Annotated in this window: 101 protein-coding genes and 4 tRNA genes (1 of these 105 cut by a window edge); 89 read left to right on the plus strand and 16 right to left on the minus strand. The window is 67.3% G+C overall.

Translation table 11 applies throughout. The annotated features are described in order from the left end of the window. The first annotated feature begins 29 nt into the window (after positions 1–29). The 20 genes from PcP3B5_RS07670 (at position 30) to PcP3B5_RS07765 (ending at position 20,676) form a co-directional block, all read left to right on the plus strand. Positions 30–809, plus strand: a complete 780-nt coding sequence (locus tag PcP3B5_RS07670) for an ABC transporter substrate-binding protein (RefSeq protein ID WP_009620740.1) — start codon at positions 30–32, stop codon at positions 807–809. Positions 810–1,234: 425 nt separating this feature from the next. After that, positions 1,235–1,924 carry an ABC transporter permease gene (locus tag PcP3B5_RS07675; protein WP_009620741.1) on the plus strand — a complete coding sequence of 230 codons (690 nt, stop codon included), beginning with the start codon at positions 1,235–1,237 and terminating at the stop codon, positions 1,922–1,924. A 13-nt stretch (positions 1,925–1,937) separates the two neighbouring features. Next, positions 1,938–2,636, plus strand: a complete 699-nt coding sequence (locus PcP3B5_RS07680; protein WP_043267718.1) for an ABC transporter permease — start codon at positions 1,938–1,940, stop codon at positions 2,634–2,636. Between the two features lie 16 nt (positions 2,637–2,652). Beyond that, positions 2,653–3,765, plus strand: coding sequence for a succinylglutamate desuccinylase/aspartoacylase family protein (locus PcP3B5_RS07685; RefSeq protein WP_061560948.1), 1,113 nt, complete (start codon positions 2,653–2,655; stop codon positions 3,763–3,765). Between the two features lie 15 nt (positions 3,766–3,780). Beyond that, a complete protein-coding gene (aotP, locus tag PcP3B5_RS07690; RefSeq protein WP_061560949.1) occupies positions 3,781–4,545 on the plus strand; it encodes an arginine/ornithine transport ATP-binding protein AotP in 765 nt (254 codons plus the stop codon). 34 nt (positions 4,546–4,579) lie between these two features. After that, positions 4,580–5,563, plus strand: a complete 984-nt coding sequence (gene argR, locus PcP3B5_RS07695) for a transcriptional regulator ArgR (RefSeq protein WP_061560950.1) — start codon at positions 4,580–4,582, stop codon at positions 5,561–5,563. A gap of 647 nt (positions 5,564–6,210) precedes the next feature. Next, entirely contained in the window at positions 6,211–7,431 is a 1,221-nt protein-coding gene (locus PcP3B5_RS07700) for an aspartate aminotransferase family protein (RefSeq protein ID WP_061560951.1), read from the plus strand. 159 nt (positions 7,432–7,590) lie between these two features. After that, entirely contained in the window at positions 7,591–8,607 is a 1,017-nt protein-coding gene (gene aruF, locus PcP3B5_RS07705; protein ID WP_043267708.1) for an arginine/ornithine succinyltransferase subunit alpha, read from the plus strand. 90 nt (positions 8,608–8,697) lie between these two features. Next, positions 8,698–9,717, plus strand: coding sequence for an arginine N-succinyltransferase (gene astA / locus PcP3B5_RS07710; protein WP_043267706.1), 1,020 nt, complete (start codon positions 8,698–8,700; stop codon positions 9,715–9,717). 28 nt (positions 9,718–9,745) lie between these two features. After that, the gene (gene astD, locus PcP3B5_RS07715) at positions 9,746–11,209 is read left to right on the plus strand and encodes a succinylglutamate-semialdehyde dehydrogenase (protein WP_061560952.1); all 1,464 of its coding nucleotides are present in this window, start codon (positions 9,746–9,748) and stop codon (positions 11,207–11,209) included. Beyond that, entirely contained in the window at positions 11,209–12,555 is a 1,347-nt protein-coding gene (gene astB, locus PcP3B5_RS07720) for an N-succinylarginine dihydrolase (protein WP_061560953.1), read from the plus strand. Before astD ends, astB begins: the two co-directional genes overlap by 1 nt. A gap of 5 nt (positions 12,556–12,560) precedes the next feature. Then, positions 12,561–12,842: a hypothetical protein gene (locus PcP3B5_RS07725; RefSeq protein ID WP_058072811.1), complete on the plus strand. Its 282-nt coding sequence runs from the start codon at positions 12,561–12,563 to the stop codon at positions 12,840–12,842. 51 nt (positions 12,843–12,893) lie between these two features. Next, positions 12,894–13,892 (plus strand): succinylglutamate desuccinylase, encoded by a 999-nt coding sequence (astE, locus tag PcP3B5_RS07730; RefSeq protein WP_061560954.1) that lies wholly within the window; start codon positions 12,894–12,896, stop codon positions 13,890–13,892. Positions 13,893–14,701: 809 nt separating this feature from the next. Continuing rightward, positions 14,702–15,706: a low-specificity L-threonine aldolase gene (gene ltaE / locus PcP3B5_RS07735; RefSeq protein WP_061560955.1), complete on the plus strand. Its 1,005-nt coding sequence runs from the start codon at positions 14,702–14,704 to the stop codon at positions 15,704–15,706. 121 nt (positions 15,707–15,827) lie between these two features. After that, positions 15,828–18,452 carry an alanine--tRNA ligase gene (gene alaS, locus PcP3B5_RS07740; protein WP_043314242.1) on the plus strand — a complete coding sequence of 875 codons (2,625 nt, stop codon included), beginning with the start codon at positions 15,828–15,830 and terminating at the stop codon, positions 18,450–18,452. A 100-nt stretch (positions 18,453–18,552) separates the two neighbouring features. After that, positions 18,553–19,788 (plus strand): aspartate kinase, encoded by a 1,236-nt coding sequence (locus tag PcP3B5_RS07745; protein ID WP_009620772.1) that lies wholly within the window; start codon positions 18,553–18,555, stop codon positions 19,786–19,788. A gap of 186 nt (positions 19,789–19,974) precedes the next feature. Continuing rightward, positions 19,975–20,160, plus strand: coding sequence for a carbon storage regulator CsrA (csrA, locus tag PcP3B5_RS07750; protein WP_003085981.1), 186 nt, complete (start codon positions 19,975–19,977; stop codon positions 20,158–20,160). Between the two features lie 61 nt (positions 20,161–20,221). Further along, positions 20,222–20,312 (plus strand) — tRNA-Ser (locus PcP3B5_RS07755). 109 nt (positions 20,313–20,421) lie between these two features. Further along, positions 20,422–20,498: transfer RNA gene (locus PcP3B5_RS07760), tRNA-Arg, on the plus strand. Positions 20,499–20,599: 101 nt separating this feature from the next. Then, positions 20,600–20,676: transfer RNA gene (locus PcP3B5_RS07765), tRNA-Arg, on the plus strand. A gap of 73 nt (positions 20,677–20,749) precedes the next feature. Here the strand turns inward: PcP3B5_RS07765 and PcP3B5_RS07770 are convergent. Further along, positions 20,750–21,259 carry an outer membrane protein assembly factor BamE gene (locus tag PcP3B5_RS07770; protein ID WP_237143075.1) on the minus strand — a complete coding sequence of 170 codons (510 nt, stop codon included), beginning with the start codon at positions 21,257–21,259 and terminating at the stop codon, positions 20,750–20,752. Between the two features lie 323 nt (positions 21,260–21,582). Here PcP3B5_RS07770 and mgtE point away from each other — a divergent pair, with 323 nt between their 5' ends. Next, entirely contained in the window at positions 21,583–23,025 is a 1,443-nt protein-coding gene (mgtE, locus tag PcP3B5_RS07775) for a magnesium transporter (RefSeq protein WP_009620782.1), read from the plus strand. A gap of 380 nt (positions 23,026–23,405) precedes the next feature. Here the strand turns inward: mgtE and amrZ are convergent, their stop codons facing one another. Beyond that, positions 23,406–23,735, minus strand: coding sequence for a transcriptional regulator AmrZ (gene amrZ / locus PcP3B5_RS07780; RefSeq protein ID WP_009620783.1), 330 nt, complete (start codon positions 23,733–23,735; stop codon positions 23,406–23,408). Between the two features lie 451 nt (positions 23,736–24,186). Between amrZ and phnN the strand changes: the two genes are divergently transcribed. The 11 genes from phnN to PcP3B5_RS07835 all read left to right on the plus strand — a co-directional run bounded on the left by phnN (position 24,187) and on the right by PcP3B5_RS07835 (position 37,555). Then, the gene (gene phnN / locus PcP3B5_RS07785) at positions 24,187–24,759 is read left to right on the plus strand and encodes a phosphonate metabolism protein/1,5-bisphosphokinase (PRPP-forming) PhnN (protein ID WP_043314327.1); all 573 of its coding nucleotides are present in this window, start codon (positions 24,187–24,189) and stop codon (positions 24,757–24,759) included. 122 nt (positions 24,760–24,881) lie between these two features. After that, a tRNA-Arg gene (locus tag PcP3B5_RS07790) sits at positions 24,882–24,956 on the plus strand. A 129-nt stretch (positions 24,957–25,085) separates the two neighbouring features. Continuing rightward, complete coding sequence (locus PcP3B5_RS07795; protein ID WP_043267688.1) at positions 25,086–25,952, plus strand: LysR substrate-binding domain-containing protein; 867 nt, start codon at positions 25,086–25,088, stop codon at positions 25,950–25,952. A 303-nt stretch (positions 25,953–26,255) separates the two neighbouring features. After that, a complete protein-coding gene (locus tag PcP3B5_RS07800) occupies positions 26,256–27,317 on the plus strand; it encodes a putative 2-aminoethylphosphonate ABC transporter ATP-binding protein (RefSeq protein ID WP_061560956.1) in 1,062 nt (353 codons plus the stop codon). A gap of 1 nt (position 27,318) precedes the next feature. Continuing rightward, positions 27,319–29,031, plus strand: coding sequence for a putative 2-aminoethylphosphonate ABC transporter permease subunit (locus PcP3B5_RS07805; RefSeq protein ID WP_061560957.1), 1,713 nt, complete (start codon positions 27,319–27,321; stop codon positions 29,029–29,031). 74 nt (positions 29,032–29,105) lie between these two features. Next, positions 29,106–30,128 carry a putative 2-aminoethylphosphonate ABC transporter substrate-binding protein gene (locus tag PcP3B5_RS07810; protein WP_061560958.1) on the plus strand — a complete coding sequence of 341 codons (1,023 nt, stop codon included), beginning with the start codon at positions 29,106–29,108 and terminating at the stop codon, positions 30,126–30,128. Positions 30,129–30,339: 211 nt separating this feature from the next. Beyond that, positions 30,340–31,470 (plus strand): TIGR03364 family FAD-dependent oxidoreductase, encoded by a 1,131-nt coding sequence (locus tag PcP3B5_RS07815; protein ID WP_061560959.1) that lies wholly within the window; start codon positions 30,340–30,342, stop codon positions 31,468–31,470. A 99-nt stretch (positions 31,471–31,569) separates the two neighbouring features. Next, complete coding sequence (locus PcP3B5_RS07820; RefSeq protein WP_058072097.1) at positions 31,570–32,589, plus strand: transporter; 1,020 nt, start codon at positions 31,570–31,572, stop codon at positions 32,587–32,589. A 176-nt stretch (positions 32,590–32,765) separates the two neighbouring features. Beyond that, positions 32,766–34,379 carry an inorganic phosphate transporter gene (locus PcP3B5_RS07825; protein WP_061560960.1) on the plus strand — a complete coding sequence of 538 codons (1,614 nt, stop codon included), beginning with the start codon at positions 32,766–32,768 and terminating at the stop codon, positions 34,377–34,379. A 412-nt stretch (positions 34,380–34,791) separates the two neighbouring features. After that, complete coding sequence (locus PcP3B5_RS07830; protein WP_162493540.1) at positions 34,792–36,030, plus strand: glutamine synthetase family protein; 1,239 nt, start codon at positions 34,792–34,794, stop codon at positions 36,028–36,030. 193 nt (positions 36,031–36,223) lie between these two features. Next, on the plus strand, positions 36,224–37,555 hold the full coding sequence (locus tag PcP3B5_RS07835; RefSeq protein ID WP_009620814.1) for an MFS transporter: 1,332 nt from the start codon (positions 36,224–36,226) through the stop codon (positions 37,553–37,555). Between the two features lie 18 nt (positions 37,556–37,573). On the opposite strand, the gene PcP3B5_RS07840 is transcribed toward PcP3B5_RS07835, so the two are convergent. From PcP3B5_RS07840 to flgA, 4 genes are all read right to left on the minus strand, one after another. Then, positions 37,574–38,323, minus strand: a complete 750-nt coding sequence (locus tag PcP3B5_RS07840; protein WP_145923858.1) for a flagellar brake protein — start codon at positions 38,321–38,323, stop codon at positions 37,574–37,576. A 90-nt stretch (positions 38,324–38,413) separates the two neighbouring features. Beyond that, on the minus strand, positions 38,414–38,881 hold the full coding sequence (locus PcP3B5_RS07845; RefSeq protein ID WP_061560962.1) for a flagella synthesis protein FlgN: 468 nt from the start codon (positions 38,879–38,881) through the stop codon (positions 38,414–38,416). 40 nt (positions 38,882–38,921) lie between these two features. Then, positions 38,922–39,239, minus strand: a complete 318-nt coding sequence (gene flgM / locus PcP3B5_RS07850) for a flagellar biosynthesis anti-sigma factor FlgM (RefSeq protein ID WP_043319388.1) — start codon at positions 39,237–39,239, stop codon at positions 38,922–38,924. A gap of 133 nt (positions 39,240–39,372) precedes the next feature. Beyond that, positions 39,373–40,062 carry a flagellar basal body P-ring formation chaperone FlgA gene (gene flgA, locus PcP3B5_RS07855; RefSeq protein WP_145923859.1) on the minus strand — a complete coding sequence of 230 codons (690 nt, stop codon included), beginning with the start codon at positions 40,060–40,062 and terminating at the stop codon, positions 39,373–39,375. A 138-nt stretch (positions 40,063–40,200) separates the two neighbouring features. On the opposite strand from flgA, the gene PcP3B5_RS07860 reads away from it, so the two are divergent. From PcP3B5_RS07860 to PcP3B5_RS08035, 36 genes are all read left to right on the plus strand, one after another. Then, positions 40,201–41,133: a chemotaxis protein CheV gene (locus PcP3B5_RS07860; RefSeq protein ID WP_009620824.1), complete on the plus strand. Its 933-nt coding sequence runs from the start codon at positions 40,201–40,203 to the stop codon at positions 41,131–41,133. 110 nt (positions 41,134–41,243) lie between these two features. Further along, positions 41,244–42,050 (plus strand): protein-glutamate O-methyltransferase CheR, encoded by an 807-nt coding sequence (cheR, locus tag PcP3B5_RS07865; protein WP_232244795.1) that lies wholly within the window; start codon positions 41,244–41,246, stop codon positions 42,048–42,050. Positions 42,051–42,755: 705 nt separating this feature from the next. Beyond that, positions 42,756–43,163, plus strand: coding sequence for a flagellar basal body rod protein FlgB (gene flgB, locus PcP3B5_RS07870; RefSeq protein WP_009620829.1), 408 nt, complete (start codon positions 42,756–42,758; stop codon positions 43,161–43,163). 5 nt (positions 43,164–43,168) lie between these two features. Continuing rightward, positions 43,169–43,609: a flagellar basal body rod protein FlgC gene (flgC, locus tag PcP3B5_RS07875; RefSeq protein WP_009620831.1), complete on the plus strand. Its 441-nt coding sequence runs from the start codon at positions 43,169–43,171 to the stop codon at positions 43,607–43,609. 16 nt (positions 43,610–43,625) lie between these two features. Beyond that, complete coding sequence (gene flgD / locus PcP3B5_RS07880; protein WP_043267665.1) at positions 43,626–44,327, plus strand: flagellar hook assembly protein FlgD; 702 nt, start codon at positions 43,626–43,628, stop codon at positions 44,325–44,327. 27 nt (positions 44,328–44,354) lie between these two features. Continuing rightward, positions 44,355–45,662, plus strand: coding sequence for a flagellar hook protein FlgE (flgE, locus tag PcP3B5_RS07885; protein ID WP_061560964.1), 1,308 nt, complete (start codon positions 44,355–44,357; stop codon positions 45,660–45,662). Between the two features lie 193 nt (positions 45,663–45,855). Then, complete coding sequence (gene flgF, locus PcP3B5_RS07890) at positions 45,856–46,599, plus strand: flagellar basal-body rod protein FlgF (protein WP_009620836.1); 744 nt, start codon at positions 45,856–45,858, stop codon at positions 46,597–46,599. A 46-nt stretch (positions 46,600–46,645) separates the two neighbouring features. Beyond that, the gene (flgG, locus tag PcP3B5_RS07895) at positions 46,646–47,431 is read left to right on the plus strand and encodes a flagellar basal-body rod protein FlgG (protein ID WP_009620838.1); all 786 of its coding nucleotides are present in this window, start codon (positions 46,646–46,648) and stop codon (positions 47,429–47,431) included. A gap of 58 nt (positions 47,432–47,489) precedes the next feature. Continuing rightward, on the plus strand, positions 47,490–48,182 hold the full coding sequence (gene flgH, locus PcP3B5_RS07900) for a flagellar basal body L-ring protein FlgH (RefSeq protein WP_009620840.1): 693 nt from the start codon (positions 47,490–47,492) through the stop codon (positions 48,180–48,182). 14 nt (positions 48,183–48,196) lie between these two features. Then, positions 48,197–49,306, plus strand: coding sequence for a flagellar basal body P-ring protein FlgI (locus PcP3B5_RS07905; RefSeq protein WP_009620845.1), 1,110 nt, complete (start codon positions 48,197–48,199; stop codon positions 49,304–49,306). A gap of 10 nt (positions 49,307–49,316) precedes the next feature. Continuing rightward, a complete protein-coding gene (gene flgJ / locus PcP3B5_RS07910; RefSeq protein WP_061560965.1) occupies positions 49,317–50,534 on the plus strand; it encodes a flagellar assembly peptidoglycan hydrolase FlgJ in 1,218 nt (405 codons plus the stop codon). Positions 50,535–50,560: 26 nt separating this feature from the next. Further along, positions 50,561–52,567 (plus strand): flagellar hook-associated protein FlgK, encoded by a 2,007-nt coding sequence (flgK, locus tag PcP3B5_RS07915; RefSeq protein WP_061560966.1) that lies wholly within the window; start codon positions 50,561–50,563, stop codon positions 52,565–52,567. Positions 52,568–52,577: 10 nt separating this feature from the next. After that, complete coding sequence (locus PcP3B5_RS07920) at positions 52,578–54,167, plus strand: flagellar hook-associated protein 3 (RefSeq protein ID WP_043267657.1); 1,590 nt, start codon at positions 52,578–52,580, stop codon at positions 54,165–54,167. A gap of 470 nt (positions 54,168–54,637) precedes the next feature. Next, positions 54,638–55,756 (plus strand): DegT/DnrJ/EryC1/StrS family aminotransferase, encoded by a 1,119-nt coding sequence (locus PcP3B5_RS07925; RefSeq protein ID WP_061560967.1) that lies wholly within the window; start codon positions 54,638–54,640, stop codon positions 55,754–55,756. Beyond that, on the plus strand, positions 55,753–56,448 hold the full coding sequence (locus PcP3B5_RS07930; RefSeq protein ID WP_009620855.1) for a WbqC family protein: 696 nt from the start codon (positions 55,753–55,755) through the stop codon (positions 56,446–56,448). The genes PcP3B5_RS07925 and PcP3B5_RS07930 overlap by 4 nt, the downstream gene beginning before the upstream one ends. Next, positions 56,445–57,836, plus strand: coding sequence for a bifunctional cytidylyltransferase/SDR family oxidoreductase (locus tag PcP3B5_RS07935; RefSeq protein WP_058072086.1), 1,392 nt, complete (start codon positions 56,445–56,447; stop codon positions 57,834–57,836). The genes PcP3B5_RS07930 and PcP3B5_RS07935 overlap by 4 nt, the downstream gene beginning before the upstream one ends. Further along, on the plus strand, positions 57,817–58,653 hold the full coding sequence (locus PcP3B5_RS07940; protein ID WP_061560968.1) for a LicD family protein: 837 nt from the start codon (positions 57,817–57,819) through the stop codon (positions 58,651–58,653). The genes PcP3B5_RS07935 and PcP3B5_RS07940 overlap by 20 nt, the downstream gene beginning before the upstream one ends. 52 nt (positions 58,654–58,705) lie before the next feature. Further along, a complete protein-coding gene (locus PcP3B5_RS07945; RefSeq protein ID WP_061560969.1) occupies positions 58,706–60,727 on the plus strand; it encodes a methyltransferase domain-containing protein in 2,022 nt (673 codons plus the stop codon). After that, the gene (locus PcP3B5_RS07950) at positions 60,724–61,992 is read left to right on the plus strand and encodes an ATP-grasp domain-containing protein (protein ID WP_058072082.1); all 1,269 of its coding nucleotides are present in this window, start codon (positions 60,724–60,726) and stop codon (positions 61,990–61,992) included. The genes PcP3B5_RS07945 and PcP3B5_RS07950 overlap by 4 nt, the downstream gene beginning before the upstream one ends. Before the next feature lie 64 nt (positions 61,993–62,056). Next, complete coding sequence (locus PcP3B5_RS07955) at positions 62,057–65,587, plus strand: glycosyltransferase (RefSeq protein WP_061560970.1); 3,531 nt, start codon at positions 62,057–62,059, stop codon at positions 65,585–65,587. Positions 65,588–65,814: 227 nt separating this feature from the next. After that, entirely contained in the window at positions 65,815–66,933 is a 1,119-nt protein-coding gene (locus tag PcP3B5_RS07960) for a flagellin N-terminal helical domain-containing protein (RefSeq protein ID WP_009620862.1), read from the plus strand. Positions 66,934–67,009: 76 nt separating this feature from the next. Beyond that, positions 67,010–67,381 carry a flagellar protein FlaG gene (locus tag PcP3B5_RS07965; RefSeq protein ID WP_051878452.1) on the plus strand — a complete coding sequence of 124 codons (372 nt, stop codon included), beginning with the start codon at positions 67,010–67,012 and terminating at the stop codon, positions 67,379–67,381. Between the two features lie 75 nt (positions 67,382–67,456). Further along, complete coding sequence (gene fliD, locus PcP3B5_RS07970) at positions 67,457–68,869, plus strand: flagellar filament capping protein FliD (RefSeq protein WP_061560971.1); 1,413 nt, start codon at positions 67,457–67,459, stop codon at positions 68,867–68,869. 124 nt (positions 68,870–68,993) lie between these two features. Next, a complete protein-coding gene (gene fliS, locus PcP3B5_RS07975) occupies positions 68,994–69,374 on the plus strand; it encodes a flagellar export chaperone FliS (RefSeq protein WP_009620865.1) in 381 nt (126 codons plus the stop codon). A gap of 26 nt (positions 69,375–69,400) precedes the next feature. Next, entirely contained in the window at positions 69,401–69,697 is a 297-nt protein-coding gene (fliT, locus tag PcP3B5_RS07980; protein WP_043267646.1) for a flagellar protein FliT, read from the plus strand. 222 nt (positions 69,698–69,919) lie between these two features. Further along, positions 69,920–71,395, plus strand: a complete 1,476-nt coding sequence (locus tag PcP3B5_RS07985) for a sigma-54 dependent transcriptional regulator (protein ID WP_043319360.1) — start codon at positions 69,920–69,922, stop codon at positions 71,393–71,395. Positions 71,396–71,517: 122 nt separating this feature from the next. Then, the gene (locus PcP3B5_RS07990; protein WP_145923971.1) at positions 71,518–72,723 is read left to right on the plus strand and encodes a sensor histidine kinase; all 1,206 of its coding nucleotides are present in this window, start codon (positions 71,518–71,520) and stop codon (positions 72,721–72,723) included. Positions 72,724–72,727: 4 nt separating this feature from the next. Continuing rightward, positions 72,728–74,143: a sigma-54-dependent response regulator transcription factor FleR gene (gene fleR / locus PcP3B5_RS07995; RefSeq protein ID WP_058072079.1), complete on the plus strand. Its 1,416-nt coding sequence runs from the start codon at positions 72,728–72,730 to the stop codon at positions 74,141–74,143. 154 nt (positions 74,144–74,297) lie between these two features. Beyond that, positions 74,298–74,633 carry an endonuclease domain-containing protein gene (locus PcP3B5_RS08000; protein WP_145923860.1) on the plus strand — a complete coding sequence of 112 codons (336 nt, stop codon included), beginning with the start codon at positions 74,298–74,300 and terminating at the stop codon, positions 74,631–74,633. Between the two features lie 300 nt (positions 74,634–74,933). Next, entirely contained in the window at positions 74,934–75,269 is a 336-nt protein-coding gene (fliE, locus tag PcP3B5_RS08005; RefSeq protein ID WP_009620871.1) for a flagellar hook-basal body complex protein FliE, read from the plus strand. A gap of 23 nt (positions 75,270–75,292) precedes the next feature. Then, complete coding sequence (fliF, locus tag PcP3B5_RS08010) at positions 75,293–77,083, plus strand: flagellar basal-body MS-ring/collar protein FliF (RefSeq protein ID WP_058072077.1); 1,791 nt, start codon at positions 75,293–75,295, stop codon at positions 77,081–77,083. 6 nt (positions 77,084–77,089) lie between these two features. Beyond that, positions 77,090–78,106 carry a flagellar motor switch protein FliG gene (gene fliG, locus PcP3B5_RS08015; protein WP_009620873.1) on the plus strand — a complete coding sequence of 339 codons (1,017 nt, stop codon included), beginning with the start codon at positions 77,090–77,092 and terminating at the stop codon, positions 78,104–78,106. After that, positions 78,107–78,892, plus strand: coding sequence for a flagellar assembly protein FliH (fliH, locus tag PcP3B5_RS08020; RefSeq protein WP_061560973.1), 786 nt, complete (start codon positions 78,107–78,109; stop codon positions 78,890–78,892). After that, positions 78,882–80,237, plus strand: a complete 1,356-nt coding sequence (fliI, locus tag PcP3B5_RS08025) for a flagellar protein export ATPase FliI (RefSeq protein WP_043319354.1) — start codon at positions 78,882–78,884, stop codon at positions 80,235–80,237. The genes fliH and fliI overlap by 11 nt, the downstream gene beginning before the upstream one ends. A gap of 32 nt (positions 80,238–80,269) precedes the next feature. Beyond that, positions 80,270–80,713, plus strand: a complete 444-nt coding sequence (fliJ, locus tag PcP3B5_RS08030; protein ID WP_043267636.1) for a flagellar export protein FliJ — start codon at positions 80,270–80,272, stop codon at positions 80,711–80,713. A 39-nt stretch (positions 80,714–80,752) separates the two neighbouring features. Continuing rightward, entirely contained in the window at positions 80,753–81,403 is a 651-nt protein-coding gene (locus PcP3B5_RS08035) for a DUF1345 domain-containing protein (RefSeq protein ID WP_058488820.1), read from the plus strand. A 6-nt stretch (positions 81,404–81,409) separates the two neighbouring features. Here PcP3B5_RS08035 and PcP3B5_RS08040 read toward each other — a convergent pair whose 3' ends face one another. Next, positions 81,410–82,864 carry a TrkH family potassium uptake protein gene (locus PcP3B5_RS08040; protein WP_009620890.1) on the minus strand — a complete coding sequence of 485 codons (1,455 nt, stop codon included), beginning with the start codon at positions 82,862–82,864 and terminating at the stop codon, positions 81,410–81,412. A gap of 152 nt (positions 82,865–83,016) precedes the next feature. Between PcP3B5_RS08040 and PcP3B5_RS08045 the strand changes: the two genes are divergently transcribed. Both PcP3B5_RS08045 and PcP3B5_RS08050 read left to right on the plus strand, forming a co-directional pair. Further along, on the plus strand, positions 83,017–83,394 hold the full coding sequence (locus PcP3B5_RS08045) for a YkgJ family cysteine cluster protein (RefSeq protein ID WP_061563218.1): 378 nt from the start codon (positions 83,017–83,019) through the stop codon (positions 83,392–83,394). A 796-nt stretch (positions 83,395–84,190) separates the two neighbouring features. Further along, positions 84,191–84,751 carry a nitroreductase family protein gene (locus tag PcP3B5_RS08050; protein WP_043267628.1) on the plus strand — a complete coding sequence of 187 codons (561 nt, stop codon included), beginning with the start codon at positions 84,191–84,193 and terminating at the stop codon, positions 84,749–84,751. Here PcP3B5_RS08050 and PcP3B5_RS08055 read toward each other — a convergent pair. The 7 genes from PcP3B5_RS08055 to PcP3B5_RS08085 all read right to left on the minus strand — a co-directional run bounded on the left by PcP3B5_RS08055 (position 84,732) and on the right by PcP3B5_RS08085 (position 89,385). Next, positions 84,732–85,211, minus strand: a complete 480-nt coding sequence (locus PcP3B5_RS08055; protein WP_082816268.1) for a hypothetical protein — start codon at positions 85,209–85,211, stop codon at positions 84,732–84,734. The two genes, PcP3B5_RS08050 and PcP3B5_RS08055, sit on opposite strands and share 20 nt — an antisense overlap. Before the next feature lie 15 nt (positions 85,212–85,226). After that, entirely contained in the window at positions 85,227–86,567 is a 1,341-nt protein-coding gene (locus PcP3B5_RS08060) for a sensor histidine kinase (RefSeq protein ID WP_009620894.1), read from the minus strand. Between the two features lie 94 nt (positions 86,568–86,661). Then, positions 86,662–87,123 carry a Spy/CpxP family protein refolding chaperone gene (locus tag PcP3B5_RS08065; protein ID WP_009620895.1) on the minus strand — a complete coding sequence of 154 codons (462 nt, stop codon included), beginning with the start codon at positions 87,121–87,123 and terminating at the stop codon, positions 86,662–86,664. Positions 87,124–87,263: 140 nt separating this feature from the next. Next, entirely contained in the window at positions 87,264–87,941 is a 678-nt protein-coding gene (locus PcP3B5_RS08070) for a response regulator transcription factor (protein ID WP_058488823.1), read from the minus strand. A gap of 14 nt (positions 87,942–87,955) precedes the next feature. Next, positions 87,956–88,369, minus strand: coding sequence for an SH3 domain-containing protein (locus PcP3B5_RS08075; protein ID WP_061560974.1), 414 nt, complete (start codon positions 88,367–88,369; stop codon positions 87,956–87,958). A 118-nt stretch (positions 88,370–88,487) separates the two neighbouring features. Then, entirely contained in the window at positions 88,488–88,787 is a 300-nt protein-coding gene (locus PcP3B5_RS08080; protein WP_043319343.1) for a YciI family protein, read from the minus strand. A 1-nt stretch (position 88,788) separates the two neighbouring features. Then, entirely contained in the window at positions 88,789–89,385 is a 597-nt protein-coding gene (locus tag PcP3B5_RS08085; protein WP_043267622.1) for a septation protein A, read from the minus strand. A gap of 147 nt (positions 89,386–89,532) precedes the next feature. On the opposite strand from PcP3B5_RS08085, the gene PcP3B5_RS08090 reads away from it, so the two are divergent. The 7 genes from PcP3B5_RS08090 to PcP3B5_RS08120 all read left to right on the plus strand — a co-directional run bounded on the left by PcP3B5_RS08090 (position 89,533) and on the right by PcP3B5_RS08120 (position 97,546). Then, positions 89,533–90,402, plus strand: coding sequence for a PHP domain-containing protein (locus PcP3B5_RS08090; RefSeq protein WP_058489737.1), 870 nt, complete (start codon positions 89,533–89,535; stop codon positions 90,400–90,402). After that, the gene (locus tag PcP3B5_RS08095) at positions 90,399–91,028 is read left to right on the plus strand and encodes an L-threonylcarbamoyladenylate synthase (RefSeq protein WP_009620901.1); all 630 of its coding nucleotides are present in this window, start codon (positions 90,399–90,401) and stop codon (positions 91,026–91,028) included. The genes PcP3B5_RS08090 and PcP3B5_RS08095 overlap by 4 nt, the downstream gene beginning before the upstream one ends. A gap of 40 nt (positions 91,029–91,068) precedes the next feature. Beyond that, positions 91,069–92,283: a tryptophan--tRNA ligase gene (locus PcP3B5_RS08100; RefSeq protein ID WP_061560975.1), complete on the plus strand. Its 1,215-nt coding sequence runs from the start codon at positions 91,069–91,071 to the stop codon at positions 92,281–92,283. Between the two features lie 507 nt (positions 92,284–92,790). After that, positions 92,791–93,639, plus strand: coding sequence for a segregation and condensation protein A (locus PcP3B5_RS08105; RefSeq protein ID WP_237142659.1), 849 nt, complete (start codon positions 92,791–92,793; stop codon positions 93,637–93,639). An 83-nt stretch (positions 93,640–93,722) separates the two neighbouring features. Next, a complete protein-coding gene (scpB, locus tag PcP3B5_RS08110) occupies positions 93,723–94,712 on the plus strand; it encodes an SMC-Scp complex subunit ScpB (RefSeq protein ID WP_061560977.1) in 990 nt (329 codons plus the stop codon). A gap of 214 nt (positions 94,713–94,926) precedes the next feature. Then, complete coding sequence (bglX, locus tag PcP3B5_RS08115; RefSeq protein ID WP_061563220.1) at positions 94,927–97,215, plus strand: beta-glucosidase BglX; 2,289 nt, start codon at positions 94,927–94,929, stop codon at positions 97,213–97,215. Between the two features lie 148 nt (positions 97,216–97,363). Then, the gene (locus tag PcP3B5_RS08120; protein ID WP_009620910.1) at positions 97,364–97,546 is read left to right on the plus strand and encodes a DUF1289 domain-containing protein; all 183 of its coding nucleotides are present in this window, start codon (positions 97,364–97,366) and stop codon (positions 97,544–97,546) included. A gap of 287 nt (positions 97,547–97,833) precedes the next feature. On the opposite strand, the gene gap is transcribed toward PcP3B5_RS08120, so the two are convergent. Next, positions 97,834–98,838 carry a type I glyceraldehyde-3-phosphate dehydrogenase gene (gap, locus tag PcP3B5_RS08125; protein WP_061560978.1) on the minus strand — a complete coding sequence of 335 codons (1,005 nt, stop codon included), beginning with the start codon at positions 98,836–98,838 and terminating at the stop codon, positions 97,834–97,836. Positions 98,839–98,966: 128 nt separating this feature from the next. Between gap and edd the strand changes: the two genes are divergently transcribed. The 11 genes from edd (at position 98,967) to PcP3B5_RS08180 (ending at position 111,889) form a co-directional block, all read left to right on the plus strand. Further along, positions 98,967–100,793, plus strand: a complete 1,827-nt coding sequence (gene edd, locus PcP3B5_RS08130) for a phosphogluconate dehydratase (RefSeq protein WP_061560979.1) — start codon at positions 98,967–98,969, stop codon at positions 100,791–100,793. A 67-nt stretch (positions 100,794–100,860) separates the two neighbouring features. After that, on the plus strand, positions 100,861–101,859 hold the full coding sequence (locus tag PcP3B5_RS08135) for a glucokinase (RefSeq protein WP_061560980.1): 999 nt from the start codon (positions 100,861–100,863) through the stop codon (positions 101,857–101,859). A 42-nt stretch (positions 101,860–101,901) separates the two neighbouring features. Beyond that, positions 101,902–102,630, plus strand: coding sequence for a response regulator (locus PcP3B5_RS08140; protein WP_043267606.1), 729 nt, complete (start codon positions 101,902–101,904; stop codon positions 102,628–102,630). Further along, positions 102,630–104,078, plus strand: a complete 1,449-nt coding sequence (locus PcP3B5_RS08145) for an ATP-binding protein (RefSeq protein ID WP_043319330.1) — start codon at positions 102,630–102,632, stop codon at positions 104,076–104,078. The genes PcP3B5_RS08140 and PcP3B5_RS08145 overlap by 1 nt, the downstream gene beginning before the upstream one ends. A 170-nt stretch (positions 104,079–104,248) precedes the next feature. After that, on the plus strand, positions 104,249–104,611 hold the full coding sequence (locus tag PcP3B5_RS08150; protein ID WP_061560981.1) for an endonuclease domain-containing protein: 363 nt from the start codon (positions 104,249–104,251) through the stop codon (positions 104,609–104,611). 403 nt (positions 104,612–105,014) lie between these two features. After that, positions 105,015–106,274 (plus strand): ABC transporter substrate-binding protein, encoded by a 1,260-nt coding sequence (locus PcP3B5_RS08155; protein WP_061560982.1) that lies wholly within the window; start codon positions 105,015–105,017, stop codon positions 106,272–106,274. Between the two features lie 100 nt (positions 106,275–106,374). Next, positions 106,375–107,301, plus strand: coding sequence for a carbohydrate ABC transporter permease (locus PcP3B5_RS08160; protein WP_061560983.1), 927 nt, complete (start codon positions 106,375–106,377; stop codon positions 107,299–107,301). Further along, positions 107,294–108,133 carry a carbohydrate ABC transporter permease gene (locus PcP3B5_RS08165; RefSeq protein ID WP_058072064.1) on the plus strand — a complete coding sequence of 280 codons (840 nt, stop codon included), beginning with the start codon at positions 107,294–107,296 and terminating at the stop codon, positions 108,131–108,133. Before PcP3B5_RS08160 ends, PcP3B5_RS08165 begins: the two co-directional genes overlap by 8 nt. 6 nt (positions 108,134–108,139) lie before the next feature. After that, positions 108,140–109,294, plus strand: coding sequence for an ABC transporter ATP-binding protein (locus tag PcP3B5_RS08170; RefSeq protein ID WP_061560984.1), 1,155 nt, complete (start codon positions 108,140–108,142; stop codon positions 109,292–109,294). A gap of 36 nt (positions 109,295–109,330) precedes the next feature. Then, the gene (locus PcP3B5_RS08175; protein WP_061560985.1) at positions 109,331–110,686 is read left to right on the plus strand and encodes a carbohydrate porin; all 1,356 of its coding nucleotides are present in this window, start codon (positions 109,331–109,333) and stop codon (positions 110,684–110,686) included. Between the two features lie 357 nt (positions 110,687–111,043). Next, positions 111,044–111,889 (plus strand): D-hexose-6-phosphate mutarotase, encoded by an 846-nt coding sequence (locus PcP3B5_RS08180; RefSeq protein ID WP_061560986.1) that lies wholly within the window; start codon positions 111,044–111,046, stop codon positions 111,887–111,889. A gap of 246 nt (positions 111,890–112,135) precedes the next feature. Here the strand turns inward: PcP3B5_RS08180 and PcP3B5_RS08185 are convergent, their stop codons facing one another. Then, entirely contained in the window at positions 112,136–112,993 is an 858-nt protein-coding gene (locus PcP3B5_RS08185; protein ID WP_009620931.1) for a MurR/RpiR family transcriptional regulator, read from the minus strand. A 200-nt stretch (positions 112,994–113,193) separates the two neighbouring features. Here PcP3B5_RS08185 and zwf point away from each other — a divergent pair, with 200 nt between their 5' ends. Then, positions 113,194–113,978, plus strand: the 5' portion of a protein-coding gene (gene zwf / locus PcP3B5_RS08190; protein WP_043267599.1) for a glucose-6-phosphate dehydrogenase. 685 nt of this gene lie beyond the right edge of the window; the window shows 785 of its 1,470 coding nt (coding positions 1–785); its start codon is at positions 113,194–113,196; the stop codon falls past the right edge of the window.

Raw genomic sequence — 113,978 nt, forward strand, 5'->3', positions numbered from 1 at the left:
TCGAAGTCCTACCCTCGAAGGAGTTACTGATGAAGAAGTTCGCACTTCTCGGCGCGCTGGCGCTCTCCGCTATCACCGCTATGGCCCACGCCGACGACAAGCCCGTGCGTATCGGCATCGAAGCGGCCTACCCGCCGTTCTCCTTCAAGACCCCCGATGGCCAGCTGGCCGGCTTCGACGTCGACATCGGCAACGCCCTGTGCGAAGAGATGAAGGTCAAGTGCACCTGGGTCGAGCAGGAATTCGACGGCCTGATCCCGGCGCTGAAAGTGCGCAAGATCGACGCCATCCTCTCGTCGATGACCATCACCGACGAGCGCAAGAAGTCCGTGGACTTCACCAACAAGTACTACAACACCCCGGCCCGCTACGTGATGAAGGAAGGCTCGGCGCTGAACGACCCGCTGACCGATCTCAAGGGCAAGAAGGTCGGCGTGCTGCGCGGCAGCACCGCGGATCGCTACGCTTCCGGCGAACTGACCCCGGCCGGCGTGGAAGTGGTGCGCTACAACTCCCAGCAGGAAGCCAACATGGACCTGGTGGCCGGCCGCGTGAACGCGGTGGTCGCCGACTCGGTCAACCTCGACGACGGCTTCCTCAAGACCGACGCCGGCAAGGGCTTCGCCTTCGTCGGCCCGCAACTGACCGACGAGAAGTACTTCGGCGAAGGCGTGGGCATCGCCGTGCGCAAGGGTGATAGCGCCCTGGCCGGCAAGTTCAACGCGGCCATCGCCGCGCTGCGCGCCAACGGCAAGTACAAGCAGGTCCAGGACAAGTACTTCAAGTTCGACGTCTACGGCTCGAACTGATCCCTGACCGGAAAGTGGCGCAAACCCGGGCCGAGGCCCGGGGACCGTTGCCGTTTCGGCGCGAGTCGCGTTGCTGTGACAAATGACGCCAGGCTAGGCGCGGGATGCAGGCAATGGTGTTCCCTTGCTAAATCCCGCAACGACGCATGGCGTCATTTGCCGCGCAACCCGAAGGGACGGGCTATTTTTTGTGCGGAGGCCTCGCTCGCTGTTCATCTGGGATGACCGAGCCGTGACGCGTGCACCTTGCCCCGCGCAAAAAATTGTTCCGTCGCGGCCGTGACGAAACGGTAACGGTCCCTGCTGTTTGTGCCACTTTTTTATTGGGCGGCGGACGCTGGGCGACCGCGGCCGGTTTTCCCGGGCTCCGTGGCCCGTCGTTCTGCGTTCGCCGCTGCGGCGAGCGGTTGCATGAGGTGCTGACCATGTTCAACGGTTACGCGGCCACCATCGTCGATGGTGCCTGGCTGACCCTCCAGCTCGCCCTATTGTCGATGGCCCTGGCGGCGGTGCTCGGCCTGGTCGGCGCGGCCTTCCGCCTGTCGCCGGTCAGGTGGCTGGCCTGGTGCGGCGACGCCTACTCCACGGTGATCCGCGGCGTACCCGACCTGGTGCTGATTCTGCTGATCTTCTACGGCGGCCAGGACCTGGTGAACCGCGTCGCGCCGCTGCTGGGTCACGACGACTACATCGACCTCAACCCCTTCGTCGTCGGCGTCGGCACCCTCGGCTTCATCTTCGGCGCCTACCTCTCGGAAACCTTCCGCGGCGCCTTCATGGCCATCCCCAAGGGCCAGGCCGAGGCCGGCTTCGCCTACGGCATGAGCCACCTGCAGGTGTTCTTCCGCGTGCAGGTGCCGCAGATGATCCGCCTGGCCATCCCCGGCTTCACCAACAACTGGCTGGTGCTGGTCAAGGCCACCGCGCTGATCTCGGTGGTCAGCCTGCAGGACATGATGTTCAAGGCCAAGCAGGCCGCGGACGCCACCCGCGAGCCGTTCACCTGGTACCTGTTCGTCGCCGCCCTCTACCTGGTGGTGACCAGCGTCTCGCTGCTGTTGCTGCGCCTGCTCGAGCGCCGCTACTCGGTGGGCGTCAAGGTCGCGGATTTGTAAGGGGAGCCACGCGATGATCTTCGACTACACCGTCATCTGGGAAAACCTGCCGCTGTACTTCGGCGGCCTGCTGGTGACCCTCAAGCTGCTGCTGATCTCCCTGGCCGTGGGCCTGCTGCTGGCCGTGCCGCTGGCGCTGATGCGCGTGTCCAAGCGCCCGGCGGTGAACCTGCCGGCCTGGCTGTACACCTACGTGATCCGCGGCACGCCCATGCTGGTGCAGCTGTTCCTGATCTACTACGGCCTGGCCCAGTTCGAGGCGGTGCGCAACAGCGTCTTCTGGCCCTGGCTGTCCAATGCCAGCTTCTGCGCCTGCCTGGCCTTCGCCATCAACACCAGCGCCTACACCGCGGAAATCCTCGCCGGCAGCCTCAAGGCCACGCCCCATGGCGAGATCGAGGCGGCCAAGGCCATGGGCATGTCGCGCCTGAAGATGTACCGCCGTATCCTCCTGCCCTCGGCGCTGCGCCGCGCGCTGCCGCAGTACAGCAACGAGGTGATCATGATGCTGCAGACCACCAGCCTGGCTTCCATCGTCACCCTGGTGGACATCACCGGCGCCGCGCGCACCGTCAACTCGCAGTACTACCTGCCGTTCGAGGCCTTCATCACCGCCGGGGTCTTCTACCTGATCCTGACGCTGATCCTGGTGCGCCTGTTCAAGGCCGCCGAACGCCGCTGGCTGGCCTACCTGGCGCCGCGCAAGCACTGAAGCGGAGGAGGGGAGCATGCAACGCATCGATCACCTGTTGCCCTGTGCCAGCCTCGGCAACGAACGCCGCCTGAGCGTGTTCCGCTACGGCGCCGGCCCGCGCAAGGCCTACATCCAGGCCAGCCTGCACGCCGACGAGCTGCCGGGCATGCGCACCGCCTGGGAACTGAAGCTGCGCCTGGCCGCGCTGGAGGCCGAAGGCCGCCTGCTGGGCACGGTGGAGCTGGTGCCGGTGGCCAACCCCATCGGCCTCGGCCAGTGGCTGCAGGCCAGCCACCTCGGGCGTTTCGAGGCGAACAGCGGGCAGAACTTCAACCGTGGCTTCGTCGACCTGGCATCCCTGGTCGAGCCGCGCATCGCCGGCCGGCTGGGCGCCGATGCCGAGGCCAACGTGCAACTGATCCGCCAGCAGATGCGCGAAGTCCTCGACGCGCTGGCGCCGGCCACCTCCGAGCTGCAAGCCATGCAGCGCCTGCTGCTGCGCCACGCCTGCGACGCCGACGTGGTGCTCGACCTGCACTGCGACTTCGAGGCCTGCATCCACCTTTACGCCATTCCCCAGCACTGGCCGCAATGGCGTTCCCTGGCCGCGCGGCTGAAGGCGGGCGTGGCGCTGCTGGCCGAGGATTCCGGCGGCAACTCCTTCGACGAATCCTGCTCGCTGCCCTGGCTGCGCCTGGCCCGTGCTTATCCACAGGCCGCCGTGCCTGCGGCATGCATGGCCACCACAGTCGAGCTGGGCAGCATGGGCGATACCCGCGTCGAGCAGGCGCGCGACAACGCCGAGGCGATCCTGGCCTTCCTCGCCGAACAGGGGCTGATCGCCGGCGAATGGCCGCAAGCGCCGGCCGAATGCTGCGAAGGCATGCCCTTCGAGGGCACCGAATACCTCGCCGCGCCCCACGCCGGGGTGGTCAGCTTCCTGCGCCGCGCCGGCGAGTGGGTGGAGAAGGGCGAGGCGCTGTTCGAGGTGGTGGACCCGCTGAACGACAAGGTCAGCACCGTGTGCGCCGGAACCGCCGGCGTGCTCTTCGCCCTCGAGCGGGGGCGCTACGCGCTGACGGGACACTGGATGGCCAAGGTGGCCGGGCGCGAGCCGTTCCGTACGGGCCGGCTGATCAACGACTGAATTCGAGTAACCGACATGTACAAACTGGAAATCCAAGACCTGCACAAGCGCTACGGCACCCACGAAGTGCTCAAGGGCGTTTCCCTGGCGGCGAAAGCGGGCGACGTGATCAGCATCATCGGCTCCTCCGGCTCGGGCAAGAGCACCTTCCTGCGCTGCATCAACCTGCTGGAGCAGCCCCACGCCGGCAAGATCCTGCTCAACGGCGAGGAGCTGAAGCTGGTGCCGAACAAGGACGGCGCGCTCAAGGCCGCCGACACCCGTCAGCTGCAGCGCATGCGCTCGCGCCTGTCGATGGTGTTCCAGCACTTCAACCTGTGGTCGCACATGAGCGCCCTGGACAACGTCATCGAGGCGCCCGTGCACGTGCTCGGCGTGCCGAAGAAGGAAGCCCTGGAGAAGGCCGAGCACTACCTGGCCAAGGTCGGCGTGGCGCACCGCAAGGACGCCTACCCGGCGCACATGAGCGGCGGCGAGCAGCAGCGCGTGGCCATCGCCCGCGCCCTGGCCATGGAGCCGGAGGTGATGCTGTTCGACGAGCCGACCTCGGCGCTGGACCCGGAGCTGGTCGGCGAAGTGCTCAAGGTCATGCAGGACCTGGCCCAGGAAGGCCGCACCATGGTGGTGGTGACCCACGAGATGGGCTTCGCCCGCGAGGTCTCCAACCAACTGGTGTTCCTGCACAAGGGTCTGGTGGAAGAGCGCGGTTGCCCGAAGGAAGTCCTGGCAAATCCTCAATCGGACCGCCTCAAGCAGTTCCTTTCCGGCAGCTTGAAGTAAGCTGTCCCCCGACGAAGTCGACAGAAGCCTCCGCATGACTGCCCAACGCATCGGTTTCCTGCTCTGGCCCCAGACCCGCGCGCTGACCCTGGCGCTCGCCGAGGAGGCCCTGCGGGTCGCCCGGCGCCTGCACCCCGAAGCGCTCTACGACCCGGTGTTCATGAACGCCGAGCAGCCCGCCGAGGGCGACGGCTGGCGCCTGCCGGGGCAGGCCTGGCAGGGCGTGCTGGAGCAGTGCCAGCGCGTCTTCCTGGTCGCCGACGAGGCGCCGCAGCAGGTCTCCGCGCCGCTGGCCGCCGCGCTCAAGCAACTGGCCCGCGGCGGCGCCAGCGTCGGCGCGCTGTCCGCCGGCATCTACCCGCTGGCCCAGCTCGGCCTGCTCGACGGCTACCGCGCCGCGGTGCACTGGCGCTGGCACGACGACTTCACCGAGCGCTACCCCAAGGTCATCGCCACCAACCACCTGTTCGAGTGGGACCGCGACCGCCTCAGCGCCTGCGGCGGCATGGCCGTGCTCGACCTGCTGCTGGCGGTGCTGTCCCGCGACCACGGCGCGGAACTGGCCGGCGCGGTGTCCGAGGAACTGGTGGTCGAGCGCATCCGCGAGGGCAGCGAGCGCCAGCGCATCCCGCTGAAGAACCGCCTCGGCTCCAGCCACCCGAAGCTCACCCAGGCGGTGCTGCTGATGGAAGCGAACATCGAAGAGCCGCTGACCACCGACGAGATCGCCCAGCATGTCTGCGTGTCGCGTCGCCAGTTGGAGCGCATCTTCAAGCAGTACCTGACCCGCGTGCCCAGCCAGTACTACCTGGAACTGCGCCTGAACCGCGCGCGGCAGATGCTCATGCAGACCAGCAAGTCGATCATCCAGATCGGCCTGTCCTGCGGGTTTTCCAGTGGGCCGCACTTCTCCAGTGCGTACCGCAATTTCTTTGGCGTGACCCCTCGTGAAGACCGGAACCAGCGTCGTGGGCAGGGGGCTGCCGATGGTGCGCTGGGGCCGGGGGAGCGGGGGTGAGTGGAGCGGGGGAGACTCCCGGTTACGCTGATGTTGGGCTTGGCCGCGCTCCCTCTCCCCAGCCCTCTCCCTGAAGGGAGAGGGAGCCGTCCGTGCCGAGAGGAGGCCAGGTTTCAGTCGGCGACATTTGGCGTTGCCGGCTGACGCCAGAACATCCAGCCCTGCCCAACGGTCCCCTCTCCCTTCAGGGAGAGGGTTAGGGAGAGGGGCGGAGCCGAGCCAAGGCACCGTAGCCACCGGGGAACCCCCTTCGCGAGCAAGCTCGCTCCTACAAGAGCAAGCGCGGTGCTGCGTGGGCTTTTCGTAGGCGCGAGCTTGCTCGCGAACAAAGCGCCCATGCCGGCTCAGGATTTCCCGGCACCGCCGAACGCCCCGAAGGGGAAGGGCCAGGCGTCCTCTCGCTCCCACGAAAACCCCGCCCGGCATTCCCCTGTCCGGCCATCGAACAAATTCCCCCGCGCCTTGTACCCGCAGGCCCGCCCTGGCTTTACACTGCGCCTTACCGACGCTTTCTGTCGCATTTCCGAAAGCCTCGGAAATCCACGGGTTGGCGCTATAAGAAGTTGTCGCTTGGCGGCAATGCCAACCGGTTTTTCGTCCCTACAATCCTTCCATCGATAGCCGCCTCACCAGGCAGGAGAACACCGATGTCCGCTCCGCACGCTCAGGTACAACGCTCCGACTTCGACCAGCTGATGGTCCCCAACTACTCCCCGGCCGCTTTCATTCCGGTGCGTGGGCAGGGTTCGCGAGTCTGGGACCAGAGCGGCCGCGAGCTGGTGGACTTCGCCGGTGGCATCGCCGTGAACTCCCTGGGCCACTGCCACCCGGCGCTGGTGGGCGCGCTGGCCGAGCAGGCCAGCAAGATCTGGCACGTATCCAACGTGTTCACCAACGAGCCGGCCCTGCGCCTGGCGCAGAAGCTGATCGGCGCGACCTTCGCCGAGCGGGTGTTCTTCGCCAACTCCGGCGCCGAGGCCAACGAGGCCGCGCTCAAGCTGGCGCGCCGTTACGCCCACGACGTCTACGGCGCGCAGAAGTACGAGATCATCTCGATGGTCAACAGCTTCCACGGCCGCACCCTGTTCACCGTCAACGTCGGCGGCCAGGCCAAGTACTCCGACGGCTTCGGGCCGAAGGTCGAAGGCATCACCCACATCCCGTTCAACGACCTGGACGCGCTCAAGGCGGCCATCTCGGACAAGACCTGCGCGGTCATCATCGAGCCGGTGCAGGGCGAGAGCGGCGTGCTGCCGGCCGACAAGGCCTACCTGGAAGGCGTGCGCAAGCTGTGCGACGACAACGGCGCGCTGCTGATCTTCGACGAAGTGCAGAGCGGTTTCGGCCGTACCGGCTACCTTTACGCCTACCAGCACTACGGCGTGGTCCCGGACATCCTCTCCAGCGCCAAGAGCCTGGGCGGCGGTTTCCCCATCGGCGCCATGCTGACCACCGCGAAGATCGCCGAACACCTGGTCGTCGGCACCCACGGCACCACCTACGGCGGCAACCCGCTGGCCTGCGCGGTGTCCGGCGCGGCCTTCGACGTGATCAATACGCCCGAGGTGCTCGAAGGCGTGCGCGCCAAGCACGAGCGCTTCAAGGCGCGCCTGGAGAAGCTCGGCCGGGAATACGGCATCTTCACCCAGGTCCGCGGCCTCGGCCTGCTGATCGGCGCGGTGCTGGCCGATGCCTGGAAGGGCAAGGCCAAGGACGTGTTCAACGCCGCCGAGAAGGAAGGCCTGATGATCCTCCAGGCCGGCCCGGACGTGGTGCGCTTCGCGCCCAGCCTGGTGATCGACGACGCCGACATCGACGAAGGCCTGGATCGCCTGGAGCGCGCGGTGGCCAAGCTCACCCGCGGCTGATCCGCAGTACGGCGCCGGGCATCCCGCCGGCGCCGGTTCGACGCGGCCGGCTTGCCCGGCCGTTTTTCGCAGGCCCCGAATGCGTTGGCGCAGGCTGTGCCGTGCCCGCGACGCGACGGGGAAGTTCATATGGTTTTGTCTGGTTAGAGGAGTGACGCCATGCTGGTGATGCGCCCCGCCCAAGCGGCCGACCTGCAGCAGGTGCAGCGTCTCGCCGCGGACAGCCCGGTCGGCGTCACGTCGCTGCCGGACGACGCGGAACGGCTGAAGGAAAAGATTCTGGCCTCGGAGGCCTCGTTCGCCGCCGAAGTCAGCTACAACGGCGAGGAAAGCTACTTCTTCGTCCTCGAGGACACGCAGACCGGGCAACTGGTCGGCTGCTCGGCCATAGTCGCCTCGGCCGGCTTCTCCGAGCCCTTCTACAGTTTCCGCAACGAGACCTTCGTGCACGCCTCGCGCGAGCTGAAGATCCACAACAAGATCCACGTCCTCTCGCTGTGCCACGACCTCACCGGCAACAGCCTGCTGACCAGCTTCTACGTGCAGCGCGAGCTGGTGAACACGCCCATCGCCGAGCTCAACTCCCGCGGCCGCCTGCTGTTCATGGCCAGCCACCCGGAGCGCTTCGCCGACGCCGTGGTCACCGAGATCGTCGGCTACAGCGACGAGCAGGGCGAATCGCCGTTCTGGAACGCCGTGGGGCGCAACTTCTTCGACCTCAACTACAGCGAGGCCGAGAAGCTCTCGGGCCTGAAGAGCCGCACCTTCCTCGCCGAGCTGATGCCGCACTACCCGATCTACGTGCCGCTGCTGCCGGACGAGGCCCAGGAAGCCATGGGCCAGGTGCACCCGCGGGCGCAGATCACCTTCGACATCCTGATGCGCGAAGGCTTCGAGACCGACAACTACATCGACATCTTCGATGGCGGCCCGACCCTGCACGCGCGCACCTCGGGCATCCGCTCCATCGCCCAGAGCCGCCTGGTGCCGGTGCGCATCGGCGAGGTGCCCAAGGCCACGCGCAGCTACCTGGTCACCAACGGCCTGCTGCAGGACTACCGCGCCCTGGTCGCCGAGCTGGACTGGGTGCCCGGCAAGCCGGTGACCCTCAGCGCCGAGACCGCCGAGGCCCTGGGCATCGGCGAAGGCGCCAGTGTGCGTCTGGTAGCGGTTTAACGAGCTGGAAGCCAGAAGCCGGAAGCTGGAGGCTCAGCGCTTTCAACTTCCAGCTTCCGGCTTCCGGCTCATAGCTTGAACGGAGTGAATATGATCGTTCGTCCTGTCACCAGCGCCGATCTGCCGGCCCTCATCGAACTGGCGCGCAGCACCGGCACCGGGCTGACCACGCTGCCGGCCAACGAACAGCGCCTGGCGCACCGCGTCGGCTGGGCCGAGAAGGCCTTCCGCGGCGAAGCCGAGCGCGCCGACGCCGACTACCTGTTCGTCCTCGAGGACGATGCCGGCAAGGTCGTCGGCATCTCCGCCGTGGCCGGCGCCGTCGGCCTGCGCGAGCCCTGGTACAACTATCGCGTCGGCCTCACCGTCAGCGCCTCCCAGGAGCTGGGCATCCACCGCGAGATCCCCACGCTGTTCCTGGCCAACGACCTCACCGGGCAGTCCGAGCTGTGCTCGCTGTTCCTGCATGCCGACCACCGCACGGGCCTCAACGGCCGCTTGCTGTCCAAGGCGCGCTTCCTGTTCATCGCCGAGTTCCGCGAGCTGTTCGGCGACAAGGTGATCGCCGAGATGCGCGGCATGTCCGACGCCGACGGGCGCTCGCCGTTCTGGGAAAGCCTGGGCCGGCACTTCTTCAAGATGGAATTCAGCCAGGCGGACTACCTGACCGGCGTCGGCAACAAGGCCTTCATCGCCGAACTGATGCCGAAATTCCCGCTGTACACCTGCTTCCTCTCGGAAGAGGCGCGCAACGTGATCGGCCGCGTGCACCCGGACACCGAGCCGGCGCTGGCCATGCTCAAGGCCGAGGGCTTCAGCTACCAGGGCTACGTCGACATCTTCGACGCAGGCCCCGCCATCGAGGCACCGACCGAGAAGATCCGCGCCATCGCCGACAGCCAGGCGCTGGTGCTGGCCATCGGCACGCCCGGCGATGACGCCGAGCCCTACCTGATCCACAACCGCAAGCGCGAGGAATGCCGCATCGCCGCGGCCCCGGCGCGGGTCGCCGCCGGCTCCCTGGTGGTCGACGCGCAGACCGCCAAGCGCCTGCGCCTGTCCGCCGGCGCCTCGGTGCGCGCGGTGCCGCTGTCCGCCGGAAAACGCTGATCCCGCGCGGATCGGAGGAGAACAAGAGATGACTACCCACTACATCGCCGGCCAGTGGCAGGCGGGCGAGGGCGCTACCCTGGAATCCCTCGACCCGGTCAGCCAGGCCGTGGTCTGGAGCGGCCGCGCCGCCAGCGCTGCACAGGTCGACGCCGCCGTGGCCGCCGCCCGCGCCGCCTTCCCGGCCTGGGCGCGGCGCCCGCTGGAAGAGCGCATCGCCATGCTGGAAACCTTCGCCGCCACCCTCAAGGCGCGCAGCGACGAACTGGCCCGGGCGATCGGCGAGGAAACCGGCAAGCCGCTGTGGGAATCCGGCACCGAAGTCACCAGCATGGTCAACAAGGTGGCCATCTCGGTCCAGGCCTACCGCGAGCGCACCGGCATCAAGAGCGGCCCGCTGGCCGACGCCACTGCCGTGCTGCGCCACAAGCCGCACGGAGTGGTCGCGGTGTTCGGCCCCTACAACTTCCCCGGCCACCTGCCCAACGGCCATATAGTGCCGGCGCTGCTGGCCGGCAACTGCGTGATCTTCAAGCCCAGCGAGCTGACGCCCAAGGTCGCCGAGCTGACCGTCCGCGCCTGGATCGACGCCGGCCTGCCGGCGGGCGTGCTCAACCTGGTGCAGGGCGCCCGCGACACCGGCGTGGCCCTGGCTGCGCACGCGGACATCGACGGCCTGTTCTTCACCGGCTCCAGCCGCACCGGCAATCTGCTGCACAGCCAGTTCGGCGGCCAGCCGCAGAAGATCCTGGCGCTGGAGATGGGCGGCAACAACCCGCTGATCGTCGATGAAGTGAAGGACGTCGACGCCGCCGTCTACACCATCATCCAGTCCGCCTTCATCTCCGCCGGCCAGCGCTGCACCTGCGCGCGGCGCCTGCTGGTGCCGGCGGGCGAGTGGGGCGACGCCCTGCTGGCGCGCCTGGTGGCGGTGACCGCGAGCATCAAGGTCGGCCGCTTCGACGAGCAGCCGGCGCCCTTCATGGGCTCGGTGATCTCCCTGGCCGCCGCCGAGCACCTGCTCAAGGCCCAGGAGCACCTGCTGGCCAACGGCGCCGTGGCCCTGCTGGCCATGTCCCAGCCGCTGGAAGGCGCGGCCCTGCTGACCCCCGGCATCCTCGACGTGACCGGCGTGGCGCAGCGCCCGGACGAAGAGTTCTTCGGCCCGCTGCTGCAGGTCATCCGCTACGGCGATTTCGACGAAGCCGTGCGCGAAGCCAACGCCACCCAGTACGGCCTGGCCGCCGGCCTGCTGTCCGATTCCCGCGAGCGCTTCGAGGGCTTCCTGCTCGACAGCCGCGCCGGCATCGTCAACTGGAACAAGCAACTGACCGGCGCCGCCAGCAGCGCGCCCTTCGGCGGCATCGGCGCCTCCGGCAACCACCGCCCGAGCGCCTACTACGCCGCCGACTACTGCGCCTATCCGGTGGCCTCGCTGGAAAGCGAAAGCCTTGCCCTGCCTGCAACCCTGACTCCGGGAGTGAGCCTGTGATGACCGCCTATGAAATGAACTTCGACGGTCTTGTCGGCCCGACGCACAACTATGGTGGCCTGTCCTACGGCAACGTCGCCTCGCAGAGCAACAGCCAGGTGGCGTCCAACCCGAAGGAAGCCGCCAGGCAGGGCCTGGCGAAGATGAAGGCGCTGATGGAAATGGGCTTCAAGCAGGGTGTGCTCGCCCCGCAGGAACGCCCGGCCGTGGCCTCGCTGCGAGCCCTCGGCTTCAGCGGCAGCGATGCCGAGGTGATCGCCAAGGCGGCCAAGGAAGCCATGCCGCTGCTCGCCGCGGTCAGCTCGGCCTCCTGCATGTGGACGGCCAACGCCGCCACCGTCAGCCCCAGCGCCGACACCGCCGATGGCCGCGTGCACTTCACCGCCGCCAACCTGAACTGCAAGTTCCACCGCTCCATCGAGCACCCGGTCACCAGCCGCATCCTCGGCGCCATGTTCGGCGACGAGAAACACTTCGCCCACCACGCGGCGCTGCCGGCGGTGGCGCAGTTCGGCGACGAGGGCGCGGCCAACCACACGCGCTTCTGCAAGGGCTACGGCGAGGCCGGCGTGGAGTTCTTCGTGTTCGGCCGCAGCGCCTTCGACAGCCGCTTCCCGGCGCCGCAGCGCTACCCGGCGCGGCAGACCCTGGAAGCCTGCCAGGCGGTGGCCCGCCTGCACGGCCTGGGCGAGGAGGGCGTGGTCTACGCCCAGCAGAACCCGGCGGTGATCGACCAGGGCGTGTTCCACAACGACGTGATTTCCGTGGGCAACGGCGAGGTGCTGTTCTACCACCAGGACGCCTTCCTCGACACCGACAAGGTGCTGGCCGAGCTGGACGCCAAGCTGGGCCGCCGCGGCGGCCGCTTCCAGCCGGTCTGCGTGCCGGGCGACCAGGTGAGCGTGGAAGACGCGGTCAGGTCCTACCTGTTCAACAGCCAGCTGCTCAGCCGCGCCGACGGCAGCATGCTGCTGATCGTCCCGGAAGAGTGCCGGCAGAACGAGCGCGTGTGGAACTACCTGTCGCGCCTGACCGCCGAGGGCGGGCCGATCCGCGAAGTGAAGGTCTTCGACCTCAAGCAGAGCATGCAGAACGGCGGCGGCCCGGCCTGCCTGCGCCTGCGCGTGGCGCTCAACGAGGCCGAGCTGGCCGCGGTGAACCCGGGCGTGGTCATGACCCCGGCGCTGTACGACACCCTGGTGGCCTGGGTCGACAAGCATTACCGCGACCGCCTGTCCGAAGCCGACCTGGCCGACCCGCAGTTGCTGGTGGAGTGCCGGACGGCATTGGATGAACTGAGCCGGATCCTTAAACTGGGCTCCGTCTATCCCTTCCAGATGAGTTGAACATCATGAGCACCGAAAGCCTCCCGCTGATCCTCGAAGACGCCACCGGCGCCCGTCGCGAGACCCACAGCGCCCGCCTGGCCATCCGCCTGGAGGGCCGCGACCTGTGGCTGGAGGCCGACGGCAAGGGCGGCCTGCTGATCTACGCCGAGTCCTTCGAGGAGGACACCGAGGTGCCGCTGCTGGTGGTCCGCCCGCAGGCGGTCAACCAGCTCAGCCTGAGCCTGGAGCTGGAGGCCGCCGAAGTCCACGAACATGGTCCAGACTGTGGATGTGACCATCACTGATCGCAGGGGCCGCCGCCCGCAGGTGCCGGCGGCCAACCGGGAGACCCGCGCATGCTAGCACTGGGCAAGCTGCTCGACCTGACCCTCGTCGGTCGCGAGCCGACCGAGAAGATCCAGCTCACCGCCGACGGCACGCGCCTGCACTGGCTGGCCGAAGGCGCCCTCGAGGTGACCCCCGCCAGCGGCCGCGACAATGGCCTGGACCTGCTGCTCTCGGCCGGCATCCACGGCAACGAGACGGCGCCCATCGAACTGCTCGACCGCCTGGTCCAGCGCATCGCCCGCGGCGAGTTGAAGCCGGCGGCGCGCCTGCTGTTCCTGCTCGGCAACCCGGAGGCCATGCGCCGCGGCGAGCGCTACCTGGAACAGGATATCAACCGCCTGTTCTGCGGCCGCCACGAGGACGGCAGCGGCAGCGAGGCCCTGCGCGCCGCCGAGCTGGAGCGCCTGGCCGCGGCCTTCTTCGCCCGCGACGGGCGCCAGCGCCTGCACTACGACCTGCACACGGCGATCCGCGGTTCGAAGATCGAGCAGTTCGCCCTCTACCCCTGGAGCGAGGGCCGCGAGCACTCCCGCGCGGAGCTGGCGCGCCTGCGCAGCGCCGGGATAGACGCGGTGCTGCTGCAGAACAAGACCGGCATCACCTTCAGCTCCTACACCTACAGCCGCCTGGGCGCCGAGGCCTTCACCCTGGAACTGGGCAAGGCGCGGCCGTTCGGGCAGAACCAGGTGGTCAACCTGGGCCGCCTGGAGGCGCTGCTGCAGGTGCTGGTCGACGGCAGCGAGGCGCCGGTGGAGGAGGGCGGGCTGGACGGCCTGCAGTTGTTCGCCGTGTCCCGCGAGGTGATCAAGCACAGCGACCACTTCCGCCTGCACCTGGACGACGCCGTGGACAACTTCACCGAGCTGGACCATGGCTACCTGCTCGCCGAGGACATCGGCGGCACCCGCTGGATAGTCGAAGAGAAAGGCGCGCGCATCATCTTCCCCAACCCGCGGGTGCGGAACGGCCTGCGCGCCGGCATTCTCGTGGTGCCCACGGAACTCTGAGCGCCTGGCGCTCGGGGCTGCCCCACTCAGGTCATTCCCCTGTAGGAGCGCGCCCTGCGCGCGAAATCGCGGGCAGGGCCCGCTCCTACAATTTGCTATGAGACATGGAGTTTCCTCGTAGGAGCGGACCTTGTCCGCGATAGCCGGACGCCCCGGCGCGATTCGCGGATGAGATCCGCTCCTACGCCGCGCCACCCACGCCATCCCCCTGTAGGAGCGCGTCCTGCGCGCGAAATCGCGGGCAGGGCCCGCTCCTACAGGTTGTCGGGAGGCACGGTATTCCTCCCATCGTAGGAGCGGACCTTGTCCGCGATAGCCGGACGTCCCGGCGCGATTCGCGGATGAGATCCGCTACGCCGCGCCACCCACGCCATCCCCCTGTAGGAGCGCGCCCTGCGCGCGAAATCGCGGGCAGGGCCCGCTCCTACAGGTCGCCGGGAGGCACGGTATTCCTCCCATCGTAGGAGCGGACCTTGTCCGCGATAGCCGGACGTCCCGGCGCGATTCGCGGATGAGATCCGCTCCTACGCCGCCCCACCCACGCCATTCCCCTGTAGGAGCGCGCCCTGCGCGCGAAATCGCGGGCAGGGCCCGCTACAGGTCGCCGGGAGGCACGGTATTCCTCCCATCGTAAGCGGACCTTGTCCGCGATAGCCAAAATCACCGGCGCGATTCGCGGATAAGATCCGCTCCTACTCTGTTCCACCCACGCCATTCCCCTGCCCGCGAAGACCCGCCTTCCGAGCCTTGTCCCCAGGCAGCCAAGCACATAGCATCGGGCTCTTTCCCCGCTTTCCAGGAGCCCCGTCATGTCCGTCATCGACCTTCGCAGCGACACCGTCACCCTGCCCAGCGCCGGGATGCGCGAGGCCATGGCCCGGGCCGAGCTGGGCGACGACGTGTATGGCGAGGACCCCACCGTCAACCGCCTGGAGGCCTCCCTGGCCGAGCGCCTGGGTTTCGAGGCAGGGCTCTTCGTGCCCAGCGGCACCATGAGCAACCTGCTCGGGCTGATGGCCCATTGCGAACGCGGCGACGAATACATCGTCGGCCAGCAGGCCCACACCTATAAATACGAAGGCGGCGGCGCCGCGGTGCTCGGCTCCATCCAGCCGCAGCCCATCGAGGGCGAGGCCGACGGCTCGCTGGACCTGGCCAAGGTCGAGGCGGCCATCAAGCAGGACGACTTCCACTTCGCCCGCACCCGCCTGCTGGCGCTGGAAAACACCATGCAGGGCAAGGTCCTGCCGCTGGCCTACCTGGCTGCCGCCCGCGAGCTGACGTGCCGCCGTGGCCTGGCCCTGCACCTGGACGGCGCGCGCCTGTACAACGCGGCGGTCAGGCTGGGCGTGGACGCCGGCGAGATCACCCGCCACTTCGATTCCGTCTCGGTGTGCCTGTCCAAGGGCCTGGGCGCGCCGGTGGGCTCGGTGCTGTGCGGCAGCGCCGGGCTGATCGGCAAGGCCCGGCGCCTGCGCAAGATGGTCGGCGGCGGCATGCGCCAGGCCGGCGGGCTCGCGGCGGCCGGGCTGTATGCCCTGGACCACCAGGTGCAGCGCCTGGCCGAGGACCACGCCAACGCCGAAACCCTCGGCCGCGGCCTGGCGGACCTGGGCTACGCCGTCGAGCCGGTGCAGACCAACATGGTCTACGTCGACCTCGGCGAGCGTGCCGCGGCCCTGCGCGACTTCCTCGGCGGGCGCGGCATCCGCGTCAGCGCCGCCCCGCGCCTGCGCCTGGTTACCCACCTGGACGTGAAAACCGCGGACATTCCCCGTATCGTCGAGGCTTTCGCCGCCTTTCGTCGCGACTGACTAGGATAGAGGCGCAATAGCTGCCATCTATCGTAGAAACACACTGTACCCGGTGCGCAGGGCCGATATAATGCGGCCCTTTGCCGGCGATTCGTGGCCGCATTTTTCCGTGGAAGAACCTATGAAAAGCGCTGAAATCCGTGAAGCCTTCCTCCGCTTCTTCGAAGAGAAGGGGCACACCCGCGTAGCGTCCAGTTCGCTGATTCCGGCGAACGACCCGACCCTGCTGTTCACCAACGCCGGCATGAACCAGTTCAAGGACTGCTTCCTCGGCCTGGAAAAGCGCGCCTACACCCGCGCCACCACCAGCCAGAAGTGCGTCCGCGCCGGCGGCAAGCACAACGACCTGGAAAACGTCGGCTACACCGCGCGCCACCACACCTTCTTCGAAATGCTGGGCAACTTCAGCTTCGGCGACTACTTCAAGCGCGACGCCATCCACTACGCCTGGGAATTCCTCACCTCGGACAAGTGGCTGAACCTGCCCAAGGACAAGCTCTGGGTCACCGTCTACGCCAGCGATGACGAGGCCTACGACATCTGGACCCAGGAAGTCGGCGTGCCCGCCGAGCGCATGGTGCGCATCGGCGACAACAAGGGCGCCCCCTACGCCTCCGACAACTTCTGGGCGATGGGCGACACCGGCCCCTGCGGCCCCTGCACCGAGATCTTCTACGACCACGGCGCCGACATCTGGGGCGGCCCGCCCGGCTCCCCGGAAGAGGACGGCGACCGCTACATCGAAATCTGGAACAACGTGTTCATGCAGTTCAACCGCACCGCGGACGGCGTCATGCACCCGCTGCCGGCGCCGAGCGTGGACACCGGCATGGGGCTGGAGCGCATCAGCGCCGTGCTGCAGCACGTCCACTCGAACTACGAGATCGACCTGTTCCAGAGCCTGCTCAAAGCCTCCGCCGAAGCCATCGGCTGCGCCAACGACGACGCGCCGTCGCTGAAGGTGGTGGCCGACCACATCCGTTCCTGCAGCTTCCTCATCGCCGACGGCGTGCTGCCGTCCAACGAGGGCCGCGGCTACGTGCTGCGCCGCATCATCCGCCGCGCCTGCCGCCACGGCAACAAGCTGGGCGCCAAGGGCAGCTTCTTCCACAAGATCGTCGCCGCCCTGGTGGCCGAGATGGGCGAGGCCTTCCCCGAGCTGAAGCAGCAGCAGGCGCACATCGAGCGCGTGCTCAAGACCGAGGAAGAGCAGTTCGCCAAGACCCTGGAGCAGGGCCTGAAGATCCTCGAACAGGACCTGAACGAGCTGAAAGGCAGCGTCATCCCCGGCAACGTGGTGTTCAAGCTGTACGACACCTACGGCTTCCCGGTGGACCTGACCAACGACATCGCCCGCGAGCGCAGCCTGACCCTCGACGAGGAAGGCTTCGAGCGCGAGATGGAGGCCCAGCGCGAGCGTGCCCGCTCCGCCAGCGCCTTCGGCATGGACTACAACGCCCTGGTCAAGGTCGATGGCGACACCCGCTTCCTGGGCTACCAGGGCGTGTCCGGCGCCGGCCAGATCATCGCGCTGTTCAAGGACGGCAAGGCCGTCGAGAAGCTCAATGAAGGCGAGGAGGGCGTGGTCGTCCTCGACCAGACGCCGTTCTACGCCGAATCCGGCGGCCAGGTCGGCGACTGCGGCACCCTCTCCGGCGCCGGCGTGCGTTTCGACGTGCGCGACACCACCAAGGCCGGCGGCGCCCACCTGCACCACGGCATCGTCGCCCAGGGCAGCCTGAGCGTCGGCGCCGCGGTCAAGGCCGAGGTCGATGCCAGCGTGCGCCAGGCCACCGCGCTGAACCACTCCGCCACCCACCTGCTGCACGCCGCGCTGCGCCAGGTGCTGGGCGACCACGTGCAGCAGAAGGGCTCGCTGGTGGACAGCCAGCGCCTGCGCTTCGACTTCAGCCACTTCGAGGCCATCAAGCCCGAGCAACTGAAGCAGCTGGAGGACATCGTCAACCGCGAGATCCGCGCCAACAGCGTCGTGGAAACCGAAGAGACCGACATCGACACCGCCAAGGCCAAGGGCGCCATGGCGCTGTTCGGCGAGAAGTACGGCGACCAGGTGCGCGTGCTGACCATGGGCGGCGGCTTCTCCGTCGAACTGTGCGGCGGCACCCACGTCGGCCGCACCGGCGACATCGGCCTGTTCAAGATCACCAGCGAAGGCGGCGTGGCCGCCGGCGTGCGCCGCATCGAGGCGGTGACCGGCGCGGCTGCGCTGGCCTACCTCAATGGCGCCGAAGAGCAGCTCAAGGAAGCGGCCGGCCTGGTCAAGGGCAGCCGCGACAACCTGCTGGACAAGCTCGCCGGCCTGCTGGAGCGCAACCGCCAGTTGGAGAAGGAACTGGAGCAGCTCAAGGCCAAGGCCGCCAGCGCCGCCGGCGACGACCTGGCCGGCTCGGCCGTGGACGTGGCGGGCGTGAAAGTGCTGGCCGCGCGTCTCGACGGCCTGGACGGCAAGGCGCTGCTGGCGCTGGTCGACCAGTTGAAGAACAAGCTGGGCAGCGGCGTGATCCTGCTCGGCGGCGTGTTTGAGGAGAAAGTGGTGCTGGTCGCCGGGGTGACCCAGGACCTGGCCGCCAAACTCAAGGCCGGCGACCTGATGAAGCAGGCCGCGGCAGCCGTGGGCGGCAAGGGCGGCGGTCGCCCGGACATGGCCCAGGGCGGCGGCACCGACGCCGGCAAGCTGGACGAGGCCCTGGCCCTGGCCAAGGCCTTCGTCGAACAGGGCCGGTAAGCACCGGCAAGGCCAGGCCCGCGGCGCGCCCGGCGGGCCTTGGCAAGGGGCAGCGATGTCTGTCTAATGGGCGCCCTTCAGGAATCAGGCGGCTTTTGAAATGGCTTTGATCGTACAGAAGTTTGGAGGGACCTCCGTCGGCACCGTCGAGCGTATCGAGCAGGTAGCCGAGAAGGTGAAGAAATTCCGCGAGGCGGGTGACGATATCGTGGTGGTGGTTTCCGCCATGAGCGGCGAGACCAACCGCCTGATCGGCCTGGCCAAGCAGATCATGGACCAACCGGTTCCGCGCGAACTGGACGTCATGGTCTCCACCGGCGAGCAGGTGACCATCGCCCTGCTGAGCATGGCCCTGATCAAGCGCGGCGTGCCGGCGGTTTCCTACACCGGCAACCAGGTGCGCATCCTGACCGACAGCGCGCACACCAAGGCGCGTATCCTGAGCATCGACGACGCCAACATCCGCGCCGACCTCAAGGCCGGCCGCGTGGTCGTGGTCGCCGGCTTCCAGGGCGTGGACGAGCACGGCAGCATCACCACCCTCGGCCGCGGCGGCTCCGACACCACCGGCGTGGCCCTGGCCGCGGCGCTGAAGGCCGACGAGTGCCAGATCTATACCGATGTCGATGGCGTCTACACCACCGACCCACGCGTAGTGCCGCAGGCCCGCCGACTGGACAAGATCACCTTCGAGGAAATGCTGGAAATGGCCAGCCTCGGCTCCAAGGTGCTGCAGATCCGCTCGGTGGAGTTCGCCGGCAAGTACAATGTTCCGCTGCGCGTGCTGCACAGCTTCCAGGAGGGTCCGGGCACCCTCATTACCCTTGATGAAGAGGAATCCATGGAACAGCCGATCATCTCCGGCATCGCCTTCAACCGCGACGAAGCCAAGCTGACCATCCGTGGCGTACCGGATACCCCCGGGGTGGCCTTCAAGATCCTCGGGCCGATCAGTGCCGCGAACATCGAAGTCGACATGATCGTGCAGAACGTCTCGCACGATAACACCACCGACTTCACCTTCACCGTGCACCGCAACGACTACCTGGCCGCCCTGGAAATCCTCAAGCAGACCGCCGCCAACATCGGCGCGCGCGAAGCCACCGGCGACACCAACATCGCCAAGGTCTCCATCGTCGGCGTCGGCATGCGTTCCCACGCCGGCGTTGCCAGCCGCATGTTCGAGGCGCTGGCCAAGGAGAGCATCAACATCCAGATGATCTCCACCTCGGAAATCAAGGTGTCCGTGGTCATCGAGGAAAAATACCTGGAGCTCGCGGTGCGCGCCTTGCACACTGCCTTCGAGCTGGATGCCCCGGCCCGCCAGGGCGAGTAAGAGGGCATCATGCAAAAGGCGCGGCTCATCCCGCGCCTTTTGTCGTTTTTGACCGGGCCGCCGGAACTTTCATTCCGCGCGGACTGGTCAATACTTGGGTGAAGGAGCACACACTTGATATTCAGTGGCTCTGCCGCCATTTCTTTTTTTGCAGACTGCTTATCCGAAACACGAAAGGAGAAAGGAATGCTGATTCTGACTCGCCGGGTCGGAGAGACCCTGATGGTTGGTGATGACGTCACTGTGACTGTGCTGGGCGTCAAGGGAAATCAGGTGCGCATTGGCGTGAACGCGCCGAAGGAAGTCGCTGTTCACCGCGAAGAGATCTACCAGCGCATCCAGAAAGAGAAAGACCAAGAACCAAACCATTAATTTTTCTATAAAAAATTCTTTGCAAACGGGGAAAACATGGATATCATGCGCCCCGTGTTGCGGAGAGGTGGCCGAGTGGCCGAAGGCGCTCCCCTGCTAAGGGAGTACACCTCAAAAGGGTGTCGGGGGTTCGAATCCCCCCCTCTCCGCCATTTGCACGTTCTGCTGCGAATGACGGGTCAGGTAGCTAAGCTACTGAAAAGATTGAAAAATCTGTTTGACACGTCTGAATGTTCGGACTAGAATTTGCGCCCCATCAGCGCACTCATAGCTCAGCTGGATAGAGTACTCGGCTACGAACCGAGCGGTCGGAGGTTCGAATCCTCCTGAGTGCGCCACTACACAGGCGGTACGCGAAAGCGGACGCCAGCAGCGACGAAAGGCCTCGGCCCGAGAAGCTGCACCAGTTGGTGAACCTGGCTAAACTGCACCAACCAGCGCACTCATAGCTCAGCTGGATAGAGTACTCGGCTACGAACCGAGCGGTCGGAGGTTCGAATCCTCCTGAGTGCGCCATCTACCGAAAGGGCCTGCAGCAATGCAGGCCCTTTTTCTTTGTCCGCATTTTTCCGTGGCGGCCCGGCCAGGCTCAGCGCCGCTTGCGTGTGGCCTTGCCCTGCACGCAGCCGAACTCGTCGAAGGTCACCGTGCGCAGGCCCTGGCCGGGCCTGGCGTCGTAGTGGTAGCGCTGCCGGTCATCCAACTGGCTGATCCGGTCCGGGCGGCCGAAGGCGCTTTCCACGTCCGCGCGGGTCATGCCGGTGCGGATGCGTTTCTGCAGGATCGCGGTACGTCTTTCGCGCTCGTCGAGGCGGTTGCCGCAGCCATCCTGGCGCTCGCCGACCACCACCAGCGGCGTGTCGGATGGCACGCGCCGGCTCTCCTGGGAGGGGCGGGCGAGGGGCACCGGCCTGCCGCTGCCCGGCGTCGGGTTGTGCGCGCGCTGCCGGCTTTGCGCCTGGCCCGGCGGGCAGCCATGCTGGTGGAAGCTGACATGGCCATCGGTGGTCTCGCAGCGGAACGGCGTGGCGGCGGGGCGGTCCATTGGCATGAGGGCGAGCAGCGGGAGCAGCAGGCAGTGCAGGGGCGACAGGCGCATCTCCGATCCTCCGTGACAGGGTTGCATGCAGCCTATCCCGCCTGGCCTCCGCGAAATTTCCGGGTGTCTCGACAGGTTTTTCCGGCGTCTGTGATAGCCAGTGAAGTAACCCTCAACTTTGTGCCGCAAGCGATTGTTCTAGCCGCTATTTTGTAACGCTGAACAGACTCCGGAGTGTTATCATTTCTCCTATCTGCCCGATATGGGCGCGTGGGCACACCACCATGGACTTACCCAGTAGTTACCCAGAACCCCGATTGCCTCAACACGACCTGATGTTTTAAGCCCCCGTGCGCGCTCCGCCGCTGGGGGTGGAGCGTGCTATGACCGAAGTAGAAGCCAAGAAGCCGCAGGAAAGCCTGCAGGACCGCCTGAACCAGGTGGTCGAGCTGCTGAACAAGCACAAGCTGGTCGAAGACCTGGCGCACCGCCAGGAGGGCCAGCACCAGGACCTCGTCGAGAACCTGGTACACCGGCAGAACCTCGCCGAGCTGCAGCGCAAGCTCGATGACCTGCACCCCGCCGACATCGCCCACATCCTCGAATCGCTGCCGCTGGGCGACCGCCTGACGGTCTGGCAGCTGGTCAAGGCCGAGCGCGACGGCGACATCCTCCTGGAAGTATCCGACGCCGTCCGCGAGACGCTGATCGCCGACATGGACGATCACGAGATCCTCGCCGCGGCCAAGGAGATGGACGCCGACGAACTCGCCGACCTGGCGCCGGAACTGCCGCGCGACGTCGTCCACGAGCTGATGGAAACCCTCGATGCGCAGCAGCGCGAGCGCGTGCGCTCGGCGTTGTCCTACGAGGAAGACGAAGTCGGCGCGCTGATGGACTTCGAGATGGTCACCATCCGCGACGACGTCAGCCTGGAAGTGGTGCTGCGCTACCTGCGCCGCCTGAAGGAGTTGCCGGGGCATACCGACAAGCTGTTCGTGGTCGACTACGACGGCCTGCTCAAGGGCGTGCTGCCGATCAAGCGCCTGCTGGTCAACGACCCGGACAAGCAGGTGGCCGAGGTCATGGCCACCGACCCGGTGACCTTCCAGCCCGACGAGGACGGCTACGACGCCGCCCAGGCGTTCGAGCGCTACGACCTGATCTCCGCCCCGGTGGTGGACAAGAACGGCAAGCTGATCGGCCGCCTGACCATCGACGAGATGGTCGACCTCATCCGCGAGGAGAGCGAGACCGAAGTGCTGAACATGGCCGGTCTGCGCGAGGAGGAAGACATCTTCGCCTCGGTGTGGAAGTCGGTGCGCAACCGCTGGACCTGGCTGGCCACCAACCTGATCACCGCCTTCGTCGCCTCGCGGGTGATCGGCCTGTTCGAAGGCTCCATCGAGAAGCTGGTGGCGCTGGCCGCGCTGATGCCCATCGTCGCCGGCATCGGCGGCAACTCGGGCAACCAGACCATCACCATGATCGTCCGCGCCATCGCCCTGGACCAGATCCAGACCAGCAACGCCACGCGCCTGCTGCGCAAGGAGCTGGGCGTGGCGCTGGTCAACGGCCTGGTGTGGGGCGGGGTGATAGGCGTGGTGGCCTTCTACCTGTACGGCAACTGGGAGCTGGGTGTGGTGATGACCGCGGCCATGACCCTCAACCTGCTGCTGGCGGCGCTGGCGGGGGTGCTGATTCCGATGACGCTGCTGCGCCTGGGGCGCGACCCGGCGATGGGATCCAGCGTGATGATCACCGCCATGACCGACAGCGGCGGGTTCTTCATCTTCCTGGGCCTGGCCACGCTGTTCCTGATGTAGGCCCGCAGTGGCCACGGGAAACCGCCTTCGGGCGGTTTTTGCGTTTTCGGGGGAGGTTTTTTTTGCGGGCAGGCATCGGGGCTCTCGCGCCATCCGTGTCGCATGTCCCGGAAGCACGGCTTTTCGTAGGATGGCGTTGAGCGAAGCGATACCCATCATCAGGGTTCGATGGGTTTCGCAAGCTCAACCCATCCTACGAAGAGCACCTCGGCGCAAGCTTAAGGTTCAGGGAGGCACGGGCGTAGGAGCGGACCTTGTCCGCGATCGGATTCACCGGCCACGCCGGACGGGGCATGGGGCGCGGAAATGAAAAATGCCGTTTCCCCCATGGGAGAAACGGCATTTCCGTTTAAGCGAACAGCGCTTCGGTGCAGCTGGGCTCAGGCGTTGCTGGCCATTTCCGCATCGTGGGCGATCAGGGCGATCAGGGCATTCTGCTGGCGGTGGGTCAGCTGGCGGAAGCGCTGCAGCAGCTCACGCTCGTGCAGGCTCAGCTCGGGGCTGTCCAGGCGGATGCCGAGATTGTCCTGCAGGGCGCCCTCTTGCAGCAGGCTCTGCTCCAGGCGGGCGATGATTTCCGAGTTCATGCTGCGATGGTGATTGCGGGCGACCTCGGCGATACGCTCGCGCATGCCTTCGGGCAGACGGACGACGAACTTGTCGGCGGTGCGACTGGAGTAGCTTGGGGTTGCCTGTTTCAATGGGCGCATACATTAAACCTGTAAGTCAGGGAAACGGTGCCAGGGGGTCTGTGTTCGAGTCCCTATGACAGCGAAATCCGTTGGCCGTTCAGCGCAAGGGCAGTAATCAGGTGGCCGACCAATTACTTGACGTCAATTCTGCGACGTATTTTGCGTCGTATGAAGGCTAAATGCCAGCACCAATCGTCCGAAATGCGAGGCTATCTGCATATCTTTCTTTCGATGGGTGGCGCGGCCCATGGGCTCCATTCGCTCAGATTAGCTCAAGTCCCAGGTCCCGGCCGCCATTGCGCCATCATCCGACCACCCGCACGGGCAATGGTTCACGAGGGGCGCGGATGATGTCGCAACCTGGCTCGCCATGCAGCGCCGGGCCGGCCATTTTCCCGCTTCCGCGGCGCCGGCGGGCGGGTATCATACGCGGCGTCCGCGCCCCGGGAGGCGCGGTGCAGAGATGAGCATGAGCGGCAAGTTGATCTATCTGATGGGGCCTTCGGGCTCGGGCAAGGACAGCCTGCTCCAGGCCGCGGCGGCGCCGCTGGCCGAGCGGGGCGGGCAGGTCGTGCGGCGGGTGATCACCCGTTCCGCCGAGGCCCGCGGCGAGGACGCCGAAGCGGTGACCCCCGAGGCCTTCGAGCGCCTGGAGCGCGAGGGCGCCTTCGCCATGAGCTGGCGGGCCAATGGCCTGTGCTACGGCATCCCGCGGCAGATCGACCACTGGCTGGCCCAGGGGCGCGTCGTGCTGGTCAACGGCTCGCGCGGCTACCTGGAGGAAGCGCGGCGGCGCTATCCCGGCCTGCTCGCGGTGCTCCTGCAGGTCGCCCCCGAGGTGTTGCGCCAGCGCCTGGTCGCCCGCGGCCGGGAAACCCTGGCGGAGATCGAGGCGCGCCTGGCGCGCAATGCCGCCTTCGCCGAGGGCCTGGCGCCGCCGCTGCGGGTGCTGGACAACTCCGCCAGCCTGGAGACCAGCGTGCGCAGCTTGCTGGCCCTGCTGGAGGATGCCGGGCTCAGCGCAGCGGCAACGCCAGGCTGAGGCCGCTGTTCGTTCAGGCGGGCCTTCTCGGCAGGTGCGAAATCCGCGCCGCGGCATGACAAATGCGTCGACGCTGGTTAACATGCCCACCCGGTCCCGGCAGCCGCCGCGGGCCCAGGCGTGTCCCCATAGTTCAAGGGATAGAATAAGCCCCTCCTAAGGGCTAGATACTGGTTCGAATCCAGTTGGGGACGCCATCCTTCCCGCCGTTTCCTCATTGCCCCCGGTTTCTTGCCACTGCGCCTGGCGCCGATACCCGATAGTCGAATCCAGGCGTCTGGCGATGACGGAGAAGCGATGAGCCATTTCCCGGAGCGGTCCGAGCGATGCTGAGCGCCGAACTCAAGGCCTTCTATATGGTGGCCCGCCTGGGCAGCATCACCCAGGCGGCGAAGAAGCTCGGCCTCAGCCAGCCGACGGTGACCACGCAGATCCGCAGCCTGGAAGGCCAGTACGCCGTGGAGCTGTTCTACCGCGGCGGCCGCCGCCTGACACTCACCGACGAAGGCGCGCGCCTGCTGCCCATGGTCCAGGCGCTGCTGCAGCAGGAGTCGGATATCGAGTTCTTCCTGCGCAACTGCGGGCAGATGCAGGGCAGCCTGCGCATCGGCGCCACCTCGCCCTACTACGTGCTGGGGCTGATCAAGGCCTTCCGCGAACGCTACCCGCAGATCGAGGTGTCGGTGGAGATCGGCAACTCGCAGCAGGTGCTGGAGGCCCTCTACGAATGCCGGGTCGACCTGGCGGCCTCGTCGCAGCCGGTGGAGGACGCGCGGCTGATCCACCTGGTGCTCGGCCGCGACCCGCTGGTGCTGGCGGTGCACCGCAGCCACCCGCTGGCGGCGCAGCGCTCGGTGGCCCTGGGCGAGCTGCGCAACCATTGCCTGCTGATGCGCGAGGCCGGCTCGACCACCCGCGAGCTGACCGAGAAGCTGCTGCGCGAGTCCGCGGTGACGCCGGCCTCGATGCTGGAGATCGGCAGCCGCGAGTCGATCCGCGAGGCGGTGATCCGCAACCTCGGGGTGAGCATCATTTCGCGCCAGGAAGTGCCGGATAACCCCGAACTGCGCGTGCTGGAGCTGCAGGGCGCGCCGCTGATCGACGAATACCTGTTCTGCCTGAAGGAACGCCGCCAGGCGCGCCTGACCAGCGCCTTCCTGGCCCTGGCACGGGAAACCGCGCCCGCCCCATAGCTGCAATTGCCTAGGGTTTTTCGCGGACCTTGTCCGCGATAGCCGGACGTTCCGGCGCGATTCGCGGATGAGATCCTCCTACGCCGCGCCACCCGCGCCATTCCCCTGTAGGAGCGCGCCCTGCGCGCGAAATCGCGGGCAGGGCCCGCTCCTGTAAAAAGCCTTTCGCCATCGCAAATCTGCCTATACCTCTATCGGCGCAGTTGCACCCATCGCAACAGAGCCTTCGCATTCCTTCCCTAGCATGGCCCTCCATCGAGCCCCGCGGTCTGTCGCCGCGGGCCAGCTGCAAGAGGTTCCGCCATGCACGATTCCCTCCCCACCGGCACCCCGCTGCGGGTGCGCGACATGCACAAGCGCTTCGGCCACTTCGCCGCCCTCGACGGCGTTTCGCTGGATATCGAGGGCGGCGAGCTGGTCTGCCTGCTCGGCCCCTCCGGCTGCGGCAAGACCACGCTGCTGCGCTGCATCGCCGGGCTGGAGCGCCAGGACGGCGGCATCATCCATATCGGCGAGCGCGACGTCTCGCGCCTGCCGCCCCAGGCCCGCGACTACGGCATCCTGTTCCAGTCCTACGCGCTGTTCCCCAATCTCAGCGTCGAGCAGAACGTCGCCTACGGCCTGACCGGCGCCAGCCGCGAGGAAGCGCGCCAGCGGGTGGGCGAGATGCTCGAACTGGTCGGCCTGGCCGGCAGCGAGAAGAAGTACCCCGGCCAGCTCTCCGGCGGCCAGCAGCAGCGCGTGGCCATGGCCCGCGCGCTGGCCCCGGCGCCGTCGCTGCTGCTGCTCGACGAGCCCATGTCGGCGCTGGACGCCCGGGTGCGCGAGCACCTGTGCGGCGAGCTGCGCCAGCTGCAGAAGAGCCTGGGCATCACCACCCTGATGGTCACCCACAACCAGGACGAGGCCATGCTGATGGCCGACCGCATCGCCGTGATGAACCACGGCAAGGTCGAGCAGTACGGCAGCGCCCAGGACATCTACAGCGCCCCGGCCACGCCCTTCGTCGCCGAGTTCGTCGGCCAGGGCAACTGGCTGCCCTTCGAGCGCGGAGCCGACGGCCTGGCGCGGGTCGGCGGCCTGAGTCTGCGCCTGCATGGCGAGCGCGCCAACGCCACGCGCGGCCGGCTGTTCTGCCGCCCGGAGGCGATCGGCATCAACCCGGTGGTGCACCAGGAGAACCTGTTCCGCGCCCAGGTCCGCGAGATCACCTTCCTCGGCAACCGCTGCCGCATGAGCTTCGAACTGCACGAGCTGCCCGGCCACGCGCTGCTGGCCGAGCTGGCCCCGGAGCAGATGCCGCGCCTGGGCAGCGCGGACATCTGGGTCTCGCTGCCGCCGCAGAGCCTGCAGGTGTTCGCCTGAGATGGATGCCGCAGTGAAACTCGACCCGGCCCTGGCCGCCGGCAAGTTGCGCGGCGACCTCGGCGACCGCCTGTTCATCCTTGGTGGAAAGCTGTTGCTGCTCGTCCTGCTGGCCCTGGCCGTGCTGCTGCCGCTGCTGGCCATCTTCTGGCGCGGCTTCAGCGGCGCCGAAGGGCAGGGCGGTGGCCTGGCGGCCATGGCCGAGCTGCTGGCCAGCGCCAACTTCCACTGGCTGCTGGGCAATAGCCTGAAGGTCTCGCTGAGCGTGGCGGCCATCGTGGTGCCGCTGGCCTATGGCTTCGCCTACGCCCTGCAGCGCACGCTGATCCCGGCCAAGGGCCTGTGGCGCGGCATTTCCCTGCTGCCGCTGCTGGCGCCATCGATGCTGCCGGGCATCGCGCTGATCTACCTGTTCGGCAACCAGGGCCTGCTGCGCAGTTGGGTGCCGGACAACATCTACGGCTTCTGGGGCATCGTCCTGGGCGAGGCCATCTACACCTTCCCCCACGCGCTGATGATCCTGCTTTCGGCGCTGTCGCTGGCCGACGCGCGGCTGTTCGACGCCGCCTCCAGCATGGGCGCCAGCCCCTGGAAGGCGTTCCGCAGCATCACCTGGCCGGCCTCGCGGCAGGGCGTGTTCGCCGCCTTCTGCCTGGTGTTCACCCTGACCATCACCGACTTCGGCGTGCCCGTGGTGGTCGGCGGCGACTACCAGGTGCTGGCGCTGGAAGCCTACAAGGCAGTGGTCGGCCAGCAGCAGTTCGGCCGCGGCGCGCAGATCGGCATGCTCCTGCTGCTGCCGGCGCTGTTGAGCTTCGCGGTGGACGCCTGGCTGCGCCGCCGCCAGGGCGACTCCATGAGCGGCCGCGCCCAGGTCTACCAGCCCAAGCCCTCGCGCCACCGCGATGGCGCCTACCTGGCGCTGGTGCTGCTGGTCAGCGCGGTGATCCTCGGCGTGCTGGGCATGGCCGTGTATTCCTCGCTGGTGAAGTTCTGGCCGTACAACCTGTCGTTGTCGCTGCGCCACTACGCCTTCGAGGAAACCGCCGGCGGCGGCTGGCTGGCCTACCGCAACAGCCTGACCCTGGCCTGCTGCACCGCGCTGTTCGGCAGTGCGCTGATCTTCACCGGCGCCTACCTGATCGAGAAGACCCGCGAGCAGGCCTGGCTGAACCAGCTGCTGCGCATGTTCTGCTTTGTGCCCATGGCGGTGCCGGGCTTGGTCCTGGGCCTGGGCTACGTGTTCTTCTTCAACCTGCCGGGCAACCCGCTGCACGTGCTCTACGGCAGCATGACCCTGCTGGTGGTGTGCACCATCGCGCACTACCTGACCACTGCGCAGATGACCGCCACCACCGCGCTGCGCCAGCTCGACGGCGAGTTCGAGGCCGCCGCGCTGTCGCTGAAGATGCCGCTGTGGCGCCACTACCTGAAGGTGACCCTGCCGATCTGCCTGCCGGCGCTGCTGGACATCGTCCGCTACCTGTTCGTCTCGGCGATGACCACGGTGTCGGCGGCGATCTTCCTCTACAGCCCGGACAGCATCCTCGCCGCCGTCGCCGTGCTGAACATGGACGACGCCGGCAACGTCGGCGGCGCCGCCGCCATGTCCACGCTGATCCTGCTCACCTCGGCGGCCGCCTCGCTCGTCCTGGCCCTGGCCTCGCGCGGCCTGCTGCGCCGGTCCCAGGCCTGGCGCCGGAGCGGCCACTGATTCCCCTCGACCCACGTTGCACCTGACCGTCACCCCCGCGAACGCGGGGGCCCAATAAACAGAAGGAGCGCACCATGTTCAAACGCCTCGCCCTCGCCGCCGCCGTGCTCGCCGGTTTCAGCCTGCACGCCAGCGCCGCCACCGAACTGACCGTCTACACCGCCCTGGAGCCGGAACAGCTGAAGGCCTACAAGGAAGCCTTCGAGAAGCAGAACCCGGACATCGAGATCAAGTGGGTGCGTGACTCCACCGGCATCGTCACCGCCAAGCTGCTGGCCGAGAAGGACCGCCCGCAGGCCGACGTGGTCTGGGGCCTGGCCGCCTCCAGCCTGGCCATTCTCGATGCGCAGAACATGCTGGAGAAGTACGCGCCCCAGGACCTGGCCGCCATCGGCAAGAACTATCGCGACCCGGCCAACCCGCCGGCCTGGGTGGGCATGGACGTGTGGGCCGCGACCATCTGTTTCAACAGCGTGGAAGCCGAGAAGCAGGGCCTGTCGAAGCCCATCAGCTGGCAGGACCTGACCAAGCCTGAGTACAAGGGCAAGATCGTCATGCCCAACCCGGCGTCCTCCGGCACCGGCTTCCTCGACGTCTCCGCCTGGCTGCAGACCTTCGGCGAGAAACAGGGCTGGGCCTACATGGACGCCCTGCACGAGAACATCGGCCAGTACGTCCACTCCGGCTCCAAGCCGTGCAAGCTGGCCGCCGCCGGCGAGTTCCCGATCGGCATCTCCTTCGAGTACCCGGCCGTGCAGCTCAAGCGCCAGGGCGCGCCGCTGGACATAGTGCTGCCCAAGGAAGGCCTGGGCTGGGAAATCGAAGCCACCGGCATCGTCAAAGGCACCCAGCACCTGGATGCGGCGAAGAAACTCGCCGACTTCTCCGCAAGCCCCGCGGCCATGGAGCTGTACAAGGAGAACTTCGCCGTGCTCGCCCAGCCGGGCATCGCCAAGCCGCAGACCGAACTGCCGGCGGACTACGAGCAGCGCCTGATCAAGAACGACTTCGCCTGGGCCTCGAAGAACCGCGACGCCATCCTGGCCGAATGGCGCAAGCGCTATGACGGCAAGTCGGAGAAGGTGGCGCAGCAGTAAGCGCGAAGCAGAGCAGAGCACCCTCTCCCTAGCCCTCGACTGCGCGCCCCGCCCTGAAGGGAGAGGGAACCCTCCTCTGCACTGGTTGCCATCACCGAGTTCATCCTGAGGTTCCAGGCGGGCTCCGATGCCGATCCACGCACCGAACAGCCCCCTCTCCCTTCAGGGAGAGGGTTGGGGAGAGGGGCTCTTCGATCCCAGGAATCCACCCATGACCCAACAAAACACCGACATCGCCATCATCGGCGCCGGCATCCTCGGCCTGTCCCACGCCTATGCCGCCGCCCGCCGCGGCCTGCGCGTGCGCGTCTTCGAACGCAGCGCCACGCCGCTCGGCGCCTCCATCCGCAACTTCGGCCAGGCCCTGGTCGGCGGCCAGCCGCCGGGCGTCATGCTCGACCTGGCCCGCGCCAGCCGCCCGCTGTGGGCCGAATGGGCCGAGCGCGCCGGCTTCGCCATCCGCAGCAACGGCTCGCTGCTGTTCGCCCGCAGCGAGGCCGAGGAAGACCTGCTGGAAGCCTTCTGCGCCGGCCGCGCCAGGGAACACGGCTACCGCGCCGAACTGCTCCGCGGCAAGGCTCTGGATGCGCTCTACGACGGCGCTTTCAGCAAGCACCGCGCGGCCCTGCACAGCCTCGACGACCAGCAGCTGTATTCCCGCGAGGCGCTGCCGGCGTTGATCGACTGGCTGCGCCGCGAGCTGAAGGTGGAATTCCACTTCTCCACCCTGGTGCGCGACATCGAGCCGGGCCTGCTGCGCACCACTGCCGGCCAGTTCCGCGCCGGGCAGATCCTGGTCTGCTCCGGCCACGACTACCAGACCCTGCTGGCCGAGCAACTGGCCGCGCTGAAGCCGCAGGTATGCCGCCTGCAGATGCTCCGCGCCCGTCCCGAGCGCGACCTGGGCCTGGGCCACGCGCTGCTGACCGGCCTGAGCTGCGTGCACTACGGCGCCTTCGCCGATCTGCCGCAGGCCCAGGCGATCCATGAGCAGATCCGCCGCGAGACGCCGGCGCTGGAGCGCCACGGCATCCACCTGCTGATCAGCCCTACGCCCTACGGCGAGCTGATCATCGGCGATTCCCACGACTACGGCAGCGATGCCGCGCCCTTCAACGCCGAAGCGGTGGACCGCCTGCTGCTCGACCTGGCCGAGGACACCCTGGGCATGCGCGTCGAGGTGGTCGAGCGCTGGCAGGGCGTGTACGGCGCGCGCGGCCCGGCGCCGTTCTCGGTGCTGCAGGTGGAGGCGGGCATCAGCGCGGTGCTGATGCACACCGGCGTGGGCATGAGCGTGGGGCCGGCGCTGGGCGAGCGGACCCTCGCCGGGCTGTTCGGCTGAGGCACCTGTCATTGCCTTGTCACCGGAACGTCATGCCGGCCTGCTAAGCAGGAAGGTCGCCGGCCCGGCCCAGGGCGATGCCACATTCAGCGAGCGCGCATGAACCAACGTTTCACCCAGGCCCCCTGGGATTCCGACCTGTTCGGGTTGCTCTACGGCTTCCGCTTCCATCCCGGGCAGCGCGGCCAGGAACTGGATTCCAGCGCCGCGCTGCGCTGGCTGGAGGCGCCGGGGGAGGGCGAAGACTTCGTCTGGCTGCACCTGAACCTCGCCCACGCCGCCTGCGAGCGCTGGATGAAGAGCCACCTGGAGCTGCCCGAAACCTTCTTCGAGACCCTGCGCGAGGGCTCGCGCTCCACGCGCATCGAGCACGTCGACGCGGCGCTGCTGGCGGTGGTCAACGACGTGGTGTTCAACTTCGGCAGCGTCTCCTCGGACGTGGCCACCCTGTGGGTCTGCGCGCGCCGCCGCCTGCTGGTGACCGCGCGCATGCAGCCGCTGCGCTCGGTGGACCGCCTGCGCTCCTCGGTCAAGCACGGCGAGTGCTTCCGCTCGCCGCTGGAGCTGCTGGTGCATCTGCTGCGCGACCAGGGCGACATCCTCACCCAGATCGTCCGCGAGACCACCGTGGGCGTGGACCGCATCGAGGACCGCCTGCTGTCGCAGAACCTCTCCGACAACCGCGCCGACCTGGGCGCCATGCGCCGCGTGCTGGTGCGCCTGCAGCGCTTGCTGGCGCTGGAACCGGGCTCGCTGCTGCGGCTGCTCAACCGCCCGCCGGACTGGCTGCAGGAGGCCGACGTGCGCGACCTGCGCGAGGCCACCGAGGAATTCTCCCTGGTGATCAGCGACCTCACCTCCCTGGGCGAGCGCATCAAGCTGCTGCAGGAAGAGATCGCCGCGCAGCTCAACGAGCAGAGCAACCGCACCCTGTTCACCCTGACGGTGGTCACGGTGCTGGCGCTGCCGATCAACATAGTCGCCGGCTTCTTCGGCATGAACGTCGGCGGCATTCCCCTGGCGGAGAACCCCCATGGTTTCTGGCTGCTGGTGATGCTGGTGGCCAGCTTCACCCTGCTGGCCTGGCGCTGGGCCTTCCGCAAGCGCAACGACGCCTGAACTGTCACGCGGCTGACACCGGCGCGGCCAGGGCGTGGTCGATGAGGAGGGTGAGGCGGCGTATAACCGCGAACGGTTATACGCCCTACGCCAGGGATGCTCTCGGCCTCCTAGACATAAATTGTCACACTTGCCCGTCATGCTGGCGCGGTCATCTCCCGCAACCGGATTCCCGCATGACTAGCGAAACCCTGGCCAGGGACGGCGCCGCCGTTCTCGAAGGCCGTCCGCACCTGGACAGCAAGCCCGGCCGTCTCACCGCCCTGGCGTTCTATGCATTGCTGGCCGTCGGCCTGCTGTTCTCCGCCTGGAGCCTGGTCCATGACGTCGACGAGGTGGCCAGCGCGGTCACCACCTGGACGCCTTTCCTGCTGCTCGGCGTGGCCCTGCTGATCGCCCTGGGGTTCGAGTTCGTCAACGGCTTCCACGACACCGCCAACGCCGTGGCCACCGTCATCTATACCCATTCGCTGCCGCCGCACTTCGCGGTGGTCTGGTCCGGCTGCTTCAACTTCCTCGGCGTGCTGCTCTCCAGCGGCGCGGTGGCCTTCGGCATCATCGCCCTGCTGCCGGTGGAGCTGATCCTGCAGGTCGGCTCCTCGGCCGGCTTCGCCATGGTCTTCGCCCTGCTGATCGCCGCCATCCTGTGGAACCTCGGCACCTGGTGGCTGGGCCTGCCGGCGTCGTCCTCGCACACTCTGATCGGCTCGATCATCGGCGTCGGCGTGGCCAATGCGCTGATGCACGGCCGCGACGGCACCAGCGGCGTGGACTGGGCGCAGGCGACCAAGGTCGGCTACTCGCTGCTGCTCTCGCCGCTGATCGGCTTCGCCTGCTCGGCGCTGTTGCTGCTGGCCCTGCGCCTGTTGGTGAAGAACCGCGCGCTGTACAAGGCGCCCAAGGCCAAGGCGCCGCCGCCGTGGTGGATCCGCGGGCTGCTGGTGCTGACCTGCACCGGGGTGTCCTTCGCCCACGGCTCCAACGACGGGCAGAAGGGCATGGGCCTGATCATGCTGATCCTGATCGGCACCGTGCCCATGGCCTACGCGCTGAACCGCGCCATCCCGGCCGACCAGACCACCGCCTTCGTGGTCCTCGCCGAGGCCACCCAGCAGGGCCTGCAACGCAGCGCCCAGGGCTCGGCGCCGGCCGACCCGCGCCCGGTGCTCTCGGAATACATCCGCACCCATGAAGTGAAGCCGGCCGTGGTGCCCTCGCTGGCCGCGCTGACCGGCAGCATCGGCGCCGAGGTGAAGAGCTACGGCAGCCTGGCCAAGGTGCCCGCCGAGGCCATGGCCAACGTGCGCAACGACATGTACCTGGCTTCCGAGACCATCCGCGTGCTGGACAAGGACAAGGCCGGCGACTTCGACGCCGATACCCAGGCGCGGCTGATGGCCTTCAAGGGCAAGATCGACGACGCCACCCGCTTCATCCCGCTGTGGGTGAAGATCGCCGTGGCCATCGCCCTCGGCCTGGGCACCATGGTCGGCTGGAAGCGCATCGTGGTGACCGTCGGCGAGAAGATCGGCAAGAGCCACCTGACCTACGCCCAGGGCGCCTCGGCCGAGGTGGTGGCGATGCTCACCATAGGCGCGGCGGACATGTACGGCCTGCCGGTGTCCACCACCCACGTGCTGTCCTCCGGCGTGGCCGGGACCATGGCGGCCAACGGCTCGGGCCTGCAGATGCGCACCATCCGCAACCTGCTGATGGCCTGGGTGCTGACGCTGCCGGCGGCCATCGTGCTGTCCGGCTCGCTGTACTGGCTGTTCACCAAGCTGTTCTGACGGATCGCCAGGTTCGAAGCGCCGCCCCCTGGGGCGGCGTTTTCGTTCATGGGCGCGGTGTGTGGCGTACCCCGTAGGAGCGGGCGGGGCAGCCCCGTAGGATGGGTTGAGCGAAGCGATACCCATCACCATGGCCCGATGGGTTTCGCAAGCTCAACCCATCCTACGAAGAGCGCCTCGGCGCAGTCGGCACACTACGGTGGCGTACGGAAATTCCCTTCATCCACCTGCTTGAAATATCGAACGACCGGTGCGTATTTTGTACAGGTCGCACAGCTTGTGTGCGGCCGTATTACAAGGATAAGAAGTCATGACTAGCGAAGGACGCAGCCCGCTCGCCGAGCGCCTGGCTGGAGTCGAAGAGATCGAATGCGTCACCCCCGACCTCAACGGGGTGCCGCGCGGCAAGGTGATGACCGGCGAGGGCTTCCTTTCCGGGCGGCGCCTGCAGCTGGCCCGCGGCGTGCTGCTGCAGTGCATCATGGGCGGCTACCCGCCGGCGCGCTTCTACGGCAGCGACGACGGCGACCTGGCCCTGGTCGCCGAGCCCACCCAGGTCCATCGCCTGCCCTGGAGCGACAGCCCGCGCGCCCTGGCCATCTGCGACGCGGTGGAGCTGGACGGCCAGCCCTCCGGCCTGTCCAGCCGCGGCCTGCTCAAGCAGGTGGTGGCGCGCTATGCCGAACATGGCTGGCAACCGGTGGTGGCCACCGAGCTGGAATTCTTCGTCTTCGCCCCCAACCCGGACCCGCAACAGCCGTTCCAGCCGCCGCTGGGCCTGGACGGCCGCCGCGAGATGGGCCATTCGGCGTTCAGCGTGTCGTCCAACAACGGCCTGCGTCCGTTCTTCGAGGACGTCTACCGCTGCATGGCCGCGGTGGGGCTGGAGCGCGACACCTTCATGCACGAGATGGGCACCAGCCAGTTCGAGATCAACTTCCTGCACGGCGACCCGGTGCTGCTGGCCGACCAGACCTTCCTGTTCAAGCACCTGCTCAAGGAAGTGGCGCTCAAGCACGGCCTGCTCGTCGTGTGCATGGCCAAGCCGCTGGCGCACACCCCGGGCAGCTCCATGCACATCCACCAGAGCGTGGTGGACGGCGAGGGCCGCAACATCTTCAGCGACGCCGAGGGCGAGGCCACGCCGGCCTTCCGGCATTTCATCGGCGGCCTGCAGGCCTGCCTGGCCGACTTCACCCTGCTGTTCGCGCCCAACGTCAACTCGTTCCAGCGCCTGTGCCACCCCTACGCCTCGCCGAACAACGCCTGCTGGTCCCACGACAACCGCGCCGCCGGCCTGCGCATCCCGGCCAGCCCGCCGGTGGCGCGGCGGGTGGAGAACCGTCTGGCGGGCGCCGACGCCAACCCCTACCTGGCCATCGCCGCCAGCCTGGCCGCCGGCCTGCACGGCATCGACAACGAGCTGGAGCCCAGCGCAGCCATCCAGGGCGAGTTCGAGGTGCCGGACGAACTGCTGCTGCCCTGCACCATGTACGACGCCTTGCGCCGCCTGAAGCGCAGCGAGCTGGCGCGGCGGATGTTCGGCGCCGAATTCGTCGACGGCTACGTGGCCAGCAAGGAGCTGGAACTGACCAGCTTCTTCGACGAAATCACCCCCTGGGAACGCCGGGTGCTGGCCGCCCAGGCCTGAGGCCGAGCGGAGCCCGCCACGGCGGGTTCCGACCGCCGGCTTTGCCGTGGACGACGCCTTTCTTTGCGTACCCGTCAAAGGGCTCGACGCGCCTTGCGGCAGGCTCTAGGCTGGTAGCGAACGCCCGCCTTCGCGCGGGCGTGCTTCGTGTAGTACGGCGGCGTCCTGCCGCCCGTCTTGGACCGGAGGTCCGATGCGGATTTTCACTGCCTTCCGTGCGCTTTACTTCGCCACCCTCACCCTGCTCACCGGCTCCGGCCTGCTGAGTACCTACCTGGGCCTGCGCCTGGCCGCCGAGAAGGTTGACGGCCTGTGGATCGGCGCCATGATGGCGGCCTATTACCTGGGCCTGGTGCTGGGCGGCAAGATCGGCCACCGGCTGATCGCCCGCGTCGGCCACATCCGCGCCTACGTCGCCTGCGGCGGCCTGGTGGTGGCGGCGGTGCTGGGCATCGGCCTGACCAGCTGGCCGGCGATCTGGCTGCTGCTGCGCACGCTCATCGGCCTGGGCATGATGTGCCAGTACATGGTCATCGAGAGCTGGCTCAACGAGCAGGCCGAGGCGCGCCAGCGCGGCGCGGTGTTCGCCGGCTACATGGTGGCCTCCTACCTGGGCCTGGTGGCCGGCCAGCTGATCCTGGTGGCGCACCCGGGGCTGGGCCCGGACCTGCCGATGATGATCGCGCTGGCCTTCGCCCTGTCGCTGATCCCTGTGTCCATCACCCACAAGGTCCACCCCGCGCCCCTGCACCCGGCTCCGCTGGAGCCGCGCTTCTTCATCCAGCGGGTGCCGCAGTCGCTGACCACGGTGCTGGTCTCCGGGCTGGTGATCGGTTCCTTCTACGGCCTGGCGCCGCTGTACGCCACCGAGCAGGGCCTGAGCGTCGAGCAGATCGGCGTGTTCATGGGCGTGTGCATCTTCGCCGGCTTGCTGGTGCAGTGGCCGCTGGGCTGGCTGTCGGACCGCTACGACCGCGCGCTGCTGATCCGCAGCGCCGGCATCCTGCTGCTGGTGTTCGCCTTGCCGCTGGCGGTGCTGCCGTCGCTGCCGATGGAGGCCATGGTGCCGATGGGCTTCATGGTCTGCCTGGTGCAGTTCACCCTCTACCCGCTGGCGGTGGCCTTCTCCAACGACCATGTCGAGGGCGAGCGGCGGGTATCGCTGACTGCCATGCTGCTGGTCACCTTCGGCGTCGGCGCCTGCGTCGGCCCGCTGGCGACCGGAGCGCTGATGCGTGCCTTCGGCCCGAACATGCTCTATGCCTTCGCCGCGACCTGCGCGCTGATCGTCATCTGGCGCGTGCGCCCGGAGAAGGTCACCGGTCTGCACCGTGTCGACGAGGCGCCGGTGAAGCACGTGCCCATGGCCGACAGCCTGGCCAGCTCGCCGCTGTCGGCGGCGCTCGACCCGCGGGTGGCCGACGAAACGGTGGAAGAACAGATGAAGACCACCCCGGCGCCAGCGCCCGCGGTGCCGGAGGCAGCCGGCGTGCCCGAGGCGGAAGAGGAAAGCCGGCCGGGGTAGGGCGGGGAAGGGCGGGTGCTAGAACAGCTCGTCCTTCTCGAAGCGCCGCGCTTCGCGCTGCAGCTGGTAGACGAAGCGCTCGATGTGGCGCTGCTCCAGGCCGCTCAGGCGGTTGAAGCGCAGGCCGGCGAAGCTGGTGTTGACCTTCTCGTCGAAGTGCACGTGGCGCAGTTCCACTTCCACGGTGATGGCGCCGAACGGCAGGCGGGCGGTGAAGCGCTCGTAGAGCTGGCCGGGTTGCAGGCGCTCATGCACGTCGCCGGCGAAGCGCACCTTGCAGCCGGTGGCGGAGATGTCCAGCAGGTTGCCGCTCAGCGCGGCCTTGAGCTTGTCGCCGGCCAGTTCCACGGCGACCGGCTGGGTCTGCTTGAGAGGCGCGCGGTAGGCGTTGCGGCGCTGGTGGTAGAGCATCTCGGCGGGCATCGGCAGCCAGTAGCAGCGGGCGCCGTCGAGTTCGCTGAACTGCGCGGCCTGCTGGCATTCCCAGGCGATCCGCACGCCTTCGTGGAAGGCTTCGATGCGGAAGTTCTCGCCATTCTGCAGGAAACGCTCGCCGTCATTGGGGATCAGTTCGTCCAGGGCTACCCGGTTGCGTTCGCGGTCCACCGCGACGACGAAGCTCTGGAAGCGCTGGTTGCGCTCGGCGAAGCTGATCACCAGCGGGTCATGGCTATCCATCAGGATTCGCAGGTTGGCCTGGATCTCCACGGCCGCCTTGAGCGTTTTCGGCGGTTGCGGGCCATTTTCCTCGGCGAACGGGCTTGCCACTGTCCTACGATCTCCAGATGTATTTATTGTGGGAATTTTCTTTTGCAAGGCGATGGCATTCTGCCGCATCGCCCTGCCGGACGCCAGGGCTCAGGCCTGGCTGAGAGGACGCTGGCGGCTGCCCTGGGTCGCGCCGCCACGGCGATCGTAGAGGCTGGGGGTGTCCTGGCCGCGGAGGATATCCAGCAGGCGGCCGGTGGCGTGCTGGTTGTTGCGGATGATGCGGCCGTTGCGCAGGTTGGCCTGCTGGCATTGTTCCAGCAGCGCCGCCAGGCGCTCGCTGAGTTCCACGGTGCCCGGCTCCACCTTGCCCTGCGCGGTCAGCGCGGCGAGGCCTGCGCGGTCGCTGCTGACGCCGGCCTGGCGCAGCGTCTCGCTGCGCTGGCGGCCATTGCGCTCCAGCTGCTGGAGCAGCGGCAGCTTGCTGTCGAGCAGGCCCTGCAGGCGCTCCAGGTCACGCGCGTCGAGGGCGTGGAATTCGTCCTCGATCAGCTGCAGAAGAGCCTCGGCGGCGCCGATATCCTCGGTGATCAGATGGAGCAGGCTGGCGTTTGGCATGGCGGCTCGGCGTTCAGGGCGTCCTTGGGGAACCCCGCGCTCAGCGCTGGGATTCGAAGTCGAGCAGTTTGCCGGCGACTTTCTGGCTGTCGACCTGGTAGCTGCCATCGGCGATGGCCTGCTTCAGCCGCGCGACCTTTTCCGAGTCGACGACGGGTTGGTCTTTCAGCTGGTCGCTGGCTTTCTGCAATTGCTGGGCGGTGCTGCTCAGTTGCACGGACTCACCGCTGCCAGTGGCCGACGCGCTGCCGGCGCTTTCGCTGCCGGCGGCTTCGCTGCGGCCGGCCTGGGGCTTGCCGGTGCTGCCGGTGGAGACCGGCGCGCTGGCATTGTTCAGCCGGTTGAAGTCGATGACCATGGTAGTGAACCTCTGCGGGTTTAGGACGCTTGCCTGTAGGTTTCGGCTGACATCCGTAAAACTTTAGGGCGGTTTTTCGTGCGCCTTCGCACAGTTTAGTGAAGGCTGGCGCGCCAGCGCCAGACTTCCGCCGCTAGAGCGTGACCTGCACCGCGCCTGGCTCCACCACCCGGGCCTTGATGATGCGCTGCGAACGCAGATTGCGCACGCGAATCTGCTCGCCGGGCACCCCGTCGGCCATGGCCTCGCCGGGCATCACCACGTTGACCGCGCCGGTTTGCGCGCGGATCACCACCTGGTCGCCCTTGCGCACCGCCGCGGCCTGTTCGAGGAAGACCGGGGCGAGGATCTGGTCGCTGACCGTCGGTCGCTTGAGCTTCTGCCCCACGGCCTGCTGCGGGTCGGTCAGGTAGCCCTGGCTGAGCAGGCCGATGTCGCGCTCCATCAGGCTGATGTCGCCCGGCTCCAGCACGTGGTCGCGCTTGAGCGGCTGGGTGGTCACCACTACCTGGCGGAACAGCTTGACCTGGGCCGGCACGTATACCGACCAGGGCGAGGAGCCTTCGCAGCGCACCAGCACCGAGACGCGCCCCACGGGCTGCGCGGGGCTTTCCAGGGATTGCGTCAGGTCCTTGTCGCAGGCCGCCAGGCGCAGGCGCGGGTCGATGCGCGCCACTTCTATCTCGTAGCGTGCCTCGATGCCGCTGCGTTGCAGATAATCTTCCACCTTGAACTCAAGAAAGCCCTGGGTGGCGCCGATAAGAATCTCGGGCGCGGTGAAGTCGTCGGCCCAGGTCGGACCCGGGGCGAACGCGCCCAGCATGCCGAGCACTCCGCAGAGTGACAGGGCATGGGCTCGGGACCGTCGGAAAAACGTCGTTGGCAGTTTCATGCCACGACTTCAAGCAAGGCTCGTGCCGATTGCCGCCCTGGGCGGCACGGCGGATACGAAGGGGGCGCAATGGCCGGAGTCATGGATTCGGTCAACCAGCGAACGCAGCTGGTTGGGCAGAATCGTCTCGAACTGCTGCTGTTCCGGCTGGATGGCAGCCAGTTGTACGGCATCAACGTGTTCAAGGTGAAGGAGGTACTGCAGTGCCCGCGCCTGACCGTGATGCCCAAGTCCAGTCCGGTGGTGCGCGGGGTGGCGAACATCCGTGGCGGCACCATTCCGATCCTCGACCTGTCGATGGCCACCGGCCGTCGCGGCCTGCGCGAGATCGACAACAGCTTCGTGATCATCACCGAGTACAACACCAAGGTGCAGGGCTTCCTGGTGCATTCGGTGGAACGCATCGTCAACATGAACTGGGAGGAGATCCATCCGCCACCCAAGGGCACCGGCCGCGACCACTACCTGACGGCGGTGACGCGGGTGGACAAGCAACTGGTGGAGATCATCGACGTGGAGAAGATCCTCGCCGAGGTCGCGCCCACCAGCGAGGACATCTCCGAGGGCGTGATCGACGCCGACACCCAGGCCCAGGCGGTGACCAAGCGGGTGCTGGTGGTGGACGACTCCTCGGTGGCGCGCAAGCAACTGATCCGCTGCCTGGAGACCGTGGGCGTGGAAGTGCTCGCGCTCAATGACGGACGCCAGGCGCTGGACTACCTTCAACAGATGCTGGCCGCCGGTGGCAATCCGGGCCAGGAATTGCTGATGGTGATCTCCGACATCGAGATGCCGGAAATGGACGGCTACACCCTGACCGCGGAGATTCGCCACGATCCGCGGCTGCAGGACCTGCACATTCTCCTGCATACTTCGCTGTCCGGGGTGTTCAACCAGGCGATGGTGCGGAAGGTCGGCGCCAACGACTTCCTCGCCAAGTTCCGGCCCGATGATCTGGCGGCGCGTGTCGTCGAGCGCATCAAGGCGGCGGACGCACGCTGAGGAGGGCACTTCGGGGTAGTCTGCAACGGCCGGGGGCGACCCCGGCCGCCTGGCGTCGGGATCGGCGCCCGGCCAACTGGAAAGAGGCGTGATCGGTGACATCGACCAACATGGAATTCGAGCTGTTCCGGGACTTCCTGGAAAAGGCCTGCGGCATCGTCCTGGGTGCCAACAAGCAGTACCTGGTCGCCAGCCGCCTGAACAAGCTGATGGAGCAGCAGGGCATCAGGAGCCTGGGCGAGCTGGTGCAGAAGATCCAGGTCCGCAGCCAGCTGCGCGAGCAGGTGGTGGATGCCATGACCACCAACGAGACCCTCTGGTTTCGCGACACCTACCCCTTCGAGGTGCTGAAGAACCGCATCCTCGCCGAGCTGATCAAGGCCAACCCGGGCCAGCGCCTGCGCATCTGGTCGGCGGCCTGCTCCTCGGGGCAGGAGCCCTATTCGCTGTCGATGACCATCGACGAGTTCGAGAAGACCAACCTCGGCCAGCTCAAGGCCGGCGTGCAGATCGTCGCCACCGACCTCTCCGGTTCCATGCTCAACGCGGCGAAGGCCGGCGAGTACGACAGCCTGGCCATCGGCCGCGGGCTGTCCCAGGAGCGCCTGCAGCGCTACTTCGACACCAAGGGGCCGGGGCGCTGGGCGGTGAAGCCGGCGATCAAGGGCCGCGTCGAGTTCCGCGCGCTGAACCTGCTGGAGAGCTACGCCACCCTCGGCAAGTTCGACCTGATCTTCTGCCGCAACGTGCTCATCTACTTCTCCGCCGAGGTCAAGCGCGACATCCTGCTGCGCATGCACGCGGCGCTCAAGCCCGGCGGCTACCTGTTCCTCGGCGCCTCCGAGGCGCTCAACGGGCTGCCGGAGCATTACCAGATGGTCCAGTGCAACCCGGGGATCATCTACAAGGCCAAGTAGCCGGGCATTATGCCGATCACAGAAGGGCGCCCCTGGGGCGCCCTTCGCCTATCCGCACGAGCCGTTCGCCGTCTTGCCGGCTGTGCCTGGGGGCTTTTCGTAGGATGGATTGAAGGGGCGTTTCGGCGTGTGCGGTGAGTCCAATCGCGGACAAGGTCCTCCTACCGCATGAGCGAGCATGGCTTTCGTAGGATGGTGTTGAGCGAAGCGATACCCATCACCGCAACCGCATGGGTTTCGCCAAGGCTCAACCCATCCTACGAAAAGCGTCTCGGCGCGGCCGGCAAGACAGTTGCTCCTACGCTTCCGGCAAACACCACGCCCCGTAGGATGGGTTGAGCGAAGCGATACCCATCGCCACCACCGCATGGGTTTCGCAGGCTCAACCCATCCTACGGTTCCAGGGAAGCACGGGCGCGTAGGAGCGGACCTTGTCCGCGATTGGACTCACCGCCCACACCGGACGCCCCGGTGGCTCGGGCAGCCCCCTCTCCCGCTTGCGGGAGAGGGCCGGGGTGAGGGTAACCCCTTCGAATGGGCAGAACGCATTGCCGCCGGGCGGTAAGGCCTTGCCGCTTGCCGCGGTTTGCCGCCCTTTGCCGCTCGCGGATCATCGGCAATTCATTGATTAATAAGGACTTAACGTTTTGGCACGCACCTTGCTGAAGTGCTGGCAAGCCCACACCGGCAAACAGGTTCGTGACCATGAGCATCAGCTTCGACTCCGCCCTCGGCATCCACGCACAAGCGCTCAGCTTCCGCTCGCAGCGTGCTGAAGTGCTGGCCAACAACCTGGCCAACGCCGACACCCCCAACTACAAGGCGCGCGACCTGGACTTCGCTTCGGTGCTCGCGGCCCAGGCCGACAAGGCCAAGAGCGGCACCTTCAGCACCGCCGTCACCAACGCCCGGCACATCGAGGCCGACGGCGTGGCCATGGGCGACGACTCGCTGAAATACCGCATCCCGACCAATCCCTCCATCGACCAGAACACCGTCGACGAGCAGGTCGAGCAGGCCAACTACGCGCAGAACGCCGTGCAGTTCCAGGCCAGCTTCACCTTCCTCAACAGCAAGTTCAAAGGCCTGATGGGCGCCCTGCGCGGAGAGTGATAGCCATGTCCCTTGCCAGTGTCTTCAACATCGCCGGTAGCGGCATGAGTGCCCAGACCACCCGTCTGAACACCACCGCCTCGAACATCGCCAACGCCGAGAGCGTGTCCTCGAGCATCGACCAGACCTACCGCGCCCGCCACCCGGTGTTCTCCGCCATGTTCCAGCAGGCGCAGAGCGGCCAGGGCTCGCTGTTCCAGGACACCGACCAGGCCGGCACCGGCGTGCAGGTGCTGGGCGTGGTCGAGGACCAGAGCCCGCTGGTGCCGCGCTACGAGCCGAACCATCCGGCCGCCGACGCCAACGGCTACGTGTACTACCCCAACGTCAACGTGGTGGAGGAGATGGCCGACATGATGTCCGCCAGCCGCTCCTTCCAGAGCAACGCGGAAATGATGAACACCGCCAAGCAGATGATGCAGAAGGTCCTGACCCTGGGTCAGTAAGCGCAGAGGACGCCCCATGAGCATCGACAACACCAGTAGCACTTCGAACTCGATCCTCTCGTCGCTGAACGCCGGGTCGAGTTCCTCGTCTTCCACCTCGGAAACCGGCACCAGTGCGCTGGGCAAGGATTCGTTCCTGCAACTGCTGGTCACCCAACTGAACAACCAGAACCCGCTGGACCCGCAGGACAATACCCAGTTCGTCTCCCAGCTCGCCCAGTTCAGCAGCCTGGAGAGCATGGAGAACCTGGATACCACCCTGGGCAACTTCTATTCCTCGTTCCAGTCGTCCCAGGCGCTGCAGGCCTCGTCCCTGGTCGGCCGCTCGGTGATCGTCAACTCCAGCAAGGTCCAGGTCGACGACCCCAGCGCCGGCGTGCAGGGCTCGCTGGTGATGCCGTCCAACGGCGATGGCGTGACCCTGAAAATCTATGACGACGACGGCGAGCTGGTGCGCACCATCGACATGGGCAGCCAGAAGAGCGGCAACATCGACTTCACCTGGGACGGCAAGGACGACAGCGGCGAGCAGGTGGCCTCCGGCACCTACACCATCAAGGCCACGGCCTCGCTGGACGGCACCAGCACCGCCCTGACCACCTACCTGCCGGCCACGGTCAACAGCGTCACGCTGGGCCAGAGCGGCGGGGAAATGACCCTCAATCTCGCTGGCATCGGCAGTGTCTCCGCCTCCAGCATTCAGACCATCGGAAAATAACGCCGTCCTTCGGCACGGGAGCTGACCATGTCTTTCAATACCGCCCTGAGTGGTTTGAACGCCGCTAGCACGGACCTGAACGTGACCGGCAACAACATCGCCAACGTCGGGACCACCGGCTTCAAGTCCTCGCGCACCGAGTTCGCCGACCTGTACGCCGCTTCGATGCTCGGCACCGGGCGCAATGCCGTGGGCAGCGGCGTGATCACCCAGTCGGTCTCGCAGCAGTTTACCCAGGGCAACCTGACCTCCACCGGCCGCAGCCTGGACCTGGCCATCAGCGGCAACGGCTTCTTCATGGTCAGCGACAACGGCAGCCGCCTGTACACCCGCAACGGCTCCTTCAACACCGATGCCAACGGCTACATCGTCGACGGCTCCGGCAACCGCCTGCAGGGCTATGGCGTCAACGGCAACGGCTCGGTCGTCAACGGCGTGATCACCGACCTGAAGGTGGACACCGCCAACCAGCCGCCGAGCCCGACCTCGAAGATCACCTCGACGCTGAGCCTGAACTCGGCGGCCACCACGCCGACCAACGCCACCTTCGACCCGGCCGATTCCGACAGCTACAACTGGTCGACCTCGGTGGACATCTACGACTCCCAGGGCAACTCGCACACCATGACGAACTACTTCGTCAAGGACAGCAGCAACAACTGGACCATGCACACCCTGGTGGATGGCCGCTCGCCGACCGACCCGACCAGCACCACGCCGCTGACCAGCCAGCTGAGCTTCAACAGCGCCGGCCAGCTGACCGGCGTCACCTCCACCGGCATGACCGTCAATGCGGACAAGACCATGACCCTCACCGGCTGGGTGCCGGCGGCGATCACCGATTCCACCACCGACCCGGTGACCTGGGGCGCCAACGGCGCGGCCGGGGCCACCGGCGGCATCAGCCTCGACCTGACCAAGACCACCCAGACCAACGCCGCCTTCGCGGTCACCGCGGTCACCCAGGACGGCTACGCCACCGGCCAGATGTCCGGCCTGTCGGTGGACGTGGACGGGCAGATGTACGCCACCTACACCAACGGCCAGTCCAAGGTGATCGGCCAACTGGTGCTGGCCAACTTCGCCAACACCCAGGGCCTGACCCCGGTCGGCAGCACCGCCTGGAAACAGTCGCTGGCCTCGGGCGAGGCGGTGATCGGCACGCCGACCTCCGGCACCCTGGGCTCGGTGGGTTCCGGCTCGCTGGAGGAGTCCAACGTCGACCTCACCGCGCAGCTGGTCAACCTGATAGTCGCGCAGCGCAACTACCAGGCCAACGCCAAGACCGTGCAGACCGAAAGCACCATCTCCGACACCATCATCAACCTGCGTTGATGGCGGCAAAGCGCTCTTGCCGCAGGCGGCAGCCCCTCGCCGCCTGACGGCCCCTCAGGCTCCTTCGGGAGCCTTTTCTTTTTCATTCGTCCTTTCGAATCAGCGGCTTGCGCTGATTTTTCAATTCTGGCACAGCCCTTGCTGAGACACCTCCAGCACCGCCGGGAATCCGACCCGGCACTGGAGGAATGCCTTGGACAGAATGCTGTATGTCGCCATGAGCGGCGCGAGCCAGAACACGCAGGCCATGCAGGCTCACGCCAACAACCTGGCGAACATTTCCACGACCGGTTTCCGTCGCGACTTCGAGCAGGCGCGGGCGATGCCGGTCTTCGGCGACAGCTTTCCGGCGCGCGTGTTCGCCATGAGCGAGCGCCCGGCCACCGACTTCACCGCCGGCGCCCTGCAGGAAACCGGGCGTGACCTGGACGTCGCCGCCAAGGGCGACGCCTGGATCGCCGTGCAGGCTCCGGACGGCGGCGAAGCCTACGTGCGCACCGGCAGCCTGGAAATCGACGCCCTCGGCCAGCTGCGCACCGGCGACGGTTTGCCGGTGCTCGGCAATGGCGGGCCGATCGCCATTCCGCCGGAAGAGAAGATCGAGATCGGCGAGGACGGCACCATCACCGTCCGCGGCCAGGGCAACAATCCCAACGCGCTGGCCACCGTCGACCGCATCAAGCTGGTCACCCCGGACCCGAAGCAGCTGGAGAAGGGCACCGACGGCATGATCCGCATGAAGCAGGGCCAGCCGGCGCCGCAGCCCGACGCCAACGCCACCGTGCAGTCCGGTTTCCTCGAGGCGAGCAACGTCAACGCGGTGGAAGAGATGACCTCGATCCTGGCGCTGTCCCGCCAGTTCGAGCTGCACGTGAAGATGATGCGTACCGCCGAGGACGATTCCCAGGCCATGGCGCGGGTTTTGCAATTTAGCTAATCACCAGATCGAGGCGTCATGAATCCGACGCCCGAGGAGAAGACATATGCTTCCGGCACTGTGGGTCAGCAAGACCGGCCTGTCCGCCCAGGACATGAACCTGACCACCATTTCCAACAACCTGGCGAACGTCTCGACCACCGGCTTCAAGCGCGACCGCGCCGAGTTCCAGGACCTGCTGTACCAGATCAAGCGCCAGCCCGGCGCCCAGTCGACCCAGGACAGCCAGCTGCCCTCGGGCCTGCAGCTGGGTACCGGCGTGCGCATCGTCGGCACCCAGAAGAACTTCACCGCCGGCAGCCTGCAGACCACCGACAACCCGCTGGACATGGCGGTCAACGGCCGCGGCTTCTTCCAGGTGCTGACCCCGGACGGCACCGTCGCCTACACCCGCGACGGCAGCTTCCACCTGAACTCCGACGGTCAGATCGTCACCTCCAACGGCAACGCCCTGGAGCCGGCCATCGTGGTCCCGGCGGAAACCCAGACCTTCACCGTCGGCAACGACGGCACCGTCTCGGTGACCGTGGCCGGCAACTCGCAGCCGCAGATCATCGGCAACATCCAGACCGCCGACTTCATCAACCCGGCGGGCCTGCAGGCGACCGGCAACAACCTGTTCCTGGAAACCGCCGCCAGCGGCGCGCCGCAGGTCGGCACCCCGGGCCTGAACGGCCTCGGCACCGTGCAGCAGAACACCCTGGAGAACTCCAACGTCAGCGTGGTGGAGGAGATGGTCAACATGATCACCACCCAGCGCGCCTACGAGATGAACTCCAAGGTGATCTCCACCGCCGACCAGATGCTGTCCTTCGTCACCCAGAACCTTTGATGCATGACGCGGGCCCCGCGGCTCGCCAGTTAGTGGCTCTCCCCGAGAGGTAGTTGCAATGAACCGTTCCCATCTTCTCCCGCTGCTGGCGCTCGCCGCGCTGGCCGGTTGCGTCAGTCCTCCGCCGAAGCCGGACGACCCATACTACGCGCCGGTCATGCCACGCACGCCCATGCCCGCGGCGCAGAACAACGGTTCCATCTACCAGGCCGGGTTCGAAAACAACCTCTACGGCGACCGCAAGGCCTTCCGCATCGGTGACATCATCACCATCACCCTCAACGAGAAGACCCAGGCGAGCAAGAAGGCCAACTCGGACATCTCCAAGGACAGCAGCAACAAGATGGGGCTGACCTCGCTGTTCGGCAGCAAGGCCACCACCAACAACCCCTTCGGCAGCGGCGACCTGAGCCTCAGCGCCGAGTACAGCGGCAACCGCGAGACCAAGGGCGACAGCGCGGCGGGGCAGAGCAACAGCCTGACCGGCTCGATCACCGTGACCGTGGCCGAAGTCATGCCCAACGGCATCCTCGCCGTGCGCGGCGAGAAGTGGATGACGCTGAACACCGGCAACGAACTGGTGCGCATCGCCGGGCTGATCCGCGCCGACGATATCGCCACCGACAACACCGTGTCCTCGACCCGCGTGGCGGATGCGCGCATCACCTACTCGGGCACCGGCGCCTTCGCCGACGCCAGCCAGCCGGGTTGGCTGGACCGCTTCTTCCTCAGCCCGCTGTGGCCGTTCTGAGCAGGTGACCTGAGATGTCGATGTTCTCCCGCCTGCTCTTAGTACTCGGCCTGTCCTGCCTGACGCTCGCCGCCCACGCCGAGCGCCTGAAGGACATCGCCAGCATCCAGGGCGTGCGCAGCAACCAGCTGATCGGCTACGGCCTGGTGGTCGGCCTCAACGGCTCCGGCGACCAGACCACGCAGACGCCCTTCACCCTGCAGACCTTCAACAACATGCTGGCGCAGTTCGGCATCAAGGTGCCGGCCGGCAGCGGCAACGTGCAGCTGAAGAACGTCGCCGCGGTGTCGGTGCACGCCGACCTGCCGGCGTTCGCCAAGCCGGGCCAGACCATCGACGTGACCATCTCCTCCATCGGCAACGCCAAGAGCCTGCGCGGCGGCAGCCTGCTGATGACCCAGCTCAAGGGCATCGACGGCCAGACCTACGCCATCGCCCAGGGCAACCTGGTGGTGGGCGGCTTCGACGCCGAGGGTCGCGACGGCTCGAAGATCACCGTCAACGTGCCGTCGGCCGGGCGCATTCCCTCCGGCGCCACCGTCGAACGCGCGGTGCCGAGCGGCTTCGACCAGGGCAACAGCCTGACGCTGAACCTCAACCGCCCGGACTTCACCACCGCCAAGCACATCGTCGACCGCATCAACGACATGCTCGGCCCGGGCGTGGCCCAGGCCATCGACGGCGGCTCGGTGCGCGTCAGCGCGCCGCTGGACCCGAACCAGCGGGTGGACTACATGTCGGTGCTGGAGAACCTGGAGATCCAGTCCGGCGAGGCGGTGGCCAAGGTCATCATCAACTCGCGCACCGGCACCATCGTCATCGGCCAGAACGTGCGCGTATCGCCGGCCGCCGTGACCCACGGCAGCCTCACCGTGACCATCACCGAGGACCCGATCGTCAGCCAGCCCGGCCCCTTCTCCAACGGCGAGACCGCGGTGGTGCCGCGCTCGCGGGTGAACGCCGAGCAGGAAGCCAAGCCGATGTTCAAGTTCGGCCCCGGCACCACCCTGGACGAGATCGTCCGCGCGGTGAATCAGGTGGGCGCGGCGCCCAGCGACCTGATGGCCATTCTCGAAGCCCTCAAGCAGGCCGGCGCGTTGCAGGCCGAGCTGATCGTCATCTGAGGACGCCGCCATGGACGCACGACTGCTCAACTCCGGCGCCAGCGCCAGCGACAGCCAGGCCTACACCGACCTCAACCGCTTGAGCCAGCTGAAGAGCGGCGACCGCAACAGCCAGGGCAACATCCGCAAGGTGGCCCAGGAGTTCGAGTCGCTGTTCCTCAACGAGATGCTCAAGTCGATGCGCTCGGCCAACGAGGTGTTCGCCAAGGACAACCCGCTCAACAGCGAGACCGCCAAGCAGTACCAGGACATGTACGACCACCAGCTGTCGGTGTCCCTGGCGCGCGAGGGGCACGGCATCGGCCTGGCCGACGTGCTGGTCAAGCAGATGGAGAAGATGCAGGGCGTGCGCCACACCGGCGACAACCCCTTCGCCCAGGTGCAGGCGCAATCCGATACCCAGGCCACCGAGGCGGTGGCGGGGCAGGACCGGCAGCGGGCGAAGAGCCTGTGGTCCGCCAGCGGCAAGCCGCTGACGCAGCCCGAGCCCGGCCGCGACGACCGCCAGGCGCTGAACGCGCGGCGCCTGGCCCTGCCGGGCACGCTGGCCAAGCGCATCGCCGCCGGCATAGTGCCGGACGCCAATGCCGCCAGCGCCAGCCAGCCGACGCAGCTGGCCAGCAGCGACTGGCGCAACGGCAGGGGCTACGCCCGCCAGGACGATACCGCCGGCAGCGCCGCCGTCGCCGATACCTCGGCGATCTCGACCAGGCCGGGCAAGTCCATGTTCGCCTCGGCCGACGACTTCGTCGCCACCATGCTGCCCATGGCCGAACGCGCGGCCAAGCGCATCGGCGTCGACCCGCGCTACCTGGTGGCCCAGGCCGCGCTGGAAACCGGCTGGGGCAAGAAGATGATCGCCCAGCGCGACGGCAGCAGCAGCCACAACCTGTTCGGCATCAAGAGCGGTTCGAGCTGGAGGGGCGACTCGGCGCGCGCGCTCACCAGCGAGTACGAAAACGGCAAGCAGGTGAAGGAAGTGGCCTCGTTCCGTGCCTACAACTCTTTCGAGCAGAGCTTCCAGGACTACGTCAGCTTCCTGCAGAACAACGACCGCTACCAGGGCGCCCTGGACTCCGCCGCGCGCCCCGAGCAGTTCATGAAGGAACTGCAGCGCGCCGGTTATGCCACCGACCCGCAATACGCGCGCAAGGTCTCGCAGATCGCCAGGCAGGTGCAGGTCTACCAGACCGTGGCCATGGCCGACGCCCCGACCCGTACGCTTTGAAGAATGGAACGCTCTAAGGAAAGCCCATGAGCCTGTTATCCATAGGACTGTCCGGCCTCAACGCCTCGCAAACGGCGCTGAGCACCACCGGCAACAACATCACCAACGTCGACACCGCCGGCTATACCCGCCAGCAGTCGATGCAGGTCAGCTCGGCCGCGCAGTTCTCCGGGCGCTACTACGTGGGCACCGGCACCACGGTGCAGGACGTGCGCCGGATGTACAGCGAGTTCCTGGCCAACCAGCTGCGCGGCGCGACCGCGGTGAACAGCGATGCGCAGACCTACCTGAGCCAGGTCAACCAGGTCGACTCGCTGCTGTCGGACAGCACCACCGGCCTGTCCTCGGTGATGCAGAACTTCTTCGCCTCGCTGCAGACCGCGGCCGGCACCCCGACCGACTCCGCCTCGCGGCAACTGGTGCTGACCCAGGCGAAGAACCTGGCGCAACGCTTCAATTCCATCTCCACCCAGCTGGGCACCCAGAACAGCTACGTCAACACCCAGATGAGCAGCCTGGCCGGGCAGGTCAGCGACCTGGCCAAGACCATCGCCCAGTACAACCAGGCGATCACCGCCGCCGAGTCCGCCGGCGCCAGCGCCAACGACCTGCAGGACAAGCGCGACCAGGCGGTGGTGCAACTGTCGGACATGATCGGCGTCAGCGTGGTCAAGCAGGGCAGCAGCTACAACCTCTACCTGGGCTCCGGCCAGCCGCTGGTGGTGGGCAGCAACGCCTCGACGCTGACCGCCGCGCCCAGCGCCAGCAACCCGTCGCAGTACAGCCTGTCGCTGAACTCCAGCTCCAGCGGCGTGACCGTGGACGTCACCTCGGTGGTCACCGGCGGCCAGATGGGCGGCCTGCTGCGCTACCGCAGCGAGGTGCTGAACACCACCCAGAACGAACTGGGGCGCATGGCCATCGTCCTCGCCGACACCTTCAACAGCCAGTTGGCCCAGGGCCTGGACCTCAACGGCAACTTCGGCGCCGCGCTGTTCAAGGACATCAACGACGCCAGCGTGATCGGCAACCGCAGCCTGGCCAACGGCCTCAACAGCGGCACCGGCAACCTCAACGTCAGCATCGACGACAGCAGCGCGCTGACCACCAGCGACTACGAGGTGACCTTCACCTCGGCCACCGGCTACACCGTCAGGCGCCTGTCCGATGGCGAGGTGATGGGCAGCGGCGACCTCACCGACGATCCGCCCAAGGAATTCGACGGCTTCAGCCTCAGCCAGCAGAGCGTCGGCACCATCCAGGCCGGCGACCGCTTCACGGTGATCCCCACGCGCACCGCCGCGGCGGACATCTCCGTGGCCATGACCGACGCCAACCGCCTGGCGCTGGCCTCGCCACTGGTCTCCACCACCACCACCGGCAACATCGGCAGCGGCACCATCAGCGGCACCAGCCTGACCACCGAGCTCGACGCCAGCAACAGCGCCGACCTGGCGGCGGCGATCAAGGCCGGCATGCCGGTCAAGCTGGTGTTCGACGCCGCTGCCGGCGACGGCACCCAGGGCTACACGATCTACGATTCCGCCGGCAACTCGCTGGGCACCGGCAGCATAGTGCCGGGGCAGAGCAACGACATCAGCGTCACTGTGCCCGGCACGCCGTCGTTCAGCTTCCAGACCAGTATCGGCGGCTACCCCGGCAGCGGCGACAGCTTCACCGTCGCCTTCAATTCCGATGGCGACGCCGACAACGGCAACGCGCAGAAGCTCATCGACCTGCAGAGCGCCAAGACCGTGGGCAGCGGCACCGGCAGTGGCAGCGGCATGAGCCTGACCGGCGCCTACAGCAGCCTGACCGAGACCGTCGGCGCCCAGGCCAACCAGGCCAAGCTGGACGCCACCGCCACCGACGCGGTGCTGACCCAGGCGCAGAACACCCGCGACTCGCTGTCGGCGGTCAACCTCGACGAGGAAGCGGCCAACCTGGTGAAGTTCCAGCAGTACTACACGGCCTCCGCGCAGATCATCAAGACCGCGCAGACGCTCTTCGACACCCTGATCAACAACATCTGAGGCGGCCGTGATGCGTATTTCCACCCCGCAGATCTTCAGCTCCAACATCGACAACTACAACCGCGGCTACGCCAGCCTGGCCAAGACCCAGGAGCAGATCTCCAGCGGTGTGCGCATCCAGACCCCCGCCGACGACCCCGTCGGCGCCGCGCGCCTGCTGCAACTGCAACAGCAGCAGGCGCTGCTGACGCAATACAGCAGCAACATGACCACCGCGCAGAACGCCCTGAACCAGGAAGAGAGCGTGCTGTCCTCGATCACCAACGTGCTGCAGCAGGCCCGCGAGGTCGCGGTACGCGCCGGCGACGGCTCCCTCACCGACGACGACCGCAAGGCCCTGGCCGACCAGCTCGGGCAGATCCAGCAGCAGCTGCTGACGCTGATGAACAGCAAGGACGCCAGCGGCAACTACCTGTTCTCCGGCAGCAAGAGCACGGTGCAGCCGTTCATCCAGAACGCCGACGGCACCTACAGCTACCAGGGCGACCAGAGCTCGCTGAACCTGCAGATCGCCGATAACCTGCTGCTGCCGACCAGCGACAATGGCTGGAGCATCTTCGAGATGGCGGCCAACGCCAGCCGCACCACCAGTTCGCTGAGCAGCAACCCGAACAGCGACGGCGTGCAGCGGGCGTTCCTCTCCCAAGGCACGGTGACCAGCGACAGCACCTACAACGCCAGCTTCCGCGATGGCGCGCCCTACACCCTGAACGTGCTCAGCGGCACCCAGTACCAGATCCTCGACAAGGACGGTAACGACGTCACCAGCGAGGCCAACACCAACGGCACCTACGACGCCACCTCCGCGGACAGCAACGCCATCAGCTTCCGCGGCGCGCAGTTCCAGCTCGATGTCTCCTTACCCAGCAGCGACGACGCCAGCGACATGGACAGCCTGGTCGGCGGCTACAGCTTCAGCTTCGGCATGGCCCCCGACGACATCTCGATCAAGCGCAGCGCCACCAACACCTCGGGCGCGCAGATCACCAGCGGCACGGTCAGCAACCAGACCGCCTACGCCACCCAGTTCCCGGCCAACGGCGTGCAGCTGAAGTTCACCAGCGCCACCGACTACGAGGTCTACGCGCTGCCGGCTGCCCAGGGCGCCACGCCGATCTCCAGCGGGACCCTCGGCGGCACCTTCCCGCAGACCATCAGCGTGGCCGGCGTCGACCTCTCGATCAGCGCCTCGCCGGCCGCCGGCGACCAGTTCAGCGTCACCGCCAGCTCGCCGGAGCGGCAGAACATCCTCAACACCATCGGCGACCTGCGCACCGCGCTGAGCGCCTCCACCGCCGACGATCCCCAGGCCCAGCTGAACATCCGCAACATGGTGGCCTCGGCGCTGACCAACATCGACAACGGCATGAACCAGGTGATGAACGTGCAGTCGTCGGTGGGCTCGCGGCTGAACACCATCGATGTGCTCAGCCAGGAAAACCAGAGCCTGAGCCTGACCAACAGCACCACCCAGTCGTCGATCCGCGACACCGACATGGCCGAGGCCACCTCCAAGCTGGTGCTGCAGCAGACCATGCTCGAAGCGGCCCAGGCGGCGTTTGCCCGAGTCAGCCAGTTGAGTCTGTTCAACAAGCTCTGAGCCTACTCGATCGCCGTGCGTCTTCCGTGGGAGGGCGCGTGGCGTTTCCTGCGGCGGCAATCCCTTGCCGCTGCCTCCCGCCTTCTCCTGTCAGTGCTTCAAGCCTTCCCCAATCCCTCATACGCCGCGTCCCGCGCACCTTCGCCGAAGATGGCATTCAATTTGCTGAGGTCCTCTCGGGGCGGTTCTTTCAGTCAGCGAATTGACGCCCCGTCCACTGGCTGGACTCCTACGGGGGTCCAACCGCCAGTGCTTTTGGAACCTTCGCCAGACCTTGCCGTAGCGGCAGGCGGGGAGAGATGCAGCATGTCGAACACGATCATTCCCTCTGGAGCCCCGGCCAGGTCCGGTATTGGCCAGGAGCCTTCGAACCGCCTCCGCATGAATGATGGATACGAGGGGAAGCTCGACTTCCCCCTGTCGTATTCCCGTCGCTGCGTCTGCCCGATATCGGTCGGCAGGGAGTAGTCATGACCAAGATCATCCCGGTCACCCGGCCCCTGCTGCCGCCCCTCGAAGAATTCCTGCCCTACCTGGAACGGGTCTGGGCCAGCGGCATCCTCACCAATGGCGGTGACATGCACCGTGCGCTGGAGAAGGCGCTGTGCGAGTACCTGGGCGTCGAGCACATCGCCCTGTTCGCCAACGGCACCCTGGCGCTGGTCACCGCCCTGCAGGCATTGCGCGTCACCGGGGAAGTGATCACCACGCCTTACTCCTTCGTCGCCACCGGCCATTCGCTGCTGTGGAACGGCATCCGTCCGGTGTTCGTCGACATCGACCCGCAGACGTTCGGCCTGGACCCGGCGAAGATCGAGGCGGCGATCACCCCGCAGACCACCGCGATCATGCCGGTGCACTGCTACGGCAACCCCAGCGACGTCGAGGCCATCCAGGCCATCGCCGACAACTACAACCTGCGGGTGATCTACGACGCGGCCCATGCCTTCTCGGTGCGCGACGCCGGCGGCAGCATCCTGCGCCATGGCGACCTAAGCGTGCTCAGCTTCCACGCCACCAAGGTGTTCAACACCTTCGAGGGCGGGGCGATCATCTGCCCCGACGAGAAGACCTACCGGCGCATCGGTCACCTGAAGAACTTTGGCTTCGTCAACGAAACCACGGTGGTGGCCCCCGGTATCAACGGCAAGATGAGCGAGATCAACGCTGCCTTCGGCCTGTTGCAGCTGCAGCACATCGACCGCGCGCTGGCGCGGCGCAAGGAAATCGACGGCCTCTACCGCGAGCGCCTGGCCGGCTTGCCGGGGCTGAGCTTCATCGAATTCCGCCCCGGCTGCGTGCCCAACCACGCCTATTTCCCGGTGCTGATCGACGAGGATTTCGCCCTGGAGCGCGACCGGCTGTACGAACTGCTGCGCGATCAGGGCATCGTGGTGCGCCGCTATTTCTATCCGCTGATCAGCGACTTCCCGATGTACCGCGGGTTGCCGTCGGCCGAGCCGAGCAACCTGCCGGTCGCCCGCCAGGTGGCGAGCCGCGTCCTGTGCCTGCCGATCTACCCGGACCTGGCCGACGAGGATGTCGAGCGCATCTGCGACCTGGTCGTCAGCGCAGGAGTCCAGGCGTGATTCTCGCGGTCATGCAACCCTATTTCTTCCCCTACCTGGGCTACTACCAGTTGGCGGGGAGCGTGGATCACTTCGTCTTCCTGGACGATGTGGCATTCATCCGCCGGGGGTTCATCCACCGCAACAACATCCTGCTCGACGGCCAGCCGTTCCGCTTCACGCTGCCGGTGGCAGGGGCCAGCCAGAACATGCGGATCGACCAGCACCGTTTCGTCGGTGAGCACGACAAGTTCCTTCAGGTGCTGCGTCATGCCTACCGGCAGGCTCCCTTCTTCGACGAGGTTTTCGCCCTGGTCGAGTCCATTTGCAGGATGCCCGAGCAAAACGTCGCCAACGTCTGCGCCGCGTCCATCCAGGCGGTGTTCGCCTATCTCGGCAGGCCGTTTTCGGCTTCCTTCGCTTCGCAGAAGCCCAGCGCGCTTCGGGGGCAGGAGCGCATTCTGGAGCTTTGCCGGCTCTTTGACGCCGACACCTACCACAACGCCAGCGGTGGCCGTTCGCTGTACAGCGCCGCCGCGTTCCGGGAACAGCACGTGCAACTGCGTTTCGTGCACGGCTGCTTTCCTGCCTACCAGCAACAGAAAGTGGAGAACTTCATGCCAGGCCTGTCGATGATCGATGTGCTGATGCACAACCCGCCTCAGGCCGTCGAGCGGATGCTGTCGATGGGCGAGTTGGAGGATGCAGCATGACCACCAGCGCAATCGAATCCCCGGTCATCGCCGTAGTGCTCGCTGGAGGGCGTGGCCTGCGCTTCGGCAGCGAGGTGCCCAAGCAGTTCGTCAAGCTGGCTGGGCGCATGGTCATCGAGCATACCGTCGAAGTCTTCGAGCACTCGCCGGCAGTGGAGCAGATAGTGCTGGTGGTGCCCGGCGGCTACGAAAGCGTGCTGTGGGAGGCGGTCACCCGCAACGGCTGGCGCAAGGTGGCGAAGATCGTCGCCGGTGGCCGCGACCGTGCCGACTCCACCGCTTCGGCCATCGCCGCCCTGGACGGGCAGCCGGAACAGGCGCGGATTCTCATTCACGATGCGGCTCGCCCGCTGCTGGACCAGCCGACCATCGTTCGCTGCCTCGATGCGCTGGAGCGATACGAGGCCGTGGACGTGGTGGTGCCTGCCAGCGATACCATCGTCGAGGTGGCAGAAGAGGGGCACATTCGCGACATTCCCGACCGCAGCCGGCTGCGCCGTGGGCAGACGCCGCAAGGGTTCCGGCTGGGCATCCTGCGTGAAGCCTATCGGCTCGCCCTGCGGCATGGACTGGAGGGCGTGACCTGCGATTGCGGCGTACTGCGCCGGGAGATGCCCGAGGTGACCATCGCCACCGTTGCGGGCTCGCCGTCCAATCTGAAGATCACCGACGGGGTGGACCTGTATATCGCCGAAAAGCTGATCCAGATCCGCAGCACCGAGGCTGCGCAGGACGACGGCCTGCAAGGGCTGCTGCGTGACCGCGTGGTGGTGGTGATCGGCGCAAGCTACGGCATCGGCGCTTCGGTGGCCGAGCTGGCCAGGGCCCATGGCGCTCGCGTCCATGGCGCCAGCCGTGGCGACGGCAACATCGATATCTCCCGGCGCAGCGACGTGGAACGCTTCCTGGCCGAAGTGGCACAGCGTGAAGGGCGGATAGACGCGGTGGTCAATACCGCCGGCATGCTGTTGCACAAGCCATTGACGCTGCTGAGCGAGTCCGAGGTCGAGCAACTCATCGCCACCAACCTCACCGGCACCATCCACCTGGCCCAGGCCGCCCATGGGTATCTGCGAGAAAGCCGCGGCTGCCTGGTGAATTTCGCCTCCAGCTCCTACACCCGGGGCCGCGCATTCTACGCCGCCTACAGCGCCACCAAGGCTGGGGTGGTCAACCTCACCCAGGCATTGGCCGAGGAGTGGGCGAGCGAAGGAATCCGCGTGGTCTGCATCAACCCCGAACGGACCCGCACGCCGATGCGCACGCGCAACTTCGGTGCCGAGCCGGTCGAGAGCCTGCTGGACCCTTCGGCGGTGGCGCTCGCTACCCTGCAGGCGCTGGGCTCGACCCTGACAGGCATGGTGTTCGATGTCCGCCGTCATGCTTGATCGGGCCACGGTGGCCGGCGTGCCCCTGGAGCAGATCCAGCAGCGGGCCTTCGCCGTGCTGTGCGCGCTGGTCGATTTCTTCCGGGCCCATGCAATCGACTACTACCTGGTCGGTGGCACGCTGCTGGGCGCCGTGCGCCATGGCGGTTTCATTCCCTGGGATGACGACATCGACATCGTCGTGCCGCGCAAGGATTACCGCCGTCTGCTCGGGTTGCTGGATCGATTGCCGTCGACGTTGCGGGCGATCCATCCGTCCATCGATGCCCATACGCCTTATCCGTTCCTGGTGGTGACCGATCGCCATTCGCGTTGGGTGGTGGACTACGCACGCCCGTTCGACCGGGGCATCGGGGTGGATGTCTTCCCGTTGGACGGCGTTCCGCCTCCCGGCCTGCGTCGCCGTCTATTGCACAAGTCCATCGCGCTGCTGCGCTCGATGACCATGAACAAACAGAAGGGCTTCTACCCACGCCCCGTTGCGCCGGGCCAGCGTTGGCGTTTTGCGCTGGTGGCGCTGGCTGCGAGCCTGGTGCCCCGCGCCCTGCTTTTCGCCATGTATGACCGGCTGGTGTCTTCGTTGCCTGCCTCCAGCGATGGACTGGTGGGAAATCTGTACGGGCTGTATGGCGAGCGCGAAGTTGTGCCTGCGCAAGTGTTCGGCAGCGGCAAGCCGCTTGCCTTCCGGGGAAAGAATTTCCGCGCCCCGGCCCAGGCCGAAACCTATCTCACCCATGTATACGGCGACTTCCGGCAACTGCCGCCGCCGGAACGGCGTAATTCCGGCCATCGCATCCGCGCGGTATCGCTGGACTGAATACAGCAGCGACGTGGCCCAAGGCCGCGTCGCCAACATCGGGAGTTGAATCATGCTGCACAAGATTGGGGTACCGCTGGCGAGCTATGTCTACAACGCTTCGCTGCGCTACCTGAAAGTACACAATTCATATTCGGTGAATGTCCTGCCGGAGGCCGCCCGTTCGCCGGTGTTCCTCTTGCACAGCGGCGCTGCGCTCAATGCCGGTGGCGTCGATCATGTGCGCCCGTGGATTCCCGCGTTCAAGGCGGCGGGCATCGAATTCATGGTCGTGGCTCGGCTGATGGATACCTACGAGACGTTGCTGCGCGAGTACCCCGATGTGCCCGTCAGCCTGGTCAGTACACCGGCCGACGTGGATACGCTGTTGCATGCCTTCCCTTCGCTGCGTGGTTTCTTCTACGTGGCCAACACCGCCAATAACAACCTGTTCCTGCGTTGCTCGGGTGGGCATCACGTTTTCCTGGGGCATGGCGACAGTGACAAGAGTTCGAGCATGAACCGCGCGTTCAAGGCCTACGACGAGATCTACGTGGCCGGCCAGGCGCACATCGATCGCTTCGCCAATGCCGAATTCGATACGACCGGCTTGTCGTTCCGTATCATCGGTCGTCCTGACAATCAGCATGTTCTCGCGCAGGCCGAGGCGCCCTCGGGGCGGGCCGCACGCCTGGTCTATGTCCCCACGTGGGAAGGCTACTGTGGCGAGCAGGACTATTCTTCGCTATCCATTGCCCGGGAGCTTCTTGCCTGCGCACACCGCGTTTCCGGCTTGCCCGTGGTCGGCAAGCTCCATCCCCTGACCGGTTCGGAGAAGTCGAAGTACCAGACCATCGACACCGAGCTGTCGCACAGCATCGGCTTGCCGGCCTCCGCGCTGTCGTTCGTCGATCGCCGTAGCAAGCTCACCGAGTTGCTCGCGCCGGACGCCATCTTCGTCTGCGATATTTCCGCCGCCGTTTCCGAGTGCCTTGCGCTGGGCCGCCCGATATTCGTCTACGTACCGGCGGATCGCGATATCCGAGTGATCAGCGGGCGGATGGGATACGCCGATTACACCTATACCTTCAGCAATGCGGAAGAGTTCGCCGCCAAGCTGCAAGCGGTGCTCGACGGGAATGATCCGCTTGCCGCTGCCCGGCGCGAGGCTCTTGAGTACTTCGTTTCACCCGGTGCCACTCGCGCTGGCGTATTCGAGGAGGCCTTGCGCGAGCTTGCCTCCGGGACCTCCCGGGTCGACGCGCAAGAGACGGCGCCAGGCCGCCCGATTGTTGCCGAATGGCCCAAGGGGGGATGCCGCACTTGTGGTTCCGGCGCGTTGGCCGTGCGCACCGTCACCTGTACCGTGCCGAAGATGCAGGGCGCGACCTTCGACTTCACCTTCTGCCGTGACTGCGGTTTCGTCAGCAATCCTGACAATCTCTATGACTATGCCGAAGAGGGATTCGTCGCGGACAACAGTCCGGAGGACGGAACCCGCGCGGGTGATGGCGTAACTCCGCGTCGGGAATACCGCATTGCCGAGATGGCCGCCGATATCGTTGAGCGGTGCGTTCCCGGACGCGGGCACGAACTCCTGATTTTTGGCGCCGGGGCCTCGCGCGACCACCAGCTCATCGGCGCGCAGCTTCCTTTCGAGCGGGTGGCACTGGCCGACATCGACAATTACCAGAACGTCGAGGACTTCGTTCCGATCGATTCGCAAGAGCAGTTCGACGTGGTGATCGCGTCGGAAGTCATCGAGCACTTCACCGATCTGGAGAACGACTTCCGCCGCCTCTTCTCCAAGGTCCGGCAGAACGGCCTGGTCATCGCCGGCACCAATATCCACAACCAGAAGCTGATACGTGGGCTGACCTATCCGTTCAGCCCGGGCCACGTCTCCTATCACTCCGGTCGTTCCCTGGCCGTAGTGGCGCGTCGCTTCGGTCTGAAGGTGGACTTCCGTACCCCGGCCATCGCCCTGAACGACGGCGGGCCACGGAAGCGCTACGTGTTCTTCTACCGCGATCCGGCTATCGGCGAGTGCATTTCCCAATACTTCGCCGACCACCACCTGGCGCCGTCGGAATGAGCAAGGTCCGGGTACTGGTGTTTCCCTGCGGCACCGAAGTGGGGTTGGAGATCGCCCGTGCCCTGGAGCATTCGCTGCACGTCGAACTGCACGGTGCTTCCAGCCGCGTCGACCATGGCGAGCAGGCCTATATCCGGCACGCACACCTGCCCAACATTGCCGATGCGGCCTTCGATGAGTGCTTCGCGCACTTGCTGGCGCAGTGGAGCATCGACCTGGTGTTCGCCACCCACGACAGCGTGCAGGACTACCTGGCGCCCCGTGTCGAAGGCCTTGGCGTGCAACTAGTCAACGGTGACGCTCGAACGGCGTGCATCGCCCGGCGAAAATCGTTGACCTATGAATTGCTGGGCGATACGCCGTGGGTTCCGCGTCGATATGCCGATGCCTCGGCCGTGGAGGCCTGGCCCGTGGTGGTGAAGCCCGACCAGGGGCAGGGCGGGCAGGGAGTGACCCTGGTCGCCGATGCCGATGAGCTGGCCGTGGCGCTGGCTGTCGTGCAGCAACCGCTGGTCTGCGAATACCTGCCGGGCGACGAGCTGACCGTGGATTGCTTCACCAGTCATCGTGGCCAACTGCTGCACGTCGGGGCACGTTCCCGCGAGCGTGTGGTGGGCGGCATCGCCATGCGCTCGGGGCCTCGGCCCACCGATACGCAACTGAACGACATCGCCACCACGCTCAACGCCCGGCTCGCCCTGCGTGGGCCCTGGTTCTTCCAGGTTCGCCGGGACCGCCAGGGCGACTGGAAGCTGCTGGAGTTCAGCAGTCGCTTGTCCACCGGCTCGGTCGTGGCGCGCGCCCTTGGTGTCAACCTGCCATTGCTGGCGGTGCAGGACTACCTCGGGCGAGACTTGCTGCTGTTGCCGGAGCCGCGCCTGCAACTGGTCGAGCGCCGCCTGGAGAACAAGGCGGTGCTCGATTACGACTTCGATACCTGCTACCTGGACCTGGACGACACCCTGGTGTGCGCCGGCCGCGCCAACCCACAGGCGATGCGCCTTGCCTACCGGCTGCTGCAACTGGACAAGCGGCTGGTGCTGCTCACGCGCCATGCCGGTGATCTGACGGCCACCCTGGAGGCCGCGCATATCCCGTTGACGATGTTCGAACGGATCGTCCATCTGCGTGAAGGCGAACCCAAGTCCGACCATGTGCGCGCGCCGGCGATCTTCATCGACAACCATTTTCCCGAACGTCTGGACGTGTCCCGACGCCATGGCATTCCCGTATTCGATGTGGATGCGATGGATCTGCTGTTCTGACGAGTTCAATCCGCAAGTCGTGGGCATGGTGCCCGCGGATTGCCTGAAGCCAAGTTGAGGTGTGATGGTGAACCAACCCAACGATATCAACCCGCTGGTCAGCGTCGTAATGCCGGCCTATAAGGCGGCCTACCTCAAGGAGGCCCTGCAGAGCCTGCAGGATCAGACCTATCGCCCCCTGGAACTGGTGATCTGCGATGACTGCCGGACGGACGAAGTCCGGGCGGTCGTGGACGAGTACCGCGGCATTCTCGATTTCCCCGTGCACTACTCGTACAACGAGACGCGCCTGCACGAATCGAAGAACCTGGCCAAGTGCGTCAGCCTGGCCAGCGGCGAATACCTGAAGTTCCTGTATGACGACGACGTCTTGCATCCGGAGTGCGTCGAACGCATGGTCGACGCTATGCGCGAGCGGCCAGGGATTGAACTGGTCAGTTCGCGGCGGCGGCGCATCGACGATCAGGGGCGTCAACTGCCGGACATCCTGGCCACCGCATTGCCGTTTGTGGAGGATGCGCTGGTCGATGGTATCGGCCTGACGTCGTTCCTGGCCGAACACACGGTCAACTTCATCGGCGAGCCCAGCACCGTGCTGTGCCGCCGGGAGGCGGTGGCTGCGTTCGGCGACCAGGTCATGGCGCTCAATGGCGTACCCATCCGCTGGGTGGGCGACCTGGCGCTCTATGTCAAGCTGCTGCAGAAGGGGGACCTGGCGTTCCTCTCCGCCCCCCTGGTGGACTTCCGCGTCTCCCGCGAGCAGTTCAGCCAGCTCGGCCGCGACAAGCCGGGCATCGGCGACAAGGGCCACCAGGACTTCCGCCAGGCCGTGCGGGACCTGGGCTGGTACATCGAGGGCGGCGACCAGTTGGTCGGTGTTTCGCCGTTGCATCGAGAACAGGTCCCCGAACGCGTCGACCTGCTTGCCGCCCTGCGCCAGGCCCATGCCCTGAGCGAGATGACCGAGCGCTTCGACGAGTGGTTGGCGGCGCGCAAGCCGAGCCCGATCCAGAAGCGCCTGATCGACGAGCACCTGCGGGCCAATGGCCTGGGCGTGCACGTGGAAGTGCTGCTGCCGGCGGGCGAGGATGCCGCGGCGCTGCAGGCGACGCTCGACAGCCTGGCGGTGGCCGCCCAACTCTACCCGAATGTCAGTGTGACGTTGCTGGGTGCCCAGGCGCAGGCTGTGGACAGCGGGCTTCGCCTGCGTCATCAGCCGGTGGGAAACGATGGCATGGCCTGCGCAATCAACGAGGCGCTGCGCAGCAGCACCGCCGACTGGGCGGTGCTGGCCGGTGCCGGTGATCTCTTCACCGCATCCGGGCTGATGGTCGCCGGCCTCGAACTGATGGGGGCGGGCGGTTGCCGCGCCGTGTCCACCGACCTGGTGCTGCGTGGCGAAGATGGCCGCGAAGGGCCGGCCATGCGTCCGGATTTCAACCTCGACCTGCTGATCAGCTTCCCCACCTCCCTGGCGCATCACTGCCTGTTCAACCGCGAGGCCATCCTCCAGATAGGCGGTTTCGACGGGGAGTATCCCCAGGCGCTGGAGCTGGATCTGCTGCTGCGCCTGGTGGAGCAGGGCGGCCTCGATGGCCTGGCGCACCTGTCCGAGCCGCTGCTGTCGACCGCCGCGCCGAGCCTGCAGGCCAACCCCGACGAGGAGCGCACCCTGCAGCGCCATCTCGCCGCGCGTGGCTACGGGCAGGCGCGGGTGCAGAGCCATCTGCCGGGGCGCTACCACATCGACTACGGCCATGCGGCGCAGCCGCCGGTGTCCATCCTCATCGTCCTGCGCGACCAGCTCGCGGCCGTGCAGCGCTGCGTGATGAGCCTGCTCGAACACACGGCCTACCCCAACTACGAAATACTGCTGGTGGACAACGCCAGCGAGAACCCGGCCACCCGCCAGTGGTTGGAGGGCGTCGAGCAGATGGCCGCCGAGCGCGTCCGCGTGCTGCGCTCGGGCGAGCCGCTGGCCGATGCGCACCTGAAGAACCTGGCTGCCGCCCACGCGCGTGGCGACTACCTCTTGTTGTTGCGTCCGGAGACCGCTGTCTTCCAGGGCGAGTGGCTGGGCGAGCTGGTCAACCAGGCGCAGCGTCCGGAGGTCGGCGTCGTCGGCGCGCGGACCATCGACGGTGACGGACGCATCACCCATGCCGGGCTGGTGTTGGGCCTGCGCGGCGTCGCCGGGCACGCCTTCATCGGCGAGGACATGAACGCCACCGGCTACATGAACCGCCTGCAGGTGGCGCAGAACTACAGCGCGGTCTCCGATGGCTGCCTGATGATCCGCAAGGCGCTGTTCGACGAGCTGGGTGGCCTGGACGAGGGCGACTTCGCCGAACGGGGTGCCGATGTCGATCTCTGCCTGCGCGCCGGCGAGGCCGGTTACCTGGTGTCGTGGACGCCCCATGCGACCTTGCTGCACAGCCTGGTTCCGGAAGCCGAGCCGGTGGAGCTGCAGGATGCCTTTTACGCCCGCTGGCTGCCGCGCCTGGCCCGCGATCCGGCGTACAACCCGAACTTCTCCCTGGTCCGTGCCCGCGGCGGCTTCGTCCTCACCGACACCCAGCTGACCTTCCGGCCCCTGGCCTGGCAGCCATTGCCGACAGTGCTGGCGCATTTCGCCGACACCTTCGGATGCGGGCACTACCGGGTCATCCAGCCCTTCCTCGCGCAGCGCGAGCAGGGCCTGATCGAAGGCGTAGTGACCCACGGCCTGCTGCATGTCGCCGACCTGGAGCGCTTCTCTCCGGACGTGGTGCTGCTGCAGCGCCAGATCGGCGACGAGCGCCTGGACGCCATGCGCCGCATGAAGGCCTTCTCCCGTGCCTTCAAGGTCTACGAGCTCGACGACTACCTGCCGAACCTGCCGTTGAAGAACCAGCACCGCGAGCACATGCCCAAGGACATCCTTCGCTCCCTGCGCCGCGGCCTGGGTTACGTCGACCGCTTCGTGGTTTCCACCGAGGCGTTGGCCGAGGCCTTCTCCGACCTGCATCCGGATATCCGCGTCGCCTACAACCGCCTGGCTCCCGGCTGGTGGGGCGGCCTGCAGCCGAGCCAGCGGCGGCGTTCGGCGAAGCCGCGGGTGGGCTGGGCAGGCGGGGTCAGCCACACCGGCGACCTCGAACTGATCGCCGACGTGGTCAAGGAACTGGCCAACGAAGTCGAATGGGTCTTCTTCGGCATGTGCCCGGAAAGGATCCGTCCCTATGTGCACGAGTTCCATCCGGGCCTGCCGATACAGCAATACCCGGCCAAGCTCGCGAGCCTGGATCTCGACCTGGCCCTGGCGCCGCTGGAGGACAACCTGTTCAACCAGTGCAAGAGCAACCTGCGCCTGCTGGAATACGGCGCTTGTGGCTTCCCGGTGGTGTGCAGCGACAACCGTGCCTATGCCGGAGACCTGCCGGCGACCCGGGTGAAGAACCGCTTCCGCGACTGGGTGGAGGCGATCCGCATGCACCTGGCCGACCTCGACGCCACGGCACGAATGGGCGACGAGCTGCGTGACAGGGTGCGCGCCGAATGGATGCTGCAGGGCGACAACCTGCAGACCTGGCACCGCGCCTGGCAACCGGACTGAGTTCCCGGGTACCGCTGCCCGAATGCTGAAAGCCCCGCCAAGCGGGGCTTTCAGCACTTTCCTAGGGCAGGGGGCAAGAGGGGCTTGAAAAAAAATCGAAAATCGCCCTAAAGCAAAATCCGCCACGGACGATAACCCTAACGAAGGTTCTCCAGGCCATACCGGGCGGCACTAGCCAAGGGCCAGGGACCAACTGAAAGCAGTCGCCTATCCACGAGGATCTCGTCATGGCCCTTACCGTAAATACCAACATCTCTTCGCTGACCGTTCAGAAGAACCTGAACAACGCTTCGAAAAACCTCAACACTGCCATGACCCGGCTCTCCACCGGCCTGCGCATCAACAGCGCCAAGGACGACGCCGCCGGTCTGCAGATCTCCAACCGCCTGAGCAGCCAGATCAACGGCCTGAACAAGGCAGTGGACAACGCCAACGACGCCATCTCCATCGCCCAGACCGCCGAAGGCGCCCTGCAGGAATCCACCAACATCCTGCAGCGCATGCGTGTCCTGGCCGTGCAGTCCGCCAACGGCTCCAACAGCGAAGACGACCGTACCTCGCTGAACCAGGAGTTCAAGTCGCTGACCGCCGAACTGACCCGCATCTCCGAAACCACCACCTTCGGTGGCGGCAGCACCGCGGTGACCCTGCTCAACGGTAAAGCCGGCACCAACGGCACCATGACCTTCCAGGTCGGCGCCAACGCCAACGAAACCGTCAGCTTCACCCTGAACGACATGAGCGCCAAGGCCCTGAACGGCAGCTACACCCTGGCCAGCGGCACCATCGCGGTCACCGGCGTCAACGACACCACCACCGCCGCTACCTCGGGCAGCATCACCGTCAACGGTGTCGAAGTCGACTACGCCAAGGGCGCCAGCCTCAACGACATCGTCGCCTCGATCAACACCAACGTCAGCGGCATCACCGCGGTCGCCAGCGGCGGCAGCATCAAGGTCACCTCGCAGGACGACATCACCGTCACCGCGGGCGGCACCCTGACCGGCGGCACCGCCACCGTGGCTTCCGGCCAGACCGTGCAGTCGCTGAACATCGGCACCGCCGACAAGGCCCAGGCCGCGATCCAGGTGATCGACGATGCCCTGAAGCAGATCGACACCCAGCGTTCGGCCCTCGGTGCGGTACAGAACCGTCTGGACAGCACCATCTCCAACCTGCAGAACATCGCAGAGAACGCCACCTCGGCACGCAGTACGATCCAGGATGCCGACTTCGCCGCGGAAACGGCGGAGATGACCAAGCAGCAGACCCTGCAGTCGGCAGCCACCGCTGTACTGGCCCAGGCCAACCAGCTGCCCTCTGCCGTACTCAAGCTGCTGCAGTAAGGTCATCGGCGGTTGATACGAAGGAAGGGCGCACTGCGCCCTTCCTGCATTTGTCCAGAACAATGAGGAGTCGATGATGAGCGTGACTTTCTCTACGATCGGACTGGGAGCCCCCGTCAGGGCGGACCAGGCCCAGGCGGCCACGCCCATCGCGGCCGGCGGCAAGACCGTTGCCGTCGACGGCAAGGGTTCGCCGTCCACCGGCAGTACCCAGGCCGAGCCGGACAAGGCTACCCTGGATCGTGCGCTGGACAGCCTGCGCAGCAATGCCCAGGTCATCCACCGCAACCTGGAGTTCTCGGTCGACCAGGAGTCGGGCATCACCGTGGTCAAGGTGGTGGACAGCACCAGTGGCGACGTGATCCGGCAGATTCCCTCCGAGGTCGCGGTGAAGCTGGCGGAGAGCATCAAGGAAGCCGGCAACCTGCTGTTCCGGGAGCAGGCCTAGGAAGCTGGCCTGCTTCTTGCCTGAAGGCTCTGGTACGAGCAATTGCGTCAAGAAACCGTTTAAAGGAGCGCGGCAATGACTACGATCAGTTCTTCCTCGTCGGGCAGCATCGCCTCTACCGGCCTGGGGTCCGGCCTGGACATCGACTCGATCGTCAGCGCCCTGGTGAAGGCACAGACCAGTGCCAAGCAGACGCAGATCACCAACCTCACCAAGTCGAACACTACCCAGCTATCCGCCGTGGGCTCGCTCAAGAGCGCGCTCTCGACCTTCCAGCTGGCAGTGGCGACGCTCAACACCGCCGACTCCTTCTCCGGGCTCAAGGCCACTTCGTCGGACGACACGAAGGCGACTGCCACCGCCAGCGCTTCGGCTACCGCCGGTACCTACACCCTGGAGGTCGACAAGCTGGCAACCGCCTCCAAGGTGGCCAGCCAGTACGTCGGCAGCTCCGACAAGTTCGGCGCCGGTCGTCTTACCCTCAGCCAAGGCGGCAGTAACTATTACGTGACGGTGTCCGCTGGCGATTCGTTGTCGACCATCCGCGACAACATCAACAAGCTCAGTTCCACCAGCGGCATCTCCGCCAACATCGTCACCGACTCCAGCGGCTCGCGCCTGGTGCTCAGCTCCACCACCACCGGCGCCGGCACCGACATCAGCGTCAAGACCTCGGGCGACAGCAGCCTGGGCAAGCTGGCGATCGACGGCACGGCAGCCTACAGCAGTTCCACCGGTGGCTATCTGGTTCAGGCCGGCGATGCCGAGTTCAAGCTCGACGGCCTGTCGATGACCAGTTCCAGCAATACCCTGGACAAGGCCGTCAGCGGCGTGACCTTCAATCTACTGACGACCGGCAGTTCCACCGTGACGGTGGCAACCAACACCGACGACCTGACCGCCAACATCCAGAAGTTCGTCGATGCCTACAACACGATGGTCAAGTCGATCTCCAGTCTGACCGACATCACCACCACCACCAATGAGGACGGTACCACCAGTACCAGTGCGGGGCCGTTGTCCAGCGATGCCACCACCCGCACCCTGCTCAACAACCTGCGCAACGAGTTCGTCAACCTGTCCAGCGGTAGCGGTACCCTGCAGGTGCTGTCGCAGCTCGGCATCACCAGCCAGAAGGACGGCACCCTGAGCGTCGACAGCAGCAAGCTGAGCAAGGGGCTGGAGACCTATGCGGGCAACATCCAGAGCTTCTTCACCGGCAGCGACGGCTTCCTCAAGCGCATGTACAACGCCGTCGACACCTATGCCAAGACCAATGGCATCCTCGACCAGCAGACCGACTCGATCAACGCCACCATCACCAGCCTGAAGAAGCAGCAGACCGACCTCGACGACCGCACCGCCAAGCTGACCGACATCCTGTACGCCAAGTACAACGCCATGGACAGCCTGGTCGCCCAGCTCAATGCCACCAGCAGCAGTGTGATGACCACGCTGAACGCGCTGAACAAGAGCTCCGACGACTGACGCCGGCAGCGTCTAGCCGACCGGCAGCGCCCGGCGCAGACGCAATTCGCGATTAAAGTCTGGCGCCGCCGCGCCGATACCCTGGACATCGGATATGAAACCTTCCACACCAGGGGATCTCGAAATGAATGCGATGGCAGCGCTTCGCCAATATCAGAACGTGGGTGTCCAGGCACAGCTCCACGAGGCGAGTCCGCACCGTTTGATCCAGATGCTGATGGAAGGTGGCCTGAGCCGCATCGCCCAGGCCCGCGGCGCCATGCAGCGCGGCCAGATGGCGGAGAAGGGCCAGCTGATCGGCAAGGCCGTGGCCATCATCGGTGGCCTGCGCGACGGCCTGAACCTGGAAGCCGGCGGCGATTATGCCGAGCGCCTGAACGCCCTGTACATCTACATGGGGCGCCGCCTGCTTGAGGCCAACCGGCAGAACGACGAACATATGCTCGACGAAGTGGCCAACCTGCTTCGCAGCATCAAGGAAGGCTGGGACGGTATCCCGCAGTAATACCGTCCCTCCAGGAGACACGAAGCATGACCCTCGCCGTCGAGCGTATCGAACAAACCCGCAGCGCCTTGGGCACCGCCCTGGCGGAGCAGGACTGGGAAGCCATCGCCCGGCTGGACCTGGAGTGTCGCCAGCACGTGGATGCCGCCATGCACGAGCCGCTGGACGACGACAGCGACCTCAAGCGCAGCCTCGAAGGCCTGCTCGTGCTGTACCGCGAACTGGTCCAGGAAGTCACCCGCCAGCGCCAGGGCGTGGCCGAGGAGATCATCCGCGTCAATCGGTCGCACAAGGGCGCCAAGGTCTATCAGCTTTTCGGCTGAGCCCCGCGGGTCGCCCGTTCGGCGCGGCCCCCCGTTTTCGCCGTTGCCGCCGTTCGTGCCAGCAGGTAAGTTCTTCCGTCGGAAACAACGAATAAATCACGCCATAAATTTGACTCCTGCCACATTTTTGACTTTACTTGGTGGCTAAATGATGGCGGATTGTTTCCGCCTCTTTCCCGTTGCCGTTCGCCGGCCCACATGCCTTCGGAAGACAAGAGCAAGATGTGGCGTGAAACCAAGATTCTGCTGATTGACGACGACCTGGAGCGTTGCCGCGAACTCTCCACCATCCTCAACTTCCTCGGCGAGGACCAGTTGTCCTGCCGCAGCCGCGAATGGCGCCTGGCGGTCGACGACCTGTCCAACGGCAGCCGCGGCGTGCTCTGCGTGCTGCTCGGCAGCGTCGAGCACAAGGGCGGCGCCCTGGAGCTGCTCAAGCAGCTTTCGGCCTGGGACGAATTCCTGCCGGTGCTGCTGATCGGCGACTCGGCGCCGACCGACTGGCCGGAAGAGCTGCGCCGCCGCGTGCTGGCCAGCCTGGAGATGCCGCCCAGCTACAACAAGCTGCTCGATTCCCTGCACCGCGCCCAGGTCTACCGCGAGATGTACGACCAGGCCCGCGAGCGCGGCCGCCAGCGCGAGCCCAACCTGTTCCGCAGCCTGGTCGGCACCAGCCGGGCCATCCAGCAGGTACGGCAGATGATGCAGCAGGTGGCCGACACCGACGCCAGCGTACTCATCCTCGGCGAGTCCGGCACCGGCAAGGAAGTGGTGGCGCGCAACCTGCACTATCACTCCAAGCGCCGCGAAGCGCCCTTCGTGCCGGTTAACTGCGGGGCCATTCCCGCCGAGCTGCTGGAAAGCGAACTGTTCGGCCACGAGAAGGGCGCCTTCACCGGCGCCATCACCAGCCGCGCCGGGCGCTTCGAGCTGGCCAACGGCGGCACCCTGTTTCTCGACGAGATCGGCGACATGCCGCTGCCGATGCAGGTCAAGCTGCTGCGTGTGCTGCAGGAGCGCACCTTCGAGCGCGTCGGCAGCAACAAGACGCAGAACGTCGACGTGCGCATCATCGCCGCGACCCACAAGAACCTGGAGAAGATGATCGAGGGCGGCAGCTTCCGCGAGGACCTGTACTACCGCCTCAACGTCTTCCCCATCGAGATGGCGCCGCTGCGCGAGCGGGTGGAAGACATCCCGCTACTGATGAACGAACTCATCTCGCGCATGGAGCACGAGAAGCGCGGCTCCATCCGCTTCAACTCCGCCGCCATCATGTCGCTGTGCCGCCACGACTGGCCGGGCAACGTGCGCGAGCTGGCCAACCTGGTGGAACGCCTGGCGATCATGCACCCCTACGGGGTGATCGGCGTGGGCGAGCTGCCGAAGAAATTCCGCCACGTCGACGACGAGGACGAGCAACTCGCCAGCAGCCTGCGCGAGGAGCTGGAAGAGCGCGCCGCCATCACCGCTGGGCTGCCGGGCCTGGACTCGCCGGCGATGCTGCCGGCCGAGGGCATCGACCTCAAGGACTACCTGGCCAACCTCGAACAGGGGCTGATCCAGCAGGCCCTGGACGACGCCAACGGCGTGGTCGCCCGCGCCGCCGAGCGCCTGCGCATCCGCCGCACCACCCTGGTGGAGAAGATGCGCAAGTACGGCATGAGCCGCCGCGAGGAGGAAGTGGCGGAGGATTGACGCCGCTTGCCTTTGCGTTTCAATAAGTGACTGAAAATAAAGGACTAATTTTTAGGCACGCAGATTGCTAAGACTCTGCCAGCCGACGCTTTCACGACGTCGGATGGAAGAGAGACAGCATGATGCCAGCCGTACCCCAGCAGTCCCAGCCGACCTCCAGCGATGCTCCGGAGGAGAACGGCCGCGCCGGCCTGGACCAGGCCTTCGCCCTGTTCAACCAGATGTCCACCCAGCTGAACCAGTCGTACAGCATGCTGGAGGCGCGGGTCAGCGAACTGAAGGGACAGCTGGCCCTGGTCAGCGCCCAGCGCATGCAGGAGCTGGCGGAGAAGGAACGCCTGGCCAACCGCCTGCAGAGCCTGCTGGACCTGCTGCCCGGCGGCGTCATCGTCATCGACGGCCAGGGCGTGGTGCGCGAGGCCAACCCGGCAGCGCGCGGCCTGCTCGGCCAGCCCCTGGTAGGCATGCTGTGGCGCCAGGTCATCGCCCGCTGCTTCGCGCCGCGCAAGGATGACGGCCACGAGATTTCCCTGCGCGACGGGCGCCGCCTGTCCATCGCCACCCGCTCGCTGAACGGCGAGCCGGGGCAACTGGTATTGCTCAACGACCTCACCGAGACCCGCCGCCTGCAGGACCAACTGGCCCGCCACGAGCGCCTGTCGGCCCTGGGCCGGATGGTCGCGTCCCTGGCCCACCAGATCCGCACGCCGCTGTCCGCGGCCATGCTCTACGCCGGCCACCTGAGCGAGCAGGCGCTGCCGCTGGAACAGCAGCAGCGCTTCGCCGGGCGCCTCAAGGAGCGCCTGCAGGAACTGGAGAACCAGGTGCGCGACATGCTGGTGTTCGCCCGCGGCGACCTGCCGCTGCCGGACCGCCTGAGCCCGGCGGAGCTGTTCGCCGGCCTGCGCGCCGCCGCCGAGGCCCATGTCGCCGGCCTGCAGCTGCGCTGGCAATGCGACGTGCGCGGCGGCGAGCTGCTGTGCAACCGCGACACCCTGGTCGGCAGCGTCCTCAACCTGCTGCACAACGCCATCCAGGCCGGCGGCCAGGACGTGCGCCTGAAAGTCCACCTCTACGCTCGTGGCGACAGCCTGCGCCTGGCCATCAGCGACAGCGGCCCGGGCATGGACGCCGCCACCCTGGCGCGCCTGGGCGAGCCCTTCTTCACCACCAAGACCACCGGCACCGGCCTCGGCCTTGCGGTGGTCAAGGCGGTGGCCAAGGCGCACCACGGCGAACTGCGCCTGCAATCGCGACCGGGCCGTGGCACCTGCGCCAGCCTGATCCTGCCGCTGATCGCGGCCCCCGTCCGTGAACACAAGGAATAACCCAATGCCCGCCAGAATCCTGCTCGTCGAAGACGACCGCGCCCTGCGCGAAGCCCTCTCCGATACCCTGCTGATCGGCGGCTGCGAGTTCACCGCCGTGGACAGCGCCGAGGCGGCCCTGGTCGCCCTGCAGCGCGAGGCCTTCGGCCTGGTGGTCAGCGACGTCAACATGCCCGGCATGGACGGCCACCAGTTGCTCGGCCTGATCCGCGCCCGCTACCCGCAGCTGCCGGTGCTGCTGATGACCGCCTTCGGCGCCGTCGAGCGCGCCGTCGACGCCATGCGCCAGGGCGCCGCCGACTACCTGGTGAAGCCCTTCGAGCCCAAGGTGCTGCTGGAGCTGGTGGCCCGCCACGCCCTGGGCCAGGCGCCCGTCGCCGAAGGCGAGGGCCCGGTGGCCGTGGAACCGGCCAGCCGCCAGTTGCTGGAGCTGGCCGCGCGGGTGGCGCGCAGCGATTCCACCGTGCTGATCTCCGGCGAGTCCGGCACCGGCAAGGAAGTGCTGGCGCGCTACATCCACCAGCAGTCGCCGCGCGCCAACAAGCCCTTCATCGCCATCAACTGCGCGGCCATTCCCGACAACATGCTCGAGGCCACCCTGTTCGGCCACGAGAAGGGCGCCTTCACCGGCGCCATCGCCGCGCAGCCGGGCAAGTTCGAGCTGGCCGACGGCGGCACCATTCTCCTCGACGAGATTTCCGAGATGCCCCTGGCCCTGCAGGCCAAGCTGCTGCGCGTGCTGCAGGAGCGCGAGGTGGAGCGCGTGGGCGCGCGCAAGCCGATCGAACTGGACATCCGCGTACTGGCCACCACCAACCGCGACCTGCTCGGCGAGGTGGCGGCGGGGCGCTTCCGCGAGGACCTGTACTATCGCCTGTCGGTCTTCCCCCTGGCCTGGCGCGCCCTGCGCGAGCGCCCGGCGGACATCCTGCCGTTGGCCGAGCGCCTGCTGGCCAAGTACGTGAAGAAGATGAACCTGGGCGCGGTGAGCCTGGCCGCCGACGCCCGCGACGCCCTGCTGACGCACCCCTGGCCGGGCAACGTGCGCGAGCTGGACAACGCCATCCAGCGCGCGCTGATCCTGCAGCAGGGCGGCCAGGTCCGCGCCCTGGACCTGTGCCTGAACGCCCCCATCGGCATGGCGCCCGCAGCGCCCGTGATCCCCCTGGTACAGCCTGCTCCGGTGGCGGCCGCCGCCAGCGCCGGAATTCCGTCGGCGCCCGCGGACAACGCCGGCGGCCTCGGCGAAGACCTGCGCCGCCGCGAGTTCCAGATGATCATCGACACCCTGCGCAGCGAACGCGGCCGCCGCAAGGAAGCCGCCGAACGCCTGGGCATCAGCCCGCGCACCCTGCGCTACAAGCTGGCGCAGATGCGTGACGCGGGGATGGATGTGGAGGCCTACTTGTACGCCAGTTGAGTGGCGCCGGTTTCCCCTGTTCGGGCCCGCTGTTCGCGGGCCTTTTCTTTGTGTCGCGAGGGGGAGTTTCCCGTGGTGGTTTCAGCGCTTGCCGGCAGTCGTGAGGGCAGTGGGTGGCGCAGGGTTCTGCTTTTCCATGGAGGAAGGGCAGGGCATGTCGAGGCCAACGGAATTCGCCCGGGAACTGCGGCGTCGGCAAACCGACGCGGAGCGGTTGTTGTGGAGTCGCCTGCGGGATCGCCGGCTACTCGGCTGGAAATTCAGGCGCCAGGTGCCGCTGGGGCCGTATGTGGTGGATTTCTATTGCCATGAGCGGCAACTGGTGGTGGAACTGGACGGCGGGCAGCACCTGGGAAGTGCCGCGGATGTCGAGCGGGATGCCTGGTTGAGGGGCCAGGGGCTGCGGGTGTTGCGGTTCTGGAACCACGACGTGCTGGTGCGGACGGAGGGGGTGTTGGAGGCGATTCTGTTGGCATTGGAGTCTGGATAGAGCACCCTCACCCCAGCCCTCTCCCAGAGGGAGAGGGGGCCGTTCGGCGCGGCGACAAGTAATGGATTTCTCCTGGCATATAGGTGTGGCCGACACCAATGTTCCCGGCTGCACACCTTCCTACGCACGGCAGAGGAGGGGCTCCCTCTCCCTTCGGGAGAGGGCTGGGGTGAGGGGCTCTTGCCTCCCAATAGCCACATCCTACAAGTCCCCCCCAAACCTGGCACCCTTGTTGCAATCCCCTATGCCAAAGCGCCGCGGCGTCAAAAAAGCCGCGGCCCGTAGTCAGAGGGAAAGCCAATGAGTCAGGGTATCGAGTTCAACCGCCTGCTGCTGGAAATGCGCTCCATGCAGATGGACGCCATGGCCAAGGCCAAGCCGGCCGCCTCGGCGCCGGCTGCCGTGGAGGGCGCGCCGAGCTTCTCGGACATGCTCGGCCAGGCGGTGAACAAGGTGAACTCCACCCAGCAGGCCGCCAGCGCGCTGGCCAATGCCTTCGAGGTGGGCCAGAGCAACGTCGACCTGACCGACGTGATGATCGCTTCGCAGAAGGCCAGCGTGTCCTTCCAGGCCATGACCCAGGTGCGCAACAAACTGGTCCAGGCCTACCAGGACATCATGCAGATGCCCATCTGAGCCACGGGGTAGGTAGATAGTTCATGGCCGAAGCCACTGTAGACAACCAGGTCCCCGCCAAAGCCGGCGCAGCCGAAATGCTGAAGAAGCCGCTGATGGGCCTGCAGTTCCTCGAGAACCTCGCCGAGATGCCGGTGCTGCGTCAGGTCGGCCTGCTGGTCGGGCTGGCGGCGAGCATCGCCATCGGCTTCGGCATGGTGCTGTGGTCCCAGCAGCCGGACTACAAGCCGCTGTACGGCAGCCTCAACGGCGTCGACGCCAACAAGGTGATCGAGACGCTGAACGCCGCCGACATCGGCTACAAGGTCGACCCCAACTCCGGCGCCCTGCTGGTCAAGGCCGACGACCTCGGCCGCGCCCGCATCAAGGTGGCCGGCGCCGGCCTGACGCCCACCGACAGCAACGTCGGCTTCGAGATCCTCGACAAGGAACAGGCCCTGGGCACCAGCCAGTTCATGGAGGCGACCAACTACCGTCGCGGCCTGGAAGGCGAGCTGGCGCGCACCATCTCCAGCCTGAACAACGTCAAGGCCGCCCGCGTGCACCTGGCCATCCCGAAGAGTTCGGTGTTCGTCCGCGATGAGCGCAAGCCCACCGCCTCGGTGCTGGTCGAACTGTACCCGGGGCGCAGCCTGGAGCCCAGCCAGGTGCTGGCGATCGTCAACCTGGTGGCCACCAGCGTGCCGGAACTGGACAAGTCCCAGGTCACCGTGGTCGACCAGAAGGGCAACCTGCTCTCCGACCAGCAGGAGCTGTCCGAACTGACCATGGCCGGCAAGCAGTTCGACTATTCCCGGCGCATGGAAAGCATGTTCACCCAGCGCGTGCACAGCATCCTGCAGCCGGTGCTGGGCGACGGCCGCTATAAGGCCGAGGTCTCCGCCGACGTCGACTTCAGCGCCGTGGAATCCACCGCCGAGTCCTACAACCCGGACCAGCCGGCCCTGCGCAGCGAGCAGGTGAACAACGAGGAACGCCAGAACAGCAACGGCCCGCAGGGCGTGCCGGGTGCGCTGTCGAACCAGCCGCCGGGCCCGGCCAGCGCGCCGCAGCAGACCGGCAAGAGCGCCGGCGGCGATTTCGTCGCCCCGGGCCAGCCGCTGAAGGACGCCAACGGCCAGACCATCATCGACCCGAAGACCGGCCGTCCGGTGCTGGCACCGTACCCCACCGACAAGCGCGAGCAGAACACCCGCAACTACGAGCTGGACCGCTCCATCAGCTACACCAAGCAGCAACAGGGCCGTCTGCGCCGGCTTTCCGTCGCGGTGGTGCTGGACGACCACATGGTCGCCGACGCCAAGACCGGCGAGGTCAGCCACAAGCCCTGGAGCGCCGACGAACTGGCGCGCTTCACCCGCCTGGTGCAGGACGCGGTGGGCTACGACGCCAGCCGCGGCGATAGCGTCAGCGTGATCAACGCGCCCTTCGCCCCGGAGCAGAACCTGGAGATCGCCTCGCCGCCGTTCTACTCGCAGCCCTGGTTCTGGGACATCGTCAAGCAGGTGCTGGGCATCGTCTTCATCCTGGTGCTGGTGTTCGGCGTGCTGCGCCCGGTGCTGAACAACCTCGCCGGCAACAAGAACAAGGCCCTGGTGGCCGGCGCCGGCGGCGACATGGCCCTGGGCGAGATGGGCGGCCTGGAAGGCGAGCTGGCCGAGGACCGCGTCAGCCTGGGCGGCCCGCCGAGCATCCTGTTGCCCAGCCCCAGCGAGGGGTACGATGCGCAGCTGAACGCGATCAAGAGCCTGGTGGCTCAGGACCCGGGCCGCGTGGCCCAGGTAGTGAAGGATTGGATCAACTCCGATGAGTGATGCGGTATGAGCGAGACCCGGTTGAACGCCAAACTGACCAAGGTCGACAAGGCTGCGATTCTCCTGCTGTCCCTCGGCGAGACCGACGCGGCCCAGGTGCTGCGGCACATGGGCCCGAAGGAAGTGCAGCGGGTCGGCGTGGCCATGGCGCAGATGCGCAACGTGCATCGCGAGCAGGTCGAGCAGGTGATGAGCGAGTTCGTCGAGGTGGTCGGCGACCAGACCAGCCTGGGCGTCGGCGCCGACGGCTACATCCGCAAGATGCTCACCCAGGCCCTGGGCGAGGACAAGGCCAACAACCTCATCGACCGCATCCTGCTGGGCGGCAACACCAGCGGCCTGGACAGCCTGAAGTGGATGGAGCCGCGCGCGGTGGCCGACGTCATCCGCTACGAGCACCCGCAGATCCAGGCCATCGTCGTCGCCTACCTGGACCCGGACCAGGCCGCCGAAGTGCTCAGCCACTTCGACCACAAGGTGCGCCTGGACATCGTCCTGCGCGTGTCCTCGCTGAACACCGTGCAGCCCTCGGCGCTGAAGGAACTCAACCTGATCCTCGAGAAGCAGTTCGCCGGCAACGCCAACGCCACCCGCACCACCATGGGCGGGGTGAAGCGCGCGGCGGACATCATGAACTACCTCGACAGCTCGGTGGAAGGCGCCCTGATGGACGCCATCCGCGACGTCGACGAAGACCTCTCCGGGCAGATCGAGGACCTCATGTTCGTCTTCGACAACCTCGCCGACGTCGACGACCGCGGCATCCAGGCGCTGCTGCGCGAAGTCTCCTCGGACGTGCTGGTGCTGGCCCTCAAGGGCTCGGACGAGGGCATCCGCGAGAAGATCTTCCGCAACATGTCCAAGCGCGCCGCCGAACTGCTGCGCGACGACCTGGAGGCCCGCGGCCCGGTGCGCGTCAGCGAAGTGGAGGGCGCGCAGAAGGAAATCCTCACCATCGCCCGGCGCATGGCCGACTCCGGCGAGATCGTCCTCGGCGGCAAGGGTGGCGAGGAGATGATCTAAGTGAGTGGTCCCGCGAAACCCAAGGGCGAGGAACACGATGGCCTGATCCGCGCGCGCGACGTCGCCGGCTTCGACCGCTGGGCGTTGCCCAGCTTCGACCCGGTGGTGGAACGGCCGCCGGAGCCTGCGCCCGAGCCGGAGGCGCCGGAAACCCCGGCGGTGGAGGAAGTCCCCGTCGAGGACGTCAAGCCGCTGACGCTCGAAGAGCTGGAAGCGATCCGCCAGGACGCCTACAACGAAGGCTTCGCCACCGGCGAGAAGGACGGCTTCCACGCCGGCCAGCTCAAGGCCCGACAGGAGGCCGAGGTGGCGCTGCAGGAGCGCCTGGCCGGCCTGGAGACGTTGATGGGCCAGCTGTTCGAGCCCATCGCCGAGCAGGACCTGCTGATCGAGCAGATGCTGGTCAACCTGGTCGGCCAGGTGGCGCGCCAGGTCATCCAGCGCGAGCTGGAGGGCGACTCCAGCCAGCTGCGCCAGGTATTGCGCGAGGCGCTCAAGCAACTGCCGATGGGCAGCGACAACGTGCGCATCCACGTCAACCCGCAGGACTTCGAACTGGTCAAGGCGCTGCGCGACCGCCACGAGGAAAGCTGGCGCATCCTCGAGGACGAGCAGCTGCTGCCCGGCGGCTGCCGCATCGAGACCGAGCATTCGCGCATCGACGCCAGCATCGAGACGCGCCTGGCGCAGATCACCAAGCAACTCTTCGAACAGCAGCGCGAGCAGGCCACCCACGCCCTGGAGCCGGACCTGCACATCGACCTGGACCAGCCCGATGCGCCTTGACCGGGTGAGTTTCGCCAAGCGCCTGGAAGGCTACCTGGACGCCGCCAAACTGCCGGCGCAGCCGGTGGTGGAAGGCCGCCTGCTGCGCATGGTCGGCCTGACCCTGGAGGCCGAGGGCCTGCAGGCTGCGGTGGGCAGCCGCTGCATGGTGATCAACGACAGCGGCTACCACTCGGTGCAGGTGGAAGCCGAGGTCATGGGCTTCTCCGGCAGCAAGATCTTCCTCATGCCGGTCGGCAGCCTCGCCGGCATCGCCCCCGGCGCCCGCGTGGTGCCGCTGCCCGACAGCGGCCGCCTGCCCATGGGCATGTCCATGCTCGGCCGGGTGCTCGACGGTGTCGGCCGCGCCCTGGACGGCAAGGGCGGGATGCGCGCCGAGGACTGGGTGCCGATGGACGGCCCGACCATCAACCCGCTCAAGCGCGAGCCGATCCACGAACCCATGGACGTCGGCATCCGCTCGATCAACTCGCTGCTCACCGTCGGCCGCGGCCAGCGCCTGGGCCTGTTCGCCGGCACCGGCGTGGGCAAGTCGGTGCTGCTGGGCATGATGACCAAGTACACCAAGGCCGACATCATCGTGGTCGGGCTGATCGGCGAACGGGGCCGCGAGGTGAAGGAATTCATCGAGCACATCCTCGGCGAGGAAGGCCTCAAGCGCTCGGTGGTGGTCGCATCCCCCGCCGACGACGCGCCGCTGATGCGCCTGCGCGCAGCCATGTACTGCACGCGCATCGCCGAATACTTCCGCGACAAGGGCAAGAACGTCCTGCTGCTGATGGACTCGCTGACGCGCTTCGCCCAGGCCCAGCGCGAGATCGCCCTGGCCATCGGCGAGCCGCCGGCGACCAAGGGCTACCCGCCATCGGTGTTCGCCCGCCTGCCGCGCCTGGTGGAACGCGCCGGCAACGGCGAGAAGGGCGGCGGTTCGATCACCGCCTTCTACACCGTGCTCAGCGAGGGCGACGACCAGCAGGACCCGATCGCCGACTCCGCCCGCGGCGTGCTCGACGGCCACTTCGTGCTGTCGCGCCGGCTGGCCGAGGAGGGCCATTACCCGGCCATCGACATCGAGGCCTCGATCAGCCGGGTGATGCCCCAGGTGGTAAGCCCCGAGCAGCTGCAGCACGCCCAGCGCTTCAAGCAGCTGTGGTCGCGCTACCAGCAGAGCCGCGACCTGATCAGCGTCGGCGCCTACGTCGCCGGCGGCGATGCCGAGACCGACCTGGCCATTCAGCGCTTCCCGGTGATGCGCCAGTTCCTCCGCCAGGGCCTGAACGAAAGCCAGAGCCTGGAAGACAGCGCCCAGTTGCTGGACGCCGTGCTGTCCGGCAAGGCCGGCTGAGGTTGCCGCACCATGCCTGAGGCCCGCCTGCCATGAATCGCCGCGCCGACCGTCTGGCTCCTGTCGTGGAAATGGCCCTGAAGGCCGAACGCGAGGCCGCGCGTCAGCTCGGCCAGGCGCAGAACCAACTGCTCCAGGCGCAGCGCAAGCTGGCCGAGCTGGAGCGCTTCCGCGCCGACTACCAGCAACAGTGGATCGACCGCGGCCGCCAGGGCGTCAGCGGCCAGTGGCTGCTGGACTACCAACGCTTCCTGGCGCAGCTGGAAACCGCCGTGGAGCAGCAGAACCGCAGCCTGGCCTGGCACCAGGACGTGGTGGAGAAGGCGCGTGTCACCTGGTCGGAGAAGTACGCCCGCCTGGAGGGCCTGCGCAAGCTGGTGGAACGCTATCGCGAAGAAGCGCGGCTGCTGGCCGACAAGCAGGAACAGAAGCAGCTCGACGAATTCGCCCAGCGCCTGCGGCCGCCGGTCTACTGAGCTAGGCTCAGCCCAGGTCCGCCGCCTGGAACGCCACGCATGCTGCTCAGCCGTACCCTGCTGCACACCCATCCGCGCCTGCTCCTCGCCTGCGCCGCCGGCCTGGCGCTGGGGCTGGCCTGCTACCACCTGCCGCCGCTGATGCGCACGCTGGTCGGCTGGAACGTCGCCGCCTGGGGCTACGTGCTGCTGATCACCGTGCTCGCCCTGCGCGCCGGGGCGGACCAGGTGCAGCGCCTGGCTGCCATCGAGGACGAGAACGCCCAGGCGGTGCTGGTGCTGGTCAGCGCCGCGGCCATCGCCAGCCTGGTGGCGATCGTCTACGAGCTGGCCGGCGCGCGCCAGTTGCCGGGGAGCGAGAGACTGCTGCGCTACGCCTTCACCGGCAGCACGGTGCTGGGCTCCTGGTTCCTCATCGGGACCATCTTCGCCATGCACTACGCGCGCATGTTCTACACGGCGGCGGACGGCGAGGCGCCGCTGCAGTTCCCCGACCGCGGGCGGCAGCCGGACTACTGGGACTTCGCCTACTTCTCCTTCACCCTCAGCGTCGCCGTGCAGACCTCGGACGTGGCCATCGCCTCGCCGGCGCTGCGCCGGGTGGCCCTGGCGCAGTCGATCATCTGCTTCCTGTACAACACGGCGATCCTCGGCCTGAGCATCAACATCGCCGCCGGCATCCTCGGCTGACGCGCCTCAGTGGCGCCAGAAGGCCGGGGTGAACAGCACCAGCACGGTGAGGATCTCCAGGCGCCCGGCGAGCATGCCGGCGCACAGCAGCCACTTGGCGGCATCCGGCAGGGACGAGAAGTTGCCCGAGGGGCCGATCACCGGGCCCATGCCCGGGCCGACGCCGGAGACGGTGCTGGCGGCGCCGGTCAGCGCGGTCATCCAGTCCAGGCCGAGGAAGGTCAGGGCCAGGCCCAGGCCGCCGACGGTGGCGCCGAAGAAGAACGAGAAGGTCAGGATCGAACGCACGATCTCCTCGTCCAGGCGGTGGCCGTTGTAGCTCTGGCGCAGCACCGCGCGCGGGTGGATGAGCTGGTACAGGCTGGCCTTGAGCAGGATGTAGGCGACCTGGAAGCGGAAGATCTTCAAACCGCCGGCGGTGGAGCCGGAGCAGCCGCCGATGAAGCCCAGGTAGAAGAACACCATGATCGAGAAGTGGCCCCACAGGCTGTAGTCGCCCAGGGCGAAGCCGGTGGTGGTGACCACCGAGGTGACGTTCACCGCGACGATGCGCAAGGCGTCCTGCCAGGACAGGTCGGAATTGAAGGCGTACCAGGTGCCCATCACCAGCCAGGTGAACACCAGCAGGCCGATGAAACCGTGCACCTGGCTGTCCTTGAGCAGCGCCTTGCGATGGCCGCGTAGGGTGGCGACGTAGAGGGCGAAGGGCAGGCTGCCGAGGATCATGATCACCACCGCCACCCAGTGCACCGCCGGCTGGTGCCACTTGGCCAGGGACTGGTCGGAGGTGGAGAAACCGCCGGTGGAGATCGCCGACATGGCGTGGTTGAGCGAGTCGAACAGACCCATGCCGGCCCACCACAGGCCCAGGGTGCCGAGGATGGTGATGCTGACGTACACCGCGACTATGTACTTGGCGACCATGTGCGAGCGCGGCATGACCTTGTCGCTGCGGTCCGAGGATTCGGTCTGGAACAGGCGCATGCCGCCGATGCGCAGCATCGGCAGGATCGCCACCGCCATGCCGATGAAGCCGATGCCGCCCAGCCAGTGCAGCATCGAGCGCCAGATGAGGATGCCCGGCGACATGTTGTCCAGCCCGGAAAGCACCGTCGAGCCGGTGGCGGTGATGCCCGACATGCTCTCGAAGAAGGCGTCGGTGACGCTCATGTGGCGGGCGATGATGAAGGGCAGGGCGGAGAAGAAGCAGACGATCACCCAGCTGGAGACCGTGAGCATGTACATGTCCCGCGGGCGCAGGTGGGCCTGCTCGGGGCGGCCCGGCAGGACCAGGCCGAGGCCGGCGCTGAAGGTGATCAGGCTCGACCAGATGTAGGGCGAGAGTTCCTGCGGGCGGTGGTAGTAGAGCAGGGTGGCCATGGGCACCAGCATGGCCACCGCCAGGGTGATCAGGAACAGGCCGATGATGTATCCGAGGGTGCGTAGTGTCGGCAGCGCCATGAAGCGGACTCGATGGACATGAACCCTCCATTGTACCTGCCCTCGGCGCGATGCGCAGCGCGCCGGAAGGCTCTTCACAATGGCTGCGCAATCGCTAGAATTCTGCGCTGCCCGCCGGCGCTCGCCGGTTTCTTCTGGTGCATTCGCACATCATGTCCATCGACAATCCGTGTTTGAACTGTGGCGCCTGCTGCGCGCATTTCCGTGTGTCCTTCTACTGGGGCGAGTGCCGTTCCGCCGGCGGCAGCGTACCCGACGAACTGGTGGTGCAGGTCGGCCCATACCATGCCGCCATGCGCGGCACCGAGGCCAAGCCGGTGCGCTGCGTGGGGTTGCTGGGCGAGGTCGGCTGCGGCGTGCGCTGCACGGTCTACGAGCAGCGCTCCAGCACCTGCCGGGAATTCGAGGCCTCCTGGGTCGACGGCCAGCACAACCCCAACTGCGACACGGCCCGCGCCGCCTACGGCCTGCCGCCGCTGACGCCGCCGTTGCAGCCGATCGTCACGCCGTCGCCGGAGCGGGTGGCGTGAGGGAGAGATGACAGCGGTTGCCTTGTAGGAGTCCCGTAGGATGGGTTGAGCTTGCGAAACCCATGCGGGCATGGCGATGGGTATCGCTTCGCTCCACCCATCCTACGGGGAGTCCGCCGGGCCATGGCTGCAGTGGGAACGAGCTTGCCGGTGACTCCCGTGTTTCGGATTGACTCCGCTCCCTCTCCCCAACCCTCTCCCTGAAGGGAGAGGGGGCTTGTCCGTGCCGAGAGAAGGAGTGGTTTCAGCCGGAGGCCTTCGGAATTGCCGGCTGACTCAGGACTGTCAAAACGCACCGAACGGTCCCCTCTCCCTTCAGGGAGAGGGTTAGGGAGAGGGCGCTCTTGGAATGAACACTGAACCACCACACACCAAGCGCTCACCGGCAAATACCCCCTGGCCCCGTAGGGCACATAACGCCTATGGCGTTATCCGCCATCGTGCTCAGGCCGTGCGGTTCCGGCCAACGGCGGATAACCGTGAACGGTTATGTGCCCTACGTTTCTGAACGCAGATGGGGCTGCCCGTGCCGAGAGAAGGAATGGTTTCAGCCGGAGGCCTTCGGAATTGCCGGCTGACTCAGGACTGTCAAAACGCACCGAACGGTCCCCTCTCCCTTCAGGGAGAGGGTTAGGGAGAGGGCGCTCTCAGGACGAACACCAGTGTTCGCCGATAGAACTGTTCGCGAGCAAGCTCGCTCCTACACGGATACGAAGCACCCTGGCGGCAGGTGAGCAGGCAGATGAGAAGCCTTTGCGACTACAATGGCCGTCCTTGTGTGTACAGGAGGTAGCCCATGGAGGCCTACGAAGCGCTGGTCAACCGTGTATCCCATGCCCGCCTGGGCGAGCCGGCGCCCACTGCCGGGCAGCTCGAGCGGCTGTTCCGCGTCGCCCTGCGCGCGCCGGACCATGGGCAGTTGCGCCCGTGGCGCTTCCTCACGGTGGAAGGCGAGGCGCGGCAGCAACTGGGTGAGTTGTTCGCCCGTGCGCTGAATGCCGAACAACCCGACGCCAGCCCCGAGGCGCTGGCCAAGGCCCGCGCCATGCCGTTGCGCGCGCCGACCCTGGTGGTGGCCATCGCGCGCCTGCAGGAGCACCCCAAGGTGCCGGAGATCGAGCAGATGCTGGCCGCCGGCTGTGCCGCCTACGGCATCGTCCAGGCGGCTTTCGTCGAGGGGCTGGGGGCCATGTGGCGCACCGGCGCCATGGCTTTCGATCCAGTCGTGCACCAGGGCCTGGGCCTGGCGGCCAACGAGCGCATCGTCGGTTTCATCTACCTGGGCACGCCCATGGGTGAGCTGCGCCAGCCGGCGCCGCTGGACCCGGCGGCCTTCGTCAGCGCCTGGCGGGGCTGAGCGGCAGGCTCAGGCGGACTTTCCAGCGCGCCCCGCCGGCCCGCCAGAGCAGCCGGCCGCCCTGCCAGGCGGCCAGGCGCTGGGCGGCGCGCAGGGCCCGGGGCAGCCAGCGCCGGGCCTGTTCGTCGGTGCCGCCGAGGTCCAGGCGCAGCAGGCCGCGCTCCAGGCGCGGTTCCAGCACGATGGCGGCGTCCTGCTGCCATTCCACCGCGGTATCCAGCAATTCATCCAGGGCTTCGTGCAGCGCCTGCGGCCAGCTGTGCAGCGGCCAGGTGCCGCCGCGCGGCAGGCTCAGGCGCAGTTCCGGCCAGCGGCGCCGCCAGCGCTGCGCCAGCAGCCCCAGTTCCACCGCCAGCACCAGGCTCTGCGGCTCGTCCCGCGGGCGCTCGCGCGGCAGGCCGGCGGCCGCCAACGGCAGGGCCGGAGTGGGGGGCGGCAGGTATTCGGCGGCTAGGTTCATGATCGGGCTCCGGGGTCAGGCGGCGTGGCGCGCCAGCGGTATTTCCAGGGTGGCGACGAAACCGCCGTCGGGGTGATTGGCCAGGCGCAGGCGGCCGGCGTGGCGCTCCACCGCGCGGCGGGCGATGGCCAGGCCCAGGCCGTGGCCGGGGCTATCCTGGTTGGGCGCGCGGAAGAAGGGCTCGCCCAGCTGCGCCAGGTGCTCGGCATCGGCTCCCGGGCCGTGGTCGCGGACGCGCACGCGCAGCACGGCGCCGTCGCTGTCGGCTTCTACCTCCAGCGGCTTGTCCGTCGGGTTGAAGCGCAGGGCATTGCGCAGCAGGTTGTCCAGCGCCCGTTCGAGCATGTCGGGCCAGCCATCCAGGGCCAGGTCGGCGGGAACCCGCAGCTGGATGTGCTGTTCCGGGGAAAGCAGCTGGGCGTCTTCGCGCAGGCGTTCGAGCAGCGGCAGCAGTTCGACGCGGCTGGTCGGCCCGGGCTCGGCGTCCAGGCGGGCGAGGGCGAGGATTTCGGCGATCAGCGCTTCCAGGCGGTCGCACTCCTGCTCCAGGCGCGGCCACATGCTGGCGCGCTGTTCGGGGCTGGCGCGCTCGGCCAGGGCCAGGGCGATGCGCAGGCGCGCCAGCGGCGAACGCAGTTCGTGGGAAACGTCGCGCAGCAGCTGGCGCTGGCTGCTGATCAGCCGTTGCAGGCGCGCGCCCATGCGGTTGAAGTCGCGGGCCAGCACGCCCAGCTCGTCGCCGCGGCGGGCCAGGCGCGCCAGGCTGTCCTGCTGGTAGGCGGTCTGGCCGAGGTCGTGCACGGCGCGGCGCAGGCGGTTGAGCGGGCGGGTGATGGACAGCGTCACCAGCAGGCTGAAGATGGTCAGCACCACTAGGGCGATGCCCAGCGCGCTGAGCGGCCACAGCAGGCTGCCGCGGTGCCAGGCTTCCAGCGCGCCGTGGGGAATCCGGTAGATGAACAGGTAGGTGTGGTCGCTTTCCGCGCTGGTGTATTCCTGGCTGAGCTGGCGCCAGGGGAAGCGCGGCAGGTTCCGGCGGTCGAAACCTTCGTCGTTGTTGCGTCGTGGCGGGCGCGGCAGGTAGGTGCCGTCGACCAGGCGCTGGCCGCTTTCGTCGAGCACCTGCACCGACAGGTCGTAGTCGCGGCGGCGTTGCTCCAGCAACTGCTGGGCGGCGGCGGGGCCCTGGTTCTCGTAGAGCCGCGTCCATTGCTGGGCGAGGTCGTGCATGCCGGGGTAGCGGGCGATGATCCAGGTGTCCTGGTTCAGCGCGCGGCCGAGCAGGATGGACAGGCCGGCGACCAGCAGCAGGGCGAGCCAGAAGGCGGCGAGGATTCGCCAGAAGAGCGAGCGCATGGTCTTTCGGTTCAGTCGCATGTCCGTTTCGGGTCAGGGGCGCGGGCACGCCGAGGCGCCGGGGGTGAGCCCGGCGCCCGGGTGGCTGGCGCTATCAGTTGGTCTTGCCATCCTTCTGCGCTTTCCATTGCTGGAACTCGGCCCATTCGGCCTTGCGCTGCTCGCGCTCTTTCTTCAGCTCGTCGAACTTCTTCTGCTGTTCGGGCGTCAGGAGCGCGCGGATGTCCTTCTGCGTCTTGTCGTGGCTGGCCTTGAGCTCGTCCTGCATGGCCTTCTGGTCGGCGGCCGAGAGTTTGCTCAGGTATTTGTCGGTGATGTCGTGGCGGCTCTTCATCGAGTCGCCCATCAGCTTGCCGACCTGCTGGCGCTGCTCGGGGCTCAGGTTCAGGGCCTTGAAGGGGCCGTTCCAGCCGCCGCGCGGGCCGTGGCCGTCCTTCATGTGGCCGCCCATCATATGGGCGGGTGGCGGCGGAGTATCGGTCGGGACCGGCGTGGCAGCCATGGCCAGGGTCGGCAGGGCGGCGGCGAACATCAGGGCGGTGAGGGTCTTGCGCATGAATCTTCTCCTTTCGTGGACCGGTTTCTGAACCGGATGTGCCCAGTCTAGGGATGGCAAGGTCAAGGGCGGTCAGGGCCGGGTAAAGCTTCGGTAAAGATTGCGTCTACCGCTCTGGGGCGGGGTTCCCGGCCGTTCGCTCAGGGCGCGTAGAAATAGCCGCGCCCGCGCAGGGCGAGGATGCGCGGACGCCCGTCCGGGTGCGCGCCGAGCTTCTTGCGCAGGTTGCTGACGTGCATGTCCAGGCTGCGGTCGTAGAGCGTCAGCTTGCGGCCCAGGGCGATCTGCGCCAGGGCCTGCTTGTCCAGCGGCTCGCCGGGCTGGCGCAGCAGCGCTTCGAGGATACGGCTCTCGGACAGCGTCAGGCTGACCTCCTGGCCGGCGACGCTGGCCACGCCGCGGGCCAGGTTCAGGCTCAGGTCGCCGAGGTCGACCTGGGCGCTGGGCTGCGCCGGGTGGCTGCGGCGCAGCACGGCGCGCAGGCGCGCTGTCAGCTCGCGCGGATCGCAGGGCTTGGCCAGGTAGTCGTCGGCGCCCAGTTCCAGGCCGAGGATGCGGTCCAGCGGCTCGCCGCGGGCGGAGAGCATCAGCACCGGCAGGTCGGGGTGCTCGCTGCGCAGTTGCTTGAGCAGCTCCAGGCCGCTGCCGTCGGGCAGCATCACGTCCAGCACCACGGCGTCCGGTGTGCGGCTGGCCAGGGCGCTACGGGCCGCGCCGCCATCGTGGCTGGCGCGCACGCTGAAGCCTTCCTGGGTCAGCCAGGTGCACAGCAGTTCGCACAGTTCACGGTCGTCGTCGATCAGCAGCAGCTCACTCATTGCTCGGGCTTCTTTCAGTTGATCCATTCACGCCGCCGGCGGCGTCGGCCGCGGCTCAGGGCGCCGAGAACGAAGGCGACCAGGGCGACGGCGCCGCCGGTCGCGAACCAGGTCTGCTCGTCGCTGAGCAGGCGCGGCGGTTGTTGGGCCTGCAGCTCGCGCAGTTGCAGCTTCAGGCGCTGGTTTTCCTGGCGCAGGCGGCCCACCACGGCGCTTTCCGCCCCTTGCAGCTGGGCGGCGAGGTCGGCGCGCTGCTTCTCGCTCTCGTCCAGGCGCTGTTGCAGTTGGGCGAGGTCGTCGCTGGCCGGGGCCGGCGTGGCAGTGGGAGCCGGCATGGCGCCGGGGTCGTCGGTGGCGGGCTCCTCGCCGTGGGCGGCGAGCGGCAGGCTCAGGCAGAACAGCAGGGGCAGCAGATGACGTCGGGACATCGGAACTCCTTGTACGCTGATGAGCCGCCGGGCACCGCGCTCCGGGCGCTGTCCGGTCGCGGGGCCGGGCCTGGGTGTCCGGCCATGCGGCGCCGTCCGTACGCCGCCGCTCGCCGGTTTACGGCAGGACTTTCTTGAACGGCTTGACCACGACTTCGGCGTAGACGCCGGCGGCGCGGTACGGGTCGGCATCGGCCCAGGCCTGGGCGGCGGCCAGCGACTCGAACTCGGCGACGATCAGGCTGCCGGTGAAGCCGGCCGCGCCCGGGTCGGGGCTGTCGATGGCCGGGTGCGGCCCGGCCAGGACCAGGCGGCCCTCGTCCTTGAGCTGCTCGAGGCGGGCCAGGTGCGCCGGCCGCGCGGCCAGGCGGCGTTCTTGGGAAGCGGTGATGTCGCGGGCGATGATTGCGTAGAGCATGTCAGTCCTTGGGCTTTTCGCCGGTTGGGGCGTCGTGCATGTGGCGGGCCAGGAACACGCCCTGGCCGATCAGGAAAAGCAGGGTCATGCCCAGGCTGCCGAACACCTTGAAGTCCACCCAGAAACGCTCGAAGGTGAAGGCGACGAACAGCTGGATGCAGCCGCAGAACACGAAGAACAGCACCCAGGCCAGGTTCAGGCGCTGCCAGATCGGTTCCGGCAGGTGCACGGCATGGCCCATGATGCGCTGGATCAGCGGCCGGCGGTCGCCCACCAGGGTGCTGCCGAGAAAGCCCAGGGCGAACAGCCAGTTGACCACCGGGGCCTTCCACTTGAGGAAGGTCTCGCTGTGGAAGGCCAGGGTCATGCCGCCGAACACCAGGCAGGCGGCCAGGGTCAGCCACTGGCCTTTGTCCAGCTTGCGCTGCTTGATCAGCAGCGCGCCGTAGACCACCACCGAGGAGGCGATCAGCACCGCGGTGGCGCTGTAGATGCCGCCCAGGCTGAAGGAGTGTCCGGCGAGTTCGACCGTGCGCGGGTCCAGCTTGTAGACGATGAAGAACAGGATGAGGGGGATGAAATCGATGAATTGCTTCATTACGGCAGCCAGAGCCCAGTTGTGGCGGCATAATACCAACCTGCGGAAGAACTGAAATAGTCACCCGTCTCGTGCCGTTGCGCTCGCACGCCGTGAATCGCCGCCGCGCAGCGTCTATACAGAAGTAAAACCCGTCCCGGTATGCCCATGCGTGTCGACCTGCATTGCCATAGCACCGCCTCCGACGGCCAGCTGCCGCCCGCCGCCGTGGTGGCCCGCGCGCACCAGCGCGGCGTGCGCCTGCTCGCCCTGAGCGACCACGACACCCTGGAGGGCCTGCCCGAGGCGCGCGCCGCCGCCGAGGAACTGGGGGTGACCCTGGTCAACGGCGTGGAGCTGTCCTGCACCTGGGGCGGGGCGACCATCCACGTCCTGGGTTACGCCTTCGACAGTGCCGCCGAGCCGCTGGTTCGCGCCCTGGACGACCTGCACCGCGGGCGCTGGGCGCGCGCCGAGGAGATCGGCCGGCGCCTGGAGGCCAAGGGCATGCCCGGCGCCTTCGAGGGCGCGCGGGCCGTCCAGCGCGAGCTGGGCGACAGCGAAAATGCCCCGGCGCGGCCGCACTTCGCCGAGTTCCTGGTGCGCGCCGGCCATGTCGCCGAGCGCGCCGAAGCCTTCCGCAAGTGGCTGGGCGCCGGCAAGCTGGGCGACGTCAAGCAGCACTGGCCGAGCCTCGCCGAGGCGGTCGGCACCCTGCGCGCGGCGGGGGCCTGGGTCAGCCTGGCGCACCCCTACCAGTACGATTTCACCCGCACCAAGCGGCGCAAGCTGATTGCCGACTTCATCGACGCCGGCGGCCACGCCATCGAAGTGGTCAACGGCCTGCAGCCGGCCGAGCAGGTCGGCGTGCTGAGCATCCTGGCCCGCGAATTCGGCCTGCTGGTCAGCGCCGGCAGCGATTTCCACGGCCCCAGCGACTGGTCGGAGCTGGGGCTGTACCGGCCCGTGCCGGACGACCTTCCGCCCTTGTGGACGCGCTTCGCCGGCGCGGCCCGGGCCCTCGAGGAGACTTCATGAGCCAGTTCTTCCAGGTCCATCCTGAAAACCCCCAGCCACGCCTGATCAAGCAGGCGGTGGAGATCGTCCGCCAGGGCGGGGTGATCGCCTATCCCACCGATTCCTCCTACGCCCTGGGCTGCCGCCTGGGCGAGAAGGGCGCGGTGGAGCGCATCCGCCGGCTGCGCAAGCTCGACGACAAGCACAACTTCACCCTGGTGTGCCGCGACCTGTCCGAACTGGGCCTGTACGCCAAGGTCGACACCCGTCTGTTCCGCCTGCTCAAGGCCCACACGCCGGGGCCCTACACCTTCATCCTCGACGCCACCCGCGAGGTGCCGCGCATGCTGCTGCACCCCAAGCGCCGCACCATCGGCCTGCGCGTGCCGGCCTGCCCGATCGCCCAGGCGCTGCTGCAGGAGCTGGGCGAGCCGCTGATGAGCGTGAGCCTGATCATGCCCGGCGAGACCGAGCCGATGAGCGACCCCTATGAGATGCGCGGCGCGCTGGAGCACCAGGTGGACCTGGTGCTGGACGGCGGCTACGGCGGCGTCGAGGCTTCCACGGTGATCAACCTCACCGGCGAGGAGCCGGAGGTGATCCGCGTTGGCTGCGGCGACCCGGCCCCCTTCGAGGCCTACGCCTGAAGCGCTCTTCCATACTGCCGCCCTTGCCGAGGTCCCGCGCTTGAGCAATGTCGAATCCCAGCGCCGTGTGCTGTCCGGCATGCGTCCCACCGGGCGCCTGCACCTGGGCCACCTGCACGGCGTGCTGCGGAACTGGGTGCGCCTGCAGCACGAGTACGAATGCTTCTTCTCCATCGTCGACTGGCATGCCCTGACCACCGAATACGACGACGTCGGGCCGATCCGCCAGCACGTCCGCGACATGGCCGTGGACTGGCTGGCGGTGGGCGTCAGCCCCAGCGCCTCGACCCTCTTCATCCAGTCCCAGGTGCCCGAGCACGCCGAGCTGCACCTGCTGCTGTCGATGATCTGCCCGCTGCCCTGGCTGGAGCGGGTGCCGACCTACAAGGAGCTGCAGGAAAAGCTCGGCCACAAGGACCTGTCGACCTACGGCTTCCTCGGCTACCCGCTGCTGCAGGCGGCGGACATCCTGGTCTACCGCGCCGGCCTGGTGCCGGTGGGCTCGGACCAACTGGCCCACGTCGAGTTCGCCCGCGAGGTGGCGCGGCGCTTCAACCACCTCTACGGCGGCGAGGTGGACTTCGAGGACAAGGCTCAGGCCGCCGTCGCGCGCCTGGGCAAGAAGACCTCGAAGCTCTACGGCAGCCTGCGCAAGGCCTGGCAGGAGCAGGGCGACGAAGATGCCCTGGAAACCGCGCGGGCGCTGCTCAAGGAGCAGCAGAACCTGACCCTCGGCGACCGCGAGCGGCTGTTCGGCTACCTCGAAGGCAGCAGCCGCGTGCTGCTGCCCGAACCGCAGACGCTGGTCGGCAGCACTTCGCGCATGCCGGGGCTGGACGGGCAGAAGATGTCCAAGTCCCACGACAACACCATTGGCCTGCGCGAAAGCCCGGCGGAGGTGGAGGAGAAGATCGCGCGCATGCCCACCGACCCGGCGCGGGTGCGGCGTAATGATCCGGGCGACCCGCAGCGCTGCCCGGTGTGGCAGTGGCACCTGATCTACTCCGACGACGCCTGCCGCCAGTGGGTGCAGGAGGGCTGCAGCAGCGCCGGCATCGGCTGCCTGGACTGCAAACGGCCGCTGATCGAGTCGATCAACCAGGAACTGGCGCCGATCCGCGAGCGCGGCCTGGACTACGAGGACAACCCCGAACTGGTGCGCAGCATCCTCGCCGAGGGCGCCGAACACGCCCGCGAAGCGGCGCGGGAAACCCTGGTGGAAGTGCGCCAGGCCATGGGGTTGGTGTACCGCTAGGCCGCCCGGCTGCGTTGCAGGCGAGCATGGCTTTTCGTAGGAGCGAGCTTGCTCGCGAACAAACGCGGTGCCATGCGATTCGCGCGCAGGGCGCGCTCCTACAGGGGAATGGCCTGGGTGGGGCCGCGTAGGAGCGGATCTCATCCGCGAATCGCGCCGGCGGTTCCGGCTATCGCGGACAAGGTCCGCTCCTACGGGGGAGGAATACCGTGCTTCACGGCAGCCTGTAGGAGCGGGCCCTGCCCGCGAAATCGCGCGCAGGGCGCGCTCCTACAGGGGATGGCGTGGGTGAGCGCCATTCCGTCCAATTCCCTCACCATCGCCGCTGAAAAGCAGGGATAATGCCGTCCTGAGCCCGCCCCGCCCGACGAGAGGCCGATGAGCGACCTGAACGAGCCGCAAACCCCGCCCAGCCCCGCCGAATATCGCGAACCGGTGCAGCTGGCGCTCGTCTATGGCGAAGCGGTCACCGAGCTGCCCCAGGACCTGTACATCCCGCCGGATGCCCTGGAAGTCTTCCTCGAAGCCTTCGAAGGCCCGCTCGACCTGCTGCTGTACCTGATCCGCAAGCAGAACATCGACGTCCTCGACATCCCGGTGGCGGAAATCACCCGCCAGTACATGACCTACGTCGAGCTGATGAAGTCGGTGCGCCTGGAGCTGGCCGCCGAATACCTGGTGATGGCCGCCATGCTCGCCGAGATCAAGTCGCGCATGCTGCTGCCGCGCTCGGCCGAGGCCGAGGAGGACGAGGAAGACCCGCGCGCCGAACTGATCCGCCGCCTGCAGGAATACGAGCGCTTCAAGCAGGCCGCCGAAGACCTCGACGGCCTGCCGCGCCAGGGCCGCGACTACGTGGTGCCGACCGTGGCGGCGCCGGAGGCCAAGGCGCGCAAGCTGCTGCCGCAGGTGGACATGCAGGAGCTGATGCTGTGCATGGCCGAGGTGCTGCGCCGCGCCGACCTGTTCGAGAGCCACCAGGTGACCCGCGAGATGCTCTCCACCCGCGAGCGCATGAGCGAAATCCTCGAACGCCTGAAGGACGCCGGCTTCGTGCCTTTCATCGAGCTGTTCCGCATCGAGGAAGGCCGCCTGGGCGTGGTGGTGACCTTCATGGCGGTGCTGGAGCTGGTCAAGGAACAGTTGGTGGAGCTGGTGCAGAACCAGGCCTTCGCGCCCATCCATGTACGCGCCCGCATCGAGGTGGAGGAGGGTGCGGCACCGCTCGAGACCCTGGAGGAGGGCGACGAAGGCGTGTTCGAGGAGACCGAGGCACCGGCGCCGGAGCCGACCTTCGAGGACGGCGGCTTCGACGAGACGGCGGACCCGGCCGAGCTGGACGACGAGCCGCTCTGAGCCCCCGGCGTTGCCCTGGCGCCGCGCATTGAGTAGTTTTCCCGCCAGACCGGCGATTCCCGCAACCCGAACCGAGCGACCCGATGAACCTCTCCGACCCCCACGAACTGGCGACCCTGCTCGAAGGCATCCTGCTGGCCGCCGGCCGGCCGCTGTCGCTGGAACGCCTCGGCGAGCTGTTCGAGGAGGCCGAGCGCCCGGAGCCGCAGCAATTCCGCGATGCCCTGGCGATCCTGTCGCTGTCCTGCGCCGGCCGCGCCTTCGAGCTCAAGGAAGTGGCCAGCGGCTACCGCCTGCAGATCCGCGAGCCGCTCTCGCCGTGGGTCGGCCGGCTCTGGGAGGAGCGCCCGCAGCGCTACTCCCGCGCGCTGCTGGAAACCCTGGCGCTGATCGCCTACCGCCAGCCCATCACCCGCGGCGAGATCGAGGAAATCCGCGGCGTGGCGGTGAACACCCAGATCGTCAAGACGCTGATGGAGCGCGAGTGGATCCGCATCGTCGGCTACCGCGAGGTGCCGGGGCGCCCGGCGATGCTCGCCACCACCCGCGCCTTCCTCGACTACTTCAACCTCAAGAGCCTGGAAGAACTGCCGCCGCTGGCCGAGCTGCGCGAGATGGAAGCCGAGCCGGAAGACGCGCAACTGGTGCCGGTCCACCTGCCCAGCCCGATCCTCGACGAAGACTACGTGCCGGCGTCGATCCAGGCCCTGGCCGACCAGGCGCTGCGCGAAGCCGGCGAGGAGCCGGAAGCCGCGGCGCCGGAGGAGAAGCCCGAGGAAACCAGCTTCCGCAGCCTGCTGGCCGAGCTGGACGAAATGGAGCAGGGCCTGAAGACCGACTTCGACGACCTGATCGAACCGCCGCCGGTCGCCGAAGACGAGGCTACGGACGACCCCGCAGCGGCCGAAGAAGCCTTGCCGACAGCGCCCGACGATGCCGTCGAGGCTGCCCCGGAACCCGCCGCAGAGCCCGCCGCGCCAGTGCCCGAGGCCGACGAATACGACGAGGAGCGCGCCCTGGCCGAGGCCATGCGCGAGGAACTCGAGGCCATGGCCAGGGAACGCGACCACTGATTCGCGCGTCCGAAAGTCGGGGCGCCGCCCCTGAAAGCTTTCAACCGTTGACTTCCGCCGCGCGCGGGACGACCTTATGTGCCGCGCCGCACGGGCGCCGGCGGCAGCACCTGGGGGAGCCGCCGGAACAGCGCCGGGCATGGCCGTCATCGAACCTTCCAACATTCAACAGTCGGCCGCCGCCCTGGCGCGGGCCACTGAGTGCGCATACATAATGAAGAGAACACACCTCTGCCTCGGCCTCCTGCTGGGGTTGAACAGCGTCTCCCTGCTCGCTGCCGAGGGGCCGGCGGTTCCGCTGCCGGGGCAGTCCAAGGACGCCTTCATCAGCCAACTGATGCAGCAGATGACGCAGGACGAGAAGATCGGCCAGCTGCGCCTGGTCAGCGTCGGCCCCGACCATCCCAAGCCGGTGCTGCTGGAAGAGATCAAGGCCGGCACCACCGGCGCCATCTTCAACACCGTGGTCCGCCCGGGCATCCGCGACCTGCAGGACGCGGCCATGCACAGCCGCCTGAAGATCCCGCTGTTCTTCGCCTACGACGTGGTCCACGGCCATCGCACCGTGTTCCCCATCGGCCTGGGGCTGGCCGCCAGCTGGGACATGGACGCGGTCGCCACCAGCGCGCGCATCGCCGCCCTGGAGGCCAGCGCCGACGGCCTCAACCTGACCTACTCGCCCACCGTCGACATCGCCCGCGATCCGCGCTGGGGGCGCGTGTCCGAAGGCTTCGGCGAGGACACCTACCTGGTCAGCCGCATCGCCGAAACCGTGGTCAAGGCCTACCAGGGCAAGGGCCTGGACCAGCCCGGCACCATCATGGCCGGGGTCAAGCACTTCGCCCTGTACGGCGCCGGCGAGGGCGGGCGCGACTACAACACCGTGGACATGAGCCTGCCGCGCATGTTCCAGGACTACCTGCCGCCGTACCGCGCGGCCATCGACGCCGGCGCCGGCGCGGTGATGGTCTCGCTGAACAGCGTCAACGGCGTGCCGGCCACCGCCAACAAGTGGCTGCTGCAGGACGTGCTGCGCAAGCAATGGGGCTACAAGGGCGTGCTGCTCAGCGACCACGGCGCGGTCATGGAGCTGATCAAGCACGGCGTCGCCGGCGAACCGCGCGAGGCCGCGCGCCTGGCGATGACCGCGGGCGTCGAGATGAACATGAACGACGACCTCTACGGCAAGGAGCTGCCGGAGCTGCTCAAGGCCGGGGCCATCAGCCAGGCCGACATCGACCGCGCCTGCCGCGACGTGCTGGCGGCCAAGTGGGACATGGGCCTGTTCAAGGACCCGTACCGCTACCTGCAGGGCGCCGACCCGCTCGACACCGACGCCGAGAGCCGCCTGCACCGCGCCGAGGCCCGCGACGTGGCGCGCCGCGGCATGGTGCTGCTGAAGAATGAAGGTGACGTGCTGCCGCTCAAGCGCGGCGGCACCATCGCCCTGGTCGGCCCGCTGGCCGACAGCAAGCGCGACGTCATGGGCAGTTGGTCCGCCGCCGGCAAGGCCTTCCAGGCGGTGACCCTGCTCGAAGGCATGGGCCACGCCACCCGCGGCAAGGCCGCGCTGCTCTACGCCAAGGGCGCCAACGTCACCAACGACGAAGAGATCATCAAGTACCTCAACGAATACAACGAGGACGTGAAGATCGACCCGCGCAGCCCGCAGGCAATGATCGACGAGGCGGTGGCCAAGGCCAGGCAGGCCGACGTCATCGTGGCGGCGATCGGCGAGGCCCAGGGCATGGCCCACGAGGCATCGAGCAAGACCAACCTGCACATCGCCCAGAGCCAGTACGACCTGCTCAAGGCGCTGAAGGCCACCGGCAAGCCGCTGGTGCTGGTGCTGATGAACGGCCGCCCGCTGGACCTGCGCTGGGAAACCGCGAACGCCGACGCCGTGCTGGAAACCTGGTTCAGCGGCACCGAGGGCGGCAACGCCATCGCCGACGTGCTGTTCGGCGACTACAACCCCTCGGGCAAGCTGCCGATGACCTTCCCGCGCTCGGTGGGGCAGATCCCGATCTACTACAACCACCTCAACACCGGCCGCCCGTTCGACCACGAGCACCCGAACAAGTACACCTCGCGCTACTTCGACTCGCAGAACGGCCCGCTGTACCCCTTCGGCTACGGCCTGAGCTACACCCGCTTCAGCGTTTCCGACGTGCAGCTGTCCAGCCCGCGGATGCACAAGGGCGACACCCTCAAGGCGCGGGTGACGGTGAAGAACACCGGCAAGCGCGCCGGCGAGACCGTGGTGCAGCTGTACCTGCGCGACGAGGTGGCTTCCATCAGCCGCCCGGTGAAGGAGCTCAAGGGCTTCCGCAAGGTCATGCTGCAGCCGGGCGAGTCGAAGGTGGTGGAATTCCCGATCCGCGAGGAAGACCTGCGCTTCTACGACAGCAACCTGCGCTACGCCTCGGAACCGGGCGAGTTCAAGGTGATGATCGGCCTGGACTCGGACGACGTGAAGGAAAGCCAGTTCACCCTGCTCTGAGCCGGCGTGCCGAACCGCGACATCGCCCCGATTGGCCCGGCCAATCGGGGCGATGTCTTTTCTGCGTTGGACCTTTCGTCGCCTGTGCCTTCAAGTAAGCCCGGCATATCCCCATGGTGGAGGTGCGCGCGACCCATCGGGAGGCCCCGTGAAAGATCCCTGCATCAAGGTCTGCGAATTCGACGACGGCATCTGCCGCGGCTGCGGCCGCAGCCGCGCCGAGGTCAAGGCCTGGAAGAAACTCGACAAGCCCGAGCGCCTGGCGGTGCTGGCCGAGGCCGACATGCGCCTGCTGGTGCTGCAGGCGCAGGGGCGGCGCAAATACCGCTAGGCCAGCGGTTATCTGCCCTACGGGGATGCTCGGGCGTAGGAGCGGACCTTGTCCGCGATAGCCGGGCATATCGGCGCGGTTCGCGGATAAGATCCGCTCCTACGAAGAGCCTCGCGGTGTAGCCGGCAAGACAGTTGCTCCTACGTCATGCCCACCTCCGGAGCCATTTGTAGGAGCGCGCCCTGCGCGCGAATCGCGGGCAGGGCCCGCTCCTACAGGGGCCCCGTCGTTGGCCGTCGCAACGGTGTTCCGGGCCAACGGCGGATAACCGCGTTCACCGCCGCGCCTCAGGCCGGCGCCCGCCACAGCGCCAGGGCGTTGTCCAGCATGCGGTTGGAAAAGCCCCATTCGTTGTCGTACCAGGCCATGACCTTCAGCAGCCGGCCGCTGACCTTGGTGTGGTTGGCGTCGAAGATGGCCGAGCGCGAGTCGTGGTTGAAGTCCACCGAGACCAGAGGCTGGCTGTTGTAGCCGAGGATGGGCGAACCCTGGCTGGCTATCCTGAACAACTGGTTGACCTCCTCGACCGTGGTGTCGCGGCCGACCTGCACGGTCAGGTCCACCAGCGAGACGTTGATCACCGGCACCCGCACCGCAAGGCCGGTGAGCTTGCCGGCCAGCTCCGGCAGCACCAGGCCCACCGCCTCGGCGGCGCCGGTGCGCGTGGGGATCATCGACTGGGTGGCCGAGCGCGCGCGGTAGAGGTCGCCGTGGTACACGTCGGACAGGCTCTGGTCGTTGGTGTAGGCGTGTATGGTGGTCATCAGGCCCTGTTCGATGCCCAGCTCGCGGTGCAGCACCTGGGCCACCGGGGCCAGGCAGTTGGTGGTGCAGGAGGCATTGGAGATGATCTGGTGCGAGGCGCGCAGCAACTCGTGGTTGACGCCATGGACGATGGTGGCGTCGACGCCGGCCCCCGGCGCCGAGACGATCACCTTGCGCGCGCCGGCGGCCAGGTGCGCGGCGGCCTTGTCGCGCTGGGTGAAATGTCCGCTGCACTCCAGGACGATATCGACGTCCAAACCTTTCCAGGGCAATTGCGCCGGGTCGCGCAGGGCCGTGACGGCGATGCGGTCGCCGTTCACCGTCAGGCTCTCGTCATCGTGCTCGACCTGCCCGGGGAAGCGCCCGTGGACGCTGTCGTACTGCAGCAGGTGGGCGTTGATGGCGGCGTCGCCGAGGTCGTTGATGGCCACCACTTCGAGCTGTTGGCGGTAGTCGGCAGTATAAAGGGCGCGGAGGACGTTGCGGCCGATGCGGCCGAACCCGTTGATCGCCAGGCGAATGGTCATGGAGGTCGTCTCTTTTGTGTTTTTGTGGTAAAAACCATTAAATTTTTTCGTAAAACAAAAGTAAATATCCTTTAACCGATGATTATGTTGTAAAAACAACAATCGTTAGTCTGCAGGAGAATGCTGCCATGCACCCGCGCGTGCTCGAAGTCACCCGTCGCATCCAGGAACGCAGCGCCGTCACCCGCCAGCGCTACCTCGCCATGGTCAAGGCCGCCGCCACCAAGGGCCCGCACCGCGGCACGCTGCCCTGCGGCAACCTGGCCCACGGCGTGGCCGCCTGTGGCGAGCACGACAAGCAGGCGCTGCGCCTGATGAACCAGGCCAACGTCGGTATCGTCTCTGCCTATAACGATATGCTCTCGGCGCACCAGCCGCTGGAGCGCTTCCCAGGGCTGATCAAGGACGCCCTGCGCGAGATCGGCTCGGTGGGCCAGTTCGCCGGCGGCGTGCCGGCCATGTGCGACGGCGTGACCCAGGGCGAGCCGGGCATGGAGCTGTCCCTGGCCAGCCGCGACGTGATCGCCATGGGCACCGCCATCGCGCTGTCCCACAACATGTTCGACGCCGCGCTGTGCCTGGGCGTGTGCGACAAGATCGTCCCCGGCCTGCTGATCGGCGCGCTGCGCTTCGGCCACCTGCCGGTGGTGTTCGTCCCCGCCGGGCCCATGCCCACCGGCATCTCCAACAAGGAGAAGGCCGCGGTGCGCCAGCTCTACGCCGAAGGCAAGGCCAGCCGCGAGCAGTTGCTGGCCTCGGAGATGGCCTCCTACCACGCGCCGGGCACCTGCACCTTCTATGGCACCGCCAACACCAACCAACTGCTGGTGGAAGTGATGGGCCTGCACCTGCCGGGCGCCTCCTTCGTCAACCCGAACACCCCGCTGCGCGACGAGCTGACCCGCGAGGCCGCGCGCCAGGCCAGCCGCCTGACCCCGGAAAACGGCCAGTACGTGCCCATGGCCGAGGTCATCGACGAGCGCGCCATCGTCAATTCGGTGGTGGCCCTGCTGGCCACCGGCGGCTCCACCAACCACACCCTGCACCTGCTGGCCATCGCCCAGGCCGCCGGCATCCAGCTGAGCTGGCAGGACATGGCCGAACTCTCCGAGGTGGTGCCGCTGCTGGCGCGCATCTATCCCAACGGCCAGGCCGACATCAACCACTTCCAGGCCGCCGGCGGCATGTCCTTCCTGATCCGCCAGTTGCTCGACGGCGGGCTGCTCCACGAAGACGTGCAGACCGTGGTCGGCAAGGGCCTGCGCCGCTACCTGCAGGAACCCTTCCTCGACGGCGGCAAGCTGGTCTGGCGCGAAGGCCCGGCCGACAGCCTGGACGAGGACATCCTGCGCCCGCTGTCGCGCCCGTTCTCCGCCGAGGGCGGCCTGCGCCTGATGGAAGGCAACCTCGGCCGCGGCGTGATGAAGGTTTCCGCCGTGGCCGCCGAACACCAGGTGGTCGAGGCGCCGGTGCGCATCTTCCACGACCAGACCAGCCTGGCCGCGGCCTTCAAGGCCGGCGAGCTGGAGCGCGACCTGGTCGCCGTGGTGCGCTTCCAGGGCCCGCGCTTCAACGGCATGCCCGAGCTGCACAAGCTCACGCCCTTCCTCGGCGTGCTGCAGGACCGCGGCTTCAAGGTGGCGCTGGTCACCGACGGGCGCATGTCCGGCGCCTCCGGCAAGGTGCCGGCGGCGATCCACGTGTCCCCGGAAGCCAGCGCCGGCGGCCCGCTGGCGCGCCTGCGCGATGGCGACGTGGTGCGCGTCGACGGCACCACCGGCGAGCTGCGCGTGCTGGTCGACGCCGCCGAATGGCAGGCCCGCCCGCTGGCGCCGCTGCCCGAGGACGACGGCAGCGGCATGGGCCGCGAGCTGTTCGCCTTCATGCGCCAGTCGTTCAGTTCCGCGGAGCAGGGCGCCTGCGCCTTCACCGCCGAGCTGGAGAGCTTGCGGTAGGGGCTATGCTTGGCGGAGCATTCGCCTCCCGGAACCCGTTCAAACCTTTCAGTTGCCCGAGCTTGCGATGAATTCCAACAACAAATCCCAAGCACCGACCGGTATCGCGCTGGTCGGCGACATCGGCGGGACCAACGCCCGCTTCGCCCTCTGGCGCGAGCAGCGCCTCGAGGCCATCGAAGTGCTGGCCTGCGCCGACTACCCGCGCCCGGAAGACGCCGTGCGCGAATACCTGCAGCGCGTCGGCCAGCCGCTCGGCGCCATCCACAGCGTCTGCCTGGCCTGCGCCGGGCCCGTGGGCGATGCCGACTTCCGCTTCACCAACAACCACTGGGTCATCAGCCGCGAGGCCTTCCGCGCCGAGCTGGGCCTGAGCCACCTGCTGCTGGTCAACGACTTCAGCACCATGGCCTGGGCCGCCTCGCGCCTGGGCGGCGAGGACCTGGTGCAGGTGCGCGACGGCCAGGCCCTGCCGGGCCGCGCCAAGCTGATCATCGGCCCCGGCACCGGCCTGGGCGTCGGCAGCCTGGTGCCGCTGCCCGGCGGCGGCTGGGAGGTGCTGCCCTGCGAGGGCGGCCACGTCGACCTGCCGGTGACCGGTGAGCGCGACTTCGCCATCTGGCAGCAACTACGCGAGAAGTACGGCCACGTCTCGGCCGAGCGCGCGCTGTCCGGCAGCGGCCTGGAGAACATCTACCAGGCCAGCTGCAAGGTCGATGGCATCGAGCCGCTGGCGCTTTCCGCGGCGCAGATCGGCGAACGCGCCCTGGCCGGCGACGCATACTGCGACGCGGTGCTGGAACACTTCTTCGTGTGGCTGGCGCGGGTCGCCGGCAACGCGGTGATGACGGTCGGCGCCCTGGGCGGCGTGTACATCACCGGCGGCATAGTCCCGCGCTTCCTCGAACGCTTCCGGCGCAGCGGTTTCGCCGAGGCCTTCTGCACCCGTGGCAAGACCAGCGGCCCCTACCTGAGCCAGGTGCCGGTATGGGTGATGACCGCCAGCCATCCGGGTTTGTTCGGCGCCGGCGTGGCCCTGGAGCAGGCGCTGCAGGCAAAAGCCTGAACGACCAACGGCAACCACTGGAACAACAACAAGGGATGCCCCGTGAACGCACCCGCCAAATCTATCCTGCTGGTGGATGACGACCAGGAAATCCGCGAGCTGCTGGAAACCTACCTGAGCCGCGCCGGCTTCCAGGTGCGCAGCGCCGCCGACGGCGCGGCCTTCCGCCAGGCGTTGCTGGCAGAGGAGGCCGCCCTGGCCATCCTCGACGTGATGCTGCCCGACGAGGACGGCTTCAGCCTGTGTCGCTGGATTCGTTCGCACCAGCGCCTGGCCTGCATGCCGGTGATCATGCTCACCGCCAGTTCCGACGAAACCGACCGGGTGATCGGCCTGGAGCTGGGCGCCGACGACTACCTGGGCAAGCCCTTCAGCCCGCGCGAGCTGCTGGCGCGGATCAAGGCCCTGCTGCGCCGCGCGCAGTTCACCCAGGTGCGCGGCGGCGAGGTGCTGGCCTTCGACGACTGGCGCCTGGACACGGTCAGCCACCGGCTGTTCCACGAAGATGGCGAGGAGTTTTTCTTGAGCGGCGCCGACTTCGCCCTGCTCAAGCTGTTCCTCGACCACCCGCAGCAGATCCTCGACCGCGACACCATCGCCAACGCCACCCGCGGCCGCGAGGTGATGCCCCTGGAGCGCATCGTCGACATGGCGGTCAGCCGCCTGCGCCAGCGCCTGCGCGACACCGGCAAGGCGCCGCGGCTGATCCAGACCGTGCGCGGCAGCGGCTATCTGCTGGCGGCGCAGGTCCGTCCGCACCTGGGGCTGTGATGGGCGAGCGGCGGCGCTGGCCGCTGGTCCCGCGTTCGCTGCTGGGGCGCATGCTGCTGCTGACGCTGCTGGCGATCCTCGTCGCCCAGGGCCTGTCCAGCCTGTTCTGGCTTTCGCACCTGCGCTCCAGCCAGCGCGAGGGCCTGCTCACCAGCTCGCGCAGCCTGGCCTATTCCATGGCCGCGAGCGTCAGCTACTTCCGCTCGCTGCCCATCGGCTACCGCCCGCTGGTGCTGGACCAGCTGCGCAGCATGGGTGGCACGCGCTTCTTCGTCTCGCTCAACGAGCGCCCGCTGCAGATGCAGAGCCTGCCGGACACGCCGAACAAGCAGGCGGTGCTGGACATCGTCCGCGACGTGCTGCAGCAGAAGCTGGGCAAGGACGTGGAGCTGGAAGTGGAATTCGTCGCCCCGGACGACCTGCGCCTGTTCAACAGCCAACTGAAGCTGGAGGAACTGCCGCGCTCCTGGGCCCACTACGCGCTGACCCTGGAGCCGGTGAACCCGCCGGTGCTGGTGACGCAGATCCGCATCGGCGAGAACGAATGGCTCTACATCGCCAGCCTGATGCCGGCGCCCTACGTCAGCCTGGAGCCGGAGGCGCTGCAGCCGCAGCAACTGCTCTCCATCGGCCTGACCAGCCTGTTGCTGCTGCTCTTCGCCGGCCTCTTGGTGCACCAGCAGAGCCGCCCGCTCAAGCGCCTGGCCCGCGCCGCCCGCGAAGTCGCCCTGGGCAGCCCGGCGGCGCCGCTGGAGGAACGCGGCGCCCGCGAGCTGGTGGAAGTCAGCCGCGCCTTCAACACCATGCGCGAGAGCATCGACCGCTACCTCAGCGAGCGCGGCCAGCTGTTCAGCGCCATCTCCCACGACCTGCGCACGCCCATCACCCGCCTGCGCCTGCGCGTCGAACTGCTCGACGACGAGCCGCAGCGCGACAAGCTCAACCAGGACCTCGACGAGCTGGAACTGCTGGTCAAGGGCGCCCTGCAATGCGTGAAGGACACCGACATCCACGAGAACATCGAGCCGGTGGACGTCAACCAGCTGCTGCAGCACGTAGCCGGCCCCTACCTGGCCGACGGCCGCGTGAAGCTGCTGGGGGAGGCGGGCGAACCCTATCCCGGCAAGCCCCTGGCCCTGCGCCGCTGTATCGGCAACCTGCTGGACAACGCGCTGAAGTACGGTGAACGCGCGCAGGTGCAGGTCGAGGACGGCCTGGAAGCGCTGCTCGTGCACGTCGACGACGAGGGGCCCGGGGTGCCGGAGCAGCGCCTGGAGCAGGTGTTCGAACCGCGGGTGCGCCTGTCGCAGCGGGGGCAGGGGTATGGGTTGGGGTTGGGGATCGCGAGGAATATCGCGCATACCCATGGCGGGGAGGTGAGTTTGCAGAACAGGCGGGAAGGGGGGTTGAGGGTGACGTTGCGGTTGCCCAGGTTGGTGGTCGAGTAAGGAGCTTTCGTCCATCCGGCTCCGATGTCGCCGGCGTACTCCGTAATCACATCTCGCAGAGGACAGCCCCCTCTCCCTTCAGGGCGGGGCGCGCAGCCGAGGGTTGGGGAGAGGGGCTCTTCAACCAAGGCCGAGTAACGTCCCTGATCTCACAAAAAAGGAGATCAAGGATGCCGTCATACCGCGACTTCTCCCGCCAACTCCGCAAGGGCCAGACCGACGCTGAGCGGGCCCTCTGGCAACAACTCCGCGGCCACCGCTTCATGGAGCTGAAGTTCAAGCGCCAGAAAGTGGTAGGCCACTACATAGTCGACTTCATTTGCCTGGAAAGAATGCTGGTGATCGAATTGGACGGCGGCCAGCACCTGGGCTCTGCTTCCGATCTGGAGCGAGATGCCTGGCTAAGCGCCCGAGGTTTCCAGGTGCTACGGTTCTGGAACCATGACGTGCTGTTGAAGATGGATTCGGTGCTGGAGGCGATACGCTTGGCGCTCGATTCGAGTCCGCAACCCTCTCCCCATCCCTCTCCCTGAAGGGAGAGGGGGCCGTTCGGCGCGGGCTGCAATCATGGAGTTAGCCGGCAACACCTTGCTATCAGGATGACGCCGAACATATAGCCCCTCAGGACCAGCCCCTCTCCTTGACGGGAGAGGGGGCAGCTCGGAGTGAAGCGAGGCGATGGCGCTCGCCGGCAACATTCGACTATCAGGATGACTCAGGACATATAGCCGCTCAGGACCAGTCCCCTCTCCCTTCAGGGAGAGGGTTAGGGAGAGGGGCTCTTGGCTCTTCAACCCCAACCCAACCAACCCCCAAATGTCACCACCCCGTGACAATCCCCCATCCCTTCGTTACCCGGAGCAGGAAATGCCTTGGATAGACTCGGACTACCGCAAGCGCAGACTTGCCCCGAATAACAAGAACAGGTCCTTCCCCATGAATGCGCTCCGCCGCCTTTCCGCCGCTGTCTGTCTTTCCTCGCTCTATCTCGCCGCCCCGGCCCACGCCGGCGAAGTCGAAGTCCTGCACTGGTGGACTTCCCCCGGCGAGGCGCGCGCCGCCGAAACCCTGAAGAAACTCGTCCAGGCCAAGGGCCACACCTGGAAGGACTTCGCCGTCGCCGGCGGCGGTGGCGAGGCCGCCATGACCGTGCTGAAGACCCGCGCCGTGTCCGGCAACCCGCCGGCCGCCGCGCAGATCAAGGGGCCGGACATCCAGGAGTGGGGCCAGCTCGGCCTGCTCGCCGACCTCAACCAGGTCGCCGCCGAGGGCAAGTGGGACCAGCTGCTGCCGCCGCAGGTGGCGCAGGTCATGAAGTACCAGGGCGACTACGTCGCCGTGCCGGTCAACGTGCACCGGGTCAACTGGCTGTACATCAACCCCGAGGTCTTCAAGAAGGCCGGCGCCACGCCGCCGACCACCCTCGACGAGTTCTTCGCCGCCGCCGACAAGCTCAAGGCCGCCGGCTTCGTCGCCCTGGCCCATGGCAGCCAGCCCTGGCAGGACGGCACCCTGTTCGAGAACCTGGTGCTCAGCAAGATGGGCCCGGACGGCTACCGCAAGGCCTTCGTCGCGCAGGACAAGGCCACCCTTACCGGGCCGCAGATGGTCGAGGTGTTCAGCGCGCTGAAGAAACTGCGCGGCTACATCGACGCCGACGCCGCCGGGCGCGAGTGGAACGTTGCCACCAGCATGGTCATCAACGGCAAGGCCGGCATGCAGATCATGGGCGACTGGGCCAAGAGCGAATTCACCGCGGCCAACAAGGTCGCCGGCAAGGACTACCAGTGCCTGCCGTTCCCCGGCACGCAGAAGGACTTCGACTACAACATCGATTCCCTGGTGATGTTCAAGCTGAGCAACGCCGAGAACCGCAAGGCCCAGGAAGACCTGGCGCGCGCGGTGCTCGACCCGGCGTTCCAGAAGGACTTCAACCTGGCCAAGGGCTCCATCCCGGTACGCCTGGACGCCGACATGGCGCCCTTCGACGCCTGCGCCCAGCAGTCGATGAAGGACTTCAAGGCGGCCTCCGCGGCCGGCACCCTGGTGCCGAGCATGGCCCACAGCATGGCCGCATCCAGCTACGTGCAGGGCGCCATCTTCGACGTGGTGACCAACTTCTTCAACGACCCCGCCGCGAACCCGCAGAAGGCTGCCCAGCAGCTCTACGCGGCCATCGAGGCGGCGGCGCAGTAAGCCGCGCGGCGCCTTCCACCAGGCGCCGCCCCACTCCCAGCCGACCCACTCCGGGCCATCGCCATGGCCCGGACGGCTTCACTCGCACCCGGGAAGACCCATGGCGACAGAAAACCCCACCTTCACCCCTGCGGTGGCCTCGCGCGCCTCGCTGCTCGACGGCCTGCAGCGCTGGCTGCCGAAACTGGTGCTGGCCCCGAGCATGCTCGTGGTGCTGGTCTGCGTGTACGGCTACATCGGCTGGACGCTGCTGCTGTCCTTTACCAATTCGCGCTTCATGCCCAGCTACAGCTGGGCCGGGCTTGGCCAGTACCTGCGCCTGTGGGACAACGACCGCTGGTGGGTGGCCAGCCGCAACCTGCTGCTGTTCGGCGGCCTGTTCATCGCCATCTGCCTGCTGCTCGGGGTGTTCCTCGCCGTGCTGCTGGACCAGCGCATCCGCCGCGAGGGCTTCATCCGCACCGTCTACCTGTACCCCATGGCGCTGTCGATGATCGTCACCGGCACCGCCTGGAAGTGGCTGCTCAACCCCGGCCTGGGCCTGGACAAGCTGCTGCGCGACTGGGGCTGGACGGGCTTTCGCTTCGACTGGCTGGTGGACCCGCAGCGCGTCGTCTACTGCCTGGTGATCGCCGCCGTGTGGCAGTCCTCGGGCTTCGTCATGGCGCTGTTCCTCGCCGGCCTGCGCGGCGTCGACCCGGCCATCGTGCGCGCCGCCCAGGTGGACGGCGCGAGCCTGCCGACCATCTACCTGCGCATCGTCCTGCCGAGCCTGCGCCCGGTGTTCTTCAGCGCGCTGATGATCCTCGCGCACATCGCCATCAAGAGCTTCGACCTGGTCGCCGCCATGACCGCCGGCGGCCCCGGCTACTCCTCCGACCTGCCGGCGATGTTCATGTACGCCCACACTTTCACCCGCGGCCAGATGGGCCTGGGTGCGGCGAGCGCGATGCTGATGCTCGGCGCGGTGCTGGCCATAGTCGTGCCCTACCTGTATTCCGAACTGCGAGGCAAGCGCCATGCGTGACGCGACCTTCAAGCCGAGCCTCGGCCGCCTGGCGGTCCACGCCACCCTCTGGGGCGCCGTGGCGCTGTACCTGATCCCGCTGCTGGTGATGCTGCTGACCAGCTTCAAGAGCCCCGAGGACATCCGCAACAGCAACCTGCTGGCGCTGCCGGAGGTGTTCACCCTGATCGGCTGGGTGAAGGCCTGGAGCGCGGTGGGCGACTTCTTCTGGAACTCGGTGAAGATCACCGTCCCCGGCGTGCTGATCTCGACCTTCATCGGCGCGCTGAACGGCTACGTGCTGTCCATGTGGCGCTTCCGCGGCTCGCAGCTGTTCTTCGGCGCGTTGCTGTTCGGCTGCTTCCTGCCGTTCCAGGTGATCCTCCTGCCGATGTCCTTCACCCTCGGCAAGCTCGGCCTGGCCAACACCACCACGGGCCTGGTGATGGTCCACTGCATCTACGGCCTGGCCTTCACCACGCTGTTCTTCCGCAACTACTTCGTGGCCATCCCGGATGCCCTGGTGAAGGCCGCGCGGCTCGACGGCGCCGGCTTCTTCACCATCTTCACGCGCATCCTCCTGCCGATGTCCACGCCCATCGTCATGGTCTGCCTGATCTGGCAGTTCACCCAGATCTGGAACGACTTCCTCTTCGGCGTGGTGTTCGCCAGCGGCGACGCCCAGCCGATCACGGTGGCGCTGAACAACCTGGTGAACATCAGCACCGGGGTCAAGGAATACAACGTCGACATGGCCGCGGCGATGATCGCCGCGCTGCCGACGCTGATCGTCTACGTACTGGCTGGAAAGTATTTCGTGCGCGGCCTGACCGCCGGCGCGGTCAAGGGGTAATCGGACATGGCAACACTCGAACTGCGCAACCTGCACAAGTCCTACGGCAGCGGCCTGGCGGACACCCTGAAGTCCATCGACCTGGCGATCGAGTCCGGCGAGTTCCTGATCCTGGTCGGCCCCTCCGGCTGCGGCAAGTCCACGCTGATGAACTGCATCGCCGGCCTGGAGGACATCAGCGGCGGCGCCATCCTGGTGGATGGCCGCGACATCAGCGGCATGAGCCCGAAGGACCGCGACATCGCCATGGTGTTCCAGTCCTACGCGCTGTACCCGACCATGACGGTGCGCGAGAACATCGCCTTCGGCCTGAAGATCCGCAAGCTGCCCCAGGCGGCCATCGACGAAGAGGTGGCGCGGGTGGCCAAGCTGCTGCAGATCGAGCACCTGCTGCAGCGCAAGCCCTCGCAGCTCTCCGGCGGCCAGCAGCAGCGCGTGGCCATGGGCCGGGCGCTGGCGCGGCGGCCGAAGATCTACCTGTTCGACGAGCCGCTGTCGAACCTCGACGCCAAGCTGCGGGTGGAGATGCGCACCGAGATCAAGCTGATGCACCAGCGCCTGAAGACCACCACGGTCTACGTCACCCACGACCAGATCGAGGCCATGACCCTCGGCGACAAGGTGGCGGTGATGAAGGACGGCATCGTCCAGCAGTTCGGCACCCCGCAGCAGATCTACAACGACCCGGCCAACCTGTTCGTCGCCAGCTTCATCGGCTCGCCGCCGATGAACTTCATCCCGCTGCGCGTGCAGCGCCAGGCTGGCCGCCTGGTCGGCCTGCTGGACAGCGGCCAGGACCGCTGCGAGCTGCCGCTGGAGCTGGACGCCGAAGTGGCCGAAGGCCGCGAGCTGATCCTCGGCGTGCGTCCGGAACAGATCGGCGTGGCCGAGAACGGCAACGGCCTGGTGGACGTGCGCGCCGAGGTCGAGGTGCTGGAGCCTACCGGCCCGGACACCCTGGCCTTCGTCACCCTCAACGGCGCCAAGGTCTGCTGCCGCCTGGCCCCGGACGCCGCGCCGGCCCTGGGCTCGACCCTGCAACTGCGCCTGGACCCGGCGCGGGTACTGCTGTTCGACGCGGGCAGCGGCGAGCGCCTGCGCAAGGCGCTGGGCGGGGCGGGGGAGGCCAAGGTCACCCCGCTGGCCCGGCACAAGCACTGAACGCCGCAAGGCATTTCACCAACGAGGACGTCAGCAATGCATAAGAACAACAAGATCCGGCCCGCCCTGGGCTGCCTGCTCGCCCTGGGCGCCGTCGGCCTGAATGGCCTGGCCTGCGCCGACGAGGCCTTCTCCGCCGATTCGAAATGGGGCCTGGGGGACTGGGGCGGCACCCGCAGCGAGCTGCTGGAGAAGGGCTACGACTTCAAGCTGGACTACGTCGGCGAGGCCGCGGGCAACCTGCACGGCGGCTACAACGACGACAAGACCGCGCGCTACACCGACCAGTGGGCGCTGGGCACCCACCTTGACCTGCAGAAGATCCTCGGTTGGCACGGCGCGGAGTTCCAGCTGACGGTGACCGAGCGCAGCGGCAACAACCTCTCCAACGACCGTATCAGCGACCCGCGCGCCGGCCAGCTCAGCTCGGTGCAGGAAGTCTGGGGCCGCGGCCAGACCTGGCGGCTGACGCAGATGTGGTACAAGCAGACCTTCCTCGACGACGCCCTGGACATCAAGGTCGGCCAGTTCGGCGAGGGCGAGGACTTCAACAGCTTCCCCTGCGATTTCCAGAACCTGGCCTTCTGCGGCTCGCAGGTGGGCAACTGGGTGGGCGGCATCTGGTACAACTGGCCGGTGGCGCAGTGGGCGCTGCGGGTGAAGTACAACTTGAGCCCGGAGTTCTTCGTGCAGGTCGGCGCCTACGAGCAGAACCCCTCGAACCTGGAGACCGGCAACGGCTTCAAGCTCAGCGGCAGCGGCACCAAGGGCGCCATCCTGCCGGTGGAGCTGGTGTGGTCGCCGAAGGTCGGCGCGCAGCAACTGCCCGGCGAATACCGCCTGGGCTACTACTACAGCACCGCCAAGGCCGACGACGTCTACGAGGATGTGAACGGCCAGCCCCAGGCGCTGACCGGCAACGCCTTCAAGTCCCACGGCAGCAAGCACGGCTGGTGGGTGGTGGCGCAGCAGCAGGTCACCGCGCACAACGGCGACGCTTCGCGCGGGCTGAGCCTGTTCGCCAACTTCACCGTGCATGACCAGGCGACCAACAGCATCGACAACTACCAGCAGGCAGGCATGGTCTACAAAGGCCTGTTCGACGCGCGGCCGAAGGACGACATCGGCCTGGCGGTGGCGCGCATCCACATCAACGACGACGTGACCAAACACCAGAAGCAGATCAACGAAGTCGCCGGCATCGACGACTACGACAACCCGCTGTTCCAGCCGGTGCAGCACAGCGAATACGACGCCGAGCTGTACTACGGGGTGCACGTGACCAACTGGCTGACGGTGCGGCCGAACCTGCAGTACATCAAGCATCCCGGCGGCGTCTACGAGGTGGACAACGCCCTGGTCGCCGGCCTGAAGATCCAGTCCAGCTTCTGATGCGCCAAACGACACGCTCCTGAGGTGCTGCTGTACTTGGCCCGCCCGCCATCACCGGGGCGGGCTTTTTGTTCGTAGGGCGAATAACCGTTCGCGGTTATCCGCCGATACGCCGGGGCCACGGCCAGCGCCCAGGTCAACCTGGTAGCCGCCGGGCAGCGAGGCTGGACGGCGGATAACGCCGTAGGCGTTATGCGCCCTACGTGACCGGCCTGGGACGAAAAAATCCGGACATGTGACTGGGGTTCTATGCTTTTCAGGTAGAATCTGCGCTTTTTTCACCAACGTGTAGTAAAACTACATAGATGTCATGCCCCGGGAGCGTCCGGGAAGGGATTGATTCAGGACCTCCGGACAATGCTTGAGCATCCGCTGCAGCGCTTCTTCCATTCCATGCGTGCCAAGCGCCCCTTCGACTGGGTGCGCTTCCAGCGCCGCGACCTGCTGCTGATCGATCATCCCCTGTGCCAGGCGGTCTTCAGCCGCCAGGGCGCGCAGCTGCTGCATTTCCGGCCCCAGGGCGAGCGCTCCATGCTGTGGTGTTCCAGCCAGTGGCCGGCGCTGAGCACGGCGCCCATCCGCGGCGGCATCCCGGTGTGCTGGCCGTGGTTCGGTAGCCACCCCAGCGAGCCCGACTGGCCGCCCCACGGCTGGGCCCGCCAGCGCGAATGGCGCCTGCTCGACGCCCACGCCGACGAGAGCCTGGTGCAGGTGAGCTGGCAGCTGGACATCGAGGACTGGCACGTGCGCCTGGACGCGCGCCTGGGCCGCGAGCTGGAGATGGAACTGTCCAGCTACCACGAGGACGACAGCGACTGCCTGTTCAGCTTCGCCCTGCAACCCTACTGGCGCATCGGCTCGCTGCGCCGCAGCGTGGTCCACGGCATGGAGCTGGAGGGCGGCCAGCGCCCGGCTGCGCCGCTGCCCAACACCTGGACGCCGCGGGGCGCGGTCAAGCAGGTGCTGTACAACACCGGCGCGCTGGTGCTGGAAGACGCCGGCTGGCAGCGCCGCCTGCGCATCGACAAGAACGCCGCCGCCGGCAGCGTCATCTGGCACCCCGGCAGCCGCGCGGTGGAGCAGGTGGAGCCGGGCGAGGCCGACCGCTTCCTGTGCATAGGCGTCGCCGGCTACCGCCCCGGCGGCCTGATCCTGGCCCAGGGCGAGCGCATGCGCCTGCGGCTGAAGGCCGGGTTGGTCTGACGGTTTCCGCTGCGCGGGGCTTGAGCGTAGGAACAACGGTCTTGCCGACTGCGCCAAGGTGCTTTCGTAGGATGGGTTGAGCTTGCGATACCCATCGAACCATGGTGATGGGTATCGCTTCGCTCAACACCATCCTACGACGGTGCTCCTCCTGCCATGTAGGAGCGGACTCCGTCCGCGATCGGCCGATCCCCAGCGCCGAAATCGCGGATGAATCCGCGCCTGCGAAATCACCGCGGCGGGGCGTCAGTCTTCCTCGTCCAGCTGGTAGCGCGTCGGCACCAGGCTCTCCTTGATCCTGCGCAGGTGCGGCTGGAAGTCCACGCCGCGGCGCAGGGTCACGCCGGTGGCCAGCACGTCGAGCACCGTCAGCTGGATGATCCGCGAGGTCATCGGCATATAGATGTCGGTGTCTTCCGGCAGCGGGATGTCCAGGGTCAGGGTGCAGACCTTGGCCAGCGGCGAGTCGGCGGCGGTCAGGCCGAGCACCGAAGCGCCGTTGTCCCGCGCCAGGCGCGCCACCTCCACCAGTTCGCGGGTGCGGCCGGTATAGGAAATCACCACGAACAGGTCGCCGGTGTGCGCCACCGAGGCGATCATCCGCTGCATCAGCACGTCGCTCTGCGCCGACACCGCCAGGTTGAAGCGGAAGAACTTGTGCTGCGCATCCAGCGCCACCGAGCTGGAGGCGCCGAGGCCGAAGAAGTGGATCTGCCGGGCCTGGATCAGCAGGTCCACGGCGCGGTCCACGGCGCGCGGGTCGATCAGCTTGTAGGCGGCGTCCAGCGAGGCGATGGTGCTGCCGAAGATCTTCCGCGTGTACGCCTCGGGGCCGTCGTCCTCGGCCACCGCCTGGGTGACGAAGGCCGCGCCGCTGGCCAGGCTCTGCGCCAGCTGGATCTTCAGCTCCGGGTAGCCGCTCATGCCGAAGGAGCGGCAGAAGCGGTTCACCGTCGGTTCGCTGACGCTCGCGGCCTGGGCCAGCGCGGCGATGCTGAAGCGGGTGGCCTGCTGCGGGTTCTGCAGTATCACCTCGGCGACCTTGCGTTCGGCCTTGTTCAAGTCTTCCAGGCGCGTCTGGATCTGCTCCAGCAGGTTCTTCATCCGTTCTCCTTGGTGGCCCCTGTGGGGCAATCGACGGCCGGGGACGTGCCTGCGGCCAGCGGCGCTATCCTAACGTCAGGTCGGCAGACGACCAACAGGACCGCGTCTTTGGAAAAATATGTTGTTTAATTACTACATTTTTGCCTTAATGGTCCGGTGTATTCGGCAAATGTTCCTCAAAATCTGTTTGGTAACAACAAATGCCTGATGTCCGCGTTCTGCCTTGCACCCTGGCGCTGTTCGGCGCGCTGGGCGACCTCGCCCTGCGCAAGCTGATCCCCGCCCTCTACCAGCTCGACCGTGAAGGCCTGCTCCACGGCGACACCCGCATCCTCGCCCTGGCCCGCGACGAGGGCGACCCCGCCGCCCACCTGGCCACCCTCGAGAAGCGCCTGCGCCTGGCCGTGCCGGCGCGCGAATGGGACGACGCCGTCTGGGCGCGCTTCCAGCAGCGCCTGAGCTACCTGAGCATGGACTTCCTCGACGCCGCGTCCTACCCGGCGTTGCGCGACGCGGTGCCCGCCGGCCTGCCGCTGGTGGCCTACTTCGCCACCCCGGCCGCGGTCTACGGCGGCATCTGCGAGAACCTCGCCGCCCTCGGCCTGGCCGAACGCACACGGGTGGTGCTGGAGAAGCCCATCGGCCACGACCTGGCGTCGTCCCGCGAGGTCAACGAGGCGGTGGCGAAATTCTTCCCGGAGAACCGCATCTACCGGATCGACCACTACCTGGGCAAGGAAACGGTGCAGAACCTCATCGCCCTGCGCTTTGCCAACAGCCTGTTCGAGACGCAGTGGAACCAGAACCACATCTCCCACGTGGAAATCACCGTGGCCGAGAAGGTCGGCATCGAAGGCCGCTGGGGCTACTTCGACCAGGCCGGCCAACTGCGCGACATGGTGCAGAACCACCTGCTGCAGTTGCTCTGCCTGATCGCCATGGACCCGCCCAGCGACCTCTCCGCCGACAGCATCCGCGACGAGAA

It is taken from the genome of Pseudomonas citronellolis, from assembly GCF_001586155.1.
In the GTDB taxonomy this organism is placed as follows: Bacteria; Pseudomonadota; Gammaproteobacteria; order Pseudomonadales; family Pseudomonadaceae; genus Pseudomonas; species Pseudomonas citronellolis.

What these genes read in the sequence shown, in the direction of transcription:
- flgA (WP_145923859.1), bottom strand. Translation starts at nt 40,062, where the DNA reads ATGCTGGGCGCGTTCGCCCCGGGTCCGACCTGGGCCGACGACTTCACC.
- fliJ (WP_043267636.1), top strand. Translation starts at nt 80,270, where the DNA reads ATGAATCGCCGCGCCGACCGTCTGGCTCCTGTCGTGGAAATGGCCCTG.
- PcP3B5_RS07925 (WP_061560967.1), top strand. Translation starts at nt 54,638, where the DNA reads ATGACCAAGATCATCCCGGTCACCCGGCCCCTGCTGCCGCCCCTCGAA.
- gap (WP_061560978.1), bottom strand. Translation starts at nt 98,838, where the DNA reads ATGACCATTCGCCTGGCGATCAACGGGTTCGGCCGCATCGGCCGCAAC.
- PcP3B5_RS08055 (WP_082816268.1), bottom strand. Translation starts at nt 85,211, where the DNA reads ATGAACCTAGCCGCCGAATACCTGCCGCCCCCCACTCCGGCCCTGCCG.
- PcP3B5_RS07860 (WP_009620824.1), top strand. Translation starts at nt 40,201, where the DNA reads ATGGCCGGAGTCATGGATTCGGTCAACCAGCGAACGCAGCTGGTTGGG.
- flgB (WP_009620829.1), top strand. Translation starts at nt 42,756, where the DNA reads ATGAGCATCAGCTTCGACTCCGCCCTCGGCATCCACGCACAAGCGCTC.
- mgtE (WP_009620782.1), top strand. Translation starts at nt 21,583, where the DNA reads ATGACCGAAGTAGAAGCCAAGAAGCCGCAGGAAAGCCTGCAGGACCGC.
- fliF (WP_058072077.1), top strand. Translation starts at nt 75,293, where the DNA reads ATGGCCGAAGCCACTGTAGACAACCAGGTCCCCGCCAAAGCCGGCGCA.
- PcP3B5_RS08135 (WP_061560980.1), top strand. Translation starts at nt 100,861, where the DNA reads ATGAATTCCAACAACAAATCCCAAGCACCGACCGGTATCGCGCTGGTC.
- bglX (WP_061563220.1), top strand. Translation starts at nt 94,927, where the DNA reads ATGAAGAGAACACACCTCTGCCTCGGCCTCCTGCTGGGGTTGAACAGC.
- astA (WP_043267706.1), top strand. Translation starts at nt 8,698, where the DNA reads ATGATCGTTCGTCCTGTCACCAGCGCCGATCTGCCGGCCCTCATCGAA.
- PcP3B5_RS07725 (WP_058072811.1), top strand. Translation starts at nt 12,561, where the DNA reads ATGAGCACCGAAAGCCTCCCGCTGATCCTCGAAGACGCCACCGGCGCC.
- PcP3B5_RS08060 (WP_009620894.1), bottom strand. Translation starts at nt 86,567, where the DNA reads ATGCGCTCGCTCTTCTGGCGAATCCTCGCCGCCTTCTGGCTCGCCCTG.
- csrA (WP_003085981.1), top strand. Translation starts at nt 19,975, where the DNA reads ATGCTGATTCTGACTCGCCGGGTCGGAGAGACCCTGATGGTTGGTGAT.
- astD (WP_061560952.1), top strand. Translation starts at nt 9,746, where the DNA reads ATGACTACCCACTACATCGCCGGCCAGTGGCAGGCGGGCGAGGGCGCT.
- PcP3B5_RS07940 (WP_061560968.1), top strand. Translation starts at nt 57,817, where the DNA reads ATGTCCGCCGTCATGCTTGATCGGGCCACGGTGGCCGGCGTGCCCCTG.
- PcP3B5_RS07825 (WP_061560960.1), top strand. Translation starts at nt 32,766, where the DNA reads ATGACTAGCGAAACCCTGGCCAGGGACGGCGCCGCCGTTCTCGAAGGC.
- PcP3B5_RS08165 (WP_058072064.1), top strand. Translation starts at nt 107,294, where the DNA reads ATGCGTGACGCGACCTTCAAGCCGAGCCTCGGCCGCCTGGCGGTCCAC.
- PcP3B5_RS08155 (WP_061560982.1), top strand. Translation starts at nt 105,015, where the DNA reads ATGAATGCGCTCCGCCGCCTTTCCGCCGCTGTCTGTCTTTCCTCGCTC.
- PcP3B5_RS07920 (WP_043267657.1), top strand. Translation starts at nt 52,578, where the DNA reads ATGCGTATTTCCACCCCGCAGATCTTCAGCTCCAACATCGACAACTAC.
- flgH (WP_009620840.1), top strand. Translation starts at nt 47,490, where the DNA reads ATGAACCGTTCCCATCTTCTCCCGCTGCTGGCGCTCGCCGCGCTGGCC.
- flgC (WP_009620831.1), top strand. Translation starts at nt 43,169, where the DNA reads ATGTCCCTTGCCAGTGTCTTCAACATCGCCGGTAGCGGCATGAGTGCC.
- PcP3B5_RS07795 (WP_043267688.1), top strand. Translation starts at nt 25,086, where the DNA reads ATGCTGAGCGCCGAACTCAAGGCCTTCTATATGGTGGCCCGCCTGGGC.
- PcP3B5_RS08065 (WP_009620895.1), bottom strand. Translation starts at nt 87,123, where the DNA reads ATGCGCAAGACCCTCACCGCCCTGATGTTCGCCGCCGCCCTGCCGACC.
- PcP3B5_RS08000 (WP_145923860.1), top strand. Translation starts at nt 74,298, where the DNA reads ATGTCGAGGCCAACGGAATTCGCCCGGGAACTGCGGCGTCGGCAAACC.
- fleR (WP_058072079.1), top strand. Translation starts at nt 72,728, where the DNA reads ATGCCCGCCAGAATCCTGCTCGTCGAAGACGACCGCGCCCTGCGCGAA.
- PcP3B5_RS08040 (WP_009620890.1), bottom strand. Translation starts at nt 82,864, where the DNA reads ATGGCGCTGCCGACACTACGCACCCTCGGATACATCATCGGCCTGTTC.
- PcP3B5_RS07990 (WP_145923971.1), top strand. Translation starts at nt 71,518, where the DNA reads ATGCCAGCCGTACCCCAGCAGTCCCAGCCGACCTCCAGCGATGCTCCG.
- PcP3B5_RS07770 (WP_237143075.1), bottom strand. Translation starts at nt 21,259, where the DNA reads ATGCGCCTGTCGCCCCTGCACTGCCTGCTGCTCCCGCTGCTCGCCCTC.
- PcP3B5_RS07805 (WP_061560957.1), top strand. Translation starts at nt 27,319, where the DNA reads ATGGATGCCGCAGTGAAACTCGACCCGGCCCTGGCCGCCGGCAAGTTG.
- PcP3B5_RS07815 (WP_061560959.1), top strand. Translation starts at nt 30,340, where the DNA reads ATGACCCAACAAAACACCGACATCGCCATCATCGGCGCCGGCATCCTC.
- PcP3B5_RS07950 (WP_058072082.1), top strand. Translation starts at nt 60,724, where the DNA reads ATGAGCAAGGTCCGGGTACTGGTGTTTCCCTGCGGCACCGAAGTGGGG.
- fliS (WP_009620865.1), top strand. Translation starts at nt 68,994, where the DNA reads ATGAATGCGATGGCAGCGCTTCGCCAATATCAGAACGTGGGTGTCCAG.
- PcP3B5_RS08175 (WP_061560985.1), top strand. Translation starts at nt 109,331, where the DNA reads ATGCATAAGAACAACAAGATCCGGCCCGCCCTGGGCTGCCTGCTCGCC.
- flgE (WP_061560964.1), top strand. Translation starts at nt 44,355, where the DNA reads ATGTCTTTCAATACCGCCCTGAGTGGTTTGAACGCCGCTAGCACGGAC.
- aruF (WP_043267708.1), top strand. Translation starts at nt 7,591, where the DNA reads ATGCTGGTGATGCGCCCCGCCCAAGCGGCCGACCTGCAGCAGGTGCAG.
- PcP3B5_RS08080 (WP_043319343.1), bottom strand. Translation starts at nt 88,787, where the DNA reads ATGCTCTACGCAATCATCGCCCGCGACATCACCGCTTCCCAAGAACGC.
- PcP3B5_RS08095 (WP_009620901.1), top strand. Translation starts at nt 90,399, where the DNA reads ATGAGCCAGTTCTTCCAGGTCCATCCTGAAAACCCCCAGCCACGCCTG.
- PcP3B5_RS08180 (WP_061560986.1), top strand. Translation starts at nt 111,044, where the DNA reads ATGCTTGAGCATCCGCTGCAGCGCTTCTTCCATTCCATGCGTGCCAAG.
- PcP3B5_RS07830 (WP_162493540.1), top strand. Translation starts at nt 34,792, where the DNA reads ATGACCGGCGAGGGCTTCCTTTCCGGGCGGCGCCTGCAGCTGGCCCGC.
- PcP3B5_RS07960 (WP_009620862.1), top strand. Translation starts at nt 65,815, where the DNA reads ATGGCCCTTACCGTAAATACCAACATCTCTTCGCTGACCGTTCAGAAG.
- PcP3B5_RS08170 (WP_061560984.1), top strand. Translation starts at nt 108,140, where the DNA reads ATGGCAACACTCGAACTGCGCAACCTGCACAAGTCCTACGGCAGCGGC.
- PcP3B5_RS07680 (WP_043267718.1), top strand. Translation starts at nt 1,938, where the DNA reads ATGATCTTCGACTACACCGTCATCTGGGAAAACCTGCCGCTGTACTTC.
- PcP3B5_RS08185 (WP_009620931.1), bottom strand. Translation starts at nt 112,993, where the DNA reads ATGAAGAACCTGCTGGAGCAGATCCAGACGCGCCTGGAAGACTTGAAC.
- PcP3B5_RS08090 (WP_058489737.1), top strand. Translation starts at nt 89,533, where the DNA reads ATGCGTGTCGACCTGCATTGCCATAGCACCGCCTCCGACGGCCAGCTG.
- PcP3B5_RS08045 (WP_061563218.1), top strand. Translation starts at nt 83,017, where the DNA reads ATGTCCATCGACAATCCGTGTTTGAACTGTGGCGCCTGCTGCGCGCAT.
- PcP3B5_RS08035 (WP_058488820.1), top strand. Translation starts at nt 80,753, where the DNA reads ATGCTGCTCAGCCGTACCCTGCTGCACACCCATCCGCGCCTGCTCCTC.
- flgD (WP_043267665.1), top strand. Translation starts at nt 43,626, where the DNA reads ATGAGCATCGACAACACCAGTAGCACTTCGAACTCGATCCTCTCGTCG.
- scpB (WP_061560977.1), top strand. Translation starts at nt 93,723, where the DNA reads ATGAACCTCTCCGACCCCCACGAACTGGCGACCCTGCTCGAAGGCATC.
- aotP (WP_061560949.1), top strand. Translation starts at nt 3,781, where the DNA reads ATGTACAAACTGGAAATCCAAGACCTGCACAAGCGCTACGGCACCCAC.
- PcP3B5_RS07675 (WP_009620741.1), top strand. Translation starts at nt 1,235, where the DNA reads ATGTTCAACGGTTACGCGGCCACCATCGTCGATGGTGCCTGGCTGACC.
- PcP3B5_RS08075 (WP_061560974.1), bottom strand. Translation starts at nt 88,369, where the DNA reads ATGTCCCGACGTCATCTGCTGCCCCTGCTGTTCTGCCTGAGCCTGCCG.
- PcP3B5_RS07955 (WP_061560970.1), top strand. Translation starts at nt 62,057, where the DNA reads ATGGTGAACCAACCCAACGATATCAACCCGCTGGTCAGCGTCGTAATG.
- phnN (WP_043314327.1), top strand. Translation starts at nt 24,187, where the DNA reads ATGAGCGGCAAGTTGATCTATCTGATGGGGCCTTCGGGCTCGGGCAAG.
- PcP3B5_RS08050 (WP_043267628.1), top strand. Translation starts at nt 84,191, where the DNA reads ATGGAGGCCTACGAAGCGCTGGTCAACCGTGTATCCCATGCCCGCCTG.
- PcP3B5_RS08160 (WP_061560983.1), top strand. Translation starts at nt 106,375, where the DNA reads ATGGCGACAGAAAACCCCACCTTCACCCCTGCGGTGGCCTCGCGCGCC.
- PcP3B5_RS07845 (WP_061560962.1), bottom strand. Translation starts at nt 38,881, where the DNA reads ATGCCAAACGCCAGCCTGCTCCATCTGATCACCGAGGATATCGGCGCC.
- flgM (WP_043319388.1), bottom strand. Translation starts at nt 39,239, where the DNA reads ATGGTCATCGACTTCAACCGGCTGAACAATGCCAGCGCGCCGGTCTCC.
- PcP3B5_RS08070 (WP_058488823.1), bottom strand. Translation starts at nt 87,941, where the DNA reads ATGAGTGAGCTGCTGCTGATCGACGACGACCGTGAACTGTGCGAACTG.
- argR (WP_061560950.1), top strand. Translation starts at nt 4,580, where the DNA reads ATGACTGCCCAACGCATCGGTTTCCTGCTCTGGCCCCAGACCCGCGCG.
- PcP3B5_RS07945 (WP_061560969.1), top strand. Translation starts at nt 58,706, where the DNA reads ATGCTGCACAAGATTGGGGTACCGCTGGCGAGCTATGTCTACAACGCT.
- edd (WP_061560979.1), top strand. Translation starts at nt 98,967, where the DNA reads ATGCACCCGCGCGTGCTCGAAGTCACCCGTCGCATCCAGGAACGCAGC.
- PcP3B5_RS08085 (WP_043267622.1), bottom strand. Translation starts at nt 89,385, where the DNA reads ATGAAGCAATTCATCGATTTCATCCCCCTCATCCTGTTCTTCATCGTC.
- astE (WP_061560954.1), top strand. Translation starts at nt 12,894, where the DNA reads ATGCTAGCACTGGGCAAGCTGCTCGACCTGACCCTCGTCGGTCGCGAG.
- fliD (WP_061560971.1), top strand. Translation starts at nt 67,457, where the DNA reads ATGACTACGATCAGTTCTTCCTCGTCGGGCAGCATCGCCTCTACCGGC.
- cheR (WP_232244795.1), top strand. Translation starts at nt 41,244, where the DNA reads ATGGAATTCGAGCTGTTCCGGGACTTCCTGGAAAAGGCCTGCGGCATC.
- alaS (WP_043314242.1), top strand. Translation starts at nt 15,828, where the DNA reads ATGAAAAGCGCTGAAATCCGTGAAGCCTTCCTCCGCTTCTTCGAAGAG.
- flgJ (WP_061560965.1), top strand. Translation starts at nt 49,317, where the DNA reads ATGGACGCACGACTGCTCAACTCCGGCGCCAGCGCCAGCGACAGCCAG.
- fliE (WP_009620871.1), top strand. Translation starts at nt 74,934, where the DNA reads ATGAGTCAGGGTATCGAGTTCAACCGCCTGCTGCTGGAAATGCGCTCC.
- PcP3B5_RS07745 (WP_009620772.1), top strand. Translation starts at nt 18,553, where the DNA reads ATGGCTTTGATCGTACAGAAGTTTGGAGGGACCTCCGTCGGCACCGTC.
- PcP3B5_RS07985 (WP_043319360.1), top strand. Translation starts at nt 69,920, where the DNA reads ATGTGGCGTGAAACCAAGATTCTGCTGATTGACGACGACCTGGAGCGT.
- PcP3B5_RS07820 (WP_058072097.1), top strand. Translation starts at nt 31,570, where the DNA reads ATGAACCAACGTTTCACCCAGGCCCCCTGGGATTCCGACCTGTTCGGG.
- PcP3B5_RS07935 (WP_058072086.1), top strand. Translation starts at nt 56,445, where the DNA reads ATGACCACCAGCGCAATCGAATCCCCGGTCATCGCCGTAGTGCTCGCT.
- PcP3B5_RS07700 (WP_061560951.1), top strand. Translation starts at nt 6,211, where the DNA reads ATGTCCGCTCCGCACGCTCAGGTACAACGCTCCGACTTCGACCAGCTG.
- flgK (WP_061560966.1), top strand. Translation starts at nt 50,561, where the DNA reads ATGAGCCTGTTATCCATAGGACTGTCCGGCCTCAACGCCTCGCAAACG.
- PcP3B5_RS07685 (WP_061560948.1), top strand. Translation starts at nt 2,653, where the DNA reads ATGCAACGCATCGATCACCTGTTGCCCTGTGCCAGCCTCGGCAACGAA.
- PcP3B5_RS07810 (WP_061560958.1), top strand. Translation starts at nt 29,106, where the DNA reads ATGTTCAAACGCCTCGCCCTCGCCGCCGCCGTGCTCGCCGGTTTCAGC.
- PcP3B5_RS07905 (WP_009620845.1), top strand. Translation starts at nt 48,197, where the DNA reads ATGTCGATGTTCTCCCGCCTGCTCTTAGTACTCGGCCTGTCCTGCCTG.
- fliT (WP_043267646.1), top strand. Translation starts at nt 69,401, where the DNA reads ATGACCCTCGCCGTCGAGCGTATCGAACAAACCCGCAGCGCCTTGGGC.
- astB (WP_061560953.1), top strand. Translation starts at nt 11,209, where the DNA reads ATGACCGCCTATGAAATGAACTTCGACGGTCTTGTCGGCCCGACGCAC.
- PcP3B5_RS08150 (WP_061560981.1), top strand. Translation starts at nt 104,249, where the DNA reads ATGCCGTCATACCGCGACTTCTCCCGCCAACTCCGCAAGGGCCAGACC.
- fliG (WP_009620873.1), top strand. Translation starts at nt 77,090, where the DNA reads ATGAGCGAGACCCGGTTGAACGCCAAACTGACCAAGGTCGACAAGGCT.
- PcP3B5_RS07670 (WP_009620740.1), top strand. Translation starts at nt 30, where the DNA reads ATGAAGAAGTTCGCACTTCTCGGCGCGCTGGCGCTCTCCGCTATCACC.
- PcP3B5_RS07800 (WP_061560956.1), top strand. Translation starts at nt 26,256, where the DNA reads ATGCACGATTCCCTCCCCACCGGCACCCCGCTGCGGGTGCGCGACATG.
- flgG (WP_009620838.1), top strand. Translation starts at nt 46,646, where the DNA reads ATGCTTCCGGCACTGTGGGTCAGCAAGACCGGCCTGTCCGCCCAGGAC.
- PcP3B5_RS07835 (WP_009620814.1), top strand. Translation starts at nt 36,224, where the DNA reads ATGCGGATTTTCACTGCCTTCCGTGCGCTTTACTTCGCCACCCTCACC.
- PcP3B5_RS08145 (WP_043319330.1), top strand. Translation starts at nt 102,630, where the DNA reads ATGGGCGAGCGGCGGCGCTGGCCGCTGGTCCCGCGTTCGCTGCTGGGG.
- ltaE (WP_061560955.1), top strand. Translation starts at nt 14,702, where the DNA reads ATGTCCGTCATCGACCTTCGCAGCGACACCGTCACCCTGCCCAGCGCC.
- fliI (WP_043319354.1), top strand. Translation starts at nt 78,882, where the DNA reads ATGCGCCTTGACCGGGTGAGTTTCGCCAAGCGCCTGGAAGGCTACCTG.
- PcP3B5_RS07965 (WP_051878452.1), top strand. Translation starts at nt 67,010, where the DNA reads ATGAGCGTGACTTTCTCTACGATCGGACTGGGAGCCCCCGTCAGGGCG.
- amrZ (WP_009620783.1), bottom strand. Translation starts at nt 23,735, where the DNA reads ATGCGCCCATTGAAACAGGCAACCCCAAGCTACTCCAGTCGCACCGCC.